The organism is Paenibacillus sp. J22P277 (genome assembly GCF_059383675.1).
Genome location: NZ_JBXENS010000004.1, coordinates 344,159 through 459,501, shown reverse-complemented (window position 1 = coordinate 459,501; position 115,343 = coordinate 344,159). Strand labels below are relative to the sequence as shown.

At 60.7% G+C, this 115,343-nt stretch carries 96 protein-coding genes, 1 tRNA gene and 1 riboswitch (1 of these 98 cut by a window edge); of the genes, 73 read left to right on the top strand and 24 right to left on the bottom strand.

Annotated features, from left to right (window positions below; translation table 11 throughout):
• On the top strand, positions 1 to 211 hold the 3' end of the coding sequence (locus AC50YL_RS15425) for an SRPBCC domain-containing protein (RefSeq protein WP_494833083.1). Its footprint begins 287 nt before the window's first position; the window shows 211 of its 498 coding nt (coding positions 288–498); the start codon falls outside the window, past its left edge; its stop codon occupies positions 209 to 211.
• 128 nt (positions 212 to 339) lie between these two features.
• Here the strand turns inward: AC50YL_RS15425 and AC50YL_RS15420 are convergent, their stop codons facing one another.
• Positions 340 to 1,593, bottom strand: coding sequence for an NADH:flavin oxidoreductase/NADH oxidase family protein (locus tag AC50YL_RS15420; RefSeq protein ID WP_494833082.1), 1,254 nt, complete (start codon positions 1,591 to 1,593; stop codon positions 340 to 342).
• 198 nt (positions 1,594 to 1,791) lie between these two features.
• Between AC50YL_RS15420 and AC50YL_RS15415 the strand changes: the two genes are divergently transcribed.
• From AC50YL_RS15415 to AC50YL_RS15320, 20 genes are all read left to right on the top strand, one after another.
• Positions 1,792 to 2,469, top strand: coding sequence for a TetR/AcrR family transcriptional regulator (locus AC50YL_RS15415; protein ID WP_494833081.1), 678 nt, complete (start codon positions 1,792 to 1,794; stop codon positions 2,467 to 2,469).
• A 210-nt stretch (positions 2,470 to 2,679) separates the two neighbouring features.
• Complete coding sequence (locus tag AC50YL_RS15410; protein WP_494833080.1) at positions 2,680 to 3,591, top strand: helix-turn-helix domain-containing protein; 912 nt, start codon at positions 2,680 to 2,682, stop codon at positions 3,589 to 3,591.
• A 265-nt stretch (positions 3,592 to 3,856) separates the two neighbouring features.
• Entirely contained in the window at positions 3,857 to 5,620 is a 1,764-nt protein-coding gene (locus AC50YL_RS15405; protein ID WP_494833079.1) for an ABC transporter substrate-binding protein, read from the top strand.
• 75 nt (positions 5,621 to 5,695) lie between these two features.
• Positions 5,696 to 6,649, top strand: a complete 954-nt coding sequence (locus AC50YL_RS15400; RefSeq protein ID WP_494833078.1) for an ABC transporter permease — start codon at positions 5,696 to 5,698, stop codon at positions 6,647 to 6,649.
• A 12-nt stretch (positions 6,650 to 6,661) separates the two neighbouring features.
• Complete coding sequence (opp4C, locus tag AC50YL_RS15395) at positions 6,662 to 7,591, top strand: oligopeptide ABC transporter permease (protein ID WP_494833077.1); 930 nt, start codon at positions 6,662 to 6,664, stop codon at positions 7,589 to 7,591.
• A 12-nt stretch (positions 7,592 to 7,603) separates the two neighbouring features.
• Positions 7,604 to 8,587: an ABC transporter ATP-binding protein gene (locus AC50YL_RS15390; RefSeq protein WP_494833076.1), complete on the top strand. Its 984-nt coding sequence runs from the start codon at positions 7,604 to 7,606 to the stop codon at positions 8,585 to 8,587.
• Between the two features lies 1 nt (position 8,588).
• Complete coding sequence (locus AC50YL_RS15385; RefSeq protein ID WP_494833420.1) at positions 8,589 to 9,554, top strand: ABC transporter ATP-binding protein; 966 nt, start codon at positions 8,589 to 8,591, stop codon at positions 9,552 to 9,554.
• Between the two features lie 11 nt (positions 9,555 to 9,565).
• The gene (locus AC50YL_RS15380) at positions 9,566 to 10,021 is read left to right on the top strand and encodes a hypothetical protein (protein WP_494833075.1); all 456 of its coding nucleotides are present in this window, start codon (positions 9,566 to 9,568) and stop codon (positions 10,019 to 10,021) included.
• Positions 10,022 to 10,512: 491 nt separating this feature from the next.
• Positions 10,513 to 11,322 (top strand): phytanoyl-CoA dioxygenase family protein, encoded by an 810-nt coding sequence (locus tag AC50YL_RS15375; RefSeq protein WP_494833074.1) that lies wholly within the window; start codon positions 10,513 to 10,515, stop codon positions 11,320 to 11,322.
• A 122-nt stretch (positions 11,323 to 11,444) separates the two neighbouring features.
• A complete protein-coding gene (locus tag AC50YL_RS15370; protein ID WP_494833073.1) occupies positions 11,445 to 12,440 on the top strand; it encodes a Gfo/Idh/MocA family protein in 996 nt (331 codons plus the stop codon).
• A 2-nt stretch (positions 12,441 to 12,442) separates the two neighbouring features.
• Positions 12,443 to 13,516: a Gfo/Idh/MocA family protein gene (locus AC50YL_RS15365; protein ID WP_494833072.1), complete on the top strand. Its 1,074-nt coding sequence runs from the start codon at positions 12,443 to 12,445 to the stop codon at positions 13,514 to 13,516.
• A gap of 169 nt (positions 13,517 to 13,685) precedes the next feature.
• Entirely contained in the window at positions 13,686 to 14,696 is a 1,011-nt protein-coding gene (locus AC50YL_RS15360; protein WP_494833071.1) for an SDR family oxidoreductase, read from the top strand.
• A gap of 416 nt (positions 14,697 to 15,112) precedes the next feature.
• Positions 15,113 to 16,432: an ABC transporter substrate-binding protein gene (locus AC50YL_RS15355; RefSeq protein ID WP_494833070.1), complete on the top strand. Its 1,320-nt coding sequence runs from the start codon at positions 15,113 to 15,115 to the stop codon at positions 16,430 to 16,432.
• Between the two features lie 116 nt (positions 16,433 to 16,548).
• On the top strand, positions 16,549 to 17,436 hold the full coding sequence (locus AC50YL_RS15350; protein ID WP_494833069.1) for a carbohydrate ABC transporter permease: 888 nt from the start codon (positions 16,549 to 16,551) through the stop codon (positions 17,434 to 17,436).
• Entirely contained in the window at positions 17,424 to 18,266 is an 843-nt protein-coding gene (locus tag AC50YL_RS15345) for a carbohydrate ABC transporter permease (RefSeq protein WP_494833068.1), read from the top strand. The genes AC50YL_RS15350 and AC50YL_RS15345 overlap by 13 nt, the downstream gene beginning before the upstream one ends.
• A 37-nt stretch (positions 18,267 to 18,303) precedes the next feature.
• On the top strand, positions 18,304 to 20,124 hold the full coding sequence (locus AC50YL_RS15340) for a cache domain-containing sensor histidine kinase (RefSeq protein ID WP_494833067.1): 1,821 nt from the start codon (positions 18,304 to 18,306) through the stop codon (positions 20,122 to 20,124).
• The gene (locus AC50YL_RS15335) at positions 20,125 to 20,895 is read left to right on the top strand and encodes a response regulator transcription factor (protein WP_494833066.1); all 771 of its coding nucleotides are present in this window, start codon (positions 20,125 to 20,127) and stop codon (positions 20,893 to 20,895) included.
• A 12-nt stretch (positions 20,896 to 20,907) separates the two neighbouring features.
• Complete coding sequence (locus AC50YL_RS15330; protein ID WP_494833065.1) at positions 20,908 to 22,755, top strand: glycoside hydrolase family 35 protein; 1,848 nt, start codon at positions 20,908 to 20,910, stop codon at positions 22,753 to 22,755.
• Between the two features lie 222 nt (positions 22,756 to 22,977).
• Positions 22,978 to 24,144, top strand: a complete 1,167-nt coding sequence (locus AC50YL_RS15325; RefSeq protein ID WP_494833064.1) for a Gfo/Idh/MocA family protein — start codon at positions 22,978 to 22,980, stop codon at positions 24,142 to 24,144.
• On the top strand, positions 24,141 to 25,295 hold the full coding sequence (locus tag AC50YL_RS15320; protein WP_494833063.1) for a trans-sulfuration enzyme family protein: 1,155 nt from the start codon (positions 24,141 to 24,143) through the stop codon (positions 25,293 to 25,295). Before AC50YL_RS15325 ends, AC50YL_RS15320 begins: the two co-directional genes overlap by 4 nt.
• A 129-nt stretch (positions 25,296 to 25,424) precedes the next feature.
• On the opposite strand, the gene AC50YL_RS15315 is transcribed toward AC50YL_RS15320, so the two are convergent.
• The 5 genes from AC50YL_RS15315 to AC50YL_RS15295 all read right to left on the bottom strand — a co-directional run bounded on the left by AC50YL_RS15315 (position 25,425) and on the right by AC50YL_RS15295 (position 30,340).
• Complete coding sequence (locus tag AC50YL_RS15315) at positions 25,425 to 25,679, bottom strand: inositol monophosphatase family protein (protein WP_494833062.1); 255 nt, start codon at positions 25,677 to 25,679, stop codon at positions 25,425 to 25,427.
• A 59-nt stretch (positions 25,680 to 25,738) separates the two neighbouring features.
• The gene (locus tag AC50YL_RS15310) at positions 25,739 to 26,530 is read right to left on the bottom strand and encodes a TrmB family transcriptional regulator (RefSeq protein ID WP_494833061.1); all 792 of its coding nucleotides are present in this window, start codon (positions 26,528 to 26,530) and stop codon (positions 25,739 to 25,741) included.
• Between the two features lie 99 nt (positions 26,531 to 26,629).
• Entirely contained in the window at positions 26,630 to 27,760 is a 1,131-nt protein-coding gene (locus AC50YL_RS15305) for a GerAB/ArcD/ProY family transporter (protein WP_494833060.1), read from the bottom strand.
• 2 nt (positions 27,761 to 27,762) lie between these two features.
• Positions 27,763 to 28,884, bottom strand: coding sequence for a Ger(x)C family spore germination protein (locus AC50YL_RS15300; protein ID WP_494833059.1), 1,122 nt, complete (start codon positions 28,882 to 28,884; stop codon positions 27,763 to 27,765).
• A 4-nt stretch (positions 28,885 to 28,888) separates the two neighbouring features.
• On the bottom strand, positions 28,889 to 30,340 hold the full coding sequence (locus AC50YL_RS15295) for a spore germination protein (protein ID WP_494833058.1): 1,452 nt from the start codon (positions 30,338 to 30,340) through the stop codon (positions 28,889 to 28,891).
• 251 nt (positions 30,341 to 30,591) lie between these two features.
• On the opposite strand from AC50YL_RS15295, the gene AC50YL_RS15290 reads away from it, so the two are divergent.
• The gene (locus AC50YL_RS15290) at positions 30,592 to 30,726 is read left to right on the top strand and encodes a hypothetical protein (protein ID WP_494833057.1); all 135 of its coding nucleotides are present in this window, start codon (positions 30,592 to 30,594) and stop codon (positions 30,724 to 30,726) included.
• 171 nt (positions 30,727 to 30,897) lie between these two features.
• Here AC50YL_RS15290 and gluQRS read toward each other — a convergent pair whose 3' ends face one another.
• The 3 genes from gluQRS to AC50YL_RS15275 form a co-directional block, all read right to left on the bottom strand.
• Positions 30,898 to 31,854 carry a tRNA glutamyl-Q(34) synthetase GluQRS gene (gluQRS, locus tag AC50YL_RS15285; protein WP_494833056.1) on the bottom strand — a complete coding sequence of 319 codons (957 nt, stop codon included), beginning with the start codon at positions 31,852 to 31,854 and terminating at the stop codon, positions 30,898 to 30,900.
• A gap of 73 nt (positions 31,855 to 31,927) precedes the next feature.
• A tRNA-Asp gene (locus AC50YL_RS15280) sits at positions 31,928 to 32,004 on the bottom strand.
• Between the two features lie 109 nt (positions 32,005 to 32,113).
• A complete protein-coding gene (locus AC50YL_RS15275; protein WP_161742412.1) occupies positions 32,114 to 32,968 on the bottom strand; it encodes a manganese catalase family protein in 855 nt (284 codons plus the stop codon).
• Positions 32,969 to 33,318: 350 nt separating this feature from the next.
• Between AC50YL_RS15275 and AC50YL_RS15270 the strand changes: the two genes are divergently transcribed.
• A complete protein-coding gene (locus AC50YL_RS15270) occupies positions 33,319 to 33,882 on the top strand; it encodes a TetR/AcrR family transcriptional regulator (RefSeq protein ID WP_494833055.1) in 564 nt (187 codons plus the stop codon).
• Between the two features lie 117 nt (positions 33,883 to 33,999).
• Positions 34,000 to 34,752, top strand: coding sequence for a 3-oxoacyl-ACP reductase family protein (locus AC50YL_RS15265; protein WP_494833054.1), 753 nt, complete (start codon positions 34,000 to 34,002; stop codon positions 34,750 to 34,752).
• Between the two features lie 192 nt (positions 34,753 to 34,944).
• Here the strand turns inward: AC50YL_RS15265 and yicI are convergent, their stop codons facing one another.
• Positions 34,945 to 37,269: an alpha-xylosidase gene (yicI, locus tag AC50YL_RS15260; RefSeq protein ID WP_494833053.1), complete on the bottom strand. Its 2,325-nt coding sequence runs from the start codon at positions 37,267 to 37,269 to the stop codon at positions 34,945 to 34,947.
• A 123-nt stretch (positions 37,270 to 37,392) separates the two neighbouring features.
• Between yicI and AC50YL_RS15255 the strand changes: the two genes are divergently transcribed.
• The 25 genes from AC50YL_RS15255 to AC50YL_RS15135 all read left to right on the top strand — a co-directional run bounded on the left by AC50YL_RS15255 (position 37,393) and on the right by AC50YL_RS15135 (position 70,938).
• Positions 37,393 to 38,271, top strand: a complete 879-nt coding sequence (locus AC50YL_RS15255; protein WP_494833052.1) for an AraC family transcriptional regulator — start codon at positions 37,393 to 37,395, stop codon at positions 38,269 to 38,271.
• A gap of 227 nt (positions 38,272 to 38,498) precedes the next feature.
• Entirely contained in the window at positions 38,499 to 40,682 is a 2,184-nt protein-coding gene (locus AC50YL_RS15250) for a PrsW family intramembrane metalloprotease (RefSeq protein WP_494833051.1), read from the top strand.
• Complete coding sequence (locus tag AC50YL_RS15245) at positions 40,682 to 41,011, top strand: hypothetical protein (protein ID WP_494833050.1); 330 nt, start codon at positions 40,682 to 40,684, stop codon at positions 41,009 to 41,011. Before AC50YL_RS15250 ends, AC50YL_RS15245 begins: the two co-directional genes overlap by 1 nt.
• A gap of 87 nt (positions 41,012 to 41,098) precedes the next feature.
• A riboswitch (cobalamin riboswitch) is annotated at positions 41,099 to 41,294 on the top strand.
• A 261-nt stretch (positions 41,295 to 41,555) separates the two neighbouring features.
• On the top strand, positions 41,556 to 42,773 hold the full coding sequence (locus AC50YL_RS15240; protein WP_494833049.1) for a DUF4430 domain-containing protein: 1,218 nt from the start codon (positions 41,556 to 41,558) through the stop codon (positions 42,771 to 42,773).
• Positions 42,770 to 43,663, top strand: coding sequence for an energy-coupling factor transporter transmembrane component T (locus AC50YL_RS15235; RefSeq protein ID WP_494833048.1), 894 nt, complete (start codon positions 42,770 to 42,772; stop codon positions 43,661 to 43,663). Before AC50YL_RS15240 ends, AC50YL_RS15235 begins: the two co-directional genes overlap by 4 nt.
• Positions 43,636 to 45,426: an ABC transporter ATP-binding protein gene (locus AC50YL_RS15230; protein ID WP_494833047.1), complete on the top strand. Its 1,791-nt coding sequence runs from the start codon at positions 43,636 to 43,638 to the stop codon at positions 45,424 to 45,426. Before AC50YL_RS15235 ends, AC50YL_RS15230 begins: the two co-directional genes overlap by 28 nt.
• Positions 45,408 to 46,136: an ECF transporter S component gene (locus tag AC50YL_RS15225; RefSeq protein ID WP_494833046.1), complete on the top strand. Its 729-nt coding sequence runs from the start codon at positions 45,408 to 45,410 to the stop codon at positions 46,134 to 46,136. The genes AC50YL_RS15230 and AC50YL_RS15225 overlap by 19 nt, the downstream gene beginning before the upstream one ends.
• A gap of 69 nt (positions 46,137 to 46,205) precedes the next feature.
• Positions 46,206 to 51,365, top strand: coding sequence for an S-layer homology domain-containing protein (locus AC50YL_RS15220; RefSeq protein WP_494833045.1), 5,160 nt, complete (start codon positions 46,206 to 46,208; stop codon positions 51,363 to 51,365).
• Positions 51,366 to 51,596: 231 nt separating this feature from the next.
• Positions 51,597 to 53,627, top strand: a complete 2,031-nt coding sequence (locus AC50YL_RS15215) for a Na+/H+ antiporter (RefSeq protein WP_494833044.1) — start codon at positions 51,597 to 51,599, stop codon at positions 53,625 to 53,627.
• Positions 53,628 to 54,000: 373 nt separating this feature from the next.
• Positions 54,001 to 57,840: a fibronectin type III domain-containing protein gene (locus AC50YL_RS15210; protein ID WP_494833043.1), complete on the top strand. Its 3,840-nt coding sequence runs from the start codon at positions 54,001 to 54,003 to the stop codon at positions 57,838 to 57,840.
• Positions 57,841 to 58,097: 257 nt separating this feature from the next.
• Positions 58,098 to 58,745, top strand: coding sequence for a DapH/DapD/GlmU-related protein (locus AC50YL_RS15205; protein ID WP_494833042.1), 648 nt, complete (start codon positions 58,098 to 58,100; stop codon positions 58,743 to 58,745).
• A 101-nt stretch (positions 58,746 to 58,846) separates the two neighbouring features.
• Positions 58,847 to 59,581, top strand: coding sequence for a phosphonate metabolism transcriptional regulator PhnF (phnF, locus tag AC50YL_RS15200; protein ID WP_494833041.1), 735 nt, complete (start codon positions 58,847 to 58,849; stop codon positions 59,579 to 59,581).
• Between the two features lie 33 nt (positions 59,582 to 59,614).
• Positions 59,615 to 60,631 carry a phosphate/phosphite/phosphonate ABC transporter substrate-binding protein gene (gene phnD, locus AC50YL_RS15195; RefSeq protein ID WP_494833040.1) on the top strand — a complete coding sequence of 339 codons (1,017 nt, stop codon included), beginning with the start codon at positions 59,615 to 59,617 and terminating at the stop codon, positions 60,629 to 60,631.
• A 20-nt stretch (positions 60,632 to 60,651) separates the two neighbouring features.
• Positions 60,652 to 61,440 (top strand): phosphonate ABC transporter ATP-binding protein, encoded by a 789-nt coding sequence (phnC, locus tag AC50YL_RS15190; RefSeq protein WP_494833039.1) that lies wholly within the window; start codon positions 60,652 to 60,654, stop codon positions 61,438 to 61,440.
• A complete protein-coding gene (gene phnE / locus AC50YL_RS15185; protein ID WP_494833038.1) occupies positions 61,415 to 62,203 on the top strand; it encodes a phosphonate ABC transporter, permease protein PhnE in 789 nt (262 codons plus the stop codon). Before phnC ends, phnE (AC50YL_RS15185) begins: the two co-directional genes overlap by 26 nt.
• Positions 62,200 to 63,036 (top strand): phosphonate ABC transporter, permease protein PhnE, encoded by an 837-nt coding sequence (phnE, locus tag AC50YL_RS15180; protein WP_494833037.1) that lies wholly within the window; start codon positions 62,200 to 62,202, stop codon positions 63,034 to 63,036. The genes phnE (AC50YL_RS15185) and phnE (AC50YL_RS15180) overlap by 4 nt, the downstream gene beginning before the upstream one ends.
• A gap of 18 nt (positions 63,037 to 63,054) precedes the next feature.
• A complete protein-coding gene (gene phnG, locus AC50YL_RS15175; protein WP_161742386.1) occupies positions 63,055 to 63,495 on the top strand; it encodes a phosphonate C-P lyase system protein PhnG in 441 nt (146 codons plus the stop codon).
• Positions 63,479 to 64,105, top strand: a complete 627-nt coding sequence (gene phnH / locus AC50YL_RS15170) for a phosphonate C-P lyase system protein PhnH (protein ID WP_494833036.1) — start codon at positions 63,479 to 63,481, stop codon at positions 64,103 to 64,105. The genes phnG and phnH overlap by 17 nt, the downstream gene beginning before the upstream one ends.
• Before the next feature lie 25 nt (positions 64,106 to 64,130).
• On the top strand, positions 64,131 to 65,309 hold the full coding sequence (locus AC50YL_RS15165) for a carbon-phosphorus lyase complex subunit PhnI (protein WP_494833035.1): 1,179 nt from the start codon (positions 64,131 to 64,133) through the stop codon (positions 65,307 to 65,309).
• Positions 65,257 to 66,168 carry an alpha-D-ribose 1-methylphosphonate 5-phosphate C-P-lyase PhnJ gene (locus tag AC50YL_RS15160; RefSeq protein WP_494833034.1) on the top strand — a complete coding sequence of 304 codons (912 nt, stop codon included), beginning with the start codon at positions 65,257 to 65,259 and terminating at the stop codon, positions 66,166 to 66,168. Before AC50YL_RS15165 ends, AC50YL_RS15160 begins: the two co-directional genes overlap by 53 nt.
• Positions 66,161 to 67,042 carry an ATP-binding cassette domain-containing protein gene (locus AC50YL_RS15155; protein WP_494833419.1) on the top strand — a complete coding sequence of 294 codons (882 nt, stop codon included), beginning with the start codon at positions 66,161 to 66,163 and terminating at the stop codon, positions 67,040 to 67,042. The genes AC50YL_RS15160 and AC50YL_RS15155 overlap by 8 nt, the downstream gene beginning before the upstream one ends.
• 15 nt (positions 67,043 to 67,057) lie before the next feature.
• Positions 67,058 to 67,789, top strand: coding sequence for a phosphonate C-P lyase system protein PhnL (gene phnL, locus AC50YL_RS15150; protein ID WP_494833033.1), 732 nt, complete (start codon positions 67,058 to 67,060; stop codon positions 67,787 to 67,789).
• Positions 67,790 to 67,852: 63 nt separating this feature from the next.
• A complete protein-coding gene (locus AC50YL_RS15145; RefSeq protein WP_494833032.1) occupies positions 67,853 to 69,043 on the top strand; it encodes an alpha-D-ribose 1-methylphosphonate 5-triphosphate diphosphatase in 1,191 nt (396 codons plus the stop codon).
• Between the two features lie 18 nt (positions 69,044 to 69,061).
• Entirely contained in the window at positions 69,062 to 70,048 is a 987-nt protein-coding gene (locus AC50YL_RS15140) for a sugar phosphate isomerase/epimerase family protein (RefSeq protein ID WP_494833031.1), read from the top strand.
• On the top strand, positions 70,045 to 70,938 hold the full coding sequence (locus tag AC50YL_RS15135) for a PHP domain-containing protein (RefSeq protein ID WP_494833030.1): 894 nt from the start codon (positions 70,045 to 70,047) through the stop codon (positions 70,936 to 70,938). Before AC50YL_RS15140 ends, AC50YL_RS15135 begins: the two co-directional genes overlap by 4 nt.
• A gap of 128 nt (positions 70,939 to 71,066) precedes the next feature.
• On the opposite strand, the gene AC50YL_RS15130 is transcribed toward AC50YL_RS15135, so the two are convergent.
• Together AC50YL_RS15130 and AC50YL_RS15125 are read right to left on the bottom strand one after the other, a co-directional pair.
• The gene (locus AC50YL_RS15130; RefSeq protein WP_494833029.1) at positions 71,067 to 71,648 is read right to left on the bottom strand and encodes a DUF3885 domain-containing protein; all 582 of its coding nucleotides are present in this window, start codon (positions 71,646 to 71,648) and stop codon (positions 71,067 to 71,069) included.
• A 52-nt stretch (positions 71,649 to 71,700) separates the two neighbouring features.
• Entirely contained in the window at positions 71,701 to 73,041 is a 1,341-nt protein-coding gene (locus AC50YL_RS15125) for an aminotransferase-like domain-containing protein (RefSeq protein WP_494833028.1), read from the bottom strand.
• A 134-nt stretch (positions 73,042 to 73,175) separates the two neighbouring features.
• Here AC50YL_RS15125 and AC50YL_RS15120 point away from each other — a divergent pair, with 134 nt between their 5' ends.
• The 11 genes from AC50YL_RS15120 to AC50YL_RS15070 all read left to right on the top strand — a co-directional run bounded on the left by AC50YL_RS15120 (position 73,176) and on the right by AC50YL_RS15070 (position 82,402).
• Complete coding sequence (locus AC50YL_RS15120; RefSeq protein WP_494833027.1) at positions 73,176 to 74,108, top strand: DMT family transporter; 933 nt, start codon at positions 73,176 to 73,178, stop codon at positions 74,106 to 74,108.
• Positions 74,105 to 74,959, top strand: coding sequence for an NAD-dependent epimerase/dehydratase family protein (locus AC50YL_RS15115; protein WP_494833026.1), 855 nt, complete (start codon positions 74,105 to 74,107; stop codon positions 74,957 to 74,959). Before AC50YL_RS15120 ends, AC50YL_RS15115 begins: the two co-directional genes overlap by 4 nt.
• A gap of 108 nt (positions 74,960 to 75,067) precedes the next feature.
• A complete protein-coding gene (locus AC50YL_RS15110; RefSeq protein WP_494833025.1) occupies positions 75,068 to 75,301 on the top strand; it encodes a hypothetical protein in 234 nt (77 codons plus the stop codon).
• Positions 75,279 to 76,061, top strand: coding sequence for an ABC transporter ATP-binding protein (locus AC50YL_RS15105; protein WP_494833024.1), 783 nt, complete (start codon positions 75,279 to 75,281; stop codon positions 76,059 to 76,061). The genes AC50YL_RS15110 and AC50YL_RS15105 overlap by 23 nt, the downstream gene beginning before the upstream one ends.
• Before the next feature lie 24 nt (positions 76,062 to 76,085).
• On the top strand, positions 76,086 to 76,907 hold the full coding sequence (locus tag AC50YL_RS15100) for an ABC transporter permease (RefSeq protein WP_494833023.1): 822 nt from the start codon (positions 76,086 to 76,088) through the stop codon (positions 76,905 to 76,907).
• A 28-nt stretch (positions 76,908 to 76,935) separates the two neighbouring features.
• Positions 76,936 to 77,772 (top strand): ABC transporter permease, encoded by an 837-nt coding sequence (locus AC50YL_RS15095; RefSeq protein ID WP_494833418.1) that lies wholly within the window; start codon positions 76,936 to 76,938, stop codon positions 77,770 to 77,772.
• A 43-nt stretch (positions 77,773 to 77,815) separates the two neighbouring features.
• Positions 77,816 to 79,423 (top strand): FAD-dependent oxidoreductase, encoded by a 1,608-nt coding sequence (locus AC50YL_RS15090; protein ID WP_494833022.1) that lies wholly within the window; start codon positions 77,816 to 77,818, stop codon positions 79,421 to 79,423.
• The gene (locus tag AC50YL_RS15085) at positions 79,420 to 79,752 is read left to right on the top strand and encodes a 4Fe-4S binding protein (protein WP_494833021.1); all 333 of its coding nucleotides are present in this window, start codon (positions 79,420 to 79,422) and stop codon (positions 79,750 to 79,752) included. Before AC50YL_RS15090 ends, AC50YL_RS15085 begins: the two co-directional genes overlap by 4 nt.
• Positions 79,753 to 79,809: 57 nt before the next feature.
• Positions 79,810 to 80,913, top strand: a complete 1,104-nt coding sequence (locus AC50YL_RS15080) for an ABC transporter substrate-binding protein (RefSeq protein ID WP_494833020.1) — start codon at positions 79,810 to 79,812, stop codon at positions 80,911 to 80,913.
• Between the two features lie 13 nt (positions 80,914 to 80,926).
• Positions 80,927 to 81,727: an alpha/beta hydrolase gene (locus AC50YL_RS15075; protein WP_494833019.1), complete on the top strand. Its 801-nt coding sequence runs from the start codon at positions 80,927 to 80,929 to the stop codon at positions 81,725 to 81,727.
• Positions 81,728 to 81,757: 30 nt separating this feature from the next.
• Entirely contained in the window at positions 81,758 to 82,402 is a 645-nt protein-coding gene (locus tag AC50YL_RS15070; protein WP_494833018.1) for a nitroreductase family protein, read from the top strand.
• 129 nt (positions 82,403 to 82,531) lie between these two features.
• On the opposite strand, the gene AC50YL_RS15065 is transcribed toward AC50YL_RS15070, so the two are convergent.
• The 5 genes from AC50YL_RS15065 to AC50YL_RS15045 form a co-directional block, all read right to left on the bottom strand.
• Complete coding sequence (locus tag AC50YL_RS15065; RefSeq protein WP_494833017.1) at positions 82,532 to 85,063, bottom strand: glycoside hydrolase family 2 TIM barrel-domain containing protein; 2,532 nt, start codon at positions 85,061 to 85,063, stop codon at positions 82,532 to 82,534.
• A gap of 160 nt (positions 85,064 to 85,223) precedes the next feature.
• Complete coding sequence (locus AC50YL_RS15060) at positions 85,224 to 86,795, bottom strand: ABC transporter substrate-binding protein (protein ID WP_494833016.1); 1,572 nt, start codon at positions 86,793 to 86,795, stop codon at positions 85,224 to 85,226.
• Between the two features lie 135 nt (positions 86,796 to 86,930).
• Positions 86,931 to 87,749: a carbohydrate ABC transporter permease gene (locus tag AC50YL_RS15055; protein ID WP_494833417.1), complete on the bottom strand. Its 819-nt coding sequence runs from the start codon at positions 87,747 to 87,749 to the stop codon at positions 86,931 to 86,933.
• Between the two features lie 153 nt (positions 87,750 to 87,902).
• Positions 87,903 to 88,832, bottom strand: coding sequence for an ABC transporter permease (locus tag AC50YL_RS15050; protein ID WP_494833015.1), 930 nt, complete (start codon positions 88,830 to 88,832; stop codon positions 87,903 to 87,905).
• Positions 88,833 to 89,184: 352 nt separating this feature from the next.
• A complete protein-coding gene (locus AC50YL_RS15045) occupies positions 89,185 to 91,530 on the bottom strand; it encodes a helix-turn-helix domain-containing protein (protein ID WP_494833014.1) in 2,346 nt (781 codons plus the stop codon).
• Positions 91,531 to 91,946: 416 nt separating this feature from the next.
• Between AC50YL_RS15045 and AC50YL_RS15040 the strand changes: the two genes are divergently transcribed.
• Positions 91,947 to 93,827 carry a right-handed parallel beta-helix repeat-containing protein gene (locus tag AC50YL_RS15040; protein WP_494833013.1) on the top strand — a complete coding sequence of 627 codons (1,881 nt, stop codon included), beginning with the start codon at positions 91,947 to 91,949 and terminating at the stop codon, positions 93,825 to 93,827.
• Between the two features lie 286 nt (positions 93,828 to 94,113).
• On the opposite strand, the gene AC50YL_RS15035 is transcribed toward AC50YL_RS15040, so the two are convergent.
• The 3 genes from AC50YL_RS15035 to AC50YL_RS15025 all read right to left on the bottom strand — a co-directional run bounded on the left by AC50YL_RS15035 (position 94,114) and on the right by AC50YL_RS15025 (position 96,629).
• Positions 94,114 to 94,983 (bottom strand): aldo/keto reductase, encoded by an 870-nt coding sequence (locus AC50YL_RS15035; RefSeq protein ID WP_494833012.1) that lies wholly within the window; start codon positions 94,981 to 94,983, stop codon positions 94,114 to 94,116.
• 374 nt (positions 94,984 to 95,357) lie between these two features.
• On the bottom strand, positions 95,358 to 95,657 hold the full coding sequence (locus AC50YL_RS15030) for a hypothetical protein (RefSeq protein WP_201755273.1): 300 nt from the start codon (positions 95,655 to 95,657) through the stop codon (positions 95,358 to 95,360).
• A 159-nt stretch (positions 95,658 to 95,816) separates the two neighbouring features.
• A complete protein-coding gene (locus AC50YL_RS15025) occupies positions 95,817 to 96,629 on the bottom strand; it encodes an AraC family transcriptional regulator (RefSeq protein WP_494833011.1) in 813 nt (270 codons plus the stop codon).
• A 190-nt stretch (positions 96,630 to 96,819) separates the two neighbouring features.
• On the opposite strand from AC50YL_RS15025, the gene AC50YL_RS15020 reads away from it, so the two are divergent.
• The 4 genes from AC50YL_RS15020 to AC50YL_RS15005 all read left to right on the top strand — a co-directional run bounded on the left by AC50YL_RS15020 (position 96,820) and on the right by AC50YL_RS15005 (position 100,887).
• On the top strand, positions 96,820 to 97,773 hold the full coding sequence (locus AC50YL_RS15020; protein ID WP_494833010.1) for a zinc-dependent alcohol dehydrogenase: 954 nt from the start codon (positions 96,820 to 96,822) through the stop codon (positions 97,771 to 97,773).
• Positions 97,774 to 97,801: 28 nt separating this feature from the next.
• A complete protein-coding gene (locus AC50YL_RS15015) occupies positions 97,802 to 98,806 on the top strand; it encodes a zinc-binding dehydrogenase (RefSeq protein ID WP_494833009.1) in 1,005 nt (334 codons plus the stop codon).
• Positions 98,807 to 99,191: 385 nt separating this feature from the next.
• Positions 99,192 to 99,734 (top strand): GNAT family N-acetyltransferase, encoded by a 543-nt coding sequence (locus tag AC50YL_RS15010; protein WP_494833008.1) that lies wholly within the window; start codon positions 99,192 to 99,194, stop codon positions 99,732 to 99,734.
• Between the two features lie 376 nt (positions 99,735 to 100,110).
• The gene (locus tag AC50YL_RS15005) at positions 100,111 to 100,887 is read left to right on the top strand and encodes a transglutaminase domain-containing protein (RefSeq protein WP_494833007.1); all 777 of its coding nucleotides are present in this window, start codon (positions 100,111 to 100,113) and stop codon (positions 100,885 to 100,887) included.
• Between the two features lie 113 nt (positions 100,888 to 101,000).
• Here AC50YL_RS15005 and AC50YL_RS15000 read toward each other — a convergent pair whose 3' ends face one another.
• Entirely contained in the window at positions 101,001 to 101,861 is an 861-nt protein-coding gene (locus tag AC50YL_RS15000) for an AraC family transcriptional regulator (RefSeq protein WP_494833006.1), read from the bottom strand.
• A 129-nt stretch (positions 101,862 to 101,990) separates the two neighbouring features.
• Here AC50YL_RS15000 and AC50YL_RS14995 point away from each other — a divergent pair, with 129 nt between their 5' ends.
• Positions 101,991 to 104,420, top strand: coding sequence for an alpha-L-rhamnosidase-related protein (locus AC50YL_RS14995; RefSeq protein WP_494833005.1), 2,430 nt, complete (start codon positions 101,991 to 101,993; stop codon positions 104,418 to 104,420).
• A 444-nt stretch (positions 104,421 to 104,864) separates the two neighbouring features.
• On the opposite strand, the gene AC50YL_RS14990 is transcribed toward AC50YL_RS14995, so the two are convergent.
• On the bottom strand, positions 104,865 to 106,025 hold the full coding sequence (locus AC50YL_RS14990; protein ID WP_494833416.1) for a conserved virulence factor C family protein: 1,161 nt from the start codon (positions 106,023 to 106,025) through the stop codon (positions 104,865 to 104,867).
• Positions 106,026 to 106,389: 364 nt separating this feature from the next.
• Here AC50YL_RS14990 and AC50YL_RS14985 point away from each other — a divergent pair, with 364 nt between their 5' ends.
• The 3 genes from AC50YL_RS14985 (at position 106,390) to AC50YL_RS14975 (ending at position 109,720) form a co-directional block, all read left to right on the top strand.
• Positions 106,390 to 107,325 carry an MBL fold metallo-hydrolase gene (locus AC50YL_RS14985; RefSeq protein ID WP_494833004.1) on the top strand — a complete coding sequence of 312 codons (936 nt, stop codon included), beginning with the start codon at positions 106,390 to 106,392 and terminating at the stop codon, positions 107,323 to 107,325.
• Between the two features lie 66 nt (positions 107,326 to 107,391).
• The gene (locus tag AC50YL_RS14980; RefSeq protein WP_494833003.1) at positions 107,392 to 109,014 is read left to right on the top strand and encodes an ABC-F family ATP-binding cassette domain-containing protein; all 1,623 of its coding nucleotides are present in this window, start codon (positions 107,392 to 107,394) and stop codon (positions 109,012 to 109,014) included.
• 217 nt (positions 109,015 to 109,231) lie between these two features.
• Entirely contained in the window at positions 109,232 to 109,720 is a 489-nt protein-coding gene (locus AC50YL_RS14975) for a zinc ribbon domain-containing protein (protein WP_494833002.1), read from the top strand.
• Between the two features lie 83 nt (positions 109,721 to 109,803).
• Here AC50YL_RS14975 and AC50YL_RS14970 read toward each other — a convergent pair whose 3' ends face one another.
• Entirely contained in the window at positions 109,804 to 110,763 is a 960-nt protein-coding gene (locus AC50YL_RS14970) for an L-lactate dehydrogenase (RefSeq protein ID WP_494833001.1), read from the bottom strand.
• A gap of 185 nt (positions 110,764 to 110,948) precedes the next feature.
• On the opposite strand from AC50YL_RS14970, the gene AC50YL_RS14965 reads away from it, so the two are divergent.
• Both AC50YL_RS14965 and AC50YL_RS14960 read left to right on the top strand, forming a co-directional pair.
• Positions 110,949 to 111,188, top strand: a complete 240-nt coding sequence (locus tag AC50YL_RS14965) for a KTSC domain-containing protein (protein WP_494833000.1) — start codon at positions 110,949 to 110,951, stop codon at positions 111,186 to 111,188.
• Positions 111,189 to 111,536: 348 nt separating this feature from the next.
• Positions 111,537 to 112,754: a C40 family peptidase gene (locus tag AC50YL_RS14960; RefSeq protein ID WP_494832999.1), complete on the top strand. Its 1,218-nt coding sequence runs from the start codon at positions 111,537 to 111,539 to the stop codon at positions 112,752 to 112,754.
• Positions 112,755 to 112,854: 100 nt separating this feature from the next.
• On the opposite strand, the gene AC50YL_RS14955 is transcribed toward AC50YL_RS14960, so the two are convergent.
• Positions 112,855 to 113,967 (bottom strand): MGDG synthase family glycosyltransferase, encoded by a 1,113-nt coding sequence (locus AC50YL_RS14955; RefSeq protein WP_494832998.1) that lies wholly within the window; start codon positions 113,965 to 113,967, stop codon positions 112,855 to 112,857.
• A gap of 255 nt (positions 113,968 to 114,222) precedes the next feature.
• Between AC50YL_RS14955 and kapB the strand changes: the two genes are divergently transcribed.
• Together kapB and AC50YL_RS14945 are read left to right on the top strand one after the other, a co-directional pair.
• Positions 114,223 to 114,615 (top strand): kinase-associated lipoprotein KapB, encoded by a 393-nt coding sequence (gene kapB, locus AC50YL_RS14950; RefSeq protein ID WP_494832997.1) that lies wholly within the window; start codon positions 114,223 to 114,225, stop codon positions 114,613 to 114,615.
• Positions 114,616 to 114,724: 109 nt separating this feature from the next.
• Positions 114,725 to 115,315 carry a TetR/AcrR family transcriptional regulator gene (locus tag AC50YL_RS14945; RefSeq protein ID WP_494832996.1) on the top strand — a complete coding sequence of 197 codons (591 nt, stop codon included), beginning with the start codon at positions 114,725 to 114,727 and terminating at the stop codon, positions 115,313 to 115,315.
• Positions 115,316 to 115,343 lie beyond the last annotated feature (28 nt).

Here is a 115,343-nt window from a genome sequence, read left to right as displayed (position 1 = left end):
GCCTCCGTTCGAAGATCCGTGGCCGCGGGAAATCCTGAACAGCGTGACGCTTGCGGAAGAAGCGGACGGCAGGACGATGCTTACCCTCGTGAGCTCGCCAGTCAACGCGACGGAAGAAGAAGTGCGGGTGTTCCAAGCCGGCTTCGCCTCGATGGACGAAGGCTATGGCGGCACGTTCGATCAGCTCGCAGCTTATTTGGCACAAGTGTAGTCGACAGAAAACCGCCTGCCGGGGAACCGGCGGGCGGTTTTTGCGTGCGTGCGTTCTACGTGATGCGTTCATAATCGAGAATGCTCATAAATGAATATGCTCATATTTGCGTACGCTTACGGCGCTTGTTAACCCGAATGACTTGCCCGATAGCCCAGCACCGCCGCATAATTCCGCTGTTCGAGCGCCATGAACGCCTCGGCGGCTTGAGCTCCGCCGAGCGACAAGTCCGGATCCAGACCGTCACCGAGCCGTTCGAGCTGCAAGTTGAACCAGGCGATGTGCTCGGTCGGCGCCAAGCCGCGCTCCGGCGACGGCAGTCGCTCGATCTCGCCCGACAACAGCTTCGCCGGTAACTCGGGATCGACAATCATCGGCCGACCGAGGCCGACGACGTCCAGTTCGCCGTCCTCGAGGGCTTGGAGCATGCCGTCTCTCGTGCGGAAATTGCCCGTGACCATGACCGGCATGGAGGCTGCTTCCCGAATTACGGCGGCGTATTCGAGGAAGAAGGCTTCGCGTTTTACGGTGCTCTCGCGGCGATCGCCCGCATCTTCGTCCTTCAGCGTCAGGCCCATCATTTTCGGCTGCTCCAGCGATCCCCCGGATATCTCCAGCAGATCGATGCCGGATTCGTTCAACAGGCCGACCAACTCGATGCATTCGGCGTTCGTGAAGCCGCCTTTTTGGAAATCGGAGGAGTTGAGCTTGATGCCGATCGGGAAATCGGCGCCGACGGCCTCTCGGACCGCGGCGATCGTCAGGAGCAGCAGCCTCGCTCTGTTATTCAAGGATCCGCCCCATCGGTCGGTACGGCGATTGGACAGCGGGCTCAAAAACTGCGAGAACAGGTAGCCGTGCGCCGCATGCAGATGGACCCCCGTAAATCCGGCCTCGCGCGTCTTGCGTGCCGCGTAGGCGAATTGCCGGATGACGTGCTCGATCTCCTGTTCGTTCATTTCCTTCGGCGGAGCGAAAGCAAGGCCGAGTCCCCTGGGCACGTCGATCTCGACGGACGACGGCGCAAGCGGCGCGGGATGGATCAGATCGGAGACCTGTCTGCCGGTATGGGCCAATTGAAGCCAGAAGTGGGCGCCTCCGGCGGTCCCCGCCTTGGCAACGGCCGCAAGCGCCGCGATGTCGCTGTATTCGTCCAAGACAAGATTGGTCGGCCGTTCGAGATGACCGCGGTCGACCTGGACATTGCCCGACAGCAGCAGTCCCGCGCCGCTCTCGGACCATCGTCCGTAGAGCGCTGCCAGCCGTTCCGTTGCTTGATTATCGGCATCCGCGAGTCCTTCGCTCATCGAAGCTTTGACCAGTCGGTTAGGAAGAATTGCGCCGCCGGGCAGTACCAGCGGTTCGGATAAGAAAGCAGTCATATGCAAAATTCCTTTCGTTGAAGTCGGGAGAGCCGACTTGATTATAAATGACAACGGCCGTTGTTGTTAATACGACAATAATCGTTGTCGTATGGTTTGTCAAGGAAGCGCAATCCGGATAGAATGATCCGTAAGGACATGCGCGTTGAGCAAATAAACGGCATTCAGCTTTTGAAAGTCAACCGGTTTGGGGGGAGCATGATGAAGAATTGGACGGACGATCATCCGAAGGCTCCCATGATGCGGCGAAAAAGAGCGGCCATCATCGATGCCGCGATTGAGGAGTTTCTGGAGAACGGGTATGCGCAAACGTCGATGGACCGCATCTCCGCGACGGCCGGCGTATCGGTCAAGACGGTTTATCGCCACTTCGACAACAAGGATGATCTGTTCAGCACGGTGATAAAGGTCGCATGCGGCATGAACGGGTTGGAAGAACCGGACGCCGCGGACGCGAACGAGGATCGGCAATCGCCGGGCGAAGCGGAATGGTTCGAGCTGCCTCCGTCCGCGGCGCTCGCGAGGGCCGGCGCGGCTTATCTGTCCCATGCGCTCTCGAAGACGCAGCTGGCGCTGTATCGCGTGGTGACCCAGGATGCGTTCCGGTTTCCCGAGATCGGGCGAAGATACCGGGAAGAAGTCGTTCAAAGCCGAAACGACCTCTTCGCGCGTTATCTGGACCGGTGGTCCGCGGCGGAGGGCTGGCAGGTGAGGGACAAAGAGCTGGCCGCGGGCATGTTCTTCGGCTTGCTGCGCGGCAACTTGTTCGATGACGTCCTTCACGGCTTGCGCGCGGCGGACGGCTCCGACATCGAGCGGCAGGCGAATTCGGCCGCGGCGAGCATGCTTCTCCTGCTCGGCCGCGGCAGCTTATAAGTCCGACGCGGCTTAACTAGCCGGACCGGCGCGGCTTGGAATCGACGGAGCAGCCGGTGCGCCGCGAATAGTTCGATCGAACCCTGCCGACAGGTGTCGGCGGGGGTTTCGCGCGCGCCATCGGCCGGCTGCCGGGGGACGAAGAAAAATCAAAGTGGTGCTCGGCGAAGACTAGTTGCTATAATACTAGACAGAGAGGGGCGTGCGGTCATGGATTACAGCTTGGACGTAAGGTTCAAACCATTGTTCGAAATCATGGGCAGCCTGCATGCCTATGTGTGCCGTAAATCGCATAAGAAGCTCGATTTATCCCCGTCCTGGGCGAAGGAAGTCCGTCAACGGATCACGCCCGAATTAGCGGAGCTGCTCGATCGCGTTCAGATCGACGGCGACTGGAAGCTGACGTATTTGCTCGTGCATCTCTGTCCCGGGGAAGACGTCGGCGATTTCGTCGACTGGCTAGGCGGGATGACGGCAGGGGAGCTCTACGAATTAATGTCGCCTTACGGGAACCAGTTCCCGAACCAGATGGGGGAATTCCGCGATCATACCGTAAAGCTGTTCGAAGCTTGGAATGAGCAATATTTTCGGCATATCGATCCGTTGATTCTCGAAAGGCTCGGCGAAGAAGCGCATAACCGAAAGCAAGCGCTTCCGTCCGCGGATCCGTTCGCGTTCGTCGACGAGACGACGAACGGGCTGCTGTTCGCGCCGATGGAGGGGCTGGAGCGGGTGATCCTCATGCCGCAGTACCATTTTCAGCCGATCAACGTCATCAGCCATTTCGGCAAGGTCACCATCTGCCACTACGCCGCAAGGCTATACTTGGGCGACGAAGATTTCCTGACGCCGCACGAGTACCGCATGATCCGGAGCGTGTCGGAGAAGAGCCGCCTGAAGATCCTGCGGTTCTTGAACCAAGGACCGCGCTCGTTCATCGAGATCGTCCGCCATTTGGAGCTGTCCAAGGGAATCACGCACGATCATGTCTCCAAGCTTCGCAATGCGGGCATGCTGACGGCGCATTTCGAAGGCGAGACGCTCACCGCGTACAGCGTTCGAACCAGTGCCGTGAAGCAGGTCCATAGCAAAATCATGGGTTATATCGAGCAAGGCGTATAAGGGAGAACGCTGGACGCCAGTGCCGGAACCGGCCGCTTGCGCATCGTGATAAGACGATGCGTAAGCGGTTTTTTCGTTGGTTACACTAGTGTGGCCAAGGAGTAGCGCATGACGAACGATTGCGTTATTCTTTATATAAAGAATTTTTTAACGGTTCTCTATTTACAGAACTGAATTTCGTCACTATAATGGACAAAGAATGCTGAGTAAATCTATCGGGATTAAAAAAGGGATATAAATAGCAGTCTATACTTAGGAGGGTATCATGAAAAAAAGAATCGTAACCTTATCTACGGCCATACTCGCAACTTCGCTGCTGCTGGCCGCTTGCGGCAACAACGCGAACGACAACGCAGGCGCCGGCAACTCGGCGAATGCCAACCAGCCCGCGGCCGGCAATTCGGCCAATAACGCGGCGAACAACGGCGCCGCAGCCGATCCGGCATCGGGCGCTGCCGGGCTCGTCGCCGCGGCGGACATGTCCAAGCTGCCGGACGTCGCCAAGCAGCGCACGGATACGATCATCGTCGGCTTGACCGATCCGAGCGGCGCGTTCACGCCGTACTTCCAACAAAGCGGCTACGACGGCAACGTGTCGGGCCTGCTCTACACGCCGTTGATTAAAGTCGACGACAAGGGATTGCCGACGCCGGGGTTGGCCGAGAAATGGGAAGTCTCGGCGGACAATCTGACGTACACGTACCATCTGCGCAAGGATTTGAAATTCAGCGACGGCACGCCGCTTACGGCCGACGACGTGGCCTTTACGTGGACGATCCTGTACGACAAGTCGTACGACGGAGATTCGCTCGTGAACACGCTGAACGTTAAGGGCGGCGACGCCTACAAGGCCGGCACGGCGACCAGCGTCTCCGGGATCAAAGTCATCGATCCGCAGACGATTTCCGTCACGCTCGACAAGCCGAACGCAAGCGCCCTGACCGTGCTCGGTTCCGACGTGCTGTCCAAGGCTTACTATGGCAAGGATTACAAGCAAGGACAATTGGATTACATGAAGAAGCTAAGCGGAAGCCCGCTCGGCACCGGACCGTACAAGCTGGAGAAATTCATTCCCGGCCAGGAAGTCCGCATGGTCGCGAACGAGAATTACTTCGACGGCAAGCCGAAGACGGAGCATTTTATCTATAAAACGGCCCAAGGCGATACTTGGCAATACCTGGAAACCGGCGAAGTCGACTATGCGTCGTTCTCGGCGACGAAGGAAAACATCGACAAGCTCAAGGCGATGGGCTTCGTGAATATCCTGCCCTATACGCCGAGCAATTACGGCTATCTGCAATTGAATCTGAAGCACCCGGCGCTGCAGGATAAGCTTGTCCGCCAGGCGCTCACGTACGGGCTGGACCGTCAGAGCATCTACGTGGACGCGGCCCAAGGCGCGGGCCAGATCGCGAACATCCCGTCGTCGCTGATCTCGTGGTCGTATACGGAAGACGGCATCAACCCGTACAAATTCGATCCGGAGAAGGCGAAGCAGCTCCTGGACCAAGCGGGTTGGAAAGCCGGCGCTGACGGCATTCGCGAGAAGGACGGCAAGAAGCTGACGATCCATTACCTCGGCTCCAAGAAGCCGGAGACCGATGTCTTCATCGCCGTGGCGAAAGAAGATTTCGAAACGCTCGGCATCAAATTCGAGCCTGAAGTATTCGCGGACTTTAACGCGCTCGTCTCCAAGGTCGAAGGCGGCGATTACGATATGGCGGCTTTCTCCACGTCGCTGTTGACCGATCCGTCGGACGGCCTGCTGCAATTCATCGACGGCGAGATTCCGGGCTATGACGATCCGACGTTCAAGGAACTGTACGCCAAAGGCTTGGCAACCTCGAACATCGACGAGCGCAAAGCCGTGTACAAGGATATTTACAAGCTGCTGAACGATCAGCTGCCCGTCATCTTCACGAGCTACAAGAAGAACGTGTACGCCTACAACGGACGGATTCAGAATCTGAGCGTCAGCCCGTTCAACGGCATCGCCCCAAGCTTGCCGAGCTGGTCGCTGAGCCAATAACGATATCGAACCAAACGAAAATGCGATTCCCTGCCCGATTCCCCGGGCGGGGAATCGCAGGTTAAGGAGTCGACTATGAGCACGTACATTACGAAGCGGATCCTCTACATGATCATTATATTGTTCGCGGCTTCCTTCTTGATCTTCTGCCTGTACGCCTTGACGCCCGGCGATTTCATCACGGGCAACATCAAGCTGACGCCGGAGCGCAAAGCGGAGCTCCGGGAGATTTACGGGCTGAACAAGCCCGTGATCGAGCGGTACGCGATCTGGATGAAGAACGCCTTCCACGGCGACTTCGGTTATTCGCTGTCGCAGCAGAAGCCGGTTCTCACTTTGTTTAACCAATATATCTGGAATTCATTCCTGCTTGCGGTCGTCTCCACGTTCCTGACGTGGCTGATCGCGGTCGTCGTCGGCGTCGTCGCGGCGTACAAGCAGTATTCGTGGTTCGATACGATCGTCATGGTGGCGCTGTTCGCCGCGATGTCGATCCCGTCGTTCTTCATCGGACTCTTCCTGATCAAGATCATGGCCGTCGACTGGAAATGGCTTCCGCCGGGCGGCATGCTGACGACGGGCAGCAACGCGACGGGCTTCGCGTACGTCAAGGAAGTCATCCATCACATGATGCTTCCGGTGATGGTCATGACGTTGCTCGGCGTGGGCTCCTTGACGCGCTACTTCCGAAGCAACATGATCGACGTCATCAAACAAGACTACATCCGCACGGCCCGCGCCAAGGGGCTGAAGGAACGCAAGGTTTTGTTCACGCACGCGCTGCGCAACGCCTTGCTGCCCGCCATTACGCTGGTCGGCTTCGAGCTTCCCGCTCTGTTCGGCGGCTCGCTCATTATCGAGAAGATCTTTAACTGGCCGGGCATCGGGCAGCTCTATATGCAATCCTTCGGCTTGCGGGATTATCCGCTGCTGATGGGCTTCACGTTGTTTATCGCGATTTTGACCGTCATCGGCACGCTGGTCTCGGACATTTTGTACCATGTCGCCGACCCGCGGGTCAGGCTTTAGGAGGTCAATCGGATGTCTACGATTCACGGAGAGGGGACGGCCGCGCTGTCATCCCCCAAACCCAAACCCGTCTATACGTCGTTGTGGAAACAGTCCTTCAGGCGGCTGATCAAAAATAAACTCGCCGTGCTCGGTTTCGTCGTCGTGGCGTTCATGTTCGCGGCCTGCTTCATCGGCCCGTTGTTCTCGCCGTATACGGACAACAAGATCAACATGGCCTTCATGAACAAGGCGCCGAGCCTCAAGCACTGGCTGGGCACGGACGCGCTCGGGCGCGACGTGCTGACCCGCGTGCTGCAGGCGGGCAGGATTTCCTTGACCGTCGGCCTCGCCTCGATGGTGCTGTCGGTCTTCGTCGGCTCGCTGCTCGGCGTCATCGCCGGCTACTACCGGGGAATCGCCGACCAAATCATCATGCGCCTGGCCGACTTGCTGCTGACCATTCCGAGCCTGCCGCTCCTGTTTATCCTGGGCGCGCTGCTGTCGGAGTGGAAGGTGCCGACGGATTACCGCATGTACATCGTCATGCTGATGCTCAGCATCGTCGGCTGGCCGAGTCTCGCCCGGATGGTTCGGGGGCAGATGCTCAGCCTCCGGGAGCGGGAGTACATGCAGGCGACCGTCGTCCTCGGTCTTCGCGACCGCCGGAAGCTGTTCAATCACTTGCTGCCGAACCTGGTGCCCTTGCTGATCGTCATTGCCACGCTCAACATCGGCGGCGCCATCCTGTACGAGTCCGTGCTGAGCTACTTCGGACTCGGGGTGATGGCGCCGACGCCGACATGGGGCAACATGATCGACGCGGCCAACAACATGATCGATTTCCAAGACCATCCGTGGCTCTGGATTCCGCCCGGCTTCTCGATCTTCGCGACCGTCATCGCCATTAATATTTTCGGGGACGGGCTGCGGGACGTCTTGGATCCCAAGCAGAAAAGGTAGGTGTACGCGAACATGGATACCGTACTTGACATAGAGCATTTAAGCACGCATTTCAAAACGGACGAAGGCGTCGTACGCGCCGTCGACGACGTGAGCCTGCAGGTCCGCCAAGGCGAGATCGTCTGCATCGTCGGCGAATCCGGCAGCGGGAAGAGCATCACGGCCATGTCGGTCATGGGACTCGTCGAAGCGCCGGCGGGGCAGGTCGTCGGGGGAAGCATCGCCTTCCACGGCGAGGACCTGCTGAAACTCAGCCGCAACGAGCTTCGCACCGTGCGCGGCAACGAGATCGCCATGATCTTCCAAGAACCGATGACGTCGCTCAATCCCGTGCTTCGAATCGGCGAGCAGCTTATGGAGCCGCTTATGGAGCATCGCAAGATGAGCAAGAAAGCGGCGCGGAAGCGGGCGATCGAGCTCATCGGCGAAGTGGGCATCTCCCGCGAGGAGCAGATCGCGGATTCGTATCCGCACGAACTGAGCGGCGGCATGCTGCAGCGGATCATGATCGCCATCGCGATCTCGTGCGGCCCGAAGCTGCTCATCGCCGACGAGCCGACGACGGCGCTCGACGTCACGATCCAAGCGCAGATTCTCGATATGCTGCGCCGGTTCAAGGAAGAATCGGGCATGGCGATCCTGTTGATCACGCATGACCTCGGCGTCGTGGCGGAGATGGCGGATTACGTCGTGGTCATGTATGCCGGCAAGGTCGTGGAGGAAGGCGAAGTCGTCGCCTTGTTCGAGAATCCCCAGCATCCGTATACGCAGGGCTTGCTGAAATCCAAACCGATCATCAACCAGCGCCAGGACGAGCTGTATTCCATCCCGGGGCAGGTGCCCAATCCGCTGGAGCTCGTGCCGTCGTGCTATTTCCACGACCGGTGCGCCCATTGCATGGACATCTGCCGGACGACGGAGCCCGCATTGAAGGAGACCGGCAATCGCCAGAAGGTTGCCTGCTGGTTGTACGAGGAGGCGATCGCGCATGTCTGAGCTGAACCAGCCGCTGCTCGAGGTGAACGGGCTCAAGAAGTATTTTCCGATCAAATCCGGTCTGTTCGGCCGCGCGGTCGGCAGCGTCAAGGCCGTCGACGATATCAGCATCACGATCAAGCAGGGCGAGACTTTCGGCCTTGTCGGGGAATCGGGGAGCGGGAAGAGCACGGTCGGACGCACGATACTGCGGCTGACGGACAAGACGGAAGGCGAAGTGAAATTCAACGGCGTCGACCTTTATAAGCTGCCGCCGCAGGAGCTGCGCCGGCTGCGCCCGAAAATGCAGCTGATCTTCCAGGATCCGTACAGCTCGCTCAATCCCCGCGTGCGTATCGGCGACGCGATCGGCGAGGCGCTGCTCGATCACGGCCTCGCGCCGCGCGAGGAGGTTCGCGACCGGGTCATGGAGGTGCTGAACGCCTGCGGATTGTCGTCGTACCATATCGACCGGTTTCCGCATGAATTCTCCGGCGGGCAGCGCCAGCGCGTAGGCATCGCCCGGGCGCTCGTCCTGAACCCCGACCTGATCATCGCGGACGAGCCGGTCTCCGCGCTGGACGTCTCGATTCAGGCGCAGATCATCAATTTGTTCCGCAAGATGCAGGACACGCAGGGACTGACGTACTTGTTCATCTCCCATGACCTCAGCGTCGTCGAGCATCTGTGCTCGCATATCGGCGTGATGTATCTCGGCTCGATGATGGAGACCGCTTCGCGCGACGAACTGTTCCGCAATCCGCTTCATCCGTACACGAGAGCGCTGCTGTCGGCCGTCCCGATCCCGATTCCGAAGCTGAAGCGCGAACGGATCGTGCTGAGCGGAGAGCTGCCGAATCCGGCGGATCCGCCGTCCGGCTGCAAGTTCCATACGCGCTGCCCGTTCGCCGTCGCCCGCTGCAGAGAGGAAGTGCCGCTGTTCCGGAACGTCGGGAACGATCACAGCGTCGCGTGCCATCTCGTATGAGCGGCGCCGGAGTGAAATTGCCTCAGCTGTACGCGCTGCAGCTCGAGCGGCTGATCGCGCACGGGCTTCCGGCCGCGCGCATCGTGCAGCTGCTTCGCGCGGGCAGCGAGGAAGAATTGGCGGCGCTGGTCGATCCCGACGTGAAATGGGAACGGCTGTTGACTTATGCCCGGGATAATCTCGAGGCGGTGGAGTCGGCATTGCGTGACGGCTATGGATTCCCGTTCATCACGATCGGCGGCATCAAGAGCCTGCTGGCGATCAAATTCGGCAGGCGCGAGGAGGCGGACTATCGTTTCCCGGGCGACCGGATCGAAGGGCTTCGGCTGAACGGCGCCGAGCAGGACCTGCTGGGAAGCATGCTTCCCGCGTATTGGGCGATGAGTCGCGCCGGCGCGAACTTGCCGGGTGATCAGGCGGAAATCTCGATCATGCTTCGGCAGCCGCCGGAACCGTCGGACGGGTGAAGATGCGTTGCGCATGGACGAAGGAATGAAAACAGCGAGGCGGCCTTGAAGGCCGCGATGACAAAGGCTGCGACCGAATGCCGAGAGGCGGACGGCGCAGCCTTTGTCGTTATGGGCGCCAGCATGATCGCGCGTATCCCGCAGCGGAAATCGGAATGTCATAACGAAGTTTGGAATCGAAGTAGATAAAATGATATATTGAATATGTCATTTTGGATTCGAATTTGATTCGTTTTGCAAAAGTAATCGTTATCATGGAATTAGAACAGGTTGTTTCCACGATTTTTTCGGTCTGAAAATTCGCAATTGTTTATATTATATATGTATGATATATTCTGGTTGAGTGCTTTATGCCGAAGGTGGTGATCGTTGGCTGCGCGCAATAATGAACGGTTACAGGATTGGCTGCGTTGGCTTCATTCCTTTGCAAAGATTCGCCGATTTCGCGTCTATCGCTTCTAACTCGCTTCATCAAGTCGGGAGGTTGTCGCATGACCGTTGAACAGTTTCAAGGACTTAACGCCATTTCCAAACCGGGCGAATTCACCGAGCTTGACCGCTTCATGTTCGAATCCTGGGGCTACCTGATCATACCGAACGTACTGACGGCCGACCAGGCGAAGGAATGCCTGGAAGCCGCAACCCGTCTTCACGAGCAGGCGGGAACGACGGGGTGGGCACAGGTCGGCCGCGGATTCGAGACGGAGCTAGTGCTCGATAACTTGATCGATCATCCGGCGGTACTGCCCAAAGTCAGAGCCTTGTACGGCGACCGTTTCATTCTGCAATCCGCCTGGTGCACCAAGCAGCCGGCGTTCGGCGGCCTGGGCGGCTGGCATCAGGACGGCTCGGGCGCTTACGATTTCAAGAAGCTGGGTTATCCGATCCCGCTGCTGCAGCTGCGCGCGTCGTATCTGCTGACCGATCAATCCTTGCCGAGAATGGGCAACATGGAGTTGATTCCGGGCAGTCATCGGGCGCAGGTGCCGCTGCCGGCCGACATCCGCCGCGACAAAGGCGACTTGCCGATCGGGCACGTCATCTGCGCGCCGGCCGGATCCGTGCTGTTGTTCCACAACGCCGTTTGGCATCGCACCTTCGCGCATGACGGCGATTACGACCGCTACACCATGCATTATATTTACAGTCCGCCTTGGCTCCGATTCTCCGACCGGTTCGCGAACGACAAGGAATATTTGGAGCGGACCACGACCGTGCGCCGTTATTTGGCGGGCGAATACGAGCGGCCGGACGCGCCGTTCGGCGCCGGCTACCCGGCCTCCGTCTTCGAGGACGAGTAGCGCCTCGGGCCGGTTCCGCGGAGCCGCATCGCCGTTGCAAGATCGTCGAACCCGGAATGGATCGCATCATAGACCGACAGACGCGCCGCCGTTTCATAATACCGATTTGGAGGGACGCTCGAATGCTAAATGTCGCCATGTTAAGCAAGTGGCATGTTCATGCGGAAGGGTACGCGAATCACCTGCAATCACTTGGAAACGTTAACATCACGGCCGTATGGGATGAAATCGCCGACAGGGGGAGCGCTTGGGCGGCACAGCTCGGAGCGGATTTCGAATCCGATCTCGATGCGCTGCTGAAGCGAAGCGACGTGGATGCCGTCGTCGTCGACGCGCCTACGAGCATGCACGCCGAAGTAATGATCGCCGCCGCGAACGCGGGCAAGCATATTTTCACGGAGAAAGCGATGGCGCTGACGGTCGCGGAATGCGACCGGATCTCGGAGGCCGTGCGGCGGGCCGGGGTCAAGTTCTGCATCTCGTTCCCGGCGCGGACCAGACCGCCGCACTTGCTCGCCAAGCAGCTGCTGGACGATGGTCTGCTCGGAGCCGTGACGCTGCTGCGCATTCGCAACGGCCATGACGGGGCGCTCAACAATTGGCTGCCCGAGTACTGGTACGACGAGAAGCAGGCGGGCGGGGGCGCGATGATGGATCTCGGCTGCCATCCGATGTACCTGGCCAGCTGGCTCCTCGGACAACCGAAACGCATCACTTCGATGTTCAGCCATTTCACCGGGCGGGCCGTGGAAGACAACGCGCAGTGCTCGATCGAATTCGCGAACAACGCGGTCGCGCTGCTCGAGACGAGCCTCGTTACCTACCAGACGCCTTCGGCCTTCGAGCTCTACGGCACGGAAGGCACGCTGATCGCCTCCGGGGAGAACGTCCGTTTCATCTCCAAGCATGCGGATGCCCGGCTGCCGGGCTGGATCTCGCTCCGCCTGCCCGAGGCGCAGCCGCTCCCGCTCACCCAATGGGTGAACGGCATCCTGAACGACGGGCCGATGCCCTTCGGACTCGAGGACGGCACGAAGCTGACGGAGCTGCTCGAAGCGGCGTATATCGCGCACCGCGAGCGGAGAACGGTCGAGTTCAAGCAGACGGGAGGGAACTGAGCATGCGGACGGTCAAAATAGGCATCATCGGCTGCGGCATGATCGCGAACGGCAAGCATATGCCGAGCCTGGCCAAGGTGGACAACGCGGAGATGGTCGCCTTCTGCGATCTGAACGAGGAGCGGGCGCGCGAAGCCGCCGAGAAGTACGGGACGCCTGGAGCGAAAGTATTCACGGACTACAAGCAGCTGCTCGCCATGGAAGAGATCGAAGTGGTCCACGTGTTGACGCCGAACGTCTCGCATGCGTTCCTGTCCATCGACGCGATGGAAGCGGGCAAGCACGTCATGTGCGAGAAGCCGATGGCAAAGACCGGGGCCGAGGCGAAAGCGATGTACGAAGCCCATGTCCGGACCGGGAAGAAGCTGTCCGTCGGTTACCAGAACCGCAGCAAGGCGCAGTCCCAGCTGCTGAAGCGGATGATCGACAACGGCGAGCTCGGCGAGATCTATTATGCCAAGGCGGTCGCGACCAGACGGAGAGGCGTCCCCACCTGGGGCGTATTCCTCGATAAGGAGAAGCAGGGCGGGGGGCCGATGATCGACATCGGCACCCATTCGCTCGACCTCATCCTCTGGCTGATGAACAACTACGAGCCGGAGAGCGTGACGGGCAGCGTGTTTCACAAGCTGAAGCATACCGAGAACGCGGCGAACGAATGGGGCTCCTGGAAGCCCGAGGAGTTCGAGGTGGAGGATTCCGCCTTCGGCTACGTGAAATTCAAGAACGGCGCCGTCGTCTCGATCGAGACCAGCTGGATGCTGAATATCGCGAAGTCGGACGGTTCGTATCTGTGCGGCACGAAGGGCGGCGCGGACTTCAAGGACGGCCTGCGCATCAACGGAGAGCGGGACGGCAACTTGTTCGTGAACGTCATCGACGTCGATCCGAAGGCCAGGGAGCGCTTCAGAGGCGAAGACCTGACGGACTTCGAGTACGAAGCCAGGCAGTGGATCGATTGCATCGTGAACGACACGGAGCCGCTCGTCAAGCCGGAGGAAGCGATGGTCGTGTCGGCGATCCTGGAAGCCGTCTACATCTCCGCTGAATCCGGCAAGCCGGTATACTTCGACTAAGCGGCAGCCGGGCAAAATCGGCGGCAGGCGGAAGCGAAGACGAGGCTTGCGGAGGCAAATGAGCTAAGACCGGATAATAGGCGAAGGGGAGGACAAGGAAGCGTCCGCCCCTTCTTTGTTTGCCGGGAGAACCAACAGCCGGCATTCATCATGCAAAGGAGCGATAGCGGTGAAAGTATTGTTTATCGGCGGAACGGGCTTGATCAGTACGGCGGCCTCGCAGCTGGCGTTGCGGCAGGGCATGGAGCTGTACCTCCTGAACCGCGGACGCCGGGAAGCCTTCGTGCCCGAAGGAGCCAACGTGCTTCACGGGGACATTCATGACCGGGCGGCCATGGAACGGCTGCTCGAGGGGAAGCATTTCGACGCGGTCGTGGATTGGATCGCGTTCAAGCCGGAGGATATCGAACGGGACGTCGAGCTGTTCGCGGGGAAAACGAACCAGTATATCTTCATCAGCACGGTGGCCACGTATCAAAGACCGCCCAGCCATTATCTGTTCGACGAATCGGCGCCCCAGCATAACCCGGGCTGGCCGTATGCCGTCGACAAGATCGCCTGCGAGGAACGGCTGATGCGGGCATATCGGGAAACGGGCTTCCCGGCGACGATCGTCCGGCCCTCGCACACGTACGGCGAGACCGCGATTCCGTTCGCGATTACGAGCGGAGCGCATCCGTGGACGCTGATCGACCGCATCCGGAAGGGCAAGAAAATCGTCGTTCCCGGCGACGGCACTTCGCTGTGGACGATCACGCACAATACCGATTTCGCCAAAGGGCTGGTCGGCTTGTTGGGCAATTCCCAGACGCTCGGCCAGGCGTTCCACGTCACGTCGGACGAGGTGAAGACGTGGAACCAATACCTGGATGCGATCGGACAGGCGATCGGCGCGAAGCCGGAACCGATCCATATGACGTCGGAATGCATCTCGTTATTTCTGCCCGAATTCAAGGCGGGGCTGTTCGGGGATGCGAGCAACAGTTACGTCGTCGATAACCGGAAGATCAAACGCTTCGTGCCCGATTACCAAGCGACGACGAGCTTCGAACGGGGGATCCGGCAATCGGTCGCGTATTTCGAAGCGCATCCGGAGCTCCGGACGATCGACGAGGCATTGAACGCCCGGATGGACGGAATGATAGCCGCCTACGAGAAATTTTTGGCGAGCATCGGATGAACGAACTTCTCTAAGATTGCCGTACGCCGGCCATGGACGCGACTGTCCATGGCCGGCGTATTTTTGTCGCGTCATGAAGGCTGGTTGCGGTAGGATTGGTTTCGGTTCGTACGTTATGATAGAGCGAGTCGTTTTTTTTTTAGCGGCAATGAACGCGAAGGAAGGCGGCGGCGCAGGTATTTGATAAGGCGACATATATGAATGTTAGTAATCCTTACATATCGCGGTAAATCCATGAATTCGGAAAAAATTATGAATCATGTAAGCGGGAACAATGGAGCGGGAATGAAGGGCGTTATGGCCAATAAACAAAAATTGACTAATAAAAACAAAATCAAGCCATTTGAATGTGAATTAAATTTACATACTATTGAGTTAGGCAATAACTTATCCATCAGAAGCGGGGAGAGAAAAAGATGAACAAAAATGCAGCGTTAACTCTTGTCATGACGCTTGGCGTCGGATTGCTTGCCGGCTGCGGAAGCTCGAACGGCAACGACTCGAACGCGAACGCGGCGAATACGCCGTCCGCGGACGCGGGGAATGCGGCGTCCGGCACGAACGCGGGCGGCGATGAAGCCGGCTCCGAGCTCAAGGGCACGATCACTTGGGCGACGCACCGCACCGAGCTGGTCGACACCGACCTGAAGAAGTACGTCGACGCGTTCGAAGCCAAGTACCCGGGCACGGAAGTGAAGATCGAAGGGCTGAAGGACTACGAACAGACGATCCGCGTGCGGATGGCCGCCAACGAGCTGCCCGACGTGCTCTCGCTCGTCGAGACGACGAAGGCCGATCTGCCGAAGTTCTACGAGCCGCTCGACGACATGGGTCTCGACGACAACATCTACTTCAAGGATTACAACGCCTACGAAGGCAAGGTGTACGGCATCACGCAGCAGGTCGCGATCAACGGGCTGCTGTACAACAAGAAGGCGTTCGGGAAGGCCGGCATCGCGGCGCCGCCGAAGACGCTGGACGAGCTGTACGCCGACGCCGACAAGCTGAAGGCCGCGGGCGTCGTCCCGATGGCGACCGCCTTCAAGGACGGTTGGACCCTGCAGTACTGGACGGATCCCGCCGAGTTCATCTACGGCAGCACGAACCTGCGCAACGACAAGATCAATTCGGACGCGCCGTTCACCGTCGACGGCCCTTACGGCCAAGGGCTCGGCATTTTGAAGAAGCTGTTCGAAAGCGGCGATCTGGAGAAGGACGTCTACTCGGCGACTTGGGATCAGACGCAGAAGGACCTGGCTTCCGGCAAGACGGGCATGATGTACATCGGCAACTGGGCGATCGCCAACCTGCTGAGCAACGGCCTGGCGCTCGAGGATATCGGCTTCGCGCCGATGCCGTTCGACAATAGCGGCACCGTCAAAGGCATGATGCGCAACGACTGGGCGTACGCCGTCAGCTCGACGAGCAAGAACAAGCCGCTCGCCAAGGCGTTCATCAAGTTCATGATCGAGGAATCCGGCGACTACAAGGACCACATGATCATCTCGCCGCTGAAGGATCAACAGGCGACGCTGGCGCCGATCACCGATTTCATGGCGTTCAAGCCGGAGATGCTCGAAGCGCAGGCGGTGAGCGAGGACGTGACCGCGATCGAGAACAAGATGCAGTTCGATCCGTTCAAGTTCATCCAGGAAGTGACGGTCAACAAGATGCAGGACGTGTTCGACGGCTACAACAAGAAGTGGCAGGCGGCCAAGGCGGCCGTAAGCAAGTAAGGACGGCAATTCACGACGCCGCGCGCGGCTGACAGACCGACGATACGGATGTCCGAGTAATCGGATCATCCCTATTGTCGTCCTCGGCCCGCGCGGCACGAAAGGAGTCGAATCGGATGGTCAACGGCATGTCGTATGCGCTGCAGAAGAGGATTCTGATCATCCTGTTCCTGCTGGCGCCGATCGCGCTGCTTGCCGTATTCGCGCTGTACCCGGCGCTCTACCTCGTCTACCTCAGCTTCATGAGCTGGGACGGCTACAGTCCGGACAAGACGTGGGCGGGCATCGGCAATTACAAGGAAGTGTTCGCGAACAAAGAGATATGGGGGGCTTTTCTGCACAACCTCGTTTACTTGGGTTGGGGACTGCTCCAGAATGCGCTCGGCCTGTTCTTCGCAATCATGCTCAACTCGAAGGTCAAGGGGCGCAACGCATACCGGGTATTGCTCTTCATGCCGTATATCATGAACGGCGTCGCCGTCGCGTACATGTTCAACTACGTGTTCAATTCGGAGTACGGCTCGTTCAACACCCTGCTGCACGGTATCGGGCTCGATTCGCTCGCCATCAGCTGGTTCGGATCGCCGAAGGCGGTCAATCACGTGCTCGGCTTCATTACGCTGTGGAAATTCATGGGCCTGAACATGGTCATCTATCTCGCCGCGCTGCAATCGGTTCCGTCGGAAATCATCGAGGCCGCGCGCATGGACGGCGCGTCCCGCCTGCAGACGACGCTCCGCGTCGTGCTGCCGAATATTACGAAAGTCATCGAGCTCAACCTGTTCCTCACGATCATCGGCACGCTGGAGATCTTCGATCTGCCGTTCATCCTGACGGGCGGCGGACCGCTCGGCGCGAGCGACACGTTCCTGACGAAGACGATCGATACGGCATTCAAATTCAACAACTTCGGCATGGCGTCGGCGATGAGCGTGACGCTGATCACGGCCGTCATCGTCATACTCGGCCTGCAGAGGCTGGCTACCCGGAGGTGGTCGGATTGAACGCCGTCAGATTCCGCCCGCTGCCGCTGATCCAGCATTTGATTCTATGGGTCGCCGTCGTCGTGATCGTGTTCCCGCCGTCGGTGCTCGTGCTGAACGCCTTCAAGACCAAGACGGAATTCTCGCAGACGAGCGTCTTCAAGCTGCCGGAGAATTTCCTGAACTTCGCTAATTTCGTCTCCGTCATCACGCGGGCCCATCTGGACCGGGCGTACGGCAATACGCTCGTCATCATCATCGCGGCCGTCATCGGCAACGTGCTGCTGGGCACGATGGTCGCGTATATCCTGGGCCGCTTCGACTTCAAGCTGAAGAAAGCGGTCTTGGGCGCTTACATCGCGGTCTCGTTCATCCCGACGATCACGACGCAGGTGGCGACGTTCACCGTGATCAACAATCTGCATCTCTACAACACGCTGTGGGCGTCGATCGTGCTGCATCTGGGTACCAACGTGCTGCAGATCTTCATCTATTTGCAGTTCCTCCGCAACATCCCGAGGGAGCTGGACGAGGCGGCGATGATGGAGGGCGCGTCCCTGTTCCGCATTTACCGGACGATCATTTTCCCGCTGCTGACGCCCGCGACGGCGACGATCGTCATCATCAAGACGATCGATATCTACAACGACATGTTCATCCCGTACCTGTACATGCCGGCCCAGAAGCTGACGGTCGTCTCGACGAGCCTGATGAACTTCTCCTCGGAGCGCAGTACCGAATGGGAGCTGATGTCCGCGGCGATTTTGCTGATCATGGTTCCGATCGTCGTCGTCTACTTATTCTTCCAGAAGTACGTGTTTGCCGGAATCGTGAACGGTGCAGTAAAATAACTGTACTCGCAGGCGGCGGACACAAGGGGGAACGGACATGAGAGGCAGCATACGCGGAACGGTTCGCAGGACGGGAGAACGAATGTGGGTGCTCTTCGCCAACCTGAACATGCAGCAGAAGCTGCTTATCGTGTTCCTGACGCTGGTCTGTCTGCCGCTGTTCATGATCGGCTATGCTTCTTCCTATTATTATACGCGTTCGATCAAAGCCACCACGACCGCGTACGCGACCGAGATCACGTCCAAGATGCTGCTCAAGCTGGACGACTACGTGACCGACTTGTACAATATGTCGGCGATGCCGCTGTACAACAAGGAATTTCTGAACTGGTTGTCCGATCCGGACACGAGTCTCGCCAAGTCGCAGGGGATGGACCTGTACATCAGCAACCTGAACAAAATCAAGCCCGACACGGTATCGGTCTACGTGTTCGACAACTACGGGAATATCAGTTACAACATCAAGTCCGGCGGCAAGCGCAGCAATCTGGACCAGGTGAAGGACGAATGGGCGGCGATCGCGGCCCAGGGCGACGGCAAGCCGATGCTCCTCAGCACGCAGGAGGTCTCGGCCGGCAAGGAAAACTATTACGCGTTCTCCGTCATCCGCGAGCTCAAGCAGGTCAAGGATCTGAGTCCGATCGGCTTCATCGTGTTCGATACGAACACCACCGCCATCAACCGGCAGATCGAGGATTTCGACCAGGTGACGAAGGGCAAGACGATCCTGGTCGACGAGCATGACCGGGTCGTCTTCGACAGCGAAGGCGCGCAGACGACGCAAGACCTGTCCGGCGACGAGTCGATCCGCAAGGCGACGGCCGAACGCGGCTCGTTTCCGAGCGAGATCGGCGGCAAGAAATACATCACGACGTACGCCAGGTCGCCCTTGACCGGCTGGAAGATGTTCGTCTACATCCCGCTGGCGGAAGCGACCAGCCAGGCGACGGTCACGCGCAACGTCACGCTGCTCACCTCCGCCGTCTTCGTCACGGTCGCGCTGCTGATCGCCATCGCGATCTCGTATGCGCTTACCCGCCCGCTCAGCAAGATCAAGACGCTGATGCAGGAAGTGCAGACCGGCAACCTGGACGTAAGCTTCAACCAGAAGTACCGGGACGAGGTCGGGCTGCTGGGCAGGCATTTCAATATCATGGTGACGCGCGTCCGCGATCTGCTCGAGGAAGTGAAGGAGACGCAGACGCGCAAGAAGGAAGCCGAGTACGCGGCGCTGCAAAGCCAGATCAATCCGCATTTTATCTACAATACGCTGGAGACGATCCGCATGAAGGCCGAGGTCAACGACGACGAGGAAGTGGCGGACATGACGTTCACGCTCGGCAAGCTCCTTCGCTACGGCGTCAATCACGCCGAGCAGCGGGTCACGATCGCGGACGAGCTGGACCACCTGGGCAACTACGTCGCGCTGCAAAACAAACGCTTCTCCAACAAATACACGCTGGTCGTGGACATCCCCGAGCGGGAGAGCCGGATCGTCTCGATCAAGCTGATGCTGCAGCCGATCGTCGAGAACGCCATCCACCATGCCTTCAAGCACCGGACGGGACCGGGCACGATCCGGATCGGCGTCCGCCGCGAAGGGGAGACGGCCGTGTTCACCGTCGCCGACGACGGCAGCGGGGTGGACGAGGCGCGGCTGCGGCTGCTCCGGGAGCGCGTCTACGGCCAAGTTCCGCTCGATCCGTCGGGACGCGGCATCGGACTGCGCAACGTGCACGAGCGGATCAAGCTGCAATTCGGCGAGCATTACGGGCTGCGCATCGAGAGCCGGCCCGGCGAAGGCACGACGGTCGAGCTCGCCATCCCGGCGGGGCGCGGCGGCGAGGAGGCGATGTAAATGCTGAAGGTCATGGTCATCGACGACGAGGAGCATATCCGCCTCGGCATCGTGAAGATTTTATCGCGCTATCCCGGCGAGCTCGAGATCGCGGGCCAGCACGGCAACGGACTCGAGGCGCTGCTGAAGCTCTCGGACATGGGGCCGGAAGATCTGGACGTCATCATCACCGACATCGAGATGCCGATGATGGACGGCCTTGCTTTCATCGAGCAGGCCAAGTCGAAGCTGCCCGAGGTCTTCATCATCATGCTGAGCGGCTACAACGATTTCGAATACGCCCGGAAATCGATGCGGGCAGGCGCGGCCGACTACCTGCTGAAGCCGATGGACAAGGTCGAGGTGTTCAAGCTGCTCGACCGCTGCGAGGAACGCAAGCGCGAGGCCGCGAACGGCGGCGCCCGGCCGACGGCGCCGGCCGTCCCCGCGGCGGAGAACGCCGCGGCCGCGACGGCGGACCGGATCTGCCGGCTCATCGACAGCGAATACAACCGCGAGCTGGACCTGCCCTACATCGCGGACAAGATCGGCTTCAACGCGAGCTATATCAGCAAGCTGTTCAGCCGCGAACGCGGCGAGACGATCACCGACTACCTGAACCGGGTGCGGATCGACAAGGCGAAGCAATTCCTGCGCGATCACCCCGGCCTGAAGGTGTACGAGATCGCGCATATCGTCGGCTACGGGGATAAAATTTACTTCCAGAAGCTGTTCAAACGAACGGTCGGCGTAACGCCCAACGAATATCGCGGCGGCGTGCCCGACAGCTAGGAGAGAGAATCTATGGCCGTATTCGGCATCGAGGGCGACGGCTTCGTCTACGACGGCAAGCCATTGCGCATCATCAGCGGCGCCATGCATTACTTCAGGATCGTGCCGGAGTATTGGGAAGACCGGCTGCGCAAGCTGCGTGCCTGCGGATTCAATACCGTCGAGACGTATATCGCTTGGAACGTGCACGAGCCGCGGGAAGGCGAGTTCCGCTTCGACGGTCCGGCCGACGTGGAGCGTTTCGTCCGCTTGGCGGGAAGTCTCGGGCTTCATGTGATCCTTCGTCCGAGTCCGTACATCTGCGCGGAATGGGAATTCGGCGGTCTGCCCGCATGGCTGCTCGCCGACCCGGACATGCGGCTGAGGTGCATCCATCCGTCCTATCCGGCGAAGGTCAAGGCTTATTACGACGAGCTGCTGCCTAGGCTGAAGCCGCTGCTCTGCACGTCGGGCGGCCCCGTGATCGCGCTGCAGATCGAGAACGAATACGGGAGCTATGGCAACGACCGGAATTATTTGAATTTTCTGAAGACCGAGCTCGAGGACGGCGGCATGAATGTTCTCTTATTCACGTCGGACGGCTCCGAGGACTATATGCTGCATGGCGGTACGCTGCCGGGCGTGCTCGCGACGCTGAACTTCGGCTCCAAGCCGGAACGGGCGTTCGCCAAGCTGCGCGAGTATCGGCCGGACGGGCCGCTCGTCTGCATGGAGTATTGGAACGGCTGGTTCGACCATTGGGGCGACGAGCATCACGTCCGGGGCTTCGAGGACGTCGTCGACGTGCTGGATCGGATTCTCGCGATGGGCGCCTCGGTCAATTTCTATATGTTCCACGGGGGCACGAACTTCGGCTTCTACAACGGCGCGAACCATATCGAGCATTACGAGCCGACGGTGACGAGCTACGACTACAACGCGCTGCTGTCGGAGTCGGGCGACATGACGGACAAATATTGGGCGATCCGCGAAGTCATCGGACGCTACGCGGAGCTGCCCGGGGATCCGCCCGCCCCGTCCGCGAAGCGCGGCTACGGCGCCGTGCGGATGACGGAGCGCGTCCCGCTGTTCGATTCGTTCGACAGACTCGGGAGCGCGGTGCGGACGGTCGTTCCGGAGACGATGGAGCGGCTCGGGCAGGATTACGGCTTCATCTGGTACGAGACGGAGCTGAGCGGGCCGCAATCCGGCTGCGAGATCATGCTGCAGGACGTCCATGACCGGGCGACCGTCTACGTGGACGGCGCGTATCGCGGCGTCGCGGAGCGCTGGGGAAGCGACTCGGTCGTCGCGGACATCCCGGCGGCAGGCGCGAAGCTCGGCATCCTGGTGGAGAACATGGGCCGCATCAACTACGGCTCCAAGCTGCGCGATTCCAAGGGCATCACCGAAGGCGTCAAGGCCGGCGCAAGGCTGTACAATCAATTTCTCTTCGGCTGGACGATCCGCTGCCTGCCGCTGGACGATCTGTCGGGGTTGCGGTTCGGGCCGCTGCCGGACGATAAGGTTGTCGGCGATTGCGCCGAGGAGCCGATCGGTCATGCGACGAACGGCGTAGGCGTGGCGGATCCGATAGATCATGCGGCAAACCGCTTTCGCGAGGAGCAGCCGGCTTTCTACCGGGGCACCTTCCAGGCCGAGGAAGCCGCCGATACGTTCTTGAAGCTGGCGGGCTGGACGAAGGGCGTCGCGTTCGTCAACGGCTTCAATCTCGGCCGTTATTGGGACAAGGGACCGCAGCGGACGCTGTACGTGCCCGGTCCGGTGCTGCGCAAGGGAACGAACGAGATCGTCGTCTTCGAGCTGCACGGGACGGGCGAGCCGGCCGTGACGCTGCAGGATATGCCGGAACTCGGCTGAACGCCGGCGGGTTGAAGCAAGGGTTGCCCGGCGATTGCGCGGCAAGGAGAGCGCGGTAAGGATTATGCATCGAGGTCCGCATGTGAAGGATTATTCAGCAAGACTAAACGCAGCAGCAATGGATTCACGCAGCGAGGATCATGTAATAGACATCATGCAATGACGGTGGCAGCCTGAGAGCCGACAAGCCCGGCAGCCGCCGGGGGAAAGGGGCATCACGAGATGAAGATCGGCATTATCGGTTACGGGACGCGGATGCATTATTTCCTCGATCGGCTACTGGAGCTGGATGCGGGCGTGGAGGTCGCGGCGGTCGCCGACCCCAATGCGGGCAAAGCCGCGAAGCTGTTGGCGGAGAAAGGAATTGCCGCTTCCGCGGTGCGCTTCTATGCGGAGGCGGACGAGATGCTGGAGCGGGAGTCGCTGGACGGCGTCATGATCGGCACGCGCTGCTCGCTGCATGCGGAGATGGCGGTCAGGGTCATGCGGCGGAACCTGCCGTTGTTCCTGGAGAAGCCGGTCGGGATCGCGTTCGCGGATCTGAAGCGGTTGACGGAAGCGGCGGCGATATCGCGCTCGGAGGTCGTCGTCTCCTTCCCGCTGCGCAATACGCCCGTGGCCGCGTTGACGAAGGAAATCGTCGATTCGGGCCGACTGGGATCGATCGAACACGCACAGGCGGTCAACAACGTCCCGTACGGCGGCGTCTACTACCACGATTGGTACCGCGACGAGTCGGAGACGGGCGGATTGTTCCTGCAGAAAGCCACCCATGACCTGGATTGCCTGAACTTCCTGCTCGGTCTGCGCCCGGCGTCGGTCGCGGCGATGGCGTCCAAGCGGGTGTTCACGGGAGACAAGCCCGCCGGTCTGCGCTGCGCGGAGTGCGCGGACAACCGGACCTGTCCGGAAAGCCCGTACGTGCTGAAGCGCAAGGGCGAAGACGTCACCGGCGAGCTGTGCGCGTTCGCGGTCGATACCGGCAACCACGATTCGGCCAGCGTGCTGATCCGTTACGAGACCGGCATGCACGCGGTGTATTCGCAGAACTTCTATTCGCGCAAGGCGGCCGCGCGCCGCGGCGCCAGACTGATCGGCTACGACGGCACGGCGGAGTTCGACTGGTACCGGGACGAAGTCAAGGTATTCATGCATCACACGCCGCGCGTCGAGACCTATAAGCTGGAAGCGGCGAAGCTGCCGCATTTCGGCGGCGACGCCGCGCTGGCGCTGAATTTCATCGGCGTCATGGAAGGCCGGGAGAAGTCGGCGACGCCGCTGTCCATGGGCATCGCGAGCGCGCTCATGTGCCTCGAGGCGGAGCGTTCGTCCGTATCGGACGCCTTCCGGGTCATTCCGGATGCGCGCGGGGAGCGTGCGGCACGATGAACGATCGCCGCGCGCTCCATTCGGCCGTCGCGCATGACGAGCATGACGACCGGCATTACGGGGCGGTCCATACCCCGGTATACGATACGAGCCTATTCACTTTCCCGTCCGTCGCCGCCATGGAGCAGGCGGGCGCGGATGAGGGCAGCTATATCTATTCGCGCGGCAACAATCCGACGGTACGCGCGCTCGAGACCAAGCTCGCCGAGCTGGAAGGGGGAGAGCGGGCGCGCTGCTTCGCGACCGGAATGGGCGCGATCTCGGCGGCCGTGCTCTCCTCCGTGCGGGCCGGGGAGCATATCGTCTGCGTCGACCAGGCATACGGTCCGGCGCGAGAGCTGATGGGCGGCTATCTGCGCCGGCTCGCGATCGGGACGACCTTCCTCGACGGCCGCGATCTGGCGGCCGTCGAAGCGGCGATTCGCCCGGAGACGAAGCTGCTGTACCTGGAAAGTCCGACCAGCCTGTTCTTCGAGCTGCAGGATCTGCGCCGCTGCGCGTCGCTGGCCCGCGCGCGGGGCATTCGCACGATCGTGGACAATACCTATGCGACGCCCTGCCATCAGAACCCGCTTGCGCTCGGCATCGACCTGGTCGTCCATTCGCTGACCAAGTACGCCGGCGGCCATAGCGACGCCATGGGCGGAGCGGTCATCGGCAGCGCGGCGGCGATAGGAGCGCTCAGCCGCAGCGAGCTTGTCCTGCTCGGCTCGGTCATGCTCCCGCAGACGGCTGCGCTCATCATGCGCGGCCTGCGCACCTTGCCGCTGCGGATGGAACGGCACCAAGCCGGCGGCATGGCCGTCGCCGCTTACCTGGACTCGCTGCCGTTCGTGGACCGGGTTCATTATCCCGGTCTGCCCTCGCAACCGCAGCAGGAGCTGGCGATCGCGCAGATGTCGGGCTTCGGCGGCCTGCTTTCGTTCGAGGCCGGGGAGGACCGGGAGCGGCTAGTTCGCTTCGTGGACGCGCTGGATTACTTCCGCATCGGCTTCAGCTGGGGCGGCTACGAGAGCTTGGTTTCGCTGCAGGAAGGCATGGCCGGTTCGCCGCGGACGAAGCGAAGCGCCGTCCGTCTCTACGTCGGCCTGGAGGAGCGCGAAGATTTGATCGGCGATTTGGCGAATGCTTTTCGCGCGGCCGGGTTCTAGCGGGCTGCAAGCCGCGGCATCCGCATCAACTAAAGGGACGGTACCGAATGCTTAGGCATCGGGACCGTCCCTTTTCGTCTCGCGCAAAGTCTGCGCACCTGCGCAAAAGCCGCGGGCCGCGCCGCAAGGTCAGGCTTGGAATTCGTTCAGCGCGGACAGCAGCGGCGCGAAGATGCGATCGCTCCCCGCGACGATGCCGGCCGTGCCCCATGCGAACGGGCCGCCGTCGCCGTCCGTAACGATGCCGCCCGCCTCCCTGATCAGCAGGGAGCCGGCCAGCCAGTGCCGAACTTGGCGAAGATGTCTTCGCGCGCGAAGAATCGAAGCCCCTGCTTCGATTCTTCGTAGATTGCCGCTCCGGCGGCGCGTAGGAGTTCCAGGCAAAAGGGGATATCAATGCATGTCATGTTCAACATCCTTTCGCCGTGCGCGCAGATGACGGACTAGATCGTCAAACCGCTTTCTTGCAAGTGCCGTTCGAACAACAGGCGATACTTCTCTCCGTACTTCGCCGCCAGTTCCGCGCTGAAATCGCGCTCGATCCGCTTCATGATGACGTCGTGGAAGAAGGCGTTCTTCAACAGCTCGCTCACGGCCGGGTGATCGGTCTCGACGGCGGTCGGCTTGTGTTCCGTCCCGAAGCTGCCGATCAAGGAGGCGGACGAATCGCAAAGAATCGAATATTTCCGAGACTCGCTGCCGGGCCGTTCTTCGTCGCGCAGGTGGACGACGACGTTCTTCAGCGGCGTTCGGCATTCGCCGATCACGACGAGCGTGACTTTGACGCCGCGGCCTTCCGCTTCGAGGAGCGCATCCTCGACCCAGTGCAGGTCCTCCGACCACAGGTCGGCGACGATGGATGTCTCGGCGCTGGCGACCATCCGGCGGATGGTCGTCCCGATCGCTTTGCGGCCCTGCCAATTGTAGAACGCCGGCAGGCTCCGCGGAACGGATCGCAGATTCTCCAGCAGAAGCTTCGCGGTCTGTTCGAAGCCGCTTTGAAGGAGCTTGACGAACTGCGCGATGGGAACGGCGTCGTAGGTGACGGGATCCCCGTGGATCGCCCGGCAGGCGCCCTTGTCCGACAGGGCTCTCAGCGCGGCGTAGACATTCGTGCGGGAGACGGATACCCGCTTCGCGACTTCATAGCCCGACAGGTCCGGCTCGTCGAGCAGCGTCAGGTAACAGCGGGCCTCCAGGTCCGACAATCCGATTTTTTTGAGCGATTCGATCATGCCAGCCTCCGAAATTAAATTAGTAGTGTTCTAAAATAACACTAAAGGCACGACAGGGAGAAGTCAACGCGGGCCGATCGAGTTTTCTTATCCCTCTCCTTATTGCGTCTCCGTTAACTTCGCCGCGTCAGCGTCGGCCGGCTGCATGCCGCTCTGCCTGGCTTTCTTCACCCAAGCGCCGATCAGCAGCAGGAGCGGGAAAAAGATGGCGTAGAGGGTGTAATAGCTGAACAGGTAGGCTCTGACCCACTCCACGTTCTCCACGATATTGCGGAACAGCAGCGAATACGCCGAGATGACCCAGATGAGCGGATACGCCACGAAATGCCGCTTCTCGATCTTGAACAATTGACAGATGGCGAGGACGGCGCAATAGAACAGGATGCTCAGCTTCAAGCAGACGATGAACAGCACGTTGATGGCCAGGATCGTCTCCAGGTGCTCGAGGAAGCTGGTGAACTGCATTTCGCGGAAGAGCACGAACACCGGATAGATCAGATGGGAGCTGCGATTCACTCCGAGGATGCCGATGTTGCACAGCAGGCTTAGCGACAGGATGACGCCGCTCGCGAGAATGCCCGGCAGGTAAGAGGTTTTCAGGCGGTTGCGGACGTAAGGAAACAGCATCATGAGCGAGACGGTCTCCATGAAAGGGAACGCGAAGGCGTATCTCGTATGGACAACCGTCGTCCAGACCGAAGCGATATGGCTCTCGTGGAAGTTTTGCCAATCCCACTGCCGGAGCGCGACGAGGACCGGGACCCAATAGGCCAGGGTCAGATAAGGCGTCAGCAGCTCGGTCACCATCGCGATGGCGGCGGCGCCTTTCACGACGGCGTAGGCGCAGGTGAAGAGCACCATGATGTTGAAGAAGGCGAGCGGCGTCTGCGGCATCATGCTGGCGTGCAGAAAATCGCCCAGATTGCGCGTGACCCACGACGCGATCTGGATGAAGAACAGGATGTAGAACAGCGCGATGACGCCTCCGGCCCATTTGCCTAACGCTTCCACGGCGATTTCGACCAGGCTTTTCCCCGGAAAGTGGTGCGACAGGTAGAGCCACAATAGCGCGAGCGCGAGCCCGTAGACGAAAGCCCCGATGCAGAAGAGCCAGGCGTACTGCTTCGCGTCGCCGATCATCTGGCTGGTCAGCACGATCCAGGTCGTGCCCGCCGTGAAATAAAAGGTGACCGTAAACATCTGCCAGCCGCTTATCCGTGCTTGTTCCACCTTCAATTCCCCCTTTCGAACGTATGCGGCCCGGTCGTATTGCCGATCGCCGACATGTCGGATTCGACCTTGAACGTCACGTTGACGTTCTTCCAATCCCGAATGCCGTGATCCTGGATGCCCAGCAGATCCCAATCTTTGTTGATCGCCATGCGAACGAATGCCTGCGATTCGGCTTCGAATTGGCGATTGAATTTGTCTTCGATATCCCGGATGTTGCCTAAGGTAACGGGGGTCGTCTGCTGGTTGTTGACGATTCTAAGCGTCGCGCGGATCCGGTACGTCAGGCCGGAAGCGTTGAATTTCCGCTTAATGCGGATACTGCTGGCTTCGACGTCCACGTAATCGCCGTTCACCGTCAACGTCTCGATGTAATTCGTCAGGTTCTTGTTCAGCAGGAAATAGCGTTGTTTTTCGTCGAAATTCAAGCGTCCGACCATGCGCCCGCGCTGGAATACGGCGCCTCCGATAAACAGGAACGTCTTCTTGCGGATGTCGATGTCTTCCAAGCGATTCGTATCTTTCGCGGGATCGGAAGACGTATAGCTGACGATGGGGATGACCATCGGCTTCTTCCGGTACATGCCTTTGGCCAGATCCTTGATCCGAATCGGCTCGTACCCGGTTTCGAATCCTTGGCCGGAAAGATTGATCAGCGACCGGATATAGCGGCCCGGCATGCGCTCGAGGGGCGAAAAGCTGTTGATGATCGTTTCGATCGGACTCCCCGCGATGAGGAAAATCACGTTCGTCCGGCGATCCGGGCTGAGTTCCACGAAATTGATCATGTCCGCGATGCCGAGCTTCGCGTAACGCTCCGACAGGATCAGCGCCTGCATATGCGGCATGAACAGGCTGCGGGGCATGATGGTCGTCGTCTGTCTCGTGAACCTGCCCAAGCTGAAGTCCTCGAATTTAAACGTATAGACCGCGGCCTTGGCGGCGCCGCTTTGCTTATTCGTCAGCGCGCTCGGGTTGATCACCTGATAATAAGCCGTGATCATGCCCGTCTTGGGATCCTTGTCGGCGGCACCGAGGTTCACGATGGCCAGCTGATTGATTTCTTTCATGTCCCAGCAGCCCGCGCAGAGCAGGAGACAGATGAGGATGCCGATGATTTTCATGCGTTCACCTTGTATTCTTTTTCGCTTTGGTTTCCTGGGGCAGCCGCGTCATGAGCTTGCGCGGGACCCGTACGAGCGTATCCTTCAAATCGGACAGCATGAGCGGCGCCAGCGGCGCCATATAGTGCGCGCCGAAGGAGCGGATGGACACCAAATGGATGAACAGCATGAACACCCCGCACATCAAGCCGAACAAGCCCATCACGCCCGCCATCAGCATGAAGACGAACTGCACGATCCGCTGGGCGATGCCGAAGCTGTACGTCGGCGAGATATAATTGGAGATCGCGGTCAGCGACACGACGATGACCATCGACGCCGAGACGAAGCCGGCTTCGACCGCCGCCTGCCCGACGACCAGCGCGCCGACGACCGAGATCGCCTGGCCCGCGATGCGCGGCATGCGAAGTCCGGCCTCCCGCAGGATCTCGAACGTGATGAACATGATCAGCGCCTCGACGACGGCGGGAAACGGCACTTCTTCCCGCTGCGCCGCGATGCTGATCAAGAGCGGCGTCGGCAGCAGCTCCTGGTGATAGCTCACGATGGCAATATACAGGGAAGGCACGAAGATGGACAGGACGAAGGCGAACATGCGCAGCCAGCGCAGCAGGGTCGCGATATCGGCCCGCTGGTAATAGTCTTCGGGCGACGAGAACAGCTGAAAGAACGTGATCGGGCCCGCAAGCGCCATCGGCGTACCGTCGATCAGAACGGCGACATGTCCCTCGAGCAATTTCGCGGTGATGCCGTCCGGCCGCTCCGTACTGATCAGTTGGGGGAACGGGGACAGCGTTTTGTCCTGGATCCATTCTTCGATATAGGCGCTTTCCAGCACGCTGTCCGTTTGAATCGCGTCAAGCCGCTTCCGGAATTCGTCCACAATTCCTTCGTTCGCGATATTGCCCATGTAAGCCATGCAAACGTTCGTGGCGGTTTCCGAGCCGATGACGAACGATTCGAAGATCAGGTTCGGGCTCTTCAACCGCTTGCGGATCAACGCCATATTGACCTCGATATCCTCGACGAAGCCTTCGCGGGGGCCGCGGATCGAGGATTCCGTCTTCGGCTCGGTGATGCTGCGGTAATCGCCTTTGGCGACGTCGCAGCTCAGAAAGCCCGGAGCATGCTCGGCGATGAGCACGCACTGGCCGTCGAGCAGCTTTTTCACGGCGGCATCCGTGCCGGTTGCGATCGTTTTGTGCGCGATGGGGATCAAGTTCGACAGCCATTCCGGAACGGCGGGCTTCGAAACTCCCTCGTTCGGGCCGGCGGCGTACGCTTCCAGGATCGGCTTCAGGATCAACTCGTCGATCTGCGCGCATATCACGATGGAAGCAATGTAGATGCAGTAGACGCGGTCGTCATCGCGAAGCGGCACGGACTGGCAGACGAAATCCGGGGACTGTCCCAGCTGCTGCTTGATTTCCCCGACCGTCCGCTCGCCGATTCCCAATGCCGTCGCCTCCCGTTTTCCATGAATTAACTTTTTTCATGTTGCCCTGCGGCTCTCGTTAATATACGCGGCTACGGACGGCGGACGCCGACGGCAGCGCGAGCGGGCGGCGTACTTTGCCGGATGCTCTCGATTGTCTGTTGTGCGATCGCGAGCGTAAGGGCCGACCGCCGGAATCTGCTTGGCTTGCCCTGCGTAATGCATGAAATCGACCCCTCCCGCCCATCTTAGGTGGGATGGAGGTGAGAGCAATGACGGGAAGGAATAATAAGCCGAAGCGAAGAGGCCCCGAGTCGCACCCGGGCCGACTCGATCAATACGGCGAGAAGCTGGCCGAAGGCAGCGGCACGAAAGCGATGCAGCCGGACAACAACGACAAGAGCTGAGGGGCAACCGATAAAACCGCAAAAAAACGTCGCCCGCTAGGGGCGACGTTTTTTTGTAGCTGTATTCAAGTGAGGCTGCTGCGCCGTTCAGGCATCGAGATAATGATAAGCCTGCCGCACGCGGCGCCTGGCATTCGGATCCGCGGCACTAGCGGCATCCGAGGCATCCGATCAAGCGAGCAGCCTTTGGAGCATCGCGTCCGTGATCCGCAGGTCCTGCGAGGTGACGCGGTCAAGGCGGAACTGTCCGATCAGCTCGGCCGCGCGGACCGGCTCCGGCTTGTCGGTCAGCCCGCTGACGGCGGCCAGCCAACCGACGACCTTCTCGGGAGCGGCGCCGGCCGTTCGCAGCGCGGCGAGCGACAGGCCGCCGTTGCGTTTGGCCAGCCGGCTGCCGTCGGGGCCGAACATCAGCGGCACGTGGGCGAAGCGGGGCGGGCGCAGTCCCAGCGCCTCGTACAGCTGCAGCTGCCGCGGCGTGGAATCGATCAAGTCGGCGCCGCGCAGCACGTCCGTGACGCCCATCGCGGCATCGTCCACGACGACGGCCAGCTGGTAGCTGATCATGCCGTCGGCGCGCTTCACGATAAAGTCGCCTCCCGCCCCGGGCGGAAAGCATTGCGATCCGGCGACGCCGTCCTCGAAGGCGACGGGCTGCAGCCCGGCGGCATAACGAAGCGACGGCTGCTTGCGGAGGCCGAGCTCCGACCGCCGCTCCGGCGCGAGCGCGCGGCAGGTGCCGGGATAGACCGCGCCTTCGCTGCCGAGGCCGTGCGGCGCGCTCGCTACCGCCGCGAGCTCGGCCTTGCTGCAGAAGCAGGGATACAGGCTGCCGGTCCGCTCCAGCTTGGCGAGGGCTTCCTCGTACATGGCCATTCGCTCGCTTTGCGTATACGGCCCGCGCTGGCCGCCGACATCCGGTCCCTCGTCCCAGTCCAAGCCGAGCCAGCGCAAATCCGCGAGCGCCAGCTCGGCGAGCTCCGGCCGCGAACGGGTCGTATCGACGTCTTCCATGCGCAGGATGAACGTGCCGCCGGCGCTCCGCGCCTGCAGCCAGGCAAGCAGCGCGGTACTGGCGTTGCCGATATGCATCGGTCCCGAAGGCGTAGGGGCGAATCGTCCTCTCATGGCGGCGCGGTCTCCTTTCTATGCAAAAATGAGCAGGGAGACAAGCTCCTGCTCAAAAGGTTGGTATGAAGGATGGCGGAGCCGACGGGATTCGAACCCGCGGTCTCCTGCGTGACAGGCAGGCATGTTGGGCCACTACACCACGGCTCCGCATTAACAAGACAAGCATTATCATACCATGCCCGGCATTCGCGGCGCAATAGATTTCTAACTCAATCGAGCCGAAATAGCGTTGGCCATTAGGGGTGTTTCTGTCCGGTCAACGCTGCATGTCGACCAAGCCGGGGCTGTGCTCGTTCGGCATATCCGGCAGCTGCGGCACAGGGAAGCCCTGCGGAGGCGGGATGACCGCGAGCTGGCCGCCGTTGCGGCTTGGACTTTGACCTTGGAAAATTTCCCCGATGCGGGTAGCGTCCAAGCGGAAATTAAATTGCGCGTTGTGGTAGCCCATGTCGACGAATTTGCGGCATTCGGGGTATTTGTTGATGTCGTAGTTGGGGATGGGAAAGCTCTTCGCCCAGTCCACGCCGAGCGTCTCGAGCGCTTTCGCGAAGGCGTTCTGATGGGCGTTGTCGCGCACGATCAGGAAACCGAGCGTTTCCCGGAGCGTTTTGTTCGAGCTCATCTCGTAGATCCGCGACTTCTGCAGCACGCCCGTCGACTCCAGCACGACATTGTTGAGCAGGTCCGCGATCAGATTACCGTGCGCGTATACGTACGAGCCGCTCCATGGATTGCCGCCCGCGTCGACCGGCAGCGAGCTTTTGGCTGCCATGATGTAGTGATGCGGATTGGCGAGCTTGACGGCTTCGTCGATCGGAGCCGCGTCGGTCCCGGCATTCCCGGGCTCGGACAAACCCGATTCGTTCAGCAGCTGATTGATCGTGCTTTGCACGAGCTCGACATGCGCGAGTTCCTCCAGAAACACGCCGCGAATCAGATCGCGAAACTGCTTGTCCTTGCCTCTGAAGTTCGCGCTTTGAAAAGAATACTGCATCATCGTGCGCATCTCGCCGAATTGTCCGCCCAGCGCTTCCTGCAGCACCTTGGCCGCGGCGGGATCCGGCCGGTCCGGCTGAATGACGTTGATCAATTCTTCCTTGTAATAATACATGCTTCGTTCACGACCCTTTCTTTTCGTAGGTAGGAGGCTGCGTTTTCCATCCGTCCGTAGTATCCCTTGCGGGCCATTTCTTATGTAAGCATTCGGCTGTTAGGCGTCGAGGCTGCCCGTGAATTCATGCGCCGTCATAGAACGGCCGTTGACTGTGAGCATGATTATCAATTAGAACGAAATAACGCAATCGCTGACGAAACGACGGAAAGAGGCGAATCGCAGTGGCGATGGACGCATATCCGATCCAAGCCGCTGGGAGCTAGGAGTGAAATAAATAGGAACAATCGTTCCGAAAAGACTTGAATTTCAACGCGCTATGATTTAGAATCAACGGCAGGGGATGATCAATGATGTCGAGAAACAAAACGTTTAACATCGACGACGCAATCGAGCAAGCCATGCACGTATTTCGCGACAAAGGGTACGAAGGCACCTCGATGCAGGATCTCGTGGACGCAACCGGCCTCAGCCGCAGCAGCATTTACGAGACGTTCGGCAGCAAGAAGGACCTTTATCTCGTTTCGCTCGACCGATACGAGGACCAAGCGCATGATTTGACCTCCGTGTTGTATGGCTCCGGTCCGGCCAAGGAATTGCTGTTGTCTTTCTTCGACCGGTTGATCGCGCACAATATGCCGCAAAGCTGCCTGATGGTCAACGCGTCGCTCGAGATGTGCGATCATCCCGAAGTGAAAGACCGAATCAAGGCCAACGTGGTCCGCAACGAGAGAGCCTTCTATCAACTGCTGACGCGTGCCGCTTCGAACGGGGAGCTCAAGGGCAATCCCGACCTGAGAGCCCTGGCGCAATTCCTGGTCAACACGATGCAGGGCATAACCGTTACGGCCGTTACCGCGGACCGGCAAGCCTTGGATAATATCGTTGCGATCGCGCTTCATTTCTTGCGTTAATTTTTTCTCGTTTATTGGAACGATCATTCCCCTAATGTCATTTCACAGCAGCCGAATCTTGTTTTTTTGTTTATTTCCGGAACGATCATTCCCGATAGTGTAAAGGAGAGCATAACCATGACCATTCAAACGATCGGTTTAACGGGTAAAGTGGCATTCGTGACAGGAGGATCCCGCGGCATCGGCGAAGGGATCGTCAGACGGCTTGCTAACGAAGGGGCCGCCGTCGCTTTCACGTACGCCAATTCCGCCGGGAAGGCGGAACAGTTGGCGAAGGAGATCGAGGCAGGCGGCGGCCGGGCGCTGGCTATCCGCGCAGACGCTCTGGACGCGGATGCCGTGAAGAAGGCCGTGAACGAGGCGGCCCGGACGCTTGGCGCGATCAATATTCTCGTCAATAACGCGGGATTGCTTGACGTGAAGCCGTACGACCATTTCACGATGGACGAGTTCGACCGAATGGTCGCCGTCAACATTCGCGCCGTGTTCGCCGCCGTTCAAGCAGCCGCGCCATCGATGGGCGACGGCGACCGCATCATTACGATCGGCAGCGTGAACGCGGACGCCAGCGGATTTCCCGGGATGAGCCTGTACAGCATGAGCAAGGCTGCCGTAGCGGGCATGACCCGCGGTTTAGCCCGCGACTTGGCGGCGCAAGGCGTGACGGTGAACAATATCCAGCCGGGACCGGTCGACACGGACATGAATCCGGCCGAAGGTACTAACGCGCCCTTCCTGAAATCGCTGATGGCGCTTGGACGATACGGTACATCCGCGGAAATCGCGGGGCTCGTCGCATACCTTGCCTCCCCGGAAGCTTCCTACATCACGGGCGCATCCATCGATGCCAACGGCGGATTCATGATCTGAGCCGCCATCCAATCTCATGAACCGCCGCCAGTCCGATCAGCTTTTTGATCGGACTGGCTTTTTTTATTATGAAGGCCGAGGAAAGGAGCGTCCGACTCACCGCGGACGTGCTATAAGACGGGATCATTCCGGCTTAAAAGCAAAATGCGCCGTTCGCGGCACGAAACCGCAAACGGCGCAAAACCCGTTGCCTTATAGCTGAACGATCACTCGCGCGGCGCCGGCGGCAGGCGTAATCCGCACGCCTTCCGCGCCGGCGTCGGCTTGGCCGCCTTGCACGGAAGCGACCGCGTTCACGCCGCGAAGGACCAGGCTCCAGCCTTCGGCCTTGCCGTCGACGTCGAGCGTGATCGTCGCGCCGCTGCGGACGGCCGTCGCGGTAAAGGCCGTTTCGCCGGTGACGGTCGGCACGGCGGCGGACGCGGACGCGCCGTCCTGAAGCGCGAACAGCTGCAGCGTCGTTCCGGCGGCATAATCGTAATCCGGGCGGCCGTCTTCGGCGCCGACCGCGATCAGCGAATTCTCGCGGACGAACAGCGGCAGGCCGAAGTAATCGAAGCCCTCCTTGCGCCAGCTACCGCCGTCAACCTGCTCGCCGGTCAAGTAATGCGTCCACGTGCCCTGCGGCAGGTAATAGACGGATTCTCCGTCGGCATTGAAGATCGGCGCGACGAGCAGGGATTCGCCGAGCATGTACTGGCGGTCGAGGTAATCGCTCGTCGGATCGTCGCCGAATTCCAGCACCATCGCGCGCATGACCGGCAAGCCGATCTTGGCAGACTGGACGGATTGGCCGAACAGGTACGGCATCAGGCGCAGCTTGAGCTTCGTGAAGCGGCGGAGCACGTCGACCGCTTCCTCGTCGAACAGCCAAGGCACCCGGTACGACGTGCTGCCGTGCAGTCGGCTGTGGCTGGACAGCAGGCCGAAGGCGACCCAGCGCTTGTACAGGTCCGGCGTCGCGCTCGCCTCGAAGCCGCCGATGTCGTGGCTCCAGAAGCCGAAGCCCGATAAGCCGAGCGACAGTCCGCCGCGCAGGCTTTCCGCCATCGATTCGTAGGTCGCCTCGCAATCGCCGCCCCAGTGCACGGGGAATTGCTGGCCGCCGGCCGTGGCCGAACGGGCGAACAGCGCGGCTTCGCCTTTGCCGCGTTTCTCTTCGAGCAGCTCGAAGACGACCTTGTTGTACAGCTGCGTGTAGTAATTATGCATCTGATGCGGATCGGAGCCGTCGAAGTAGACGACGTCCGTCGGGATGCGCTCGCCGAAGTCCGTCTTGAAGCTGTCGACGCCCATGTCCATCAGCGCGGCCAGCTTGCTTTTGTACCAGTCGCATGCCGCGGGGTTCGTGAAGTCGACGAGGCCCATGCCGTACTGCCACAGGTCCCACTGCCACACGCTGCCGTCGGGGCGCTTCACCAGGTAGCCGAGCGCGGCCGCTTCGTCGAACAGCGGGGAACGCTGCGCGATGTAGCTGTTGATCCAGACGCAGATGTGCAGGCCTTTCGCCTTCAAGCGCTCCAACATGCCGCGCGGATCCGGGAAGACGCGCTCGTCCCATTCGAAGTTGCACCATTCGTATTCCTTCATCCAGAAACAGTCGAAGTGGAATACCGCCAGCGGGATATCGCGCTCGGCCATGCCCTCGACGAAGCTCGTCACGGTCGCCTCGTCGTAACTCGTCGTGAACGACGTCGTCAGCCACAAGCCGAACGACCAGGCCGGCGGAAGCGCGGGCTTGCCGGTCAGCGACGTATAGTTGGCGAGCACGTCCTTCAGCGTATCGCCGCCGACCACGAAGTATTCCAACGACTCGCCGGCGACGCTGAACTGCGCCTTCGACACCTTCTCCGACGCGACCTCGTAGGAGACGAGCTCGGGGTGATTGACGAATACGCCGTAGCCGCGGTTGGTCACGTAGAACGGAACGTTCTTGTACGCCTGCTCGGAAGCCGTGCCGCCGTCCTGGTTCCAGATGTCGACGGACTGGCCGTTCTTCACGAACGGCGTGAACCGCTCGCCGAGGCCGTAAACGGTTTCGCCGATGGCCAGATCGAGCTGCTCGCGGAAATGATGGTTCCCGTCGGCGGCTTTTACATAGCCGGTGGAGCGCGAACCGCTGCGCGTCAGCTTACGGCCTTTATAGGTATAAGTAATGGAGATCGGGTGAGCCTTCGTGATCGTGACGGCCGCGTCGCCGCTCTTCAGCGTGACGGCCTGCGCCGTGTCCTCGATCTCGACGGGCACGCGGTCAGCCGTCAGCAGCGGGAACGAGGAAGGGCCGGGACGCTTCGTTCCCTTATGATGGTAGAACTTCGCGCGGATGATATCCTTCATCGGGGAGGAGAACTCCATCGTGATCAGAGGCGCGTTCAACGTGTTGCCGCGGGTCTCCAAATGCCGGTTCGTCGCATAAACGGTGATGCCGTCCGCGCCGACCGCCACGTCGTGCACCTCGTACGGCCAGATCACCTCGTAGCCTTCGCGGGTCATCCAGTAGCCATCGCTGAATTTCATCCATTTTCATCCTCTCGTCATAGCGTTGATATCTGATATAACTAACAGTATACTGATTGAAATGGTTAATATCTTGTATTATTATGCTGGTTATTAGCAGTATTCTGATTCGGAGGCGGTATTATGGACAGACGCCATTTGCGGGAAGAGCGGCGGCACGGCAGTCCCGAATTTCCGGTCGGCATCTACCGCATGGAGCGGGCGGCCGGCGATCCGATCCTGGACTCCCACTGGCACGAGGAAGCCGAATTTCTGGCGGTCGAAAGCGGGGAGGCGGTCTTCCAGATCGGCTTGTCCGCTTATCATGCGGAAGCGGGGGACGTATTGTTCATTCCGGGCGGGGAGCTGCACGGCGGCTACGCCCGGAACGGTTCGGCGTGCGCGTACGCGGCGATCGTGTTTCGGCTGGATTGGCTGACGAGCCCGGGAGATGGCGCGGACCGACGGTATTTCGAGCCGCTGCGAAGCGGCCGCTCGGCGCCGGAGCCGCATGCCACGGCGGCGAACGGCCTCGCTCCGGCCCTGTTCCGCCATCTCGGTCCGCTGCTGGAGCTGGAGCATTCGGACGATCCGGCGAAACCGCTGCGGCTGAAGGGCGGGCTGTATCAGCTGTTCGCCGAGTATGTCTCGCGCGACGCCTTCGTCCGGGGAGAGTCGAGGTCCGCGCTCGATGCGCATACGCAGGATCGGTTGAAAGCGGTGTTGACCTACATCGACGCGCATTATGCGCGCAAGCTGAGCATCAAGGAACTGGCGGCCGAGGCGGGCATGAGCGAGGGGCATTTCTCGCGGGTGTTCAAATCGTTCATGCGCAGAACGCCCGTCGAATACATCAATCTGCAGCGAATCCGGACCGCGGCCGCGCTGCTCGCCGAACGCAGGACGACGGTCGGCGAGGCGGCGCTCGAAGCCGGCTTCGACAACTTCAGTTATTTTTGCAAATTATTCCGTTCCGTATTCCAATGCACGCCGTCCGAGTATCGGAACCGGGCGGTCGAATGAAAGTTCTCGGCGGCGATGAGCTGCAAGTCCCCCATTAAGCCGTGCCCAAGGGCCAAGACCTCCTCCCGAACCGGGAGCGAGGTCTTATTTTTGTCTCCGGACTTTTCATCGCGCGCGCGAAAGGGTAAAAATTAACATTTGCTCATCCGGGCATGATTGCGGCGCAACGGCACATATCCTGATGTCGCGGCGAACAAAGATCGGGGAGGGAGTCCGACACGAATACCTTGTGGCAAATCCGCACCGGCATCCGGGACGCGCTGGAATCGGCATACCGCCTGTGCAAGGCCGCGCTGAAGCGTTATCCTTCGATCCGCCTGGCGTATACGGCATGCTCCTGGCTATCGCTCGCGGTGCTCGCGCTTAGCTTGATTTTCGTGGAACAGTCGCGCACGATGCTGGTTCAATATCTGTGGTCCTTCTACGTCGTGCTGCAGTTCTGGGTGCTGTGCCGCGGCAAAACGCTGCCATGGCGACAGGTCGCCCTCTGCGTCATGGCCGGCGCGCTGCTCGTGGTGCCGTTCACGGCGCTGACCGTCAACGCCGTCCATGCGCTGGCCGGGGGAAGGACGATGGACACGTGGTCGCAGGCCGTGCTGACGCCGATCGTGGAGGAAGCATGGAAGCTGCTTCCGCTCGGCGCGATGCTGCTTTTCTCCCGGCGGGCATCCGCGTTCAGCCTAAGCGATTTCGCCATGATCGGGGCGGCCTCCGGGGCAGGCTTCCAGCTGGCCGAGGAGCTGTCCCGACGGTGGACGAATACCGGCGCCATTGCCGACAGGTACGGCTACAGCTATACGATGCTTGGCGGGGAGACGATTCATTGGGATTTCTTCACCCTGTTCCCGGGACGCTTCGAGGAGAGCTTTTTTTCGTCGCTCATGACGGTCAGTCATCCGGTGCACACCGCCATGATCGCGCTCGGCTGCGGAATGGCCTATCGGCTGCGCAAGCGCTTGGGCAAGGCCGCGTACCTGTTCCCGCTGGCGCTGCTGCTATGGGCGATTCTCGACCATGCCGCCTACAACGGGCAGAGCCGGCTGCCGGATTGGGTGATGACCGTTCACGGCTGGACCGGCAGCGGATACGAGACGAAGCAGGTGTTTCTGCTGATGCTGGCCATTGCGGTGATCTGGGACTACGCGTCCCTGAACCTCATGCGGCGCAAGCTTCCCGCCCTGCCGGGCGAGTCCTTCTTCGACCCGTTCTCCGAGTTGTGGAGCATGGGCGAGGCGTTGTTCGGCGGCCGCAGCCGCGGGAGATTCGCTTATCTGCTCGCCTTCTACCGGGAACGGCGGGAACTGGCATTTATCCTGCTATATGGAAACGCGGAAGCGGCAGGCAGGGAAGAGCGCATCAGGGAACGGATGAAGAGGCACTACCGGGCCGCGGCCGGGCTCGCCGCCATTCTCCTCGCGATCGGCGCGTTCGCCGGGTTTCATGCGATTGCGCTTCATCCTGCCTCCGTTCCTTCGGGCGATGCGTGCTTCGCCTGCATGTTCGATTCGCTCCAGAATTGGTGGGACCGGCTGAGCGGATTCGAGCAAGGCGCGATCATCGTCGGGGCGCTGGCGCTTTCGCTGCTGTTCTTCGAGTTCTGGCCGGCGCTCGGCATCGCGCTCACCGTGCCCGGCATCGCCGGAAGCGGTCATGAGATCGCGGACGACATCCGCGATCCCAAGCGGCTGCTCACGCCCGAGAACGCGATCGCCGCGGCCTTCGCCATCCTGCTGAGCCGGCTGCCGATCGGGAAAGCCATGGAATGGATTGCGAAGAAAGGGCGCAAGCCGCTCGAGAGATTATTGAAAAAACTCGGCCGGAAGAAGCCTGAACTGCCCGATGCCGGCAAGCCGCCGAAGCGCGGGGAACCAAGCGGGCCTAAGCCGGACGGCGAAGAGCCAGGTCCGGGCAAGGGGAAGGACGGGAAAAAGGCGGATGACGATGACGACGCCGGAAGCGAAGCAAAGGACGATTCTTCGCCCGCGGCAGGGAAATCGTATCATGAGGTCGAAATTGTCGACCAGCAGGGCAATCCCGTCGGGGAATTCGACGAGATCGATGCGGAGAAGGGCATATTCTACGAGGACAAGACGGCCAGCGGGCTCGACAAAGTCAATCCGCGGACGGGGCTGCCGGCGCAAACGCCGCAGCAATTCGCCGACAAGCAGATTCTCGCGAAGACCCGCAACCGGATCAACAACATGGCGTCCAAAGCCGTTTCCACGCGGGCGACCGCCCATGGCTCGGCGGACATTCCGTCGCTCGAGCAGATCAAATCGATCAAGCGGTTCGTCTTCCGGCTGGACGGGGATACGCCCGAGCTGCGAAGCGCGGTGGAGAACAGCCTGAACCGACTGAGGGCCGAATTTCCGGACCATGCGTTCAACGTTCTATTTAGGGGGAAACCGTAATGTCGATCAGTGCATTCATGCCCGAACCGACGGGCGAGTACGAGAAGCTGTTCAACGTGCCGGTAGCGACCGAGGCGTTCTTCGGCGAATGCTGGGAGCCGGCCGCGGAGGCGCTGGGGCTGCGGTGGGTACCGCTATTCGCGTCGGGCATCGACGTGACGAAGGCGGATTTGCCCGATGTGCTGGAGGAGCTCGCGAAGCTGAGGCGGTGGGCCGCGCGCGGACTGGACGGCGATCGGCTGGCGCTGATGCTGGCGAGGCTCGACCGGCTCGCCGCTGAACTGCCCAAAGCGCTCGAGCGGGACGGGGCCGTCGTGTACATCGGTTGACGGAACGAACGGACAGGCGAATCTGCGACTCTCGCAGCGGAAATGATAGACAACCCTTCCGAAAGCCGTTATGATGAATGGAAATTGAATACATGGATCCGTAAAGGTGCAGGCTTGCCACGCAAGCTTGCTTAAAAGGGAAGCCCGGTTAAAATCCGGCGCGGTCCCGCCACTGTAATTGAGGAGCGACTCCACACGGCGCCACTGGTTCGGCATTGAACCGGGAAGGCTGGAGAAGCGATGAATCATGAGCCAGGAGACCTGCCTTTACGCGAATGTTTTCTGAATTCCTCGGGGGGTGGGAATTGGAAATGATCATACGACGCGCGCGACTTCGCTTCGAAGCCGATGCGCTTCTATTGCGTATGCGTGGATAACGCGATTGTTTAAGCCGCCCTTTTTCGGGCGGCTTATTTTTGTTGGCCGGCGATGCTCGCAGTTAGGCGGTAAAGCAGCGACGAAGCAAGCGAGAAATTAAATACGCCATGGGAAGCAAGGGCGACGGCGTTCGTCCTTGCTTGACATGTGGGGATGTGAATGGAACATGAGAATGACGTTTAAAAAGTGGCTTGCCGCATCGGGAATCGCCGCGGTACTCGTACTCGCCTATTTCTGGGGAGGAAGCGGACAAGGCGGCACGCTTAAGCCGGCCGGCAGTTCCTCCGGCATCTCGGCCGTTCGCGGGCCGGTCTCGGATTCGTCCGAATCGGCAAGCGGAGCGAACGCGGTGGACGATCCGGCCGGAGGAAACGGGCTGGACGATGAGGACGGGCAGGCCGCGGCCGGCGCGGTCGCGGCGGAGGCCGCCGCCACGACTGCGCATGCTGTCGGTGATCCAGGCAGCGATGCGGCTGCGATTCCCGGGAGCGCAACCGACGGCGATGCCGCGGCTAAGCCGGGAAGCAAGCCGGACGGCAAGACGGCTCTTAGGCCGGGAAGCCAAGCCGACGGCGGTACGACCGCCAATCCGGGCGGTCAGGCAGCCGCAAATTCCGGTGGTGACGCGGCCGCCAAGCCCGGCAAAGCGGGTACGGTTGAGCAGCCTGCCTCATCGCAAGCGCATGCGGGCTCCCCGTCCGGCGGAAGCAGCGCTTCCGCGGCGAATCAACAACCGCCCGCATCGAAGCCGCAGCAGTCCGCCGCCAAGCCGGACGGGAGCGACGTCGCAGCAGGGAAACCTTCCAAGCCTGCCGGGGGAACTGCCTCGGGCGGCAAGGCGGAGACGGGCGGACAGCCGGATGCCGCCGAAGGGAAGAAGGATCAATACCAGACCGATCCGGTTCCGGCGGGCAAACCCAAGCCCGTCGAATGGCAGGACGCCGAGGTCGACAAGAAGAAGGTGCTCACGGCCACGTTATCCGTCTCCTGCAAGACGATCCTGGACAATCTCGATCAGCTCGACGAGGACAAGCTGGAGGTGCTGCCCAAGGACGGGGTCGTCTACCGATCGCAGAAGGTTTCGTTCTACGAGGGGGAATCCGTCTTCGACGTGCTGCTTCGGGAGATGAAGAAAAACAAAATCCAGATGGAATTCGAGATGACGCCGCTGTACAACAGCAACTATATCGAAGGCATCCATAATCTCTACGAATTCGACTGCGGCGAACTGAGCGGTTGGATGTACAAAGTGAACGGCTGGTTCCCGAATTACGGAAGCAGCCGCTATAAGCTCAAGGACGGCGATGTCGTCGACTGGGTGTACACCTGCGATTTGGGCCGCGACGTCGGCGGTGCCCAGACGGCTTCCGGAGTAGATAAATGAGGCGGACGGCTTTTTCCTCGTATCATCCGATCGTGAATTTCGTTTATTTCGCCGCGGTGCTGATCTTCGCGATGCTGTTCATGCATCCGGCCTTCCAGGCGGTCGCGCTGGTCTCCGCCATCGTCAATTCGATTCTGCTGAACGGCAGGCGGGCGGTCAGGTTCAACCTGCGCTTCATGCTGCCGCTGTTCGTGCTCATGGCCGTCGTCAATCCGGCCTTCAGCCACGCCGGCGTGACGATCCTGTTCTATCTGCGGGACGGCAACCCGGTCACGCTGGAATCCATTCTGTACGGCATCGCGGCCTCCTGCACGTACGTGACGGTCATCGTCTGGTTCTCCTGCTACAACGCGGTGATGACGTCGGATAAATTCATCTATTTGTTCGGCAAAATCATGCCCGCGCTGTCGTTGATTCTCTCGATGGTGCTGCGCTTCGTCCCGCGCTACAGGCAGCAGGCCAAAGCGATCTCCGATGCGCAGAAATGCGTCGGAAGGGACGTTACGCAGGGCAATCCGCTGCGGCGCGCGGGGAACGGGATCCGGATCCTGTCCGTCATGACGACCTGGGCCCTGGAGAACGCGATCGAGACGGCCGACGCCATGAAGTCCAGAGGCTACGGGCTGCCGAACCGCACCAGCTTCTCGATCTACCGGTTCGACGGCCGCGACCGTAACGCGTTCGCAATGATGGCCGGCCTGATCGCCGTCGTGCTGCTCGGCGCGGCATTCGGGGAGAACGGCGTCCGGTACTTCCCGTCCGTTCATGTCAAGCACGCGTCGCCGTTCGGCGTCGCGGTGTACGCGGCTTACTTCATGCTGTGCATGCTGCCGGCCGCCATTCAGACCGTGGAGGAACTCAAATGGAAATCTATCGCATCAAAGAACTGAGCTTCGCATTTCCTCTGCAGGACAAGCATGCGCTCTCCGGCATCGATCTCGCGATCGGCGCGGGCGAGTTCGTCGCGGTCTGCGGCAAATCCGGCTGCGGCAAAAGCACCTTGCTGCGGCATCTCAAGCCGATTCTTGCCCCGCACGGCAGGCTTAGCGGGACGATTCGATACAAGGGGAGACCCGCGGCGGAGACGGATCGGCGGACGCAGGCGGCGGACATCGGCTTCGTGCTCCAAAATCCCGACAACGGCATCGTGACGGACAAAGTCTGGCATGAGCTCGCCTTCGGTCCGGAGAGCCTGGGCTTAGGCCAGCAGACGATCCGGCTTCGGGTAGCGGAGATGGCGAGCTTCTTCGGCATCCAGAATTGGTTTCACAAGCCGGTGAACGAGCTGTCCGGCGGGCAGAAGCAGCTGTTGAACCTCGCTTCGGTCATGGCGATGCATCCGTCCGTGCTCATTCTCGACGAGCCCACCTCGCAGCTCGATCCCATCGCGGCCGTGGATTTTCTGGAGACCGTCAGCAAAATCAACCGCGAGCTCGGCACGACCGTCATCCTGACGGAGCACCGGCTCGAGGAGGTGCTCCCGCTCGCCGACCGGCTGATCGTGCTGGACGAAGGCGCGGTCATCGCCGACGATTCGCCGCGCAGGGCGGGGGCTTGGCTGCAAGGGTTGGGCCATCCGATGTTCGCCTCCATGCCTTCGCCCATGCGAATATACGCAGGCGCGGAAGCGGGAGCCGATCCCGGCGCGCCGAGTCCGTTGACGGTCAAGGAAGGCCGGCAATGGCTGGATCGCCGCCTGAACGCCATGCCCGGCAACCTGTCCGGTTCGGCGCCAGCGGCCGATGTATCGCAGTCCGGTGCGCATCCAACGAATCCTATTATTAATGAAGCGACCGCAAGAGAGGCGCGGAAGTCCGCATGGCGGATGCTGCTGGACAAGCCCTTCGCGGCATCCTCCGCCGCCGCTCCCGCGGTTTCGTTCAAGGATGTCTGGTTCAAGTACGACAAGAACGGCCCCGACGCGATCAAGGATTTGTCCTTCGAGGTGAAGAAGGGCGAGTTCTACTGTCTGGTCGGCGGCAACGGAACGGGAAAATCGACCACGCTGTCGCTCATGAGCGGCCTGCTTCGGCCTTACCGGGGCAACGTTCGGATCGACGGCCGAAATCCGGCCGCGCTCGGCGCAAGCGAGTTGTTCGCGAATCTGCTGGCCGTCCTGCCGCAGAATCCGCAGACATTGTTCGTCAAGAAGACGGTGGAGCTCGATCTCCATGAAATTTTCGACGGCGCGAGGCTGACGAAGGAGCAGAAGCGGGAGAAGGTCGAAGCCGTCGTCCGGTTCGCCGAGCTCGAGCCGCTGCTTGCCATGCATCCGTACGACTTGAGCGGAGGCGAGCAGCAGAGGGCGGCGCTGGCCAAGGTGCTGCTGCTGGAGCCGTCCATCCTGCTGCTCGACGAGCCGACGAAAGGACTCGACGGCTTCTTCAAGGAGAAGCTCGGGACGTTTCTGCGGAAGCTGAACGCCGGCGGCGTCACGATCGTCATGGTCTCGCACGATATCGAGTTTTGCGCCCGGTACGGGGAGACGTGCGCGATGTTTTTCGACGGCAGCGTCATCGCCTCGAAGGCGGCGAAGCCGTTCTTCGCGGGCAATGGTTTCTATACGACGGCCGCCAATCGGATGGCGCGGCACCGCTGGCAGGACGCCGTTACGGTAGAGGATGTGATCGCGCGATGCAACGGCAGCAGCTGACCGACCGGCGCTTGACCCGGCGCACGCTCCTTGCGGCGGCGCTCATCCTGATCGTCATACCGGCGACGATGCTGCTCGGCATCTTCGTCCTGAACGACCGCAAATACCTGTTCGTCAGCCTGCTGATCGTGCTGTACACGATGATTCCGTTCGCTTTGGTCTTCGAGCGGCGTAAGCCGCAGGCACGCGAGCTGATCGTCATCGCCGTGCTGGCCGCCATCGCCGTGGCCGGCAGGGCCGCTTTCTTCATGCTGCCCGAATTCAAGCCCGTCGTCGCGATCGTCATTATCGCCGGCGTCTGCTTCGGCGGGGAAGCGGGCTTCCTCGTCGGCGCGGCTTCGGGGTTCGTCTCGAACTTTTTTTTCGGGCAGGGGCCATGGACGCCTTGGCAGATGTTCTGCTTCGGCATCATCGGTTTTATCGCGGGCGTGCTGTACAAAAAAGGCTGGCTGAAGCGCTCGCGGCTGTCCCTCTGCGTCTATGGCGGCTTGTCGGCGCTCGTCGTCTATGGCGGCATCATCAACATCGGATCGGTCATGATGTTCAATCCGGTTCTGACGAAGGAAGCGCTGCTCGCCTCCTACGCCTCCGGCTTCTGGTTCGATTCGGTGCACGCGGTCGCCACGGTCCTGTTCCTGTTCTTCCTCTCGCGCCCGATGCTCGAGAAGCTGGATCGGATCAAAGTCAAATACGGCCTTATCGAGCCTTAGCGCTCTATGTAAAGTTGTTCGGTCAATCCCCATACGCGTATGCGATGGAAGGGAAAGGAAGAGAAATTTGTGAGAAACAATCGAATCATTGCATGGCTGCTCGTCGTCGGCCTCATCGTCTCCATGTTCTCGGCAAGCGGGACGCGGGCATACGCGGATGCGGATCAAGCGGGAGGAACGCCGGAGGGGTACGTCACCTTGTCCGTGGAGAAATTCACGCTCGGGCAGGGCTACTACTTCGAGCCGGTGAAGGTCCCGTTCTACGCGGGAGAGAACGGCGCCGCTCTGCTGACGCGCGCGCTGGGAGATAAAAACATCGCGCACACGGGAGAGATCAGTAACGCGTTCTATCTGTCCAAGGTCAAGGACGCGAAGGATGAAACGCATATTCCCCAGTATATCCTCGACATGGTCGCGGAGGGCGGGAGCGAGATCGACGGCAAGAAAGACCCCGACTGGCTTGGGGAATTCGATTATACGCCGATGTCCGGCTGGATGTACGCGGTCAATAACGTCTTCCCGAATGTCGGCTTCTCGGACTATCATCCCTCGAACGGCGACGTCGTCCGGACCCAGTTCACGGTGTACGGCTTCGGCAATGATCTCGGCGGTTCCGATTATAATCCCGGCGGATCTTTTCATGCTGCGAACAAGGACGATCTGACGGCGCTCGTCGCGACCGTCAACAGCGCGGCGGATAAGGCGACGCTGCTCGCAGATCCGGAGATCGACGCGGCTTACGAGCACTCGTACGACGTGCTCGAGAATATGGAAAGCAGCCAACAGAGCGTCGATCAGGCGCTTGCCGACCTTGGCACGGAGATGAACCTGGACGTGGTCCGGCCGGTTCTGACGATCCAGGGCCTGACGGATCAAGCCGAATCGGCAGCCAAACAGCTCAGCTTCCAAGCAGGGGCAACGGATAACGTCACGCCGGGCATCGTTCCGGTCGTGACGCTGAACGGCGCGGTGCTTACGGGGAAGGGCGGCACGTATACGGCCGATCTGATCGCCGGCGAGAACGCGATCGTCGTCGCGGCGACCGATGCCGCCGGCAATCTGGCTGCGCGCTCCTTTACGGTGTATTACGATGTTCAGCAGATTGCAAACGCGCAGTTGGATAAGAACCTCGCCTATGTTCTGAACAAGGTCACGAATCCGAGCTTCGGCACGCTGGGCGGAGAATGGTCCGTCCTGTCGCTCGCGCGGGCCAACTATGCCGTTCCCGACGGCTATTACGGTACGTATTACGCGAACGCCGCGAGCAGCGTCGGCACGCTGATGACCAAGAACGGCGGCGTGCTCGATCCGAGCAAGAGCACGGAGCATTCGCGGTTGATCCTGGGACTCGCCTCGATCGGCAAGGATCCCCGGAAATTCGCGGGCTACGATGTGACCCAAGCGCTCTCCGACTTCGATTACGACGTCAAGCAGGGCATCAACGGCCCGATCTTCGCGCTGATCGCGATGGACGCCAACCGTTTCGATTTCCCAGCGGCGAGCGAAGGGAAAACGCAGGCGACGCGAGAGAAACTGATCGATTACATCGTGCAGCGCGAGGTCAAGAAAGGCGCGGCCGACGCGGGCGGATGGGGCTTCGGCACGACGGTCGCCGACGTGGATCTGACCGCGATGGCGCTGCAGGCGCTGACGCCGTATTACGCCGATAACGACGCCGTCAAGTCAGCGGCGGACCGCGGGCTTGCTTGGCTCTCCAAGGTCCAGACCGCATCGGGCGGCTACGCGGCGCTCGGCTCCGTCAACTCCGAGAGCATCGCGCAGGTCGTCGTCGCGCTGTCGGGCCTGAACATCGATCCTTCCTCCGATCCGAGGTTCGTCAAGAACGGATATTCCGCGATGGACGCGCTGCTGACCTTCGCCGTTCCGGACGGCGGCTTCAAGCATACGGCGAGCGGACGGGTCGACGCGCTGGCGACCGACCAAGGCACGTACGCCCTCGTCGCGTTCAAGCGCATGCTGTTCGGCCAAAATCGCCTCTACGACATGCGGGATGCCAGGGAAGTCGTCGTGACGCCGCCGGACGGATTCGAGCCGGTCATCGACATCCCGGCGGGCGATCATGATTACACGATTCCGATCTATGCCTACGACAGCAACAAGGACTTCACGATCCATATCGCCGACGCGCCGGAATCGAAGGTGCGGATCAATACGGCGGCGAATACCGCGCTGCCCGGCATCAAGGCGGATAAAGGCAGCGTCGCCCTGCAAATACCGAAGGGCACGCAAATCCTGAGCGGCGATGCGGCGGCGCTCGAGCTGCTGACGACGCTCGATCCGGCCAACGCGGCGCTCGCTGGCCAAGTAGGCGGTATCGTGCCGAGCGGCTACAAACTGGATTCGATTTCCAAGGCGTTTATGATGGGCGGCGTCGAGCCCGTAACGTTCGACCGGTTCGTGACGCTTGCGTTCACGGGCATGAAAGGAAAAGGCGCAGCGTTCATCCAGAACGGTACGGCGCATGCCATTCAGAAATTCGCCGACGATGCTGCGGGAATCGCCGAAGGCAAGGACGAGTACGCGTACGAGGAAGGCAACGATCTGATCGTCAAGACGAAGCATTTCACGGATTTCGTGGCTTATGCGTCGAGCGCGGTCGAAACGCCGGGCGGCGGCGGACCCCCGCCGGCAAATCATGTGACGCTGTCGATCGACAAGAAGACGATCGATAAAGGGTATGTAATCGCGCCCGAGAGCCTCGAGCTGCAATCCGGAGATACGGTGTGGACCGTGCTGCAGCGGGAAATGGATGCCAAAGGCATTCCTTACCGCTACGAATTCAACAATCAGTACGACAGCGTCTACGTCCAATCCATCGACGGCGACGGCGAATTCGATCACGGCGAGGGCAGCGGGTGGATGTACAACGTCAACGGCACGTACCCGAATTACGGGGCGAGCAAATACGTGCTGCATGACGGGGACAGCATTCAATGGCGGTATACGACAGATCTGGGCGGAGACATCGGAGCTCCCGATCCATCCGAACCGGGCGATGGCGAACCGGGCGACGACGATCCGGAAGATGGAGGGACGGGCGGCGCCGGGCCAGGCGGAAATGCGCCGAACGGCGGCGTCAAAGCCCCGGTCCTGACCGTGCCGGGCGATATCCAAAAGGAATATAAGCTTTCGATCACGAAGGATATGCAGGATGCCGACAAGGTGACGATCACGATTCCGCCCGTGAAGCCGAAGGTTCTGCTGAACCTCGAAGAGGTCAAGGATGCCATACCGATGATCAATGCTACGAAAGGCAGCCTCTCGCTGCGCATCGACAAAGGCACGGCATTGAAATCCGGCAGCGCCAGCATCGAGCTTCTGACGGACGCGGACGCGGGCGATGCCGCGCTGAAGGCGCTCATTCAAGGCGGCCTGAACGCCGGCGATCGGCTGGGGACGGTAAGCCATGCCTTCGCGATGGGGAATCCGGAGCAGTCGGTCGTCTTCGACAAGCCAGTGACACTGACGATCCGAGGCGGCAAAGGGCAGCTCGCCGGCTTCATCGAAGGTAAGGTCTTCACGCCGATTACGGTCTACGGCTCCGAGGCCGAAGGCGCCGAGGCGGCGAAGGGCAAGGAGAAATTCGCTTACGCCTTCGCGAAGGACGGCGACATGATCATCAAGACGAACCATTTCACGTCGTTCGTGACGTATTCCGTGGCGGCTTCGGCACCGGGCGGCGCGACCGGCGATTCCGATCTGGAGAAGCTGTATTCGGATGCGGACCGCATCGCGGTCTGGGCTTACGGCGCCGTCGGCCAAGCGACCGCGAAGGGATTCGTCCAAGGCAGCGGCGGCAAGCTGAATCCGAAGGCTTCGATTACGCGCGCGGAGTTCGCCAAGCTGATGGTTTCCGTATTGGGGCTGAGCACGACGGGCTTCGAGGCGGAGGCATTCAAGGACGTCCCCCGGGACAAGTGGTTCTATCCTTACGTCGGCGCCGCGTCCCAAGCCGGAATCGTCACCGGCTACGAGCATCGTTTCTATCCGAACGATACGATCACGCGCGAGCAGATGGCCGTGATTCTTGCAAGAGCGTTGGATCTAGCGCCTGCAGCGACGACGACCGCACTGAAGGACCTTGATCGGGTCGCCGCTTGGGCGAAGCCTTACGTGCAGGCAGTCGTTGCGGATGAGTTGATGGTGGGGCAAGATGACCTCTTCCTGCCGGCAGCTTCCGTCACGCGAGAAATGGCGGCCGTCGTGGCAATGCGGACGTATGACCGCAAAGGCGACAGCGGTGAAACGGGCAGCAAGCCGGTAGACGACAAGCGGCAGGCGGTCGAGCGGCAAATCGCGGCCACCGCCGCCTTCCAGCAGCGGACGATCGCCGATCCGGTCGTCGGCACGCTGGGCGGGGAATGGACCGTGTTCGGCCTGGCGCGTTCCGGCCTCCAAGTGCCTGCGCCGTATTACGCGAAATACTACGCCAATCTGGAGAAGACGCTGAAGGAGAAATCCGGCGTCCTCCATACCGTCAAGTACACGGAGTACGACCGGGTTGTACTGGCGCTCGCATCCCTTGGCCGGGACGTCGATAACGTCGCAGGCTATGATTTGCTCAAGCCGCTTGCCGACTTCGCCACGCTGACTAAACAGGGCATCAACGGTCCGATATTCGCGCTGATCGCGCTGGACAGCCGTAACTACGACATTCCCGTCGCGCCGGGCGTCAAGACGCAGACGACCCGCGAGCTCCTGATCGACTTCATCCTGAAGCGGGAGATCCCAGGCGGCGGCTGGGCGCTCGGAGAGAACGCGGCCGAGCCGGATCCCGACGTCACGTCCATGGCGATTCAGGGCTTGACCCCGTACTATAAGACGAACAAGGACGTGCAGGCAGCGGTCGATCGCGGGATAGCTTGGCTGTCCAAAGCTCAGGCGAAGGACGGAGGCTACGTCAGTCTGGGCGCCGTGAATGCCGAGAGCGCCGCGCAGGTCGTCGTCGCGCTGACGGGGCTCGGCATCGATCCGCAGGCCGATCCCCGCTTCGCGAAGAACGGGCACTCGGTGCTGGAAGCGCTGCTCGGCTATGCCGCTGCGGGCGGAGGCTTCTACCATATTCGAGCCGGCGGGACCGGCAACGGCGGAGCCGCGCCGGGACAGGTGGATCCGATGGCGACGGATCAGGCCATGTACGCGCTCGTCGCGTACGACCGGTTTCTGAACGGGCAATCCCGGCTCTACGACATGACGGACGTCAAGTAGCGGCAGGCATCGAACGGACATAGTCGCGGAGCGTATCGCGGCGGACCGCATAATCATCGCGAACGAAAGGCAAGGGCGCGCGCCCTTGCTTTTTTGTTTCGAATCGCAGCGAAAGCCTGCCGCGGACGCCGGCGCGTTTTGAGTTATAATGAACGGGGTATCCTGAAAGCGGGAGAGCTGTTTGGAAGAACCTAGCTCGACTGCCAAATTCGAACGTCGGAGTGAACTGCCATGCAATTATTTCTGGTCGTGCTCGTTTTGTTGCTGCTGCTTGCCGTCTCGCAGGTCGTGCAGCGGATGGCGCCGTTCATTCCGCTGCCCGTCGTTCAGATGGCCCTTGGGGGAGCGGTCGTTTATCTGCCGTGGCATTTCCATGTTTCCTTGGAGCCGGAGCTGTTCTTCATGCTGTTCATCGCGCCGCTGCTGTTCAACGACGGAAAGCGGACGCCGAGGGACGAGCTCTGGGAGCTCAAGCTTCCGATCGTGCTCCTGGCCGTCGGCCTTGTATTCGTCACGGTCTTCGCGGGCGGTTATTTCATCCATGCGTTGATTCCGGTCATCCCGCTCGCGGCGGCTTTCGCGCTGGCCGCCATTCTCTCGCCGACGGACGCGGTCGCCGTCTCGGCCATCGCCTCGCGCGTCCGGCTGCCGTCGAACATCCAACGGCTGCTCGAGGGCGAATCGCTGATGAACGACGCGTCCGGGCTCGTCGCGTTCAAGTTCGCCATCGCGGCGGCGGTAACGGGCGTCTTCTCGTTCTGGCATGCGTCCTGGAGCTTTCTCGTCATCTCGCTCGGCGGGCTGCTGCTCGGCGGAGCGCTCGCGCTCGCCATCATCTGGGCGCGCATGGCCTTGCGCCGGTTCGGCATCGAGGACGTATCGGTTCACGTGCTGATTCAGATCGTGACCCCGTTCATCCTGTTCTACGTCGCTGAGCATCTGGGTCTGTCCGGGATTCTGGCGGCCGTTGCCGGCGGCATTCTGCACGCGATCGAGCAGGACCGCTCCGGGTTTACGTCGATCGAGCAGAAATTCGTCTCGGAAATCACGTGGAACGTCATCCTGTTCATCATGAACGGGCTGGTGTTCGTGCTGCTCGGCCTGCAGCTTCCGGATATCGCCCACAGCATCTTCAGCAACCGGGCTTACGATAATTTCAGCGCGGTCGTGAACGTGCTGCTGATCTATGCGCTGCTGCTCGCCCTTCGCTTCGCGTGGCTCACGTTGTCGGAACGGCTGACCAAACCGCTCGGCAGCCGGAGCTACGATTGGCGGGCGATCGTCCTGACGTCGCTGTCCGGGGTCCGGGGCGCGGTCACGCTGGCCGGGGCCTTCACGATTCCGTTCGCGCTCGGCAGCGGCGGCCCTTTCCCGGAACGGGATCTCATGCTGTTCATCGCCGCTGGCGTCATCCTCGTCTCGCTGGCGGTGGCCAGCATCGCGCTCCCGCTGCTGGCGGATTCGCCGGATACGAACGAGGAGGCGCGCCAGCGGGAATTGGAGCTGCGCGCCCAGATCTTGGCGATCAAGGCGGCCAATCAGGCCGTTCGCCTGGCGATCGACGATTCCAACACGCATTCCGCGGCGATCGTCATCGCGGCGAACGACGAACGGCTGTCGGACGTGAAGCGGACCAAGTACGAGATGCTCTCGCGCAAGTCCCGCGAGGAAGAGATGTACCTGCGTCAGCTCGGCATCGCCGAGGAACGCAGATTCATGCAGCAGCTGAAGGAGCAGGGGGAGATCGACCAGGAGGAAGCGGTCGTGCTCCAAAACGTGTTCCGCCGCGTCGAGATGGTCTTCTCGAACCGGTTCCATGTGTTCTACCTGCTGCTCTACGCGCTCGTGAACAAAGTCCTTGCCGTGTTTCAGCCGGCCAAGCGCAGGCTGTACGACAGTTTGCGGGCGAAGGACCGCAAATCGTTCATCAAGCTGCGGATCGCGACCGCCGCGTACGCGCTCGACAAGCTGCAGGTGAACGAGACTTGCGCCGATTCGACCGTCAGCCGGGTGTGCGGTCATTACCGCCAGATGATCAACACGCTCAACAACCGGCTCGCGGCGCCGGATCCGATGGACGTCCAGGAGGAGCAGGTTCAGCTGCTGCGGATGCTGTCGCTTCAGGCGGAGCGGGAGGCGCTGCAGTTGGAATACCGGCAGGGCAACATCGGACGGCAGCAGTTGAGCAAGCTGCAGTTCCAGGTGAGCATGCACGAAGCGGAAGTACTGGACAGCAATTGGGGAAATTTCCTGCAAGCGTAAGGAGAACCCCCGCGATAACGAAACGGGATGGCCTTATCGGAAGATCCGATAGGGCCGTCCCGTTTTTTGTTTTGCTCCCGATGCCGATGATGGCCGCCCATGCATGCCCGAAGCCCGAACATGCCGCGCATCACTCGTTTAAGGGGTGAAAACCTGAACTTTATTAGGTTGTTATGCACCCGGTTATCGATGAAAATGGGTACCACAGCCAAGACGGGAGCATCATCCGGACGTCGTCTTAGGATGGCCGGCGGATGTCCGCGCGCAGCATGAACCAGAACAAACGAAGGGAGGACAATGAAGAAGGCTTACGAAAGTCCGCAAGCAACATATCCGCATTCCTTATCCAAACCAGAAGGAGAAGTGATCGTTAATGCGCAGTACGGGAAAAGTCAACAAATCGCTCGTCATCCTATTCATGAGTTTCCTCCTGGCGATGGGCAGCCTGCCTCTGGCAAACCATCAAGTCTCTGCCGCGACGACGTTCAGCGGCGTAACCCTGAATACGACGACGCCCGCCGTGAACGACAAATTCGAATTGACGTTTAACCTGAGCACGACGTATACGAACCCCTTTAACCCGGACGAGGTCAACGTGACCGCGACCTTCACGACCCCGTCGGGCGCCGTCGAGGTCGTGCCCGGCTTCTACAAGTCCAACTCCTCGCCCAACTGGGCCGTCCGTTATTCGCCGAGGCAATCCGGCGTCCATTCGGTCGTGCTGTCGGTGACCGACGCGAGCGGAACGGGCACGTCCCCGGCCTATACGTTCACGGCCGGCGGACCGGGCAACAACCGCGGCTTCATGACGGCGCAGGGCGACCGGTTCGTCGACGGCTTCGGTTCCCAGCTGACGCTGCTCGGCACGAATTTCGCCTGGAACAACACCTCCGACCCCGTCGCGGTGACGACGGAAATCCCGAATCTGAAGCCGGCCAAAATGAACTTGCTGCGCGTCTGGTACTCTTGCTGGTGGAGCAGCTTCGCGCCGGAGTGGGGACCGATTACGGCAAACGAGGCGGGGCTTACGATTCCTTATCAAGGCATCGGCAAATACCAGCTGGATAATCAGGCGCGGATGGATCAAATGCTCGACACCGCCGCGGCAAACGACGTATACATCATGCTGACGATGAACAGCTTCGGAGACATGTACTATCAATGGAACGTAAACGCGTACAACCAAGCGAACGGCGGACCGTCCACTTACTCGGAGAACAACGCCGATTTCTGGACGAATCCGACGGCGATCGCGTACCAGAAGAAGCTGCTCCGCTACATGTTCGCGCGTTTCGGTTACAGCCGGGCGCTCGGCATGCTGGAATATTGGAACGAATCCGATAACCGCGTCGACACGACGGCGGCGATTCGCGCCAACTGGCATACCGCGATGGATAACTATTGGAAGAGCCTCGACTTCTATCACCACCCGACGACGACGAGCTTCGCATGGAAAGACCATGCCGGCTCGGGACAGCAATCGTGGGAATCGCTGACGACGCTTAGCGCGACGAACGTGCATCGCTACGATTCCAGCGCGAACGTCCTCGACAATTGGGAAGGCGAGATCGATAACCTCCATGCGATCGCCCCGGGCAAACCGGCATTCATCGGCGAGGTCGGCAAAGCGGACACCGATCAGACGACGGACGCAACGATCGACGAATACATGCATAACGCGTTATGGGGACCGATTTTCCGGGCCGGCGCGGCAGGCGGCAGCCTATGGTGGACGTTCGAGACCGGCTTCGTGCTGCCGTCGAATTTCAAAGCGATCTACACGCAGCTCGCGAACTTCGTTCAGCCGGCCGAACCATATCTGATCAACATGCCGTTCGTGGATTACGGCTTGCAGTCTAACAACACGAAGGTCGGCGGGTTCAAGGATAATTCCCGCGCCTACCTGTGGATCAACGACACGCAAGCCAATCATACGGTCGCAAGCCCAAGAACCGTCAGCGGCATGAACGTCACGATTCCGATGCCGAACAACTTCTATAACGTTACGTACTACAATACGTACACGGGTACGTTCGGCACGACGGGCAGCGTCCAAGCGACGGGCGGCAACCTCGTCCTGAACAACGTGCCGTCCTTCTCCAGGGACATCGCCGTCAAGATCGAATGCGAAGGGTGCAACGCCCCGGATACGACGGCGCCGACGGCACCGACCAACTTGACGTCGCCGTCGAAGACGGACACGACGGTCAATCTGAGCTGGTCGCCGTCGACGGACAATATCCGCGTGACCGATTACGACGTGTATCGCGGCGCGACGAAAGTCGGCTCGACGGGCGGCGCGACGACTTACGCGGCAACCGGCCTGACAGCCAACACGGCATACAGCTTTACGGTCAAGGCGAAAGACAATGCGGGTAACGTCTCCGCGGCCAGCTCCGCGCTGAGCGTGACGACGAACCCGCCGGACGCGACGGCGCCGACGGCGCCGTCCGGCCTGACGTCGCCTTCCAAGCTGGACGTTTCGGTCAACCTGTCCTGGACGGCTTCGACGGACAATGTCGGCGTGACGGCCTACGACGTTTACCGCAACGGCACGCTGGCGGGAACGGTCAGCGGCACGGCGACGACGTACACGGACACCGGCTTGACGGCGCTCACGACGTATTCCTATTACGTCAAAGCGAGAGACGCCCGGAACAATGCCTCCGCGGCAAGCGGCACGATCAGCGTGACGACGCTCGCGCCGATTCCGGTCAACAAGCTGACGAACCCCGGCTTCGACACGAGCAACAGCAGCGGCAAACCGGATGCGTGGTCGTGCGAGAACGATTATTTCTGCTATCGCGACACGGCGGTGAAACGCAGCGGCACGGCTTCGATGAAGATGACCGGGGACAGCGGTCCTTGGCTCGGCTTCTATCAAGACGCGGCGGCATCGGCGGGCACGGCGTATACGTTCGAAGGCTACTTCAATTCGTCGGCCAACAACGGCGCGACGATCGAATTCCGGCTGCGCTTCCTGGACGCCTCCAATAACGTGCTGCAAGACAATCTGCTGTCGACGCAGACGGGCAACAATACCGGATTCGCCAACGTCAACGGCACGAGAACCGCACCGGCGAATACGGCAAAGGCCAGGGTTTATATCTATTTGAAAGACCTTCGCGGCTCGTTGTACTTCGACGATTTCTCGCTAACCGACGGCAGCGGCGGCACGACGGACACCTCGGCACCGACGGCGCCGACCGGCTTGACTGCGCCGGCCAAAACCGCGACGACGGTGAACCTGTCGTGGACGGCCTCCACGGACAACGTGGGCGTGACCGGCTACGACATCTACCGCGGCACGACGTTCGCCGGCTCCACGACGGGCGCGACGACCTACCAAGCAACGGGCTTATCGGCAAACACCGCGTACAGCTTCACGGTCAAAGCGAAGGACGCGGCAGGCAACGTCTCCGGGGCCAGCACCGCGCTGAACGTGACGACGAATGCGGCTTCGGACACGACGGCACCGACGGCGCCGACGGGCCTGGATTCGCCGTCGAAGACCGCGACGACGGTGAACTTGTCGTGGACGGCCTCCACGGACAACGTGGGCGTGACCGGCTACGACATCTACCGCGGCACGACGCTCGCCGGCTCCACGACGGGCGCGACGACCTACCAAGCAACGGGATTGACGGCGAGCACCGCGTACAGCTTCACGGTCAAAGCGAAGGACGCGGCAGGCAACGTCTCCGGGGCCAGCACCGCGCTGAACGTGACGACGAACGCGGCTTCGGGCGGCGCCAATCTGCTGGCGAACGCCGGCTTCGAGACGGACAACGGCAGCAACCGCCCGGCTTCATGGACGTACGAACAGGACTATTACGTTTCTCGTAACACGTCGACCTACCGCTCAGGCTCCGCTTCGATCCGCATCAACGGGGATACCGGTCCGTGGTTCGGCTGGTACCAAGACGCGAACGCGACGGCCGGCACGGCCTATACGTTCGACGGGTACGTGAACATCACGGCGAATACCGGCAGCACGTTGCAGTTCAAGGTACAGTTTCTCGATGCCTCGGGTACGCTGCTGACCGATAACGCCGTTACGACCTACAGCGGCACGACGACCTCCGGATTCGCGAACGTGCACGGCACGTATACCGCGCCCGCGAACACCGCTAAGGTCCGCGTCTATACGTATTTCAAAGACATGAGAGGCACGTTCTTCTTCGACGATTATTCGCTTACGAGCGGAAGCTAGCTCGCATCGGCGACGGAATCGGAACCGCAAAACGGAAAAACCGCGAATTTCGCGGTTTTTTCCGTTTTTTTAGTTTTCTCATGAAAGGAAGGCCGGCCGCGCGCAAGTCCAGCGGTCGCCTGCGTTTGCCCGATCGGAAAGCCGCGGCCGCCGGGGAAGCTTTCATCGCTCCTTACAGGAAATTAAACAAACCTTAACCCGCGCTACATATCGACAAGATAAGCTTGTACTAGAACGAAAGGAAGGAGTGAACATCCATGGCATTAACTTACGTTCATCAAGAATCGCGGAGGCGGGGGCAATTGACCCGGGAGCCGAACATCGACGAATCGGCGGTCGTGCAGCGCAGCCACTTGGGCGAATGGACGGCCGTCGGCGCGCGAAGCCGCATCATGGAAAGCACGATGGACGACTACAGCTACTGCGTCGACGAAGCGATCATCCACTACGCCAAGATCGGCAAATTCTGCAACATCGCTTCGCATGCGTGCATAAATCCGGGCAATCACCCCATGTGGAGGGTCACGCTGCATCATGCGACTTACCGCCGCGTCGCCTACGGGTTCGACGAGACGGACGATGCCGCCTTCTTCGACTGGCGCCGCTCGCATCCCGTCGTCATCGGCCATGACGTATGGATCGGCCACGGAGCGACGATCATGCCGGGCGTCACGATCGGCAACGGTTCGGTGGTCGGGTCCGGAGCGGTCGTCACGAAAGACGTGCCGCCCTTTACGATCGTCGCCGGGGTTCCGGCAAAACCGATTCGCGAACGGTTTCCGAGAGAGGTTGCCGAGAAGCTCGAGCGGATCGCCTGGTGGGACTGGACGAGAGAGCAGCTCGAGGAGCGTTTCGCCGATTTTGGGGATTTGGAGACATTCATCGAAAAATATGCCATTTCATAGGGGATTTCATAAAAACGACACGCCGATTTAACATTCACCTGATGTCGACAAGTTAGCTTCAATGCAACAAGCCGTTCGATAAAGGAGGTGAAACGCCGACCATGCAACGATTCGTGAAGCAGGAAGTCCCCGAATACCAGATTATCGCCGATAAGCTGTTCGCCGAAATCAAGGCCGGCCTCTACAGCGAAGACGGACGAATGCCGTCGGAACAAGTGCTCGGCCGCAGATTTCGCGCCAACCGGTACACGATCCGGCAATCGCTCGAGCTGCTCGTGCACACCGGCGTCCTGCGCGCGCATCAAGGGAAAGGGTATTTCCTGTGCGAGAAGCCGCTTGACATCCAGTATACGATCACGCCGACCATGAGCTTCTCCGACGTCATCCGCCGGCTCGGCCGCCGTCCGGAAGCGAAGCTGCTCAGCCGCGAGCTGATGAGCGCCCCCGCGGATATCGCGGAAGCGCTGGGACTGACGGAGGGAGATTCAGCGTACAGGCTCCAAATATTGCGGCTTGCGGACGATGTCCCGTTATCCTGGAACGAAACCTGGCTGCCGAGTCGTTATTTTCCGGATCTGCTCGAAACCGTCGCGAATATGACATCGCTGTACGTGCTGCTGGAGCAGCACTACGGGATGGAGCTGTTCCGCATGCAATCCTCGTTTCGTTCGGGGAACCCAACCTTGGCGGAAGCGGGCATGCTGCAAATTTCCCCCAACACGAGCATTCTGCATATCGAAAGCGTCATGAGAGACCAGCACGGCCGCCGGGTAGAGCTGACATCGGCCAAATACCGCGGAGATTTATGCAAGGTATCGATTCAATTCGAAGCATAAGCGGGTTCTTAAAAATTCGGAGGTGCGCGTGAAATGAGACAGCGTCTTTGGTTTAGTATTCTGACTATTCTGGCAATTACGGTGGTTTTGGCTTTCACGGCGGGCTGCGGCAAGAACAACCAAGCCGCTAATGCAGCACAAGCAAACAATAGCGACACGAAAGCAACGAACGCGAACGCGGCGGACGCGAACACGACGAGCGCGAATGCCGACAAACCGGCGGACGACAAGAAGGATTGGCCGGAAGTCATTCGTTTCGGCGTGCTTCCCGGCGAGGAAGAAGGCAAGCTGTCGCGCGGCAACCAACAGTTCGTGGACGACCTGGGCAAGGCGCTCGGCATCAAGACGGAGCTGTACGTCGGCGAGGATTACACGGCGGTCATCGAGGCGATGCGCACGAAGAAAATCGATATCGCGAGCTTCGGTCCGTTCTCGTACATCATTGCGGCCCAGCGCAGCGGAGCGGTTCCGTTCGCGGTCAAAGCAGCCAGCAAGGAATCGGCGTTCTACCACAGCCTCATCGTCGTGCCGGCCGATTCTCCGGCCAAGTCGATCGCGGATCTGAAAGGCAAAACGTTCCTGTTCGCCGATCCGGCTTCGACGTCCGGCCACTTGTTCCCACGCATGATGATGATCAAGGAGCTTGGCATCACGAACGATCAGGTCGAATCGTACTTCTCCAACGTCTCGTTCTCCGGCGGCCATGACAAATCGATCATCGCCATCGCCAAAGGCCAAGCGGACGGCGCCGGCGTATGCGATACCTGTATCGACCGCGTCGTCGAAGCCGGCCTGGTGAAAAAATCGGATTACCGCGTCATCGGCACGTCCGACCCGATTCCGGGCTCCCCGCTTGCTTATCGCGGCGACCTGCCTGCGGACCTGGTAGAGAAAATCAAGGAATTCGTCTTCAACTATAATACGCAAAACCCTTCGTTCTTCACGGACGACAAAACGACCGCGTATTTCCCGGTCACCGACGCGGACTATCAAGTCGTCAAGGATACGGCGACAGCGCTGAACATGAGCCCCGAGGAACTGCTGAAATAAAGAAGGGCGGTATGCGAGAAATGGCTTCGTTATTGGAAATCAACGAGCTGAGCAAGGTGTATGCGGACGGCACGGCCGCGCTCAAGAACGTCAGCTTCTCCGTCGCCCCCGGCGAGTTCATCGCCATCATCGGACCGAGCGGGGCCGGCAAAAGCACGCTGCTCCGCTGCATCAACCGGCTGGTCAAGCCGAGCGGCGGCGCGATCCGCTTCCGGGATATCGACGCCGCGGACGCTTCCCGCCGCCAGGTGCGCCTGCTGCGCCGCCAGACGGGCATGATTTTTCAAGGCTACAATCTGATTCAACGCGTCACGGTGCTGCGCAACGTGCTGCACGGCCGGCTCGGCTACATGAACGCCGTGAGCGGCTCGCTCGGCTTGTTCTCCCGGAAAGACGTCGCGGACGCCAAAGCGATCCTGCACCGGCTCGGGTTGACGGAGCAGATGTTCAAGCGGGCCGACGAGCTGAGCGGCGGCCAGCAGCAGCGGGTCGGGATCGCCCGGGCGCTGTCGCAGAAGCCGCAGCTCATCCTGGCCGACGAGCCGATCGCGAGTCTCGACCCGGTCACCTCGCGGACGATCATGGAGCATCTGAGCGGCATCTGCCGGGAGGACGGCATTACGTGCATCGTCAATCTGCATCAGGTGGCGATGGCCCGCGAATACGCGACGAGAATCATCGGCATCCATAAGGGCGAAGTCGTGTTCGACGGCAAGCCCGGCGAGCTGTCGGAGGAAACGATTCATCGGATCTACGGCGCCGCGCCGGATTGGAGGGAGCAGGGTGGAGAATCGCTTGCTCGAGCTTAGACGCCAGAAAAGGCTGCAGACGCTGCTCTTCGTCGCGCTGGCCTTGGCGCTGGTCATCGTCTCCGCCGTGCGTACCGAGTTTACCCCGTACACCGTGTTCCAGGGCGTCGGCGAGATGTTCCGGTTCGTCGTCAACGATTTTCTGCCGCCCGATCTGTCCACGTTCCGCGAGCTGATCGGTCCGGCGCTCGACACGATCTACATGAGCTATATCGGCATGGTGATCGGCGCGGTCGTCTCGGTCGTGCTCGCGTTCCTGGCGGCGCAGACGACGGCGCCGCACCGCGGCGTGCAGGTCGCGACCCGCGCCTTCGCCTCGGTCATGCGCAACATTCCGACGCTGATCTGGGCGATCGTGCTGGTCGCCGCCTACGGCCTCGGGACGCTGGTCGGCACGCTGGCGCTGATCATCACGGCGATCGGCACGTTGACGCGGGCGTACGCGGAGATTTTGGAAGAGATCGACATGGGGCAGGTCGAAGCCGTGCGCTCGACGGGCGCCTCGTATTTTCAAGTGCTGGGTCAAGCGGTCATACCGCAGTTTTTCCCGGGCTTCGTCGCCTGGTCGTTGTACAAGCTGGAGCTGAACGTTCGCTCTTCGACGATCATCGGCATGGTCGGCGGCGGCGGGCTCGGCTTCGTCATCCAGAAAGGGCTGAAGCTGTTTCAGTTCCGGGAAGTGAGCCTCGCCGTCATTCTGGTGCTGCTGCTCGTGGCGGGCACCGAGTTTGTGACCAGTAAAATCAGGGAGAGGATTTTATGAGCTCGGAATACGTTACAGGCCCGAAGCTGCTGAACCGGGAAGACCAGCTCTCGACCGGGTCCTCCGGCGAGCCAGCCCGGAAAAGGCGCGACCCCGTGCTGACGGGCGCGGCCGCGTTCGGCGCCGTCTTCTTCGTCTTCTGCCTCGTGAAGATGAATTTCGATTATTCGCTGCTGGCGCACGGCACCGGCAAGCTGATCATGATGTTCGGGGACATGTTCCCGCCGAACGCGGCGGAATGGCGCTACGTGCTGAAGGCCGCGCTGGAGTCGCTCGAGATCGCCGTCGTCGGCACGGCGATCGCCGTCGTCCTAGCTTTCTTCCTGTCCTTCGCGGCGGCGTCCAACGTTTCCCCGCGCACGGCATGGGCGATCAAAGGCTTGGCGTCGCTGATCCGCGCGATTCCGACGCTCGTCTGGGCGCTGCTCTACATCGTCGCCGTCGGGATGGGACCGCTGCCCGGCATCCTGGCCATCGGGACCCACGCGGTCGGCATGCTGGTCAAGATGTTCGCGCAATCGATCGAGGAAGTGAATCCCGGCGTCATCGAAGCGCTGGAAGCGACGGGCGCGGGCAAGCTGCAGGTCATCGCGCAGGGCATCCTGCCGAACGTCATGAGCTCGTTCGTGGCGTGGAGCGTGTTCCGGCTCGAGATCGACATCGGCGAATCGACGATCCTCGGCGCGGTCGGCGCGGGCGGGATCGGCTTCGAGATCGCCAACGCGATGCGCATGTACGAGTTCGACAAAGTGATTTTCGCGGCGCTCGTCATCTTCGCGATGGTATTCAGCGTCGAATGGCTGAGCAACCGGATGAAATTGAACGTCAAGTAGGGAAGGTGGAAAGCAACCATGAAAAAATTCCGGATGACCCGTATTTTGATCGAAGGCTCGCCGCTGCTGCCGGATAAGCTGGCCCGCGAAGTATTGGAGCGCTACGACGTCGCCGTCGTGAAACCGCCGGAGAACAGCCTCGTGCTGACCAAGGCGCGCGACTCGGTATCCCGGGAACCGTTCTACCTGACGGAGGTGCTCGTGACCGAATGCACCGTCTCGATCGAGGGCACGTTCGGCTACGGCATTTTGATGGGCGACCGGCCGGAGCTGGCTTACCGGCTCGCGGTCGTGGACGCGGCGTTCAACCGGCAGCTGCCGGAAACGGAGGCGTGGGAGACGCTGCTTCTGGAAGAGGAGCAGGAGCTGCTGAAGCGCCGTTTGCGCGAGCAGGAGCTGACGCAGGCGACGAAAGTGGAATTCGATACGATGGAGGAATCCTATGACCGCGCAAAATGAGATGCTGTTCGATCCCGTGCACGACACGCAGCAGTTCTATCGCGAGCTGCTGAACGCCTTCGCGGAGCCGGGCAAGGTGAAGACGGCCGGCCGGCTGACGGCGGGAGCCGAGTCGCTTGAACCGGACGACCGGATGGTCGCGGTCATCGCTTTGACGCTGCTGGACAGCGAAGTGCGCTTCGCGGCGGAGCTGGCGGGCCGGGAACGGCTGACTCCCTATATCCGCATGCATACTTTCGCGCGGCCGGTGCCGCCGGCCGAGGCGGAATACGTGTTCGCCGACGGTAGCGAGACGCCTCCCGCCTGGGCGGAGGCGCTGAATACCGGCACGCTGCTCGAGCCCGAGCACGGGGCGACGTTGTTTCTTCGGGTGGACGATTTGTACGAAGGCGCAGCCGAGGATCAGGCCGGCGCAGGCGAAGGGAGCATCACGCTGTCGGGTCCCGGCATTCCGGGGGAACGCGCGATGACCGTCGCCGGATTGGCGAAGGAATGGCTGGCATGCCGCCGGCAATGGAACGTCGAGTATCCGCTCGGCGTCGACGTGGTGCTGTTCACGGCGTCCGGCAAGCTGGCCGCGCTGCCGCGGACGACGCGGGCAGAGGGATAATTCGCACGAAGGAGGTCGATGAAGCGTGGCATATGTTGCCGTAACGGGCGGAAGAGAAGCAATCGAGAAAGCAAGCGAACTGAACCATTACTATCGGCTGAAAGAATCGGAAGAAGGGCTGCAGCTCGGCGCGATCCAGAAGCAGATGCGCCTGTTGATCGACAAGGTCATGGGCGAAGCGGGCCTCTACGCGCCGGAATACGCGGCGCTTGCGCTCAAACAAGGGGAAGGCGACCCGGCCGAGGCGGTATTCCTGCTAAGAGCCTACCGGTCGACGCTGGCGCGGAACCACGTGTCGCGCGTGACGGATACGTCGTCCATGCGCATCATTCGGCGCATCTCCTCGTCGTTCCGGGATTTGCCGGGCGGACAGGTGCTCGGACCGACGTACGACTATACCCACCGGCTGCTGAATTTCAACCTGCGGAGCGAGGGCGCCGAGGACATCCGGGCGTTCATGGACCGCTTCGCGCCGGAGGAAGGCGGACCCAAGCTGACGGAAGAGCCGACGTTCCGCAAAGTCGCGGACTTGCTGCGCGATCAGGGACTTATGCCGCCGATGAAGGCGACGCTCGATACCGAGCCGTTCGACGTCACGCGGCGCAAGGTAATCCTGCCGGCCTCCCGCTCGGCGCGCCTGCAGATGCTGGCCCGAGGCGAGACGGGGACGATGACGGCGCTGGCCTACAGCTCCATGCGGGGCTACGGCTCGGTGCATCCGACGATCGGCGAGCTGCGCGTCGGCTATGCCGAAGTGTCGATTGCCCATCCGTACGGAGCGGGCGATCCGGACGACGGGCTGTATTTGGGAGAAATGCTGGTCACGGAGGTCGAGACGATCAACTCGTTCAAGCAGAACGAAGCGACGGGCGAGGTTCATTTCGTGATGGGTTACGGGCTGGTGACGGGGCAAAACGAGCTGAAGGCGATCGCGATGGCGATCCTGGAGCGCAGCCTCGACACGGAAGGAACCGCGCCGGCGCAGGACGAGGAATTCGTGCTCACGCACATCGACGGCTTGGAGTCGACGGGATTCGTCTCGCACTTGAAGCTGCCGCATTACATTACGTTCCAGTCGTCGCTGGACCGCATCCGCAAAGCGAAGGGCGAGCGGGAGCAGCGGCAGGCGGACACGGAGGAGGAGACCGAAGATGACGAGCAGCAGCATGAACCGGCCGTCGGAGCAGCGCCCGGCGTTTCCTAAATCGGCGTACAACTTTGCTTTTCTGGACGAAGGCTCGAAGCGCGAGATTCGCCGCAAGACGCTGAAGGCGGTCGCCATTCCCGGCTACCAGGTGCCGTTCGCGTCCCGCGAGCTGCCGATCGGCCGCGGATGGGGAACGGGCGGGCTGCAGCTGACGCTCTCGCTGATCGGACGCTCCGACAGCGTCAAGGTCATCGATCAGGGCAACGACGACAGCGTCAACGCCGTCAGCATCCGCAAGCTGATCGAGGAGACGAGCGGCATCGCCACGACGGAAGACACGGCCGAGGCCACCGTCATCCAATCGCGCCACCGGGTGCCCGAAGAGAAGCTGAACGGCGGGCAGATCCTGGTGCTGCAAGTGCCGCAGCCGGAGCCGCTGCGCCACGTCGAGCGCAAGGAACAGATCACCCGCAGGCTGCACGCGGAGATGGACTACAGCGCGATCTGGCTGACGTTGTACGAGAGCGTCGTCAAGTGGGGAAGCATCACGGTCGGCGCCGATTATCCCGTGCTCGTGCACGATCGTTATATCATGGCGCCGAGCCCGATTCCGCGCTGGGACAATCCGAAGCTGCACCAGGCCGAACATTTGACGCTGCTCGGCGCGGGCCGGGAGAAGAAGATCTATGCCGTGCCGCCTTATACGGACGTCGTATCGCTGCAATTCGAGGACTATCCGTTCGAGATCGAGAACTTCGCGGGCAAATCCTGCCGCCGGTGCGGCAGCGCGAATACGTTCCTGGACGAGGTGACGGACGGCGCGACGGGCGAGATCCTGCACCAGTGCTCGGATACGGCGTTTTGCGCGAAAACGATAGAAAGAAGGGAATCCCATGTCGCTTCCAACCATGCTTGATTTGCAGCAACGGCAGGGCGCCGCGCAGGATGCCGCGCCCGACGAGCGTCCGATTCTGCAGGTGAGGAATTTGAACAAACGGTTCGGCGACGGCTGCGCGCATTGCCTGCCGGCGCATGTCGAGCACCCGGGCAACCGCTGCCCGCATTGCGGGTCGGTCCAGGCCTGCATCGATCTGAATTTCGATCTGTACCCGGGCGAAATCCTCGGCGTCGTCGGCGAAAGCGGCTCGGGCAAGAGCACCATGGTCCGCAGCTTGTATTTCGACGAAGAAGCGACGTCCGGAGAGATGTTCATCTCGTCTTACAAAAACGGGGAAAGCAACCTGCTCGCCGAATCGGCGCAGCAGAAGCGATATATACGCAATCATGTCATGGGCATGGTCTACCAGAATCCGTATCTCGGCCTCCGCATGTCGTATTCCAGCTCGGGCAACATCGCCGAGAAGCTGTTCGCCGCCGATCATTTCCACGTCGGCCGGATCCGCGAACGGGCTGCCGAGCTCCTCGGACGGGTGGAAATCCCGCTCGGCCGGATGGACGAACCGCCGAAGCGCTTCAGCGGCGGCATGCAGCAGCGCGTGCAGATCTCCAAGGCGCTGGCCAACAATCCGCCGCTGCTGCTGCTGGACGAAGTCACGACGGGGCTCGACCTGTCGGTGCAGGCGCGCGTGCTCGACTTGATCCGCAGCCTGCGGCGCGAGCTCAAGGTCGCGATGGTCGTGGTCTCGCATGACCTCGGCGTCATCCGCATGCTGGCGGACCGGACGATGGTGCTCCGCCAAGGGCGGATCATCGAGATGGGCTTGACCGATCAAATATTGGAGGACCCGCAGCATGCGTACACCCAGCTGTTGGTTCATTCCTTGCTGTAAGGGAGGGCATCGCAGATGCTGGAAGTAGTCAACCTGACCAAGTCCTTCGAGTTGCACGTCTCGCAAGTCGGCAAGGTCTACCCCATCCAGGGGCTTTCGTTTCAAATCCGCCAGGGCCGGTTCCTGGGGATTGCCGGCCCGAGCGGCATCGGCAAATCGACGATTCTCAAATGCATTTTCCGCACGTACATGCCAAGCTCCGGCGAGGTCTGGTACGATTCGCTTCACGAAGGACGCGTCGATCTGGCGCAAGCGGACGATCGGCGGATGATCCGCCTGCGCGAGCGGGAGCTGGGCTACGTCTCGCAATTTCTGAAGGTCATCCCGCGCGTGCCGGCGGTCGACATCGTGGCGGAGCGCCTGCTCCCCCTCGGCTGGTCGCAGGACGACGCCCGCAAGGAAGCGGAGCGGATGCTCGAACGGCTGCGCATCCCGCGGAAGCTGTGGCAGGCGTTCCCGGCCACCTTCAGCGGCGGCGAGCAGCAGCGCGTTAACTTGGCCCGCGCGTTCATCGTGCGGCCGCGGCTCATGATCCTCGACGAGCCGACCGCTTCGCTCGATCGCGAGACCACGTCCGCCGTCATCGAGATGCTCCAGGCGATGAAGCGCGAAGGCACGACGATGGTCGGCATCTTCCACGACTGGGACGTCATGGAGCAGGTCGCCGACGAGATCTTGGACATCACCCTCTCCGGAGGCGGAACGATGCGTCCGAAGCCGGCGGCTGCCGGGGCGCAGGCCGAATAGCCGATCGCCGCTCTGGCGTTAACGGCCGGCAAGCAAGCAATTCAGGAGAGGAGATCGCAAATAATGAAGCGAACGCAACGGATTTGCGGCGGAAACATCGTGACGCCGCAGGGCATCCTGCACGGAGGCACGCTGACGATCGAAGACGGCATGATCGCGGAGGTACGCTCCGGTCCCGCGGGATTGGCCCAGGCGGGCGACATCGACGCTTCGGGACTGTGGGTGCTGCCGGGTATGATCGATTCGCACAGCGACGCGATCGAGCACGAGATTTTCCCCCGTCCGACGAGCTGTCTTCCCGTGGACATATCCTTCTATGAACTGGAACGCAAGCTGGCGGGACAAGGCGTGACGACGATCTACCATTCCTTCAGCCTATGGGGCGACAACCGCAGCAACGAGGCGCGGAAGAACGCCAGCGTTCGCGAATACGTCCGCAATATCCGCGAGCTGCAGCGCGAGAAGCGCATGCTGCGTCATCGCATCCACATCCGCTACGAGTTGACGAATCTGGCCGGATCGGCGTTCGTCGAGGACTTCCTGAACAACGGGGAGATCGACCAGCTGTCCTTCATGGACCATACCCCGGGTCAAGGTCAGTACCGCCAGCCCGACGTCCAGATCAAGTACATCATGGACAAGCAAAATAAAACCGAAGAAGAAGTGCTTCGCCAGCTGGAGGAGCGCAAGAGTCTGCCGAAGGCCGATCCCGACGAGCTGCTCCGGCTGGCGGCGCTCGCCCATTCGCTCGGCATTCCGCTCGCGTCGCATGACGACGACACGCTGGAGAAGCTGGACGTGGTCGGCGAATGGGGCGCGACGATCAGCGAATTCCCGATCACGCTCGAAGTGGCGGTCGAGGCGAAACGCCGCGGTCTTCACGTCGTGATGGGCGCGCCGAACGTGCTGCTCGGACGCTCGCACAGCAACAATTTGTCGGCATTGGAGGCCATCCGCGAAGGCGTGGTCGACATGCTCTGCTCCGATTACTATCCGCCGGCGCTGCTGCAGTCGGTCTTCCTGCTCCACGGCCTCGGCTACGATCTGCCCTACGCGGTCAACCTCGTCTCCCGCAATCCGGCCGTCGCGCTCGGCATCGACGGCGTGACGGGATCGCTCGAGGCGGGCAAAGCGGCGGATATCCTGCTCGTCGGCATCCACCGCGACCGCCCGATGACCGAGAAGGTGTTCGTGGAAGGCAATATCGTATGCCAGATGGCGTATCAGCAAAGCTTGGCAGTCTCCTCACTGTAGGGAAGGAAGTGCTTGTAGATGCATATAGAAGCGATGGGCGTCAGTCTGCTGTCGAACGACCTGGTCAGCTCCATGGATCGTCTGGAAGCCAAACTGGCCAAAATCGAGGAATTGGGCTTCCGGGCGGTCGAGCTTCCGATCCACGGCATGAACGTGATCGTGAACGGCCGTCTGCTGGAGGAACGGCTCGAGCGGTACGTCAAGCTGTTCAAGCAATTCTCGCTGCGGGTCACGACGCACGCCCCGTTCGAGATCAATCTGTTTCGCCAAGACGGCTTGTCGAAGGAACGTCAGGTGCTGCAGGCGTCGATCGAAGTCAGCGGCGCCCTCGGCGCGGCCGCGATGGCCTACCATCCGGCGCGTTTCGTCGGCGAGGAAGAACTGATCTACCGTCATGCTTGGCCGGTGTATACGGAGGAGGAGCAGGAACGGCTGCTGGAGCAGGAACGCGAGGAGCTGCGGCTCGCCGGGGATCTCGCCCGCTCGCGCAATGTGCGGATCGGCATGGAAAACATGCGCCCGTACCTGGACTGCCCGAACTACTGCTACGCGGTGCGGCCTTCGCTGCTCGCCGAGCAGATGGCACGCATCGGCCACGACCGGATCGGCTTGACGCTGGACACGGGGCATCTGCTGCTGGCGGTGCGGATGTACGGGCTCGACCTGCAGGCCGAGCTCGAAGCGATGGCGCCCCACGTGTTCCATCTGCATGTCCATGACAATTTCGGCCAACCGAACTTCTCGATCGAGAAAAATCAATTCGACCTCATTCCTCACGGACGGGGCGATATGCATATGCCGATCGGCGAAGGCGAGGTGCCGTTCGGCGATATCGCGTCGACGCTGGCGCCGTTCTTCGCGGGTACGCTGATCCACGAGGTGCGCGAAGCGTACGAGCCTTCGTGGCCGCTGTTGATCGAGCGGACCGCGTCGATGCTGGCGCGGGAGATGCCGGCGCCGGAGGGCTTGGCCCGGCAGGGCGAGCCGGAAGGAGCGGGCTTATGAGCAAAGGGGAGCAACGGCCGGAATCCGGAGGCAAAATCGATCTTCACTGCCATACGTCGGCGTCCGATAATACCTTCCCCGCCGAGGACGTCGTGCGCCAAGCGGCCGCCGCGGGCATCGCGACGCTGGCCATTACCGACCATGATACGACGGCGGGACTGCCGGACGCGATGCGGATCGGGAAGGAGCTCGGCGTGGAGATCGTGCCCGGCATCGAAATTTCCGCGTATGATATCGAGCGCAAGCGGCGGGCCCATATCCTCGGCTTGTTCGTCGAGCCGGAGCATCCCGCGCTGGCGCGGCTCTGCGGGCCGATCGTCGAGCTACGCACCCAGCTGTCGAAGGAAATGACGGCGCAGTTGATCGAAGCCGGCTACGGCATCGACTGGGACCTCGTCCGCAGCCATGCGGGAGACGGCGGCGCCGTGTTCAAGCAGCACGTGATGCATGCGCTGGTCGACCTCGGTTACGCGCACGAACTGTTCGGTGCCTTGTACCGCGAGCTGTTCTCGCGGGGCGAAGGGGACAAGCCCGGCATCGCTTACTTGCCGATGCGGTACGTCGACGCGCGCGATGCCATTCGCGCCGTGCTGGACGCCGGGGGCGTGCCGGTGCTGGCCCACCCGGGACAGCTGGGCAATTTCGAAGCGATTCCGGATTGGGTCGACTGCGGCCTGCAGGGCATCGAAGTCCATCATCCGTCGCACGATGAAGCGGACTGCATCCTGGCGGCGGAAGCCGCGGCCAGGCACGGCCTGATCGCCACGGGCGGATCCGATTACCACGGCGGCTACGGCAGCCCGCGGTGGCCGCTCGGCAGCATCGACGCCGGAACGGCCTGCTTGGAAGCGCTGCGCGAACGCGCGGGGCAGAACGCGGTCATGCGTTAGCGGCGGCACACGGGAAGGCCCCCGCGCCAGGGAAATCTGGGCGGGGGCCTATTTGCGTACCGGCCGTCGGGAAATGCCGCGTGAAATTGCTGGAGCGCGGTTTGTCGGGCGGCTAAGTTTCCAGCGCGTCAACTAAAGACCAAATCGATTTTGTCGCGGTCATAATTCAGGATCCATTTATTGTAAGCGACATAGAGGTTCTCCAGCGACTCTCTCGAGCGGCCTACGATATCCAACCCGCGGCTATCGTAGAAATGGAATATGGTGTGCCGGGTCATATTGACGACATAAATAACGTTTTCGGCAAAGAGGAGTTTTGATTTTTTGATCTCCGACCCTTTGCATCGCAATACGAACCGATACGATTCCCAGCCTTCGTTTTCTTCGTCGAACGTGTGCAGGTTTATGCAGCTAAGCGTACGTAGAGCTTTTTTGTTCTTCAATGCGCGCCGAAACACGTTTAATTTTGCGGTTCTGGCGATTTTCCGATTAAGATCCAAAAAAAGCACGATTAAAATTTCATCGTCGGGCTGGTGGGTTTCGCTGAATAATCGCTTGGAACGGTAATGAACTTGCTCGAAGTACGCTTTATCGGTAACCGAGGGGTCGGGGTTTCCGATTTCAAACCGAATCCCGATCTCGAAATTATAAAATAATGGCTTGGTTAACTCTTGGCCGGAGAAATAGTTTTCGAGATAGTGATCCAGCATTAAATTCGTGTTCATACGCTTCCCTCCGTTTGATTTTAAAAGAGGACCGCGCTTACAGCCTCGACCGCCTGATTTCTTCCATGACCGTCCGCACGGCGTCCTCGATCGCGTCTTCTTCCACCCGCGTGATGCTCAGCTTGAGGAAGGGCGGCTTCTTGGTCCCGGCCAGGAAGTTGATGGAGAAGTCCAGGAGCCGGATATGCCTGCGCTCCAGACGGCTCAGCAGCTCCGGCAGATGCACCGTTTCCGGCAGCGCGAGATGCGTATGCACGCCGGCGTAAACCGGCGGATGGCGCACGTCGTCCATGTCGTTATAAGCATCCAAAGCCCGGCTTAAGCGTTCCATGCGCCTGCCGTAAGAGGTCGCGATCCGGTGCTTGCGCCGCGCGAACATGCCGCTCTGAATGTAGATCTTCAGCGCGGCCTGCGACAGCATGGAGCTGTCGATATCGGCGAGCTGCTTGTACTGGCTGAACGTGTCCAGCAGCGCGTCCGGGAGCACGGCGGCCCCGATCCGCAAGCCGGGAAACAGGATTTTGGAGAAGCTTCTCAGGTATACCACGTGGGATGACGCGTAAGCATGAACGGGATCCGATTTGGAATCGGTCACGAGATCGAGCAGGAAGTCATCCTCCACCACATAGACGCCGTACCGCTTGGCCAGCGATGCGATCGTCTTCTTCGCTTCCTCCGAATAAGACGTGCCGAGCGGATTGTGAAACCGGGGAATCGTATAAAAGAATTTGATGTCCCCCGTCCTGAACCGGTGCTCCAGCTCGTCCAAGTCGATGCCGCGCTCCGTTCTGGCAATGCCCTGCACGGGGATACCCAGCGTCTCTACCAATTGGATCATCTTATGGTACGTGGGCTGTTCGAGCAGGATCGTGCGTTTGCCGCCCGGAAACGGCATCATGGCCAAGATCGACAACGCCTGCTGCACGCCGGACGTGACGACGAGCTGATCCGGCCGCGCGAACACTTGACTGCCGGCGAGCTGTTTCCCGAGCACGCCCAGGAGCGAGGGCAGTCCCTGCGGCGTTCCGTAGACAAACAATTCGCTGCGGTACATGTCGATGGCCTTGTTCAGGCAATGCTGGAAATCCAGATACGGGAACAAGCCGGGATCCGGCGACGGCGCGGAGAAATCAAGCATCCGGCGTTCCGTGTCCGGCGCGGACCCGGCCTTCTTCACGACCGCGTAATAGCCGCTTTGCGGAACGGTATAGACGAGATGGCGTTTCTCCAGCTCGGCATAAGCCCGGATGACGGTGCTTTTGCTGCAGCCGAAGCGCTCGGCGGTATCCCGGATGGAAGGCAGCTTCTGTCCGCCGCGGATCGTGCCGTCTTCCATTTGCGATTCGATGTCGTGCATGATCTTGGCGTAGGCTTTCATGGCTGATGCGTCCCTTCGGTGGAATTGTACCGGTACAGTTTGCGTATTCAAGCATTGAACGAGACGCCCGCGTCCGCTACACTTGAGCTCATAGCCGGCCGGCTTGAGCGGATTAGGAGCGGAGGGATGGGGAAGTGGGCCAGTACCGAACGATCTATGGAATGGCTTTATTATACGCGGTTACGATCGGTTTTTCTTTTTTGTTTACGAAACGGGCGCTGCTGTACGCGGATCCCGTCGATACGATGGCTTTCCGGTTCGCGCTGTCGCTGCTCGTCATCGCGTTGCCCGTCATGACGGGCAGGATCAAGCTGGGCTTGCGCCGGGGAGATTGGCTGCGGCTGCTCCCGGTCGGCCTCTTGTATCCGACGGTGTTCTTCGGTTTGCAAGCGTACGGCCTGACGTTCACGACGTCGTCCGAAGCCGGGATCTATCAGGCGACGTCGCCGATCTTCACGCTCGTGCTCGCCGGGCTGCTGCTCCGGGAGCGCGCGTCGCGGATGCAAAAGCTCGCCGTGCTGGCTTCGGTAGCCGGCGTGATCTTCATCATGGCGATGAGCGGGGCTTCGGTGCAGGGCGCAAGCTTGAGCGGCGCCGGGCTGCTGCTGGTATCGACCGTCGCGCTGTCGTTGTACGGCGTGCTCGTCAGGCGGCTGCGGAGCGAATTCACGGCATATCAGATGAGCTATGTCATGATGGCCGTCGGCTGCGTCTCCTTCGGCGTCCTGGCCCTCGGCCGGCACGCGTATGCAGGCACGCTGGGCGGCATGCTGGAGCCCTTGTCCCAAGGCGGATTTATCTGGCCGCTGCTGTACATCGCCTTGCTGTCCTCGGTCGCGTCTTCGATGCTGTCCAATTACTTGCTGTCCAAGATCGAAGCGTACAAAATGAGCCTGTTCGTCAATCTCGGCACCTTCGTCTCGATTGCGGCGGGGGTGGCGATCGAGCATGACCGGCTAACCTACTACCATATGATCGGCGCGCTGCTGATCATCGGCGGCGTGCTTGCGGTGCATGCGCCGCGAAGAAAAACCCATACGTCCGCATTGGAGGTCGAAGCCGGATGAAAATCGTCGTAGCAGGCGCGAGCGGGGTGATCGGCAGATCGTTGATCCCGCGGTTGGTCCATGCCGGACACGAGGTAACGGGGCTGCTCCGCAGCCGGAATTACGCGGCGGAGCTGGCAAGCCGGGGAGCGGCGGCCGCGGTGGCGGATGCGTATGATCGCGATGCGCTGTTCCAGGCGATGAGCTTCTTGCGGCCAGATGCGGTCATTCACCAGTGGACGGCGCTCGGGTCGCTGAATTTTGCGGACAATGCGCGAATCCGCAAGGAAGGGACGCGCAATCTCGTGGACGCTTCGCTCGCGGCGGAGGTGCCCCGCATGATCGTGCAGAGCATCTCCTGGGCGTACGCTCCGGGCATCGGACCGGCGGCGGAGACGGAGCCGCTGGACGTGGAAGCGCCGGAGCCGCGGGCCGCGACGGTCGCCGGCGTCGCCGCCATGGAGCGGGCCGCCGCCGAGATGCCGGAGCATGTCGTTCTCCGCTACGGGCTGTTGTACGGAGCGGGCACCTGGTACGCGGCGGACGGCCTGATGGCGGAGCGGGCGCGTCAGCGAATGCTGAAGGCCACGGACGGCGTCAGCTCGTTCGTGCACGTCGACGATGCCGCGCAAGCGGCGCTGCTCGCGCTGGACTGGCCGTCCGGCGCGTACAACATCGTCGACCGCGAGCCTGCGGCCGGCACGGAATGGCTGCCGGTCTTCGCGCAATGCGTCGGCGCTCCTGTGCCGATCGCCGAGGCCGGCAGCGGCCGGGGCGAGCGAGGCGCGCGGAATGCCAAGGCGCTTGGACAAGGCTGGGAGCCGAAGCATCGGTCCTGGCGGGAGGGTTTCCGGGCGCCGAACAAGATTTGACGCAGGCCATTGACAAAACAACCCCGCGGTGTTAAATTGTGTTTAATCTCAAGTAAATCACTTGGAATAATAAGAAAAACGTCGACCGCTTACGTGGAGACTTTTCGGATGAACGGCATCCGGGAAGTCTCCTTTTTGTTTGGCGCCGCGATGCCGGTTCGCCGGCAGTCGATGCTGTTCCACGCCATGCTTCATTTGTCGTCCGTACAAGCGGAGACGTTCCCGAACCGAATCGGAGAATGTCTCCGTTTTTGTTTGGTTCGAAAAGCTGGATTTGAAAGGCTGGATTTGAAAATCGACGCGCGAGGAGCTGCTGCAGATGGGCAATGGCGTTCTGCTTGATATCCGCAACTTGAACAAAACCTTTCAGACGAACAAAGGCGGCGTGGAGGCGATACGTTCGCTCAATCTGCGGATCCGCGAAGGCGAATTCATCACCGTCATCGGACCGAGCGGCTGCGGGAAGAGCACGCTGCTGAAGATCGTGGCGGGACTCGACGTCGCATACGAGGGCAGCGTCGAGCTGGAAGGGAACCGGATCGTCGCGGCCGGCATCGACAAGGGGTTTATCTTTCAAGAACCGCGCCTCTTCCCGTGGCTGAACGTGGAGAAAAACATCGCCGCCGATTTGTCGCTCCGCGATCCCGAGATTCGCCGGCGGGTCGATGAGCTGATCGAGCTCGTTCGGCTGCAGGGCTTCGAGAAGGCGTATCCCCGCGAGCTGTCGGGCGGCATGGCGCAGCGGGTCGCGATCGCGCGGGCGCTGCTGCGGAGCCCGAAAATCCTGCTGCTGGACGAACCGTTCGGCGCGCTCGACGCGTTCACGAGATCGCATATGCAGGAGGTGCTGCTCGACATATGGCAGCAGAACCGGACGACGATGATTTTCGTCACCCACGATATCGACGAAGCGGTCTACTTGGCCAATCGCATCGTGATACTGAAGCCGCGGCCCGGAGAGATCAGCGGCATTCTCGTCAATGATCTCCCGTATCCCCGGAAGCAGGCAAGCGCTTCGTTCCAGGAGCTTCGTTTGGCGGTGCTGAGCGAATTTCACGGGAAGGTCGAGCGGCAGGAGTACGTCGACCGGGCGGGCATTTAACCGGATCCGAGAGGAGGAAGCGCGATGAGCGATTTATCCGGAGGCAAAGCGGCCTCCCGGAACGCCGTTCGAAACGGGGAGCCGCGGAAGGCGGCGGTAATTGCGCTCGGCGCGGTAATACCCGTGCTGCTGCTGGCCGTCTGGCAGGCACTTGGCGATCGGGGGGCCATCTCGACGATGCTGTTTCCGACGCCCTTGACGATCGCGGACACGATGCTGTCCTTGATCCGCACCGGCGAGCTGTGGGGCCACCTGCGAATCAGTCTTGTCCGCGCCGGGCTCGGCTTCGCACTCGGCGGCGGGTTGGGCCTGCTGTTCGGCCTGCTGGTCGGCCTGTCGAGGAAGAGCGAGAAGACGCTGGATCCCTCGTTCCAGATGGTTCGGATGGTTCCGCATCTCGCGGTGGCGCCTTTGTTCGTCCTGTGGTTCGGAATCGGCGAGGAGTCGAAAATCCTGCTTATCGCCAAAGGCGCGTTCTTCCCGCTCTATATCAATGCTTTTCTGGCGATCCGGGGCGTGGACAACAAGCTGTTCGAAGTCTCGCGCGTGCTGGGATTCTCCCGATTCAAGCGGGTCGTGCGGCTCGTCCTGCCTGCGGCGCTGCCGGGCATTCTGCTCGGCGTGCGGTTGTCGCTCGGCGTGGCGTGGCTGGGCTTGGTGGTGGCGGAGCTGATCGCCTCGACCTCCGGCGTCGGCTACATGATGTCGGACGCCCGGCAGTTCGCGCAGACGCCGATCGTGTTCGTCGGCATTCTGACGTTCGCCGTCGTCGGCTTGGCGGCCGATTCGATCGTCCGTCTCGTCTCGCGCAAAGCGCTGCACTGGCAGGACGGCTTCAAAGGATGAAAGGAGGGATGACCGATTGAGCAAAAACATGGAAGCGCTCCGGGGCAATCCCGCGCCCGCGGCCCCGGCGAAGGGACGGCTTGCCCGCGGAAGAAAGTTCGGCTGGACGTTCGACGATCTGGCGCTGGGCGCCGCGCTGCCGGCGATCGTGCTGATCGTCTGGCAGCTGGCGGGCAGCGCCGGTTGGATCGATCCGCTGTTTCTTCCGACGCCGTTCGCGATTTTGAACGCGTTCAAGGAGCTGGCGCTGCACGGCCAGCTGGCCCATCATTTCGGCGTCAGCGCCTGGCGCGCGGCGGCCGGATTTCTGATCGGCGGCGGACTCGGCTTCGTCGTCGGCCTGACCGCCGGGTTCTACCGCAGGGCCGAGCATCTCCTGGATCCCAGCATCCAGCTGCTGCGGATGGTTCCCCATCTGGCCATCGCGCCGCTCGTGATTCTGTGGTTCGGCTTCGGCGAGACGTCCAAGATCGCGATCATCGCCTGCGGCGCGTTTTTCCCGTTGTACCTGAACACGTTAAATGGCATCCGGGGCGTGGACAACCGGTTGTTCGAAGTAACGCGCGTGCTCGGTTTCGGTCGGAGAACCCAGGTTGTTCGGCTGATCCTGCCCGCGGCGATGCCGAATATCCTGCTCGGCGTACGGCTGTCGCTCGCGCTGTCGTGGCTCGGCCTCGTCGTGGCCGAACTGCTCGGCTCGACGTCGGGCATCGGATTTCTGATCAACGTGGCGAAGCAGAATTCCGCGACGGGCGAAATCTTCGTCGGCATTTTCATCTTTGCGGCGGTCGGCAAAGCGGTCGATTCGCTGGTCAGGCTGCTGGAACGGAAATGGCTGCATTGGCGTGACGGTTATCAAGGCTAAGCATGCGACCGCCCCGGCGGTCGATCAAACGAAATCGGGAGGCATGAACATGACAGTGGCAGAACAAGCGCGATTGGATCTGGAAGCGGACGTGCTCGTCATCGGAGGCGGGCCGGCCGGCACATGGGCGGCGATCACGGCGGCGTCCTCGGGCGCGAAGGTGGTTCTCGTGGACAAAGGCTTTTGCGGCACGAGCGGGGCGACGGCGCCGTCCGGAACCGGCGTATGGTACATCAAGCCGGAAGAAGAGCTGCGCCGGCAGGCGAAGGAAAGCCGCTTTACGCTCGGCGGGTTCCTGGCCGACAACCGCTGGATGGACCGGGTGCTGAACCGCACGTACGAGAACATGAACAAGCTCGGCGACTGGGGCTTTCCTTTCCCGCTCGACGACGGCGGCAATCCATACCGGCGCGGCCTGCAGGGACCGGAATACATGAAGCTGATGCGCAAGCTCGTGCAGCGGGCCGGCGTACGCATTCTCGATCACAGTCCGGCCCTCGAATTGCTGGCCGATGACCACGGCGTCGGCGGGGCTGCCGGCATCCGCACGCAGACGGGCCAGGAATGGTCGGTCCGGGCCGGCGCGGTCGTCATCGCGACGGGAGGCTGCGCCTTCCTGAGCAAAGCGCTCGGCTGCAACGTGCTGACGGGCGACGGTTATCTGTTCGCCGCCGAAGCGGGAGCGAGCTTGTCGGGGATGGAATTCTCCAATGCCTATGCGATCGCGCCGACCTTCTCCTCGGTGACGAAGACCGCCTATTACAAGTGGGCCAGCTTCTACTACGAGGACGGCAGCGTCGTGGAAGGGGCGGGCTCGCAGCGCGGCCGCTCCGTCATCGCCCGAAATCTGCTGGCGGGAAGGCAGGTATTTGCCTCGCTCGACCAGGCGCCGGAGGATATCCGGCCGCTGCTGCGGGTCGGCCAGACGAATTTCTTCCTGCCGTTCGACCGGATGGGCATCGATCCGTTCAAGGATAAATTCCCGGTCACGCTCCGCTTGGAAGGAACGGTCCGCGGCACGGGCGGCATTCATATCGCGGACGAGAGCTGCGCCACCGCCGTTCCTGGCCTGTACGCCGCGGGCGATGCGGCGACCAGGCAGCTGATCTGCGGCGGCTTCACGGGCGGCGGCAGCCATAACGCGGCATGGGCGATGTCCTCCGGCTCCTTCGCGGGCGAGGGCGCGGCCAAGCATGCGCAGAGCCTCGGCGCGAAGAGCGGCACCCGCGTGTTGAAGGGATTGTCGTCCTCGGCGATCGCCGGCAAGCAGGGCAGCCAGACCGCCGCGAAGTCGGCGGAGTTCGTGCGCGGCGTTCAAGCGGAGGTCATGCCGTACGACCGGAATTTATTCCGCACGGAGCAAGGGCTGCAGGGTTCGATCAAGCGGCTGGACGGCATCTGGAGCGAGATCCGGAACGGCTCGGCGGGACGCACGGTCGAGGCCGTCAAGGCGCGGGAAGCGGCGGCCATGACGGCGACGGCGCGCTGGATGTACAATACGGCGCTGCAGCGCACCGAGACGCGCGGCATGCATAAGCGGGAGGATTTTCCGCAGCTGGACGGCGCGCAGCATTACCGCCTGCTGAGCGGCGGGCTGGACCGGGTATGGGTGCGCGCGGAGGAAGTCGAAAAGGAGGCGGCGTTGCATTGATCGAGATTATCAGCGAATCCAGATGCATTTCCTGCAATCAATGCGTATCCGTCTGTCCGACGAACGTCTTCGACAAGGTGGAGGACGGCATTCCGGTCATCTCGCGCAAGGACGATTGCCAAACGTGTTTCATGTGCGAGCTGTATTGCCCCGTCGACGCGCTCTATGTCGCGCCCGATGCGGAAGGACCGACGCAGATCAGCGAAGCGGAGCTGGAACTGGCGGGCCAGCTTGGCGGCTATCGCGAGAAAGTCGGCTGGGGGCCTGGCCGCACGCCCGTATCGAAGCATGAATACATGTATCAGCTGGCGGTGAAAACGAGTTTCTGACGCTCGTCGCCCCGTTTGCTCAGCACATATGTTATCGTCCATCGGAGGAGAGTCATTATGCGTCACGTATCGGTAAGCATGAAATCCCTGTCGGTTCTCGCGCTCGTCGCGATCTTCCTGCTGCTCGGCGCCTGCGGCAGCAACGGCAACGGAAACGGAACCACGAACGGCGAGGCGGCCGGCTCCGATAAAGGGGCTGCCGCGAATACGGCGGATGCCGGGAAAGGAGCCGATGGCGCGAATGCGGCCGATGCGGCGAATGCGCCGAAGAGCGACGTCCCGGACACGCTCAATTACGGCTACATCGGCCTTAACGATCTGAATCTGCCTACGGGAGCGGAAGGCTGGGGCTTCCATACCGGCCTCATTCAGGAGGAGCTTAAGAAATACGGCATCGCGAAGGTCAACCTGATCGGGTTTCCGAACGGCCCGGACCAGACGGAATCGCTCATCAGCGGCCGGCTCGATTTCGGAAGCCTGGGCGATACGCCGGCCATCCTTGCCCGCTCGAACGGAGCGAAGACGCGTCTGATCACGCAGGCTGCGACGGACAGCATCGGCTACCTGATCGGCAAGAAGAACGGACCGAAGACCGTCCAAGACCTGGCGGGCAAAACGATCGCGATCCAAAAAGGCTCCTTCATGCACCGCTACGTCGTCGGGCTGCTGGAGCAGGCGGGCGTGAAGAACTACAAGCTCGTGCACATGCTCCGTCCGGACGGCGAAGCGGCGCTGGCCCGCGGCGAGGTGGACGCGATGACCAACAACGGCGTCTACGCGCTGAAGCAGATCGAGCAAGGGTACGCGCATATCGACGATGCTTCGACCCATCCGGATCTCGTCGGCACGAGCGCCACGGTCGTATCCGAAGCCTATCTGAAGAAATTCCCGGACTTTCCGAAGGTATGGAACGACATCCGGCTGAAGGCGCTGGAGGACCTGAAGAAGCACGAGGACGAGTATTACAAGCTGGCGGCGGAGATCCAGAAGACGACGCCGGAGCTGTTCAAGCAGGTGAGCCCGATCGCGAACATCAAGGATACGCCGTTCACCAACGACGGCGTCAAGCTGCTGGACGGAACCAAAAACTTTCTCGTGCAGCAGAAGCTGGCGACGAAGGACTTCGACGTGAACGAGTGGATCTTGCGGGACGGTCAATAAGGAGGCTGCGAAGATGGGGAAGCGGCTGCTCGAAGAAATGAAGTTTCGAATCGACGCCGACGACGGGTTGTTCTTGTCGGGGGCAGTCAGAACGGTCCAGAACCGCAACGCGAAACCGATCCTGATCGCGGGGCATGGCTTCCGCGGCCATAAGGAGTGGGGCTTCTGGCCGGATATCGCCAATCGCTTCGCCGAACGCGGCTTTTATACCGTAACGTTCGATTTTGCCCGAATCGACGCCCGAAGACTGGGCGAGGAAGCCGAGGCGCGGGCGTCCACGGTATCGCGCGAGTTACGCGACTGGGATGACGTCGTCACGGCATTGCTGGAAGGCCGCCTGCCTTTATCCGCCGCCGAAGCGGATCGCAGCAGGCTGGGGATTCTCGGGCACAGCCGCGCGGGCGGAACGGCCATCCTCTTCGCCGCGGAGCATCCCGAGGTGCGCGCCGCCGCGATCTGGAACGGCGGCGCGAGCCCCGGCCGTCCGTCCGCGGCCGGCGGGCAGCCGTTGTCGGTCAAGGAGCAGGCGATCCTGGACGATCTGGACCGCCATGCGGACCGCTATCAGGTGGTCCGCCAGTTCGGCCGGCTCCGGATTCCGGCCCTCGTCGTGCAGGGCGACCGGGATCAAGAACGCCTGTTGTCGCAAAATCGCGAGCTTCTGAAGATCGCGCCGTCGCAGACGTTCGTCTCGATTCTCGGCGGCGATCATGCATTCGGCACGGCCGAGCCGTACGAAGGCACGACGGGGACGTTGGATCTTGCCTTCGAGGAGACGGAGACGTTCCTGCGAAAGGTATTTGCGTATTACTAAATCGCGTCCTGCCAGGAGAGGGGAAATCATATGACATCGCCAACCTTTGAAGCATTCGACATCGAGGCCGCGCTTCGCGCCGCCGCCTCGTACCGCCCCGAGATCGCGGCGAATCGCACGCCCGACTATCCCGTTCATCCGCTGGTCCTGAACCGCTGGTCCCCGCGTTCGTATGCGGATCGGCCGGTTGCGGAAGATACGCTGCATACGGTGCTGGAGGCTGCCCGCTGGGCGCCTTCCTCGAGCAACGCGCAGCCTTGGCGCTTCTACGTGGCGCGCACGGAAGCCGAGCACGAGGTGTTCCGCTCGTTCATCAAGCCGAACAACCGGCTGTGGACCGACCATGCGCCCGTGCTGCTGCTGCTGGCCTCCGATAAGCTGCGGGATAACGGCGAGCCGAGCGGGGCGCATGCCTTCGACGCCGGCGCGGCATGGGGCATTCTTGCGCTGCAGGCCAATCTGCTCGGCTTGTCGACCCGCGCCGTCGGCGGCTTCGACGCGGACAAAGCGCGCGAGGCGCTGGAGACGCCGGAGCGGATCGCCCTGCACGCGGTCATCGCGCTCGGGTATCGCGGCGACGCGGACGCGCTTCACGAGAGCTTCCGCGAGCGCGAGGTCCCGAACGGCCGCCGGCCGCTCCGCGAATCGCTGCTGCCGATTCCCGTGAAGGGGTGACCGATCGCGTCAAACCGATCGTTATCGGCGGGCAACCATCATGCGTATCGATGAAAAACTCGAAAAAAGGGCTCTTCCCGCAGCCGAATAGGCGGAGGGAAGAGCCCTTTTTCATTGGTTCGGAAGCAGTCAAGGACGACCGTGCGCGCCTGCGGCGGCGGCAGCCGTAAGTATCAACTCCGCCGGAACCAGACCGGACGATACCGCTTTAACCCGAATGTTCGCCGAAGCTTCGCCAAGCAGCCCGGACGGTTGAATCAGCGCGAGGCAGCGGCCGTTGAACGCCCGCCTGCGGTCGGCCTTGTCGGGCTCGTGGCTGCTCGGGTTGCCGTTGCCTACTCCGAGGACGGATGCGGGGCCGGACAGTTCGAACCGAATCAAGGAATCCGCGGTCGGCACGATGCGCCCTTCCGCATCGACGACGGATACGCGGAGGACGGCGACATCGGTGCCGTCGCCGTTCAAGTGCGTCCGGTCGGCTTCGATGACGATGCGGCTCGGGGCTCCCGCGGTGGCGCGTTCGGCGATCGCGGCCCGGACGCCGCCGTTTTTGCCGATGGCCCGCAGCGTCCCGTGCTCGTAGGGAACGGCCCATTTGATCGGCGACAGCCCTTCGCGCGCTTGTTCGCCCAGCAGCCTGCCGTTCAGCCAAAGCTCCACCGAGTCGCAGTTGCCGTACGTCCAAACCTCGATTTCTTCCCCTTCGCGCCCGGCCCAGTTCCAATGGGGCATGACATGCACGAGCGGCTCCGGCTTCCACATCGCCTGCACCTCGTAATAGACATCCTTCGGAAAGCCGCACGTATCCATGATGCCGAAGTGGGAATTGATGCACGGCCACTCGTACGGCGTAGGTTCGCCCCGGTAATCGAATCCCGTCCACAGGAACACGCCCGTCAGGGACGGGTCGTCGAGCACGGCCTGCCAGCTGACGGCAGGGGAGCAGCCCCAAGACGGGATGCTCGTTCCGTAGGCAGATGCGTAGCCGGAGGCAGGGTCGTCGGCATATTCGCCCCGGGTCGTCGTGTAGCTGGCGGATTCGCTGCCGATCTGCGCGCGGCGGGGAAAGCGGCGTCGGCCGTCCGCGGCGGAGCCCCGGTGGCCGTAATTGTAACCGACGACGTCGACCTGGTCCGCGTAATCGCCTTCATGCCAGCCGTGGTTCATGGCCGCCGCGGTCGGACGGGCGGGGTCGAGCCGCCTCGCTTCGCCCGCCATCCGCTTCAGGATGCGGCTGCCCGTCGCGGTGCCTTCCAGCACCTCTTCGTTCTCCAGGCTCCAGAGGACGATGCAGGGATGATTGCGGTCGCGCAGGATCATGCGCCGCAGGTGGTCCAACCCGCGCGGCGTGCTGTCGAGCTTGCGGTTCTCGTTCATGACGAGCAGCCCCAGCTCGTCGCACAGCGCCAGCAGCTCCGGCGTCGGCGGATGATGGGCGCTGCGGTAGGCGTTGCAGCCCATTTCCTTCAACAGCTTGAGCTTGTAGGCGATCAGGGCATCCGAAAGCGCTACGCCGACCCCGGCAAAATCCTGATGATTGCTCGTGCCGCGGATCAGGTACGGCTTGCCGTTCAACAGGAAGCCGCGCGACGGATCGAAGGCGATGCTGCGCACGCCGAAGACGGTCTCGTAGCGATCGGCGAGCCGGACGTCTACCCGGACATCGTCTCGTGCGGTAAGCAGCTCGACGGGTCCTTCATCCGCATCCGACACAGAATCGGAAGCGCTGGACAATTCCTCGATGATGCTCAGGGCCCTGTATAGATGAGGGTGTTCGGGCGCCCACGGCATCGGTGCTGCCAGCGCCAGCCGCTGATGGACTTCCGTTTCCGAATACGGCGCAATCCCAACCGTCGCGGACTCTGCTTCGGCCAGCGTCTCATCGCCGTCCTTGGCGAGAAGGGAGGTACGAACGCGCACGACCCGGCGAAGGCCGGAATCGTTCCTGACCGTCGTCGCGACGGCCACTTCCGCGGTGCTGCCATCCGCGGCGATCACTGGCGTCGTCACGTAAGTGCCGTACTCCGCTACATGCACGGGATCGGTGCGCTCGAGCCAGAGATGGCGGTAGATGCCGCAGCCCTCGTACCACCAGCCTTCAAGAATCGTCGCGTCGACTTTGACGAGCACGACGTTGTCGCCTTCCGTCCCATAGCGAAGAAGATCGCAAATATCGTAACTGAACGAGGAGGCGCCGCCGAAATGTTCGCCGACCAGATGGCCGTTCAGCCAAACCGCGGAGCTTCCCGTCACGCCGTCGAAGCGAAGCGAGATCCGTTTTCCGAGGTCTTCGGATGGAATAGCGAAGCGCTTGCGGTAATAGCCGATACCAACTTCCAAATAGCCGTGGCTGCCGGAGCGGGAACCGAGGTTCGGGTCGTTGGCGTATTGGCCGTCGATGCCCCAGTCGTGGGGGATACGTACCGATGCCCATTCCGCGGCTTCGGGAATATCGCCGTCTTCGCGGTCGACATAAGCAATCTGCAGCCATTCGCCGTCCTCGCGCGAGCCGCAGTCGGTCAGTCCGCCGGTCATGCCGGCTTTGACGGCATAACGGATCGGAAGCTCGCCGCGCCGGAAATGCCAATCCCCATCGAAAGATTCACGGCTGCGTTGCGATGGCGCGCAGGTTGCAGCTATTTGGTCTAGCCTATCAGTCATGTGGAATCATACCTCCAAGTGAAGTTTTCATCATGTTCTCGTTAGATCAGTGCGACTTTGATGGTATATTTAGCGAAAGACCGCCTCCCGACAACGGGAAGCGGTCTTCGTTACGTCTTGCCTATTCGAGTCTGCTTAAGCGTTTGCCTGAGCCGCTCGCTTATTGTTGCGGATGCGCTGCGAACCATTCGTCAACTTGCTTCTGCATTTCGGCCGTTTGTTTGTCTTCGCCGGCTTTCTTCAGCGCGGCTTTATACTTCGGCAATACCTTCGCCGGATCGACGGCGCCGTTGCTGAGCGCCTTGCCGTATTGCTCGTTGACCGCGAAGAGGTTAACGGATTCCGTCTTGTAGGGCTCGACATTGAAGTTGAAGCCGGCCATCTCGGGACGTTTCGCCGTTTCGTTAAGTTGTTTCGTCTTCTCCCACGTATCGGCCGGTTGACCTTCTTTGAGGTAGCCGATCAGAACGTTGCCGAATACCCAACCTTGGTCGCCTTTGTAGCCGCCGTCTTGGTTGATTTTGATCGTGTTGTCGCCAACGACCGTGTAGTGTTTATCTTTGATGCCGAATGTAAGCAGGTTGAAGAGCGCAGGATCCGTCGATGTCAGTTGCAGGAACTCCAACGCCTTCTCCGGATTCTTGGACGTGTTGCTGATGGAGTTCATCGTTGGTCGAACGCCCGTGAATTCCGGCTCGGAAACGCGTACGTAGACGATATCGTTGTTGCCGAAACGCTTCGCGTCGTCGATTTCGCCGCCCGGTTTCATCGTCGTGTTCCATTCGACGGCGACTTTGCCCGAATTCAACAGGGAGACGAGCGCGTCGTCTTTCATCGTGGCTGCGTCTTTGTAGATGTAGCCGGCTTGATACCATTTACGTACCGTGTTGAGGAAAGTGATTTCTTCCGGTTTATCGAGCGCATTGATGATTTTATGGCTCGGGTCGCCGACTTTGTAGCCCTGAGGCGCGTAACCGAATTCGCGTCCGAAGTCGAACATGTTTCTGGTCGAAGCGATCGGAATGATATCCGGCTCGTTTTCGTGGATCGTTTTCAAAATAGGCTCGATGTCCAATGGCGTCTTGATGTTGCTAAGGTCGAGGTTATACTTATCGACGAAACGCTTCTGGATCGCGAAGCCGTCGGCTTTGGCCGCGATTTGCATGTTCGGCACGCCGTAGATTTTGCCGTCGACCATCGTGTCGTCCCATGCGACTTGCGGAATCGCCGCTTTCAGGTCAGGCGTCTTGCCGAGCAAATCGTTGAGCGGCATCAAAGCGCCTTTGGCTACTTTGTTGTCGTAATCGCCGCCGCCCCAGTTGGATGTCCAGAGGATATCGAAAGCTTCGTTCGCTGCGAGCATGGTGTTGATCTTATCTTTGTAACCGGATTCAAGAACCGGTTTCAGTTTGATCTTGGCGTTGATCTTCGGCTCGATGTAAGCGTTGATCGCGTCTTCGACTTCTTGTTGGTCTGCCGGCATTTCGTAAACGATGTAGTAGTAGCTTAATTCGACCGGCGGTTCTGCCGGCGTAGTCGTATTGTCCGATGTTGCTGCATTCGTGTCCGTATTCGTAGTCGTATCGGTGTTCGTTGCCGCATTTGCGTTGTTTTTCGTGTTGTTCGCTGCGGTGTTTGTAGAATTGTTGTTACTTCCGCAAGCGCTTACGAGAAGCATGATCATTAGGCTGGCCAGCACAACCGGGGCCATGGAACGTTTCCAGACTTTCATGGATGGACCTCCTTGAAATGTTGTTTGTTTGGGAGTGCTCTATTTCAACGCTAATGCCGGCTGTAATGTACTTCTACGTTACCCCCTTTATTCCTGTACGCCGGCAATAACCATGAAAACGATATTCGGGCCGAACTAGCCTTTCAGCGAGCCGACGGTCAAGCCTTTGACGAAGTACTTCTGGAAGAACGGGAAGATGCAGACCATCGGGCCGCCGGCAAGAATCGCCATGGCCATCCGGGCGGACAGCGATGGAAACTTGCTGGTATCCGTGCCGAATTGACTGATGAAGTCGCTGTTGCTGGTCAGGAACTCGAGCTTCTGCATCATGCGGACGAGCAGTAACTGAATCGGAATGAGCTTCTCGTTGTCGATATAGAGCAGCGCCGGGAACCAGGAGTTCCAGAAGCCGAAAGAAAGGAACAGTCCTAATGTCGCAAGTGCCGGAGTCGATAATGGCAAGACGATCGTGAAGAAAATGCGTAATTCCCGAGCGCCGTCGATCTTGGCGGATTCGATAATCTCGAACGGAATCTTGGACATGAAGCCTTTCATGACCATGATATAGAAGGGCGATACGAGACCTGGGAGAATCAGCGCCCAGATCGTATTGTCCAGATGCAAGTATTGTTTGACCAGAATGTAGGACGGAACGAGACCGCCGTTAAACAACATCGTGAAGAAGACGAAGAAGGAAGCCGGCGTGCGATAGCGGAAGTCGCGACGGGCGGTCACGTACCCGAGCATGGCCGTTACGAGCAACGATAGCAGCGTCCCGATGACGGTCGTTAAGATCGTCACTCCGTAAGCGCGGTAGAGAACCAGCGGCGCTTCGAAAACATAGCGGTAAGCTTTGGTCGTAAAATCCATCGGGAGGAGTTGATAACCATGTTCCACGATCGACGATTCTTCCGTGAACGAGATAGAGATAATGAGGACGAAGGGAACGATCATGGCCAAAGTAACGCAGATGAATAAGAGATGCGACAGCAGATTGAAGATCGAGAACGGCTCCCTGCGGGCGCCGGTTGCCCGAATTTTGGCAGGTTTGGCGGTTTTGGCGGCAAGCGATTGCGGCGTTGTATTCATTGCGAGGGAAGCTCCTTTCTAGAACAGCGAGTTCTCATCGTTGATTTTGCGAACGACGTAGTTAGCGATGATGACGAGCACGAGGCCGACAATGGATTGGTAAAGACCGATTGCGGTCGACATGCCGATATCGCCATTCACGCGAAGAGCCCGATAAACGTACGTATCGATAATATCGGTCGTCGGATAGGTCATGCCGCTATCGTTCGGAATGAAGTAATGCAGACCGAAGTCGCCGACGAAAATGTGGCCGATGCTCAGAATGATGAGCACCGTAACGAGATTAGAGAGAAGCGGTAACGTAATCTTCGTCGCCATCTGCCAGCGGGATGCGCCGTCGATCTTGGCGGCTTCGTAGTATTCCTGGTTGATGCCCATAATGCCGGCGAAGTAGACAAGCGTCGAGAAACCAACGTTCTTCCATAAGTAAGCTGAAATGAGAATATATGGCCAAGGGGTTGTCTCCAGGTACCACATATGCGTCGACAGCCCGAGCGTCTCCAGCAATTTGTTAAGGAAACCGTTCTGCGTGTCGAGCAGCGCAAGCGCTACGTAGCTGACGACGACCCAGGAGAGACAATAGGGAATGAACATCGCCGTTTGATGAATGCGCAGCCAGCGTTTGCCCATTTCGTTCATCAATATCGCGAACAGCAGCGCGACGACGGTCGTAAGGATCATATAGGTAAGCCCATAGACGACCGTGTTGCGGGTAATCAGCGTTGCCGTGTCGGATACGAAGAAGAACTTGAAATTGTTAAAACCGACCCAAGGGCTATCCCAGAAACCGAGATCGTAGTGAAAGTCCTTGAAGGCGAGAGCGACCCCGAGCATCGGGACGTAAGCGAAGAGAAGGACGAGCAACGCGCCCGGTAGAAACAGCAGCAGCAACTCCGAGTTCTTCTTCAGGTGAAACCATTGCGATCGTGTATTACTTGGTTTGATCATGCCTTTACCTCCGGGGAATGACTGGACGATGTCCGTGAGGCCATCATGTCACCGGAGCGGCTATGCCGGCAACTGTGCAATCGTTAAGTTCATTCATCGGCGACTGTGATTATTGCGAATGACTGCGGGAATGTCGAAAATGAGAGGATTTGTCGGGGTTCATGAGGCTTTTGTACCAATTCCGGGCAATCGCGCGTGTCAGAATACCGAGCTCCCGATAGATCCTATCGGCACGAAGAAGCCCTGCGGCTATAGTAGCCGCAGGGCTTGGGAAGATTAGACGTCGATCTGGCGGCAAATGAATGGCGAGTCGGATTCGTGCCCGTGAAAGGCTGCTTGTTTGGCGAAATCGCTAGCCGATATTGCTCTTAAGCCGGTATTCTTTCGGCGTGACGCCGTATTTCTTCTTGAAGAGCTTGAAGAACGTGCTTTCGTTGACGTAGCCGACCAACTCCATGATTTCCTTGATGCTGAAGCTTTTCGTTTCCAAATACACGCGCGCGTGGGTGAGCCGCACTTCGTTCAGATACTCCCCGACGGAGACGAGCTCGCTTTGTTTGAAGATGCGGCCGACGTACGCGGAGGTCATCTTCAGCGTTGCCGAGATGCCTTGCAGGCTAAGGTTCATGTCGGCGTACTGATTCTCGATGATATCCTTTATTGCTTCAATAATGGCGACATTCGGTTCCTGTTCGGATCCGCGGCGTTTCTCGTGAATGTCTTGCAACGTCGCGCGGAGCAGCGCGGCTACCTCGGCTATCGTTTCTTGATCCAAAGCTTGCCTGCTCAACGTGCTCAGATCGATCGGCAAAGAGGAGATGCGGTGCTGGTTGATTTCGCGAATCGTCGATTTGATAATCTCGACAAGATGCAGCACGCCGTGGACGATATGGTCGTAATGGCAAGCATGGAGCGGCGCTAGCAATTGGTTGGCGGCCGTTTCCATCGCCGCGAGATCGTTCGTCTTGATCGCTTCGGCGAGCTTCTTCTCGCTGTCGGCCGAGACGGCGTATTCGGTGTGAGCCACGTTCGTGCGGACGAGATCCGGCGTAATGAGCGAACGTTTTCCGAACAAAATCTTGTACAGGGAGTAATGCAGCGCATCCGCGTACAGATTGGATATGGCGTCATGCGACTTCGATATTTCGCTGAACGCAAGGGAGAGCGATAGCTTGTAATACTCCAGAATGATATCTTGGAGCCGGCGCAGATTGTCCGGCAATTCCGCGAGTTCGGCGCCAAGCGCGCCGCCGCTAAGCAACAATACGAGATGGTCGCCGCGAGCATCGATCATCTCGCAAGAGATACGCAGAGGCGAGACTATTTCCCCGGCAATATTCGCGATCGCGAATTCGTAAAGCTTGCGTTCCGTCTCGCTTGAACGGGCCTGAACGACGGCGTAATCGTCGATTTTGACGATCGCGACGAGATAAGGACCTGCAGGATCGATGTGCAGCGCGTATTTCTCGATGCAGGATTCCAACTGATGGCGGCTGAACGAACCGCTTCCGTTCAGGATGCTGCGCAAATAGGATTGCCGCACGATCGTTTGCTGTTTCTCTTTCTCGTCGGTAACCTCGATCAGCTTCTCCGCCATGCGTCCATAAACGCTTCCGACATAGGCCAGTTCATCTCGCGCCGGTACAGGAGAATCGTCGTCCGCGGCTTTAAGCCGGTTAACGCGGGAGAGCAGCGCTTCGATCGGACGGTAGAGCTTGTGGGCCAGGAAGAATGAGGTGACGATGCCGAACAAGAGAAAGCTGATGATGACGATGACGAACGTTTCGCGCATTTTCGAGATCCCGCCTAGCACGGCGTCATAGGGCTGCACGCTGATGACTTTCCATTCCGCGACGCCCATCGTCATGTAGCTGATGATCGATTTTCCTTGGCCGGGGAACTTGTGCGAGAAGAAGCCGATATTCGCAGAAGCTTCCTCGGGATCGCTCCGCATGGTTTGTCGGAGATTATTCAAGTCAGGTAAATTCTTCTCGTCGCCGGACAGAATGAACCCGCCGTTCTTATCCATCAAGAAGATGCTGGATTGATCCGGCGAGGAGAAGCCGTTCACGACCTTCAAGTTGTCGAATACCCATTCCGGCTTCACGTTCAGTACGATGGCGCTTTCGTGGTCGTTCGTGCTGTTGAACGATTCGTAAATAACGACGGAGAAGAAGTCGACGCCGTTCTTGCGGCCGCTGAAGTTCATTGGAATCAATTCCAGCTGGGGAAGCTTCTCGGGCCGTTTCAGCATGGCTTCCAATTTCGGCGTTATATAGCTGTCCTGCATTTCGCTCGCGAGCGGACCGAGTCCGTAAGTATGATCGGTATGACCGTTGTAGACAAGGATGGAATGCAGGAACGATTGCGAATCCATGACGCGATTCAAGAGATTCATGGAATAAATGATATCGATGTCTTCCTGTTCGGAAGTAGACATCAGCGGGGAATAGAAGCGCTCGTCGTTGTAGAGAGACAAGGTCAGGTTATTGACGATGTCTTGCATGAACGTCAAGTTATGATTGATCTGGCTCATGACTTTCGTATTGGCTTCCTTTTGCATCTGCAGCACGCGTTGTTCCGCGCTGTAGTGAAGTATGGCAGAGGAGAGGGAGAGAAGAATGACGAGCAGGACGGTAATGGACAGGAGCATGCGCAGCAAGTACCGTTTGGATTTGTAAAATTGGAGCATTTTCATCTGTGTAAGTTCCCCCTTCGAACGGCTGCTTCACATATAGCAAGCATCGCATAGCGGCGGTCGTAGCGCCACTATGATATTTATGATTTCCTGCGCACGGCGCGCAGGGATTGATGAAATTCACAGCCGGCGCAACAACGTTGAGCAATTGTCGCAGTAGGAGAAGGCGTCTGCGTCTGGCATGCTAGTGCGGAAGGGAGTTGGAACGCGTGGCTGTTGATACGGAGCATGTGGAATATTATGTAAATTTTTCTTTACGTGAGCTTGAAAGGGAGCGGGAAGACAGAGAGGAATCGGATGGATCATCCGATCGTCCATGGCAGGATATCTCATCCGCACAGCGTGCCGTCCGGAAGGTCCGCGCCGGTGGATACGAGGGACCGATCACGGTCTGGTTGGGAGAAGGACGACTCCTGTTGGAGGAACCATTGACGTTCGACGCTCGCGATTCCGGATGCGGCGCTGAAGGAAAAACCGTATATCGAACGTTGCCGGGTGCTTGTCCCGTGCTTGCGGGAGGACGTCGATTAACGGCTTGGGAGGATGCGGGCGACGGTGTCTATCGGTGCCACATCGGGCCAGCGCTGCTGCAGGGCGCGGGCTATACGCTGTTCGAGAACGGCGAACGCGCGCAGGAAGCGAGGAGCCCGAAGCAAGGGTATCATGTGGCAGCAGGCAAATGGTCCGGCGACAGCAGGGAAGGATTCCGGTGCGGGCCTGGCGATCTTCCCGCAATGGCTAATCCCGTATCCGGAGGACTGAAAGTATTCATATGGCCGGGCGAAGGGGAATGGAACTGGTTCACCGAACTGAAGCCGACAATCGCGGTTGACCAGGAGAACGGCACGATCGCGTTCCGAGATCCATCTCCGTGGGGAATCGACGCGGGTTCGCGTTATCGGCTGCAAGGCGCTCGCGAACTGTTGACCGAACCAGGCGAATTCTATCGTGACGAGCAAGCTGGTTACGTTTACTATATGCCGCGCACGCTGCCGATCAAGGAGCAGGAGATTGTACTGCCTCTGATGAAGAGCGTGCTAGTCGTCGATGGCGGCAATAGCATTGTGCATGACTTGGAGTTCCATGGGTTGACGGTCGAAATGTCGGACTTCTTGCCCTCGTATCGGATGCCCGATAGCAATTGCGAGCGCGAAGATGCCCGCGAAGCACTGGTGCGCGTGTCGGGCGCGGAGCGAATCGTGATCGCCGATTGCATCTTGCGCAACGCAGGATTGAGCGGCGTTCTTCTCGATCGGCATTGCCGGAAGATAACGCTCGAGAACAACGTCATCGAGCACATCGGCTTCAACGGCATCTATGCCATCGGCATGGCGCCCGGCGAAGGCGATTTTGCGGATCCGGCCGCTTCCGATATCAATAACGGTCATGTGATTAGCGGCAATACGATTCGGGACGGAGGGGAGTTGATCGGTCATGGTTCCGGCGTTCAGCTCTACCAGAGCGGCGGTTGCGCCATTACGCGCAATGCGATTTCAAGGATGCCTCGCTATGGCATCTCGCTCAAGGGGCAACGCCATAACGCGATGCAACCGGCGTATTACGGAACCGAGGTAACGTGGGACAATCATTGGGACTTTCTGCATGCGAGAAACAACCGAATCGCGGGGAACGATATTTCGGACGTGATGCGCGACAGCCAAGACGGCGGCATGTTCGAAGCTTGGGGAGCGGGGCTTGGCAATTCGCTCGTCGGCAACCGGTTCCACGACAGCGGCATTTATTTCTCCGTTGGCTACGGCATTTATCTGGACGACGCCGCGGACGGGTTTCTGGTGTCCCGTAACGTGGTGCATGATTTGTTCGGCGCCGGCAAAGGCTCGCTCTGGTTCGTGGTCTTCGCCAAGGGAGTCGGCAACGTCGTCGAGAACAACCTGTTCTTCCGGAACGGGGCCAAGGCGGCCATCGGCACGCAGGAGATGGCCGGCGAGCCGAATCGCGACATAACGGTGCTCCGCAACGCCGTCATCGACTCCGGCGAGCAGCTGTACCACTTCATTAATTGGGACGATGCGCGGTTGAAGGAAGCGGACGGTAACCTGTTCTGGCGCTCGGACGGCGCGGCGCCGACGGTCACGGGCTTCCGCGGCGGGGACACGTACGGGAAGCATCCGATTCCGTGGGAAGCGTGGCGGGCGTTCCTCGGCGGACGGTTCGACGCCCGCACCGTCGTCACGGCGCAGCCGCTGCTGGACGAGATCGCGCCGGGGCGATTCCGGTTCCGCCCGGATTCGCCGGTGTGGGGACTGGGCTGGCAGGCGCTGGAGGAGGGAGAATAGGCAGCCGATGCCGCATTCAGGGAAGGGCCTTGGTGCCGCGGCGATCGCGGCAGGCGGGAGCCTTGTCGGCCTCTCCGAACGCAAGCAATAAATACCGTCCCGTCGCCAGCGTACTGCATCTGACGAGCAACGCCGCATATTGCTGGGGCTTCCGGCTTTCTCCACGACGACGTCGAGCGTGTCGGTTGCGCCTCCGGCGCCAATGAAGCGCGCAGCGAACGGCGCACGAAAAAGGCCATTCAGGACGGGACCTGAATGGCCTTTTTCGGCGAATGCGGGCTTGCGCTTATCCCGCCAAGCCGGACAGCGCGGCGTAATCCTCGTCGCTGAGCGCGATGCCGGCCGCGGCGATGTTTTCCTCGACATGCGCCACGCTCGATGTTCCCGGAATCGGAAGCATCGCGGGAGAACGCTGCAGCAGCCAAGCCAGCGCGATCTGCGACGGCTGGGCATCGTTCTTCTTCGCGATGGCGTCGAGCGGACCGCCTTCCTTGGCAAGCGCGCCCGTCGCGAGCGGGAACCAGGGAATGAACGCGATATCGTTCGCTTCCGCGTAGTTCAGGACATCCTCGGAGTCGCGCTTCGACAGGTTGTACAAATTTTGCACGGACGCGATCTTCGCGATGGCGCCGGCGGCTTTCAGCTCCTCGACGCTGACCTGGCTCAGCCCGATATGGCGGATCTTGCCTTCCTGCTGCAGCAGGGCAAGCTCGCCGATCTGCTCTTCGAGCGGCACCTTCGGATCGATGCGGTGCAGCTGCATGAGATCGATGCGCTCCAAGCCCAGATGGCGCAGGCTCAGCTCCGTCTGTTGGCGCAAATATTCCGGACGGCCGACGGGCCGCCAGTCGCCCGGGCCGGAGCGGGTAAAACCGGCCTTCGTCGCGATGACAAGGTCTTTCTTATAGGGATGGAGCGCTTTGCGCAGCAGCAGATCCGCGGTGAACGGGCCGTAAGCATCGGCCGTATCGATGAAGTTGACGCCGAGCTCGGCGGCCCGCTGCAACACGCGAACGGCTTCCTCGGGATCTTTCGGATCGCCCCATACGCCGGGGCCGGTCAGCTGCATGGTGCCGTAGCCAAGCCGATTGACTTGAAGATCGCCGCCGATCGCGTAGGTGCCCGAAGCGGCTGCGGTTTGTTGCGGGGTTGTCATCGTGAATACCTCCGATACGAAAATGTATTGATGAGATTGCAAGGCGGTGAACTGTCCGGTAGGTGCCGGTGCCAAGATTGTAGATCAGCAAGGAAACAATTGCAAATCGCGCGGCGAGGAGCAAGGGCTTGTACTGCTGCGCGGATTCCGCGGGCAAGCGGCCCATCTTCGCGGCGCGGTTATTGCTTGGCACCGGCAACGTCTTCGCTTGCGCGGCTTCTCGGGACGACGGCCTCGGACACTCAGCTCGCTTTCCGCCGCAACAAAAAGCCCGGCACCGTCGGTGCCGGACTTTTCGCTTGGTAGATGCTGCTGCGTCTTGGATTAGATCCGCTGCCACGTATCCTGTCGGCTGCATGCGGGAGTGCGGGTTATCAACGTTTTTTGGACCGTTTTTTGGAGGATGTTTTGGAAGACGTTTTAGCGCGTTTGCTGGAAACGCGGACCATGACGTCTTTTTCGGAGTATACGCAGGATTTGTGATATACCGGGCAGCAGTGATGTTGTTTGACGACCTCTATCGGCTGGATGACGTTGACCAATTGAGGATGGTAGTAGTTTTCATATAAAGTGACCGGCGGATCGTATACGGTTTGCGTAGGGCAGTCCGGGCAGAAATTGGCGTCTGCCGCACCCATGACGTTAGTTGGGTTATAAGGATTCATATAACTCATCTTGTTCATCTCCTCTCTTTCGCTCGATTCCATACATTGTATGTCGAGAGAATTGGAGTTGTCTGTATGGATGCCATGGAAGGACAATGGCCTTCCGGTACGGATGCCGGGTCATGACGAATGCCGGAGATGTTGCCGGCTGCGGCTGCCGAACGGGCGTCAGAGCCGTTTGCTCCGCCGCCACTCGCTCGGCGCCGAGCCGAAACGCCGTTTGAACGAACGGCTGAAATAATGGATGCTCTGAAAGCCGCAAGCCTGCGAGACCTGCTGGACGGTCATCTCCGAGCGCAGCAGATACTCCGAGGCGGCATTCAGCCGCAGCTCGTTCAGATAGCCGAACGGCGTCTTGCCGGTGTGCTGCCGGAACAGCCTTACGAGGTAGGAAGGATTGTAATGGGTATAATCGGCGATGGTTTGCAGCGTGATCGGCTGGGGAAAGACGGATTCCAGGAAACGCAGCGCTTCCGTCACGAGAACCTCGCTCGAGGAGCGCGACGGAGCGGGCCGCGCGGCCGCGGCGATGCCGTCGATCAGCAAGAGCAGCTTGCGCAGGTCCGAGACCAGCGCCTCGAGGAAATTGTCCCAGGGCAGCGCGTGCTCCGTCCGAATCAACGCGTCGGCCGCTTCAAGCGCCGCCCGCAGCGCGGGGTACGGGCCGGACGTCCAGTCGATGCCGCCTTGAAGCCCGTTCCATTCGTAGATGACGTCCACGCCCGGAAGCGGGTCGCCGTCGCCGGCATGGAATTCCGCGAACCAATAGCGCAGCGCATGCGAGCGCTGAACAAGCGCGTGCGGCGTATTCGGCAGCAGGACGAACAAGGCCGTGCCGTTGGCCCGGTAGGTCACGCCGGACCATTCCAGATCCGCTTCGCCTTCCAGGACGCACAGCAGCTCGCAGTACGGATGAACGCCCCCCGCGCGTCCGCCGGCGCCTCCGGCGTTCTCGGCAAAACCGTGTTTTCTGAGCAGCATGGTCTTCACGCTCCCGCACAATGTCAATTCTGTGCAAATGATACTACGGCGGCCGGGCTGCGTATATAGCGAAATCATTGGCCCTGCGGAAATCATGGCAACGAAGTGCAAAGACGATTCAACATGAAAACGCTTATTCTTAGCCTAAAGCCGCCGGCAAGCGAACGGCGGAAGCCGAGGAGATGAACGGATGATGAAAGCATTGCAAATTCATGGCGCCGGCGCGTACGAGATCGTCGAAATTCCCGTGCCGGAGTTGAAAGACGACCAGGTCCTGGTCCGGATCACGCTAGTATCGACCTGTCCCCGATGGGACCTCAGCATGCTCGGCGGCTACGATATGTTCGATGCGACCCGGCCGCCGGATTATCCGCTGCCGCCGGGCTTTCCCGGGCACGAGGCGGTCGGCGTCGTCGAAGCGGTCGGCTCGAGCGTGACGGGCTTCGCGCCGGGAGACCGGGTCGCGGCGTTGGAGCATCTGTCTCCGGGCCAAGGCGCCTACGCGCAGTATATGGCTTATCGGGAGCGGGACCTGCTGAAGCTGCCGGATGCCGTGTCCGATAAGAAGGCCGTCTCGTCCGAGCTGTTGAAATGCGTCCTGTACGGACTGGACCAGTTCAAGGATCTGCAGGGTAAAACGATGCTGGTCGCAGGGCTCGGCCCCGCCGGAATTCTGGCGATGCAGCTGGCGTCGCTATGGGGCGCGAAGGTGACGGCCATCGACGTCAACGCCGAACGGGTAGATACGGTTCGGGCGCTCGGCATCGGCGAAGCCGTGCCGGCGGAGAGTCTCGGGGAGCGGACGTTCGACCTCGGCTACGATTGCGTGGGCGCGGCGGCATCCGTGCAGAACGTGCTGGATCGGACGAACGAGCATGTCGTCGTCTTCGGCGTGCTCCGCGGCAGCGTGACCTACAAGGACGAGCTTTGGTTCAAGGGCGTCACCCTGGAATCGTACAAATACCGCCAGGTCGACGAGCGCTGCCGCCGCCTGCTGCTGGATGCGCTGAGCCGGCCTTCGTTCAATACGGAGATCCTGCAGACGCGGCAGATGTCGTTCAAGGATTACGCGGCGGCGGTCGCGCTGCTCAAAGCGCAGCAGGCGGTGAAAATTTGTTTCAATCCGCAGGAAGCGTTCGAATAACGATCGCATTAAGAGGAGGAGAGCAGCGATGAAAGCGGAAGCGGTCGTATTTGGAAATCGGTTGCAGGCAGCCTTCAGGCAGGTAGAGGTGCCGGAACCCCGCGAGCAGGACGTGGTCATCGAAGTGGACTATTCATGGATCAGCATCGGCACGGAATCTTCCTTCTTCCGCGGCGAACGCATATCGGGCGAGGTGCCTTACCGGCCCGGCGATCCGTGGCCTTTCCCGCAGGTGGCGGGCTACCAGAAGGTCGGCCGCGCGGTGAAGGTCGGCAGCGCCGTCGCGCATGTCAAGCCGGGGGACCGGGTATTCGCCACGGTGAGCCGGATCGAAGGGATGTTCTTCGGTTTCGGGGGGCATGTCAACCCGGCCGTCACGGACGGAAGCCAGGTGTGGAAGCTGCCGGAAGCGGACGTGCCGGACATCGCGTATTCGGGCGCCGTGCTGACGCAGGTCGGCTATAACTGCGGCATCCGGCCGCCTGTGGCGCCGGGCGGCATCGCCGTCGTCGTCGGCGACGGGCTGGTCGGACAATGGGCGGCGCAAACGCTGCACTTGCGCGGCGCGTCCGTGTACATGTTGGGCCGCCGGGAAGAGCGGCTTCGGCTCGCGGAGGCCGGCGGCTACGCGATTCCGCTGAACGGCCGCCTCTCCGACCCGGCGGCGACGCTGCGCGAAGTCGGCGCAGCCGTCGAGATCGTCGTCGATACGGTCGGCAGCCTCGAGACGTTCCGGTCGCTCCAGCCGCTGATGAAACGCGACAGCCATTTGGTCTCGGCGGGCTACCTCGGCGAGAACGGGACCGTCGACATCCAGACGCTGCGCGAGCAGGAAATCACGCTGCACGCGCCTTCCGGCTGGACGAAGCCGCGCATGGACGAGACGATCCGCGGCATCGCCGAAGGCTGGCTGCGGACGGAGCCGCTCATAACCCACCGCTTTGCGGCGCGCGAGGCCGCGAAAGCGTGGGAACTGATCACCGCGCCGGGAAGTCCGTGTTTGGGCGTCGTGCTGGAATGGGGGTCGTCATGAAACGCGTTGCCGGAAGATCAAGCTTATCGAACGTTTCGATGCACCGATAGAAAAGACCGATTAGACGATAACGTGCGCAGCCTGTAGGATATCCTTAAAATCCAACGAAATTAATCGGATTTTAACGGAGGCTGACTGGAATGCCGGAAGCCGGGAGCGCTCAAGCGCAATCGCTTGGAGCCCGGCTTTTTGGCATGCAGGGCGGCGAGAGCTTTCGCGTTACTCGGCTCGGGAGAGGCGGCGCGTCGGCACCTTCTGCATCGACCGCAGCCCGATAACGTCGGGCGGCATCTGCAGGCGGACGCCGAAGCTTCGCGCGATTCGTGTCGGAAGCCGCGCAGCGGTATAATCAGTTGAGGACAACGAAGAAGAAGAGGTGAAACCGATGACTGAACGAATCAGATTGGCAACGGAGGCGGACGCGGAACGACTGCTTGCGATTACTTACGATGCGTACGAGACGATTCGCGAACTGGAGCTGCATTGGCCGGCGGCCAACGCGGACTTGGCGTTGATCGAGGATAACGTGCGCAAGAACGACTGCTTCGTGCTTGAAGTCGACGGCGACGTTCGAGCGACGGTGACGCTTTCCAAGGGAACCGAGTTGAAACATTTGACCGATTGGCCGTTCCTGAAATGGTTCGCCGTCGATCCCGCATTCCAAGGGCAGGGGCTTGGAGGAAAGCTGCTGGACTGGGTGGAACGGACGGTCGCGGAGCAAACGGGCGCACCAGGCGTGACGCTCGCCACGGCCGAGAAACATCCTTGGCTGCTGCCGATGTACGAGCGAAGGGGGTATGAGCGGTTCCACTCCTTCGATCCCGGGAACGGGGACGGGATGATGCACGTGCTGCGCAAGACGGTCATGCCGGATCTTAACCAAGCGCAGTCGGATGGACATGAAGCAGGGCAGAGGGCCGAAAGGTAAGCCAGGCGCCGATCGGATCGGAAGGCGGCGGACAGCGGCACAAACGCCGCGTTCGGTCTGAACAAGGACCCGCACATTGCCGGTTAAAGCCGGTGGACGAGCGATGATACGAGCACGATAGCAATCGGAAGGATGCCCGCGGGAGCATCCTTTTTTGTCGTTTGTACGGTTCGAGCGGCTGCAAAGGGTTGCTGATACGGGAGGCCGGCGAGCGCCGTACCCACGACGGGCGACAGGCGCCGCCTCCGGCAGTCGTGCCATTGCGGCGAAAGGATGAGCCGGATCGCGGGCGAAAGGGACGAATAGCATGTTCAAACATGCCATATCTTGGTTATAATAGAGGGAAAAACAGGTCGGCGGGGGAAAAGGAGGACGCATGATGAAGTGGATCGTTCGAGTCGCGCTGATCGCCGCGGTTATTTTCGTCGGGCTGGGTTCCGAGGATCACCATATCAGCGTGGCGTCCTCCGAGCAGACGCTGGACCAGCTCAGCGCGTCGATATTCGCGCAGCTGGAGCAGCGCAAGACCGAGATCAGCTTCGACTACGTCGGAGACCGCAAGGAACTGTCGGCGAATATCGGCGAGCTGCTCAAGCAAATTTTCGCCAGGGACGATTACGTGGCGTATAACGTGGACGCTTATCTATATACGATTCGCACGTGGAGCGCGGCGGCCAAAATCAAATTGACGGTCACTTACCGCGAAACCGCGGACGAGACGGCGCTGGTAGACGCGAAGCTGAGTCAAGTGCTGCCGGCGATCCTCGAAGACGCCGGAGACGAGCGTAGCCGGGTGCGCGCCATTCACGACTGGATCGTCACGCATGTCGCGTACGATACGACGCTGCAGCATTACACCGCCTACGACGCATTGACGACCGGCAGCACGGTCTGCCAAGGCTATTCGCTGCTGGCGTACCGCATGCTGAAGCTCGCGGGCTTCGAGACGCGGATCGTGGAGGGCAGCGCGGGTTCGGGCAGCCATGTCTGGAATCTCGTGAAGGTGGACGGCCGCTGGCTCCATATGGACGCGACATGGGACGATCCCGTGCCAGACCGTCCGGGAATCGCGAGCTACGCGTATTTTCTGAAGACGGATGCGCAGATGAGACAGGATCATGCATGGACGAAAAGCTATCCGGCAGCGGGTTAAGCCGATTGCGCAAGGTTGCGGGCAACGGGCCGCAAAGGCGAAGCGGCGCGGACGGGGGATCGGCCGAAGGCAATCCAGCGGCGATTAACGACGGCCGTCGCGCGAACCGGAGATCATCCTGGCAGCGGCGGGTCGTCAGGCGGCTGCGCTGCGCCGTCGGCAGTTGCCCGCCGGTACTCGCCCGGCGTCATGCCGAACCGGCGCCGGAATAGCGTGCGGAAATGCTTGCCGTCGGCGAAGCCGCATTCCAGCGCGGCGTCCCGGATCGACAGCTCGCCGGAGCGGAGCAGAAGGCTGCTTCGCTCCAACCGGTACGCGTTGACGAAACCGGCGAAGCTGTCGTTCGCGTGGCTCCGGAACAGGCGGTTCAGCGTGCTGCGACTGATGCCGAGCTTCGCGGCGGCGGCGTCCAGATTGATTTTATCGCGGTGATGCAGGTGGACGTATTCGACGGCCTCCTGCAGGAGCCGCGTTTTTTTTCGGCTGCCGTAATGTCGGTCTTCGGCCTGTTCGCCTTGGCGGCCCAATTCCGCGAGGAGCGCGAGCAGGTATCCCCTCAGCTTGGTCAGGTAGGCCGGTTTTTTCTCCCCGTATTCCCGCAGCATGGCCCCCATGAGGTAGTCGATCTCCATCCCGTCGCTGGCGAAGTATTTCCGGTCGGACAGCAGGGAGCGCACGTCGTAATCGATGAATTCGGGCAGAAACATGCAGTCGATCCATTCGAAAAACGGCGTGATCGGCTCGAACGAATGCGTATCCCCGGCCTGGATGACGAACGCGTCCCCGGCTCCGGCGCGAAAGGACTTGTCGTTCAGCCTATGCACCGCTTTGCCGGAACGGATATAGAGCAGCTCCACGAAGTCGTGTCCATGCTTTCCGACGGAGCGGTAAATCCCGTTATTCAGCAAATGGATGCGAATCCGCTCTTCCGAACGAATGAGCTGCGCGTGCGTGAACCGTCTTTCCGTTTTCATGCGACCACCTCCGGCAACGGGAGCCGATTCACCCCGAATATGAGTCGATAACCCCTCTACTACTCGTTTTATCTCCCTATAATGAGAATGTCAAGCGCTTTCATATACGGATGCGGAAGGATGTGCACGATGGAACATCGGCATGCATGGACGGCACGATGGATATGGCCGGAAAATCGCGGCGAAACGGGGCGCGCGCAGCGCAGAACGCTGTTCCGCAAGACATTCGACAGCAAGGGAGCCGAGGAAGAGATAACGATCGAAGTGACGGCCGACAGCAAATACCGCCTGTACGTGAACGGGACCTTCGTACTGCGCGGGCCATGCAAAGGCGACGATTGGAGCCACTACTACGATACGGTCGATCTGACGCCATACCTCCGGAAAGGGCGGAACGTCATCGCGGCGGAGGTCGTGCATTACCCGAGCCTGTTGACCGGCGGGGCATCGGACGGCGGCCCGCTGTCGGAATGGCGCTCGGATGCCGGCGGATTCTGGCTGCAGGGCGCCCGCAAGGGAGAGAACGGAGCGGTACTGGAGCAGCTGGACACCGACGGCTCTTGGCGGCTCCTTCCATGCGAAGCGGTTATCGTTCAGAAAGAGACGCATACGCTGTTCGTCGGCGGGACGGAGGAGGTGCAGGGCGGACTTGTCCCGGCCGGCTGGCGCGAAGCGGATTACGACGACTCGGCGTGGCCCGTCTGCGCCAAGCCGCTGGAGGCGCTCGACCGGCTCTACGGCCAGCTTCTTCCGTGGCAGCTGAAGCCGCGGCCGATCCCGCCGATGCGCGAGACTGATCGCGAGTTCAACCGGGTGATGCGCGCGTCCGGCATTGAAGGGGCGGCGAGTGCCGACGTGATTGCCTTGAAGCCGAATGCCGACGCGAACGCGAAGCCGAATGACGTCAGCGGCTTGTTTCCGCTTGAGCTGAAGGCGGGAGAATCCGCCTGGCTGGAGCTGGACGCCGGCGCGCTCACGACCGGCTATCCGCAGCTGCAGGTTTGGGGCGGAGGCGCCGGGCGCGTGGAGCTGCTTTACGCCGAAGCTTACGAATACGGGGAACAACGACATAACGGAGGCAATCGGAAAGCCGTCCGCGACGATCCGGAAGGCAAGGCGCTGCATGGCAACGCCGATCGTTATTCGCCGGCAGGCTGGGGCAGCCCCGGGGCGCCGGAAATCTACGAGCCTATGGGGAGGCGCGCGTTCCGTTTCGTCCGGCTCGGCATCCATGCAGGCGACGAACCGCTTACGCTCGCGCGGCTGGGCTGGCGCGAGACCGGGTATCCGCTGCGGGAAACCGGCTTCGTCCGGAGCTCCGATCCGCAATCGGAGGCCATGTGGCGGATCAGCCTGAACACGCTGCAAAACTGCATGCAGGATACGTTCGAGGATACGCCGTACTACGAGCAGATGCAGTATATCATGGACGCCAAATCGCAGGCGCTGTTCGCTTACTCGGTCGGCGGAGACGACCGGCTGGGCCGCAAGACGATTCATGATTTTCACAGCTCGCTGCTCCCGTCGGGCATGCTGCAGAGCCGGTACCCGTCCGTATCGCGGCAGGTTATCCCGGGCTTCGCGCTGTTTTGGGTGCAGATGGTCCGCGATCATTACGCGCATTTCGGCGACGGTGCGCTGGTGCGCCGGTATTTGCCGACCGTCGACGCGGTGCTGGGCTGGTTCGAGCGTTTGACGGAGGACGGACTCGTCGGTTATATTCCCGAGCCTTATTGGGCCTTCGTCGACTGGGTGGATACGTGGCAATCGACCGCCGGCGCTCCTACGGCGAGGTTATCCGGCGCGCTTACCGTATACAACCTGATGTATGCGGCTTCCCTGATCCAAGGCGCCGAGCTGAACGAGGCGGCGGGCCGCCGGGACACGGCGGCCGAATACCGCGCGCGGGCGCAATCCGTGAACCAAGCGGTTCGCGCCGCTTGCTACGACCAAGACAGCGGGCTGTTCCGCGACGGACCGTCCGTGCCGATGTTCAGCCAGCACGCGCAGATCTGGGCGGTGCTTGCCGGAGCGGCGGAAGGCGCGGAAGCGACGGGCTTAATGGAGCGGATGCTGGCCCGCCGGGATCTGGCGCGAGCGTCCTTTTCCATGAGCCATTTCCTGTTCCGAGCGCTGGCGATGACCGGGCTTTACGGCCGCACGGCGGAATTGTGGCAGCCCTGGAAAGATCAGATTGCGCTTGGCCTTACCGCGTGGGTCGAGGATCCCGTCCAGCAGCGCAGCGACTGTCATGGCTGGAGCGCGCTGCCGCTGTACGAGTACCCGGCCGAAACGCTCGGGGTACAGCCGGAGAAGCCGGGTTTCGCAGCGATCCGCATCGCGCCGAAGCCCGCCGGGCAGGAATGGGCGGAAGGCGTCGTCCCGACGCGCCAAGGCGAGGTCCGCGTGCGGTGGGACATCAAGGACGGCCGCTTCGAGCTGCGGGCGAGCGTTCCGGCAGGCGTCCCGGCCGTTGTCGCGCTGCCGAACGGTACCGTGCATGAATTCGCCCAAACGGATATCGCGGCGTCGTGCCCGCTGGACGCGACCGTTGGATGATTGGAGCGGACGCGGCAGGGCTGGACGACGCTTGTTCGCGCGCCGGGTCTCGACCTTGTTGGCTGAACCGCGCCGGTGCACGACCCTTTTACGCCTGATTTTGCTGGGCTGCTAGGCCGAATGTCAGCTTGAAACAGGATGTTAAAAACGAACAAGGCCTCTGCTTCCGCCTAATTGCGGAAATGGAGGCCTTGTTCGTTGGAAGGGCTTAGCCGTTCCTGCGAGCGGCATAGTCGCTGAATCTGCCGCGTGCATCACTGATGTGAGCAAAGACGGCTATCTGCCGTGCGTGCGGCGTAAATGCGTATCAGTTGCAAACTTTGTTGCGCATACCGTTATTGCGCGTATAGACGGCTCTTCTGCCGAGCATGAAGCGTGTACGCGTATCGGCGAGAACCCAGCCAAGCGCGCTGATTACGCTTAACGGGCCAATCGCCGCAGGCGCTACTCCCCGCCCTCGCGGCTGCGGGTCATCTGCTGCCAGACGGAGCCGGCGGCTTCCTCCCCGCGCTGGATGCGCTCCAGCGCGATGCGCGCCTGCAGGCTGACCTCGTATTCCGGGTCGGCCGCGGCTTGCTCGAGCGCCGCGACGGCGGTGTCGTCGCCCGCCTCGTAGAGGAAGCGCGCCGCGCGCCAGCGGACCAGCTTGTTGCGGTCCGCCAGCGCTTGAATCATCGGACCGATCGCGGCAGGGTCGCCGAGATCGGACAGCGTGTCGCAGGCGGTGCGGCGGACGGATGCCGACGCGTCGCGCAGCGCGGCGAACAGCAGCGGCATCGCCTCGGGCAGGCGCAGCTCGCCGAGGTACACGACGGCCAGCCGCCGAATGGAGGCGTTATCGTCGGCGATGGCCTTCGCGAGCGACGGCAGCATCGCCGGCTCGGGCGCCGTGCGGTCGAGCGCTTCGTAGCGGACCGACCAGTCGGGGTCCGCCATCCGCTCCGCGAGCTGCTCCGCGGTCAGCGGCGCGGGCCGCACGACGGGCGCCGCCGCGGCTTCGCCTTCCCCGGCGGCGCCGAGCGCGAGCGCCGCCTCGACGAGGGCCTCCAGCCGCTCCTGCGGGTAGGCGGCTTCCAGCTCGCGCACGAGCTCCGCCGCGATCTCCTCCGGCTCGCCGTAGCGGACGCCGAGCTCCTCCAGCTTCCGCTCGCGGATCATCGAAGCGGCGGCCGCGCGGGTGACCGCCTCCGTGAAGGCCGCGGGCATCGCGGCGCGCGACTCGCCGCCCGGCGTGCGCACGCGCACCTGCATCGGGATGCCCCGATACAGCTGCACGAACGCGTGCGCCTCGCCGAAAGCCTCGGCGGCGCCCGGCCCGGGGCCGTCGCCCCCGGCGGCGCCGGCTTCATCGCTTTGCAGCAGCTGCCGCGCCGCGGTCAGGATGCGCTCCCAGTCCGCCCCCGGCTTCCGGTCGAGCGCGATGAAATCCGCCGTGCGGAACAAGCCGCGCACGCCATCGATGGCCAGCAGGCCGCGCAAGGGCTCCGGCGCGCCGGCCGCATCGCCCGGCGCGTAGCTGATGCGCTGCCCGGGCGCGAGTTTATCGTCAACGTTCAATTTCATCGTATTTGGACTTGGCGTCGGTTCAATGCCGATCAATTTCATTTCGTTTCGCCTCCGGTTCCCCGTCATTCGTACGTTAACAGTGTAAACCATCCGGCCCGCTAATCTCAAACCGCAGGTTTCCCGGCGGCGGGACGATCCTTTCGTTTTCTTCGGCGTACCCCCGTTTCCTTCGCCGCGCGGGCGCAGGATTCGCTTTCCGTTCACAAAACGCCCGGTTTCCGCCGCCTTCGGGGTTTGATTAATGGAATTAACCTTGGTATCTTTGAGAGAAAGAGAGCGGTCCGGCGTGCGCCCGAGGCAGTTCAAGCGGCAGCGAAGCGCGCCAGGACGCGGGGAGTCGATCGACAGCAGACGTTGAAAGCAGACGGTAGAAAGCAGACGATAGAAACGGGAGATGTGAGACATGCGCTACACGAATTTGAATCCGGCCGCCGTGCCCAAGACGTTCCGGGAAGTCCGGCAGTGGCGAAGGGCCCGTTCCGGCCGTATGAAGCTGAAGGATTATTCGTATAAAGTACCGGTGGTCGCCCCCGACCTGGCATTCCTGCACGGCAACGCGGGCGAGCCGACGCTGACCTGGATCGGCCATTCAACGTTCCTCATCCAGCTAGCCGGACTCAACATCGTCACCGATCCGATCTGGGCGGAAAAGCTGGCACACCATACGCGGCTCGTGCCGCCGGGGCTGGCGATCGCGGACGTCCCCCCGATCGACGTCATCCTGATCTCGCATTCGCATTACGACCACTTGAATATCGCGTCGCTGAAGAGACTGACGGGCAGCAAGATGCTTATCGTGCCTATCGGACTCGCCGACAAGCTGCGGCGCAAGGGCTTCTCCTCCATCATCGAGCTCGATTGGTGGCAGTCGTCGGTCATCCGCGGCGTGACCTTTACGTTCGTGCCGGCGCAGCATTGGACCAGGCGGACGCTCACGGATACGAATTCATCCCGCTGGGGCGGGTTCGTCCTGGAGCGGAATAACGAGCCGACGGTCTATTTCGCGGGCGACAGCGGGTACTTCGACGGGTTCAAGCAAATCGGCCAGCGGTTCGCGGATATCGACGTGGCGCTCATGCCGATCGGCGCGTACGATCCGGAATGGTTCATGGGCCCGCAGCACGTCACGCCGGAAGAAGCGCTTCAGGCGTTCCGCGATACGGGCGCGCGCCGGTTCGTGCCGATGCATTACGGCTCCTACAAGCTCGCCGACGACACGCCGCGCGAGGCGCTCGACCGGCTGGAAGCCGAGATTCGCCGCCTGCGGCTCAAGCCCGGGACGGTGCGCGTGCTTCCCCACGGCGAGACATGGCGGATAAACAAGGAAGTCAAGCATTAATAGGCGCTTCTATGCTATAATGGAGTGATGATTAAGATTTTTTAGCGAAGGACGGGATACCTGAACATGATCAGTACAAGCGGCATCACGCTTCGATACGGCAAGCGTGCGCTATTCGAAGATGTTAATATTAAATTCAATCCGGGCAACTGCTACGGCCTGATCGGCGCGAACGGCGCGGGCAAGTCCACGTTTCTGAAGATTTTGTCCGGCGAGGTGGAGCAAACGCACGGCGAAGTGCATATTACGCCGGGCGAGCGCCTCGCGGTATTGAATCAGAACCATTACGAGTACGACGATTTCCTCGTGCTCGAGACGGTCATCATGGGCCACAAGAAGCTCTACGAAGTGATGAAAGAGAAAGACGCGATCTACGCCAAAGCGGAATTCACCGACGAGGACGGCATGCGCGCGGGCGAGCTGGAAGCGGAATTCGCCGACATGAACGGCTGGGAAGCGGAGTCCGAAGCAGCAGGCATGCTGAACGGCCTCGGCATTCCTCCGGAGCTGCACGATAAGAAAATGTCGGAGCTGTCCGGCAACGAGAAAGTCCGCGTCCTGCTGGCGCAAGCGTTGTTCGGCAATCCGCAGATCCTGCTGCTCGATGAGCCTACCAACCATCTCGACATGCAGTCGATCGAATGGCTCGAGAACTTCCTCGGCGGCTACGAAGGCACCGTTATCGTCGTATCCCATGACCGGCATTTCCTGAACCAGGTGTGCACGCATATCGCGGATATCGATTTCGGCAAGATCCAGATGTACGTCGGCAACTACGACTTCTGGTACGAATCCAGCCAGCTGGCGCTTACGCTCATGCGCGACGCCAACAAGAAGAAGGAAGACAAGATCAAGGAGCTGCAGGCGTTCATCCAGCGCTTCAGCGCCAACAAATCCAAATCCAAGCAGGCGACTTCGCGGAAGAAGCTGCTCGATAAAATCTCGCTCGACGACATTCGTCCGTCGAACCGCAAATACCCGTTCATCAACTTCAAGCCGGAACGCGAGGCGGGCAAGCAATTGCTCCTGACGGATGGCTTGACGAAGTCGATCGACGGGGCGAAGCTGATCGACAATATGACGATCGCGATCAACAAAGGCGACAAAATCGCGCTCGTCGGACCGAACACGCTGCCGAAGACGATCCTGTTCCAATTGTTGACGGGCGAGCTGGAAGCCGACGCGGGCACGTACCAATGGGGCGTAACGACGACGCAGGCGTATTTCCCGAAGGACAACGCGCAATATTTCGACGGCGTGGAGATGAACCTGGTCGACTGGCTGCGCCAATATTCCAAGGATCAGGATGAGAGCTTCATTCGCGGCTTCCTGGGCCGGATGCTCTTCTCCGGCGACGAAGCGCTGAAGAAAGCGAGCGTCCTCTCCGGGGGAGAGAAAGTACGCTGCATGCTCTCCAAAATGATGCTTTCCGGCTCGAATGTGCTGATGATGGACGAACCGACCAACCATTTGGATCTGGAATCCATCACGGCGCTCAATAACGGGCTGATCGATTTCGACGGCACGCTGATCTTCACGTCGCATGACCATCAATTCGTGCAGACGATCGCGAACCGCATCATCGAGATCACGCCGAACGGCATCATCGACCGGATCATGACGTACGACGAGTACCTCGAGAGCGCGGAAGTCAAAGCGCTGCGCGAGCGTATGTACCCCGCTGAATAACGCCTTTCATAGCGCATCGGAAAAAGGCCGTACTCCCCGCGAGTACGGCCTTTTTTGTTGTTCTTGCTCCTCTGGCCGCTTCATACGCTAGATAGTGAGCGTCAGCTTCGAATGACCTATTTCGAGCCGCAGAAAGAGACGTGATTCGCCAGGCCGGATATGGTAAAATAAGCGAAAGCGACAAAGCTAGACGAATTTATAAAGGAGTCGATTTATTATGTCCTTTTTCGATAAAGTCAAGCAGGGAGCATCGGATGCGGCCAAGAAAGCGCAGCAGACCGTTGAAATCACGAAGTTGAAAGCCCAAATCTCCGGCAAAGAGAAAGACATCGAGAAGCTTTGCATGCAAATCGGCACGGCGGTGTACCGCGGCCATCAGGCGGGAGACATCTCCTCCACCGAGCAAGAGGTGCTGGATTGCTGCCGCGAGGCTGACGAGCTGCACGGGGACATCAAGGTGCTCGAAGAGCGCATCAAGGTGACACGCAACGAGAAAACCTGCACCTGCGGCAAGGTCGTCGCCCTCGACGCCCGCTTCTGCCCGGATTGCGGTGCTGGGCTGGCCGAAGACCCCAAGGTCGAGACGACGATCGGCGAGATCGTCGTAATCTGCAATCAATGCCACACGGAGAACGAGCTGAACGCGAAGTTCTGCGTGTCCTGCGGATCGGGAATGAACAGCACGGCCGCCGAGCACACGTATTAAGAGGAATCAAATCAGCTGCACGAAGCAATCTTGGCCGCATGGCGCGCGCCGGGATTGCTTTTTTGCGTTAGCCGGCGATAGCCTTACGCAGGCGGAAGCGGCAGGCTGGCGATGGCCTGCCGGATGACGGCGGCGGACTGGGCGAGCTGCTCCTGTTCGAAGGGCGACAGGTTCAGCTCCACGATCTCCCGCATGCCGGACCGGGTGATGATGGCCGGCACGCCGAGGCAAAGATCCGCGTACCCGTACTCGCCGTCGAGGATCGCGGACACGGCAATGATCTTATGGTCGTCGTTCAGGACGGAGCGGATGATATACGCGAGCGCATTGCCGATGCCGTAGTACGTCGAGCCTTTCACCTTGTAGATTTCAAGTCCCGTTTCCTTCGTCTGGCGGGCGATGTCGTCCAGCTTCAGATGGCCGAAGCGGGCGGGATGCTGGGCGAGAATGTCGAGCAGCGGCTTTCCGCCGATCGTGACATGGGACCAGACGGGAAATTGCGAATCGCCGTGCTCGCCGAGCACGTACCCGCTCACGCTGCGCGGATCGACGGGAAGGTAGTAGGAGAGCAGCGTCTTCAGCCGCGAGGTATCGATGGAGGTGCCGGAGCCGATCACTTGGCTGCGGGGCAGTCCGGACAGGCGCCAGACCGCATAGGTGACGATATCGACCGGGTTGGAGGCGACGAGCAGGATGCCGGCGAAGCCGCTCGCCATGATTTGACCGACCAGAGGCTCGTGAATCTCGTACGCGGACTCCAACACCTCCAGCCGGCTCTGGATATTTTTCGGCCGGATGCCCACGCAGAGCACGATGACGTCCGCATCGCCGCACTGGGCGAAGGTGCCCGGGGTGATTTTCGTCCGCGCGTGCACGAAATCCATGCAGTGCGACAGATCGAGCGCCTGCGCATAGGCGCGCTCGGGCGTACGGTCCACGAGCATGATTTCGTCGCAGACCGCTTGATTGATCAGGGAATACGCGCATGTGGAACCTACGTAACCGACGCCGACGATGACGACCTTTCGCGCTTTGCTTCCCATGACGAACAAATCCCTTCGATGTGAGATGTACTTCCATTGTATGGCCGATAAATGCCGATATTCGCCCTGTTCCGCGCGGAAACGTTTACCATGGGCAAATGCTGATTCATTTTGGTGCTTGAATGGGTAATGTTGGGATATATATAATAATGGGCTTGCGAATACTTAATTGGGAGGCGTTTACAATGCTGGTACCCGTGGAATCCAAGCAAATCGCGTTCTGCTCGTACAATGAGGATGAATCTTCCTTGTATCTGTATTACCATACGGGCGATGTGGCCATCTTCTCGTCAATCGGCAAGAAGGACTACCAGTCCGTAATCGATTCCCCGAACCGGTACGACACGCTGATGAACATCATGAAGAAATGCCAGCACGAGGAGCAGCAGCTGCACGGCCTGTTCCCGGAATATGAACAAAAATAGACGGAAAAGAGTACTTGGCATTATTTACATGCAACGTTTCGGCCAGGCGGCGTGTTAGGGCTTAAGATGCTGTGTTAGGACCTGATGTTAACATTTTGTAGAGTGACTCGTTCCAGTGTATACTTACGGTTTATCGAACGACGTCCCGATATGGGGCGTCTTTTTTGATGGAAGCAAAACCAATTCATGGTTCGATTGGACTACGGTGGATTTCGACAAATGAGACGGGCGGACGATATGGTCCTTTAGGAGGGTTCCGTACAATGAAGACAGCAAGAAGTTGCGAGCATTCCAAACGACTTAGAAGAAGAGAGGAAGATCAACATCAAGAAGAGTACAGCAGCGCTATTGACCTTTGTCTTGGGCGCTTCATTAATGCTCCCGGCTGCGGCTTCCGCGGCAACGTCGGCGGCAACGACCGTCGGGGAAATCCAATCCAGCGTCAGCTTCCGCAGTCTTCCTTCCACATCGTCCACCGTTAACCGGTATCTCAAAAAAGGCGAGCAGGTTGTCATTCTAGAGCAAGTCAATTCCTACTGGTATCGCGTGCAGGACGTTAACGGCGCGATCGGCTACATCTCCACGGACGACAAATACGTCGAAATCGTAAGCAACGGCAATGAAGGCGCCACTTCCGGCAGCGCGACGATCGTGGCTTCCGTCTCCTTCCGGACGGGCCCTTCCACCGACGCCGCAAGAATCCGTTACCTCTCCAAAGGCGAAACGGTGACCATCACGGGGCAACCGAACAGTTACTGGTATGCAATCACGGCATCCGACGGCACGAAAGGCTACGTCAGCACCGACAGCCAATATATCTCGGCGAACGGCGGCGTCTCCGATCCGTCGGACGGTTCCGGCTCCACGAAGGGCAACGCGACGATCGTCGCTTCCGTTTCGTTCCGGACAGGCCCATCCACCGATGCCGCAAGAATTCGTTACCTCTCCAAAGGCGAAACGGTGACCATTACGGGTCAACCGAACAGCTACTGGTATGCGATCAAAGCAAACGACGGCACGACAGGTTATGTCAGCACCGACAGCAAATACATAACGGTGAACGGCGGCGGCTCCGCGCCTGGCGGCAATCCGCCCGGAGGCGGCACGAATCCCGGCAGCGGCGATCATGCCGCGCTCGTCGAGCGCGTCATCGCCGCAGGCATGAAATACTGGGGAACGCCGTATGAATTCGGCTCCGACCGCGACACCACGACGACCTTCGACTGCTCCGATTTCGTCCGCACCGCGTTCCGCGAGGGAGCGAGCCTGATTCTGCCGTCGGATTCGCGCCAGCAAGGCGATTACGTCCGTAACCGCGGCAACGTCAAGACGGATTGGCATCAACTGAAGCGCGGCGACCTGATGTTCTTCATGGATTACCATGGCACGAAGGCGTCCGATTACGCCGGCATCAACAAAGCGACGGCGAGAATCACGCATGTCGGCATCTACCTGGGCGACGGCCAAATCCTGCAAACCTATTCCACGGAATCGGGCGGCGTCCGCACGAACGTCATCTCCGGCCATTGGGATTACCGCTTCTTGTTCGGGGGAAGCGTACTGTAGGGCTATATAATATGTAGGAAAGTTAGAAACGAAACATGCGAAACGGGAAGATCCGAAGGGATCTTCCCGTTTTGGTATTCGAAGGGGCAAAAAAAAGCCGTCACTGCATAAGCTGCAGGACGACGCGGGAACACTCCATGGGGTTGTATTGCTGATTGCGCTTATGCATGAGGTCGCTTCGGTATTTCACGGACGAGGGTTCTTGGATCTGCTCGAACCATTTGTCGATCGTGCCGGTCGATTCGAGCATCTCGCCGAATCCGCTAGCCACGAAGTATTCGCAGTTGACTTCCTCTTGGCCGGGAATCGGCTCGTAGAAGAGCATCGGAATGCCTTTGCTGAGGCCTTCCGTGCAGGTCATGCCGCCCGGCTTCGTAATGAGCAGGTCGGACACGTCCATCAGCTTGTTGATTTCCTTCGTGAAACCGAGCACTTTAATGTTGGGGTGCTGGTAATCGGGGTCGGCAAGCATCCGCTCGCGGACCTTCTCGTTGTTGCCGACGCAATAGATGAGCTGCACGCGGTCGCGCCAGCGCGTCATGTAGCTGAGCAGATCGTCGCTGTACATGATGCCCCAGCCGCCGCCCATGATCAGCACCGTCGGAATCGGTTTCAAATCGAACTGCGCCTGCAGCTCCGATTTGTCGTGCGTCTGCCAGAAGTTCGGATGGACGGGAATGCCCGTCACCTGGATGCGTCCCGCGGAGATGCCGCGGTCGGTCAGTTTCTTCTTGACCTCGACCGTCGAGACCAAGTATTTGTTGACCTCGGAGCTTGTCCACGTGCCATGCGCGTCGTAATCCGTGATGAGCGTATAGAGCGGCGTGCGAAGACCCAGCCGCTTCAAGCGGGAGACGACCGCGTTCGGAACGGGATGCGTGCACACGATCAAATCGGGCTTCAATTGCGAGATGACCTGCGACGTATGGGTATAAAATAAGCGATGAAGCGCAAGCTGCGTGAACCGGTTCAACGACTTTTTATATTGTCTGCGGTAAACCATGCCAAGCAGCTTCGGCTGTTTCGTAACGGTTCTGCGATAGGCGGACACGATAAGCGGACCGATGACCGGGTTCAGAAAATTGCCCAGTTCGATCACGCGCGTCTGTATGGAAGGATCGAGCGAACGCAGCCCGACGGCCAGCGCGTATGCGGCCTGGGTATGTCCGGAGCCGAAACCTTCGGAAAGCAGCAACACTCGTTTTTTATGCATAATCTCACCTGCTTCTCGTACCTGATCAGATCATTCATGATAACTCTCTTTACCATATTACGACGGGCAGACGGCAAGCACAAGGTTGGAATTGAGACTTGCGTATGATTGCGAGGATAAATTATCCTGAGATATGGATGTCCGGCGATGTCGGGCGGCCGCGAAGCCTTTTCGCGATCGGAATCGGAGAAGGCGTCTAAAAGTTTGGCAAGCAGGACAAAAGCTTGGAAATGCTGGAGAATGGAGTGATCAGAAATGCAAGGGAACGAGAAGCGCATGCCGGAGGCAGGCTCGATAGTAGCGTTCACGAATAAAACAGGCCGTTATGCAGGCGAAGTGATGGAAATTAATGGCATGCGGGCGCTGATAAAGGTGCTTGCCGTGCTGAAGCATCCCGACCAGGGCGATTTGCACAATCCCTACAATCCCGACGTGCCGATGTTTCACGAGCGCCGGGCGCTCAGCTACACCGAGAAGACGAACGTGCCGTTCGGCGACATCGAACCCTTCCATGGCGAGGTGCCGGAATACAAGGCATCGCTGGCGCGGGCCGTGACCGCGGAGATCGAAGCGCTCGACCGGCTGAAGCGCTGGACGGAGCGGGGATTGGAGAATCTGAGGCAGCTGGAAAAGGAATACGGCGCGTAGAAGCGGCAGAATCGCAAAACCTAATAATTGACCAATTGACCGTATTGTAAATTCGGTCAATTGGTGGTATGCTGAATGGCAGATAAGATCATAAAGGAGGCTGCGGCAGATGACGGGGCCGAAGAAATCGGTTGACCGCCGGGCTCTAATCGTGGAAGCGGCGGGGAAATCGTTCTCCATGTTCGGTTACAAAGCGACGACGATGGAGGTGGTTTCCAAAATTGCCGCAGTCGGCAAGGGTACCATCTACACGTTTTTCGCCACGAAAGAAGAGCTCTTCGGCGAAATCATCGGCCAGCTCACAAGAGAGCTGCGCGAGCTGGCGGAACGGACGATCGACCACGAGCGGACGTTCTTCGACAATTTGTCGGCGGTGCTTCACGAACTGCTGCTGTTTCGCGACAAGCACGAGCTGATGGTGAAGCTTTCGCAAGAGGTGCGGGACATCGGCACGCCGATGGCGAAGGACGGCATCGCGAAGCTGGAGCAGGCGATTACGGCTTTCATTCAGCAGGAAGTGGTCCTGGCGGTCGAGAAGGGCGAGATTCGCGCTTCCAATCCGAAGCTGACCGCTTTCGTCATGCTGAAGCTTTACGTAGCGCTGAATTCCGAGTGGAGCAAGCATCAAGAGCCGTTGACGCGCAAGGAAGTGGCGGCGTATTTCAACGAGCTGATGCGCGACGGCATGGCGACGAGATGATTGGCCGGCCGAGGGTGCGGGGTGTGAT

Bases quoted from the DNA above. Each gene is read 5' to 3' on its own strand.
- phnC (WP_494833039.1), top strand. From the start codon at position 60,652: ATGGCTTCGTTATTGGAAATCAACGAGCTGAGCAAGGTGTATGCGGAC.
- AC50YL_RS15080 (WP_494833020.1), top strand. From the start codon at position 79,810: ATGCGTCACGTATCGGTAAGCATGAAATCCCTGTCGGTTCTCGCGCTC.
- AC50YL_RS15340 (WP_494833067.1), top strand. From the start codon at position 18,304: ATGAGAGGCAGCATACGCGGAACGGTTCGCAGGACGGGAGAACGAATG.
- AC50YL_RS15075 (WP_494833019.1), top strand. From the start codon at position 80,927: ATGGGGAAGCGGCTGCTCGAAGAAATGAAGTTTCGAATCGACGCCGAC.
- AC50YL_RS15255 (WP_494833052.1), top strand. From the start codon at position 37,393: ATGGACAGACGCCATTTGCGGGAAGAGCGGCGGCACGGCAGTCCCGAA.
- AC50YL_RS14955 (WP_494832998.1), bottom strand. From the start codon at position 113,967: ATGCATAAAAAACGAGTGTTGCTGCTTTCCGAAGGTTTCGGCTCCGGA.
- opp4C (WP_494833077.1), top strand. From the start codon at position 6,662: ATGTCTACGATTCACGGAGAGGGGACGGCCGCGCTGTCATCCCCCAAA.
- yicI (WP_494833053.1), bottom strand. From the start codon at position 37,269: ATGAAATTCAGCGATGGCTACTGGATGACCCGCGAAGGCTACGAGGTG.
- AC50YL_RS15130 (WP_494833029.1), bottom strand. From the start codon at position 71,648: ATGCTGGATCACTATCTCGAAAACTATTTCTCCGGCCAAGAGTTAACC.
- AC50YL_RS15320 (WP_494833063.1), top strand. From the start codon at position 24,141: ATGAACGATCGCCGCGCGCTCCATTCGGCCGTCGCGCATGACGAGCAT.
- phnF (WP_494833041.1), top strand. From the start codon at position 58,847: ATGCAACGATTCGTGAAGCAGGAAGTCCCCGAATACCAGATTATCGCC.
- AC50YL_RS15100 (WP_494833023.1), top strand. From the start codon at position 76,086: ATGAGCGATTTATCCGGAGGCAAAGCGGCCTCCCGGAACGCCGTTCGA.
- AC50YL_RS15035 (WP_494833012.1), bottom strand. From the start codon at position 94,983: ATGACAACCCCGCAACAAACCGCAGCCGCTTCGGGCACCTACGCGATC.
- AC50YL_RS15265 (WP_494833054.1), top strand. From the start codon at position 34,000: ATGACCATTCAAACGATCGGTTTAACGGGTAAAGTGGCATTCGTGACA.
- AC50YL_RS14990 (WP_494833416.1), bottom strand. From the start codon at position 106,025: ATGAAATTGATCGGCATTGAACCGACGCCAAGTCCAAATACGATGAAA.
- AC50YL_RS15210 (WP_494833043.1), top strand. From the start codon at position 54,001: ATGCGCAGTACGGGAAAAGTCAACAAATCGCTCGTCATCCTATTCATG.
- AC50YL_RS15065 (WP_494833017.1), bottom strand. From the start codon at position 85,063: ATGACTGATAGGCTAGACCAAATAGCTGCAACCTGCGCGCCATCGCAA.
- AC50YL_RS15335 (WP_494833066.1), top strand. From the start codon at position 20,125: ATGCTGAAGGTCATGGTCATCGACGACGAGGAGCATATCCGCCTCGGC.
- AC50YL_RS14995 (WP_494833005.1), top strand. From the start codon at position 101,991: ATGGAACATCGGCATGCATGGACGGCACGATGGATATGGCCGGAAAAT.
- AC50YL_RS15160 (WP_494833034.1), top strand. From the start codon at position 65,257: ATGACGAGCAGCAGCATGAACCGGCCGTCGGAGCAGCGCCCGGCGTTT.
- gluQRS (WP_494833056.1), bottom strand. From the start codon at position 31,854: ATGAGAGGACGATTCGCCCCTACGCCTTCGGGACCGATGCATATCGGC.
- AC50YL_RS14975 (WP_494833002.1), top strand. From the start codon at position 109,232: ATGTCCTTTTTCGATAAAGTCAAGCAGGGAGCATCGGATGCGGCCAAG.
- AC50YL_RS15000 (WP_494833006.1), bottom strand. From the start codon at position 101,861: ATGAAAACGGAAAGACGGTTCACGCACGCGCAGCTCATTCGTTCGGAA.
- AC50YL_RS15030 (WP_201755273.1), bottom strand. From the start codon at position 95,657: ATGAGTTATATGAATCCTTATAACCCAACTAACGTCATGGGTGCGGCA.
- AC50YL_RS15405 (WP_494833079.1), top strand. From the start codon at position 3,857: ATGAAAAAAAGAATCGTAACCTTATCTACGGCCATACTCGCAACTTCG.
- AC50YL_RS15230 (WP_494833047.1), top strand. From the start codon at position 43,636: ATGGAAATCTATCGCATCAAAGAACTGAGCTTCGCATTTCCTCTGCAG.
- AC50YL_RS15300 (WP_494833059.1), bottom strand. From the start codon at position 28,884: ATGAAAATCATCGGCATCCTCATCTGTCTCCTGCTCTGCGCGGGCTGC.
- AC50YL_RS15400 (WP_494833078.1), top strand. From the start codon at position 5,696: ATGAGCACGTACATTACGAAGCGGATCCTCTACATGATCATTATATTG.
- AC50YL_RS15370 (WP_494833073.1), top strand. From the start codon at position 11,445: ATGCTAAATGTCGCCATGTTAAGCAAGTGGCATGTTCATGCGGAAGGG.
- kapB (WP_494832997.1), top strand. From the start codon at position 114,223: ATGCAAGGGAACGAGAAGCGCATGCCGGAGGCAGGCTCGATAGTAGCG.
- AC50YL_RS15025 (WP_494833011.1), bottom strand. From the start codon at position 96,629: ATGCTGCTCAGAAAACACGGTTTTGCCGAGAACGCCGGAGGCGCCGGC.
- AC50YL_RS15060 (WP_494833016.1), bottom strand. From the start codon at position 86,795: ATGAAAGTCTGGAAACGTTCCATGGCCCCGGTTGTGCTGGCCAGCCTA.
- AC50YL_RS15350 (WP_494833069.1), top strand. From the start codon at position 16,549: ATGGTCAACGGCATGTCGTATGCGCTGCAGAAGAGGATTCTGATCATC.
- AC50YL_RS15235 (WP_494833048.1), top strand. From the start codon at position 42,770: ATGAGGCGGACGGCTTTTTCCTCGTATCATCCGATCGTGAATTTCGTT.
- AC50YL_RS15415 (WP_494833081.1), top strand. From the start codon at position 1,792: ATGATGAAGAATTGGACGGACGATCATCCGAAGGCTCCCATGATGCGG.
- AC50YL_RS15105 (WP_494833024.1), top strand. From the start codon at position 75,279: ATGGGCAATGGCGTTCTGCTTGATATCCGCAACTTGAACAAAACCTTT.
- AC50YL_RS15110 (WP_494833025.1), top strand. From the start codon at position 75,068: ATGAACGGCATCCGGGAAGTCTCCTTTTTGTTTGGCGCCGCGATGCCG.
- phnD (WP_494833040.1), top strand. From the start codon at position 59,615: ATGAGACAGCGTCTTTGGTTTAGTATTCTGACTATTCTGGCAATTACG.
- AC50YL_RS15010 (WP_494833008.1), top strand. From the start codon at position 99,192: ATGACTGAACGAATCAGATTGGCAACGGAGGCGGACGCGGAACGACTG.
- AC50YL_RS15270 (WP_494833055.1), top strand. From the start codon at position 33,319: ATGATGTCGAGAAACAAAACGTTTAACATCGACGACGCAATCGAGCAA.
- phnL (WP_494833033.1), top strand. From the start codon at position 67,058: ATGCTGGAAGTAGTCAACCTGACCAAGTCCTTCGAGTTGCACGTCTCG.
- AC50YL_RS15115 (WP_494833026.1), top strand. From the start codon at position 74,105: ATGAAAATCGTCGTAGCAGGCGCGAGCGGGGTGATCGGCAGATCGTTG.
- AC50YL_RS15420 (WP_494833082.1), bottom strand. From the start codon at position 1,593: ATGACTGCTTTCTTATCCGAACCGCTGGTACTGCCCGGCGGCGCAATT.
- AC50YL_RS15055 (WP_494833417.1), bottom strand. From the start codon at position 87,749: ATGATCGTTCCCTTCGTCCTCATTATCTCTATCTCGTTCACGGAAGAA.
- phnG (WP_161742386.1), top strand. From the start codon at position 63,055: ATGAAAAAATTCCGGATGACCCGTATTTTGATCGAAGGCTCGCCGCTG.
- AC50YL_RS15410 (WP_494833080.1), top strand. From the start codon at position 2,680: ATGGATTACAGCTTGGACGTAAGGTTCAAACCATTGTTCGAAATCATG.
- AC50YL_RS15020 (WP_494833010.1), top strand. From the start codon at position 96,820: ATGATGAAAGCATTGCAAATTCATGGCGCCGGCGCGTACGAGATCGTC.
- AC50YL_RS15355 (WP_494833070.1), top strand. From the start codon at position 15,113: ATGAACAAAAATGCAGCGTTAACTCTTGTCATGACGCTTGGCGTCGGA.
- AC50YL_RS15095 (WP_494833418.1), top strand. From the start codon at position 76,936: ATGGAAGCGCTCCGGGGCAATCCCGCGCCCGCGGCCCCGGCGAAGGGA.
- AC50YL_RS15245 (WP_494833050.1), top strand. From the start codon at position 40,682: ATGTCGATCAGTGCATTCATGCCCGAACCGACGGGCGAGTACGAGAAG.
- AC50YL_RS15125 (WP_494833028.1), bottom strand. From the start codon at position 73,041: ATGAAAGCCTACGCCAAGATCATGCACGACATCGAATCGCAAATGGAA.
- phnE (WP_494833037.1), top strand. From the start codon at position 62,200: ATGAGCTCGGAATACGTTACAGGCCCGAAGCTGCTGAACCGGGAAGAC.
- AC50YL_RS15005 (WP_494833007.1), top strand. From the start codon at position 100,111: ATGATGAAGTGGATCGTTCGAGTCGCGCTGATCGCCGCGGTTATTTTC.
- AC50YL_RS14985 (WP_494833004.1), top strand. From the start codon at position 106,390: ATGCGCTACACGAATTTGAATCCGGCCGCCGTGCCCAAGACGTTCCGG.
- AC50YL_RS15225 (WP_494833046.1), top strand. From the start codon at position 45,408: ATGCAACGGCAGCAGCTGACCGACCGGCGCTTGACCCGGCGCACGCTC.
- AC50YL_RS15275 (WP_161742412.1), bottom strand. From the start codon at position 32,968: ATGTATTATTACAAGGAAGAATTGATCAACGTCATTCAGCCGGACCGG.
- AC50YL_RS15135 (WP_494833030.1), top strand. From the start codon at position 70,045: ATGAGCAAAGGGGAGCAACGGCCGGAATCCGGAGGCAAAATCGATCTT.
- AC50YL_RS15325 (WP_494833064.1), top strand. From the start codon at position 22,978: ATGAAGATCGGCATTATCGGTTACGGGACGCGGATGCATTATTTCCTC.
- AC50YL_RS14965 (WP_494833000.1), top strand. From the start codon at position 110,949: ATGCTGGTACCCGTGGAATCCAAGCAAATCGCGTTCTGCTCGTACAAT.
- AC50YL_RS15375 (WP_494833074.1), top strand. From the start codon at position 10,513: ATGACCGTTGAACAGTTTCAAGGACTTAACGCCATTTCCAAACCGGGC.
- AC50YL_RS15365 (WP_494833072.1), top strand. From the start codon at position 12,443: ATGCGGACGGTCAAAATAGGCATCATCGGCTGCGGCATGATCGCGAAC.
- AC50YL_RS15145 (WP_494833032.1), top strand. From the start codon at position 67,853: ATGAAGCGAACGCAACGGATTTGCGGCGGAAACATCGTGACGCCGCAG.
- AC50YL_RS15155 (WP_494833419.1), top strand. From the start codon at position 66,161: ATGCTTGATTTGCAGCAACGGCAGGGCGCCGCGCAGGATGCCGCGCCC.
- AC50YL_RS15215 (WP_494833044.1), top strand. From the start codon at position 51,597: ATGCAATTATTTCTGGTCGTGCTCGTTTTGTTGCTGCTGCTTGCCGTC.
- AC50YL_RS15290 (WP_494833057.1), top strand. From the start codon at position 30,592: ATGACGGGAAGGAATAATAAGCCGAAGCGAAGAGGCCCCGAGTCGCAC.
- phnH (WP_494833036.1), top strand. From the start codon at position 63,479: ATGACCGCGCAAAATGAGATGCTGTTCGATCCCGTGCACGACACGCAG.
- AC50YL_RS15140 (WP_494833031.1), top strand. From the start codon at position 69,062: ATGCATATAGAAGCGATGGGCGTCAGTCTGCTGTCGAACGACCTGGTC.
- AC50YL_RS15240 (WP_494833049.1), top strand. From the start codon at position 41,556: ATGAGAATGACGTTTAAAAAGTGGCTTGCCGCATCGGGAATCGCCGCG.
- AC50YL_RS14945 (WP_494832996.1), top strand. From the start codon at position 114,725: ATGACGGGGCCGAAGAAATCGGTTGACCGCCGGGCTCTAATCGTGGAA.
- AC50YL_RS15015 (WP_494833009.1), top strand. From the start codon at position 97,802: ATGAAAGCGGAAGCGGTCGTATTTGGAAATCGGTTGCAGGCAGCCTTC.
- AC50YL_RS15090 (WP_494833022.1), top strand. From the start codon at position 77,816: ATGAACATGACAGTGGCAGAACAAGCGCGATTGGATCTGGAAGCGGAC.
- AC50YL_RS15205 (WP_494833042.1), top strand. From the start codon at position 58,098: ATGGCATTAACTTACGTTCATCAAGAATCGCGGAGGCGGGGGCAATTG.
- AC50YL_RS15045 (WP_494833014.1), bottom strand. From the start codon at position 91,530: ATGAAAATGCTCCAATTTTACAAATCCAAACGGTACTTGCTGCGCATG.
- AC50YL_RS14980 (WP_494833003.1), top strand. From the start codon at position 107,392: ATGATCAGTACAAGCGGCATCACGCTTCGATACGGCAAGCGTGCGCTA.
- AC50YL_RS15070 (WP_494833018.1), top strand. From the start codon at position 81,758: ATGACATCGCCAACCTTTGAAGCATTCGACATCGAGGCCGCGCTTCGC.
- AC50YL_RS14970 (WP_494833001.1), bottom strand. From the start codon at position 110,763: ATGGGAAGCAAAGCGCGAAAGGTCGTCATCGTCGGCGTCGGTTACGTA.
- AC50YL_RS15330 (WP_494833065.1), top strand. From the start codon at position 20,908: ATGGCCGTATTCGGCATCGAGGGCGACGGCTTCGTCTACGACGGCAAG.
- AC50YL_RS15050 (WP_494833015.1), bottom strand. From the start codon at position 88,832: ATGATCAAACCAAGTAATACACGATCGCAATGGTTTCACCTGAAGAAG.
- AC50YL_RS15310 (WP_494833061.1), bottom strand. From the start codon at position 26,530: ATGATCGAATCGCTCAAAAAAATCGGATTGTCGGACCTGGAGGCCCGC.
- AC50YL_RS15390 (WP_494833076.1), top strand. From the start codon at position 7,604: ATGGATACCGTACTTGACATAGAGCATTTAAGCACGCATTTCAAAACG.